The organism is Occallatibacter sp., from assembly GCF_049582745.1.
In the GTDB taxonomy this organism is placed as follows: domain Bacteria; phylum Acidobacteriota; class Terriglobia; order Terriglobales; family Acidobacteriaceae; genus Telmatobacter.
Genome location: NZ_JBAUUO010000044.1, coordinates 1 through 113,964, shown reverse-complemented (window position 1 = coordinate 113,964; position 113,964 = coordinate 1). Strand labels below are relative to the sequence as shown.

The 113,964-nt window shown below is 57.6% G+C and carries 113 protein-coding genes, 1 tRNA gene, 1 pseudogene and 1 riboswitch (1 of these 116 only partly in view); of the genes and pseudogenes, 55 read left to right on the top strand and 60 right to left on the bottom strand.

Annotation, left to right across the window (positions count from 1 at the left end; translation table 11 throughout):
- From WCA10_RS05610 to WCA10_RS05600, 3 genes are all read right to left on the bottom strand, one after another.
- On the bottom strand, positions 1-93 hold the 5' end (the start) of the coding sequence (locus WCA10_RS05610; RefSeq protein WP_472821520.1) for a hypothetical protein. 297 nt of this gene lie to the left of the window's left edge; the window shows 93 of its 390 coding nt (coding positions 1-93); it begins with the start codon at positions 91-93; its stop codon lies off the left edge, out of view.
- 45 nt (positions 94-138) lie between these two features.
- Positions 139-498 (bottom strand): hypothetical protein, encoded by a 360-nt coding sequence (locus WCA10_RS05605; RefSeq protein ID WP_472821519.1) that lies wholly within the window; start codon positions 496-498, stop codon positions 139-141.
- Between the two features lie 98 nt (positions 499-596).
- Positions 597-857, bottom strand: coding sequence for a hypothetical protein (locus WCA10_RS05600; RefSeq protein WP_472821518.1), 261 nt, complete (start codon positions 855-857; stop codon positions 597-599).
- A 165-nt stretch (positions 858-1,022) separates the two neighbouring features.
- Between WCA10_RS05600 and WCA10_RS05595 the strand changes: the two genes are divergently transcribed.
- On the top strand, positions 1,023-1,505 hold the full coding sequence (locus tag WCA10_RS05595) for a DinB family protein (protein WP_472821517.1): 483 nt from the start codon (positions 1,023-1,025) through the stop codon (positions 1,503-1,505).
- A gap of 23 nt (positions 1,506-1,528) precedes the next feature.
- Here the strand turns inward: WCA10_RS05595 and WCA10_RS05590 are convergent, their stop codons facing one another.
- Both WCA10_RS05590 and arsM read right to left on the bottom strand, forming a co-directional pair.
- On the bottom strand, positions 1,529-2,017 hold the full coding sequence (locus WCA10_RS05590; RefSeq protein ID WP_472821516.1) for an arsenate reductase ArsC: 489 nt from the start codon (positions 2,015-2,017) through the stop codon (positions 1,529-1,531).
- Between the two features lie 51 nt (positions 2,018-2,068).
- A complete protein-coding gene (arsM, locus tag WCA10_RS05585) occupies positions 2,069-3,001 on the bottom strand; it encodes an arsenite methyltransferase (protein WP_472821515.1) in 933 nt (310 codons plus the stop codon).
- A gap of 80 nt (positions 3,002-3,081) precedes the next feature.
- Here arsM and WCA10_RS05580 point away from each other — a divergent pair, with 80 nt between their 5' ends.
- Positions 3,082-3,501, top strand: coding sequence for an ArsR/SmtB family transcription factor (locus tag WCA10_RS05580; protein ID WP_472821514.1), 420 nt, complete (start codon positions 3,082-3,084; stop codon positions 3,499-3,501).
- A 2-nt stretch (positions 3,502-3,503) separates the two neighbouring features.
- Complete coding sequence (gene arsB, locus WCA10_RS05575; protein WP_472821513.1) at positions 3,504-4,616, top strand: ACR3 family arsenite efflux transporter; 1,113 nt, start codon at positions 3,504-3,506, stop codon at positions 4,614-4,616.
- A gap of 168 nt (positions 4,617-4,784) precedes the next feature.
- On the opposite strand, the gene WCA10_RS05570 is transcribed toward arsB, so the two are convergent.
- From WCA10_RS05570 to tmk, 3 genes are all read right to left on the bottom strand, one after another.
- On the bottom strand, positions 4,785-5,546 hold the full coding sequence (locus WCA10_RS05570; protein WP_472821512.1) for a hypothetical protein: 762 nt from the start codon (positions 5,544-5,546) through the stop codon (positions 4,785-4,787).
- 533 nt (positions 5,547-6,079) lie between these two features.
- Positions 6,080-7,333, bottom strand: a complete 1,254-nt coding sequence (locus WCA10_RS05565) for an alkaline phosphatase family protein (protein WP_472821511.1) — start codon at positions 7,331-7,333, stop codon at positions 6,080-6,082.
- Positions 7,334-7,522: 189 nt separating this feature from the next.
- Positions 7,523-8,191, bottom strand: a complete 669-nt coding sequence (tmk, locus tag WCA10_RS05560) for a dTMP kinase (RefSeq protein ID WP_472821510.1) — start codon at positions 8,189-8,191, stop codon at positions 7,523-7,525.
- A 276-nt stretch (positions 8,192-8,467) separates the two neighbouring features.
- Here tmk and WCA10_RS05555 point away from each other — a divergent pair, with 276 nt between their 5' ends.
- A complete protein-coding gene (locus WCA10_RS05555) occupies positions 8,468-9,436 on the top strand; it encodes a DUF3034 family protein (RefSeq protein WP_472821509.1) in 969 nt (322 codons plus the stop codon).
- A gap of 249 nt (positions 9,437-9,685) precedes the next feature.
- Complete coding sequence (locus WCA10_RS05550; RefSeq protein ID WP_472821508.1) at positions 9,686-10,708, top strand: YXWGXW repeat-containing protein; 1,023 nt, start codon at positions 9,686-9,688, stop codon at positions 10,706-10,708.
- A gap of 249 nt (positions 10,709-10,957) precedes the next feature.
- Here the strand turns inward: WCA10_RS05550 and recJ are convergent, their stop codons facing one another.
- Both recJ and WCA10_RS05540 read right to left on the bottom strand, forming a co-directional pair.
- Positions 10,958-12,757, bottom strand: coding sequence for a single-stranded-DNA-specific exonuclease RecJ (recJ, locus tag WCA10_RS05545; RefSeq protein WP_472821507.1), 1,800 nt, complete (start codon positions 12,755-12,757; stop codon positions 10,958-10,960).
- Positions 12,758-12,762: 5 nt separating this feature from the next.
- Positions 12,763-13,245: a hypothetical protein gene (locus tag WCA10_RS05540; RefSeq protein WP_472821506.1), complete on the bottom strand. Its 483-nt coding sequence runs from the start codon at positions 13,243-13,245 to the stop codon at positions 12,763-12,765.
- 104 nt (positions 13,246-13,349) lie between these two features.
- On the opposite strand from WCA10_RS05540, the gene WCA10_RS05535 reads away from it, so the two are divergent.
- From WCA10_RS05535 to WCA10_RS05515, 5 genes are all read left to right on the top strand, one after another.
- Positions 13,350-13,709 (top strand): (2Fe-2S) ferredoxin domain-containing protein, encoded by a 360-nt coding sequence (locus WCA10_RS05535; protein WP_472821505.1) that lies wholly within the window; start codon positions 13,350-13,352, stop codon positions 13,707-13,709.
- 184 nt (positions 13,710-13,893) lie between these two features.
- Positions 13,894-14,172, top strand: coding sequence for a DUF507 family protein (locus tag WCA10_RS05530; protein ID WP_472821504.1), 279 nt, complete (start codon positions 13,894-13,896; stop codon positions 14,170-14,172).
- Positions 14,169-14,444: a DUF507 family protein gene (locus WCA10_RS05525; protein WP_472821503.1), complete on the top strand. Its 276-nt coding sequence runs from the start codon at positions 14,169-14,171 to the stop codon at positions 14,442-14,444. Before WCA10_RS05530 ends, WCA10_RS05525 begins: the two co-directional genes overlap by 4 nt.
- Positions 14,445-14,789: 345 nt before the next feature.
- On the top strand, positions 14,790-15,950 hold the full coding sequence (locus WCA10_RS05520) for a glycosyl hydrolase (RefSeq protein ID WP_472821502.1): 1,161 nt from the start codon (positions 14,790-14,792) through the stop codon (positions 15,948-15,950).
- Complete coding sequence (locus tag WCA10_RS05515; RefSeq protein WP_472821501.1) at positions 15,842-17,560, top strand: glycosyl hydrolase; 1,719 nt, start codon at positions 15,842-15,844, stop codon at positions 17,558-17,560. The genes WCA10_RS05520 and WCA10_RS05515 overlap by 109 nt, the downstream gene beginning before the upstream one ends.
- Positions 17,561-17,604: 44 nt before the next feature.
- On the opposite strand, the gene WCA10_RS05510 is transcribed toward WCA10_RS05515, so the two are convergent.
- Complete coding sequence (locus WCA10_RS05510; protein WP_472821500.1) at positions 17,605-18,099, bottom strand: hypothetical protein; 495 nt, start codon at positions 18,097-18,099, stop codon at positions 17,605-17,607.
- Between the two features lie 151 nt (positions 18,100-18,250).
- Between WCA10_RS05510 and WCA10_RS05505 the strand changes: the two genes are divergently transcribed.
- The 8 genes from WCA10_RS05505 (at position 18,251) to WCA10_RS05470 (ending at position 25,009) form a co-directional block, all read left to right on the top strand.
- Positions 18,251-18,826, top strand: coding sequence for a TetR/AcrR family transcriptional regulator (locus tag WCA10_RS05505; RefSeq protein WP_472821499.1), 576 nt, complete (start codon positions 18,251-18,253; stop codon positions 18,824-18,826).
- Between the two features lie 170 nt (positions 18,827-18,996).
- Positions 18,997-19,116: riboswitch (Fluoride riboswitch) on the top strand.
- Between the two features lie 62 nt (positions 19,117-19,178).
- On the top strand, positions 19,179-19,301 hold the full coding sequence (locus tag WCA10_RS05500; protein ID WP_472821498.1) for a hypothetical protein: 123 nt from the start codon (positions 19,179-19,181) through the stop codon (positions 19,299-19,301).
- Positions 19,302-19,504: 203 nt separating this feature from the next.
- Entirely contained in the window at positions 19,505-21,595 is a 2,091-nt protein-coding gene (locus WCA10_RS05495; protein ID WP_472821497.1) for a dynamin family protein, read from the top strand.
- A 20-nt stretch (positions 21,596-21,615) separates the two neighbouring features.
- On the top strand, positions 21,616-21,993 hold the full coding sequence (gene crcB, locus WCA10_RS05490; protein ID WP_472821496.1) for a fluoride efflux transporter CrcB: 378 nt from the start codon (positions 21,616-21,618) through the stop codon (positions 21,991-21,993).
- Entirely contained in the window at positions 21,990-22,301 is a 312-nt protein-coding gene (locus WCA10_RS05485) for a hypothetical protein (protein ID WP_472821495.1), read from the top strand. The genes crcB and WCA10_RS05485 overlap by 4 nt, the downstream gene beginning before the upstream one ends.
- Positions 22,295-23,062: a DUF190 domain-containing protein gene (locus tag WCA10_RS05480; protein WP_472821494.1), complete on the top strand. Its 768-nt coding sequence runs from the start codon at positions 22,295-22,297 to the stop codon at positions 23,060-23,062. The genes WCA10_RS05485 and WCA10_RS05480 overlap by 7 nt, the downstream gene beginning before the upstream one ends.
- Positions 23,059-23,400 carry a DUF190 domain-containing protein gene (locus tag WCA10_RS05475; RefSeq protein WP_472821493.1) on the top strand — a complete coding sequence of 114 codons (342 nt, stop codon included), beginning with the start codon at positions 23,059-23,061 and terminating at the stop codon, positions 23,398-23,400. The genes WCA10_RS05480 and WCA10_RS05475 overlap by 4 nt, the downstream gene beginning before the upstream one ends.
- 31 nt (positions 23,401-23,431) lie before the next feature.
- The gene (locus WCA10_RS05470; protein WP_472821492.1) at positions 23,432-25,009 is read left to right on the top strand and encodes a dynamin family protein; all 1,578 of its coding nucleotides are present in this window, start codon (positions 23,432-23,434) and stop codon (positions 25,007-25,009) included.
- Between the two features lie 480 nt (positions 25,010-25,489).
- Here the strand turns inward: WCA10_RS05470 and WCA10_RS05465 are convergent, their stop codons facing one another.
- Positions 25,490-27,292, bottom strand: coding sequence for an FtsX-like permease family protein (locus WCA10_RS05465; protein ID WP_472821491.1), 1,803 nt, complete (start codon positions 27,290-27,292; stop codon positions 25,490-25,492).
- Between the two features lie 57 nt (positions 27,293-27,349).
- Positions 27,350-27,505 (bottom strand): annotated as a pseudogene (locus tag WCA10_RS05460) (ABC transporter permease); the annotation flags it as partial.
- A gap of 230 nt (positions 27,506-27,735) precedes the next feature.
- On the opposite strand from WCA10_RS05460, the gene WCA10_RS05455 reads away from it, so the two are divergent.
- The 4 genes from WCA10_RS05455 (at position 27,736) to WCA10_RS05440 (ending at position 32,351) form a co-directional block, all read left to right on the top strand.
- Positions 27,736-28,326: a type IV toxin-antitoxin system AbiEi family antitoxin domain-containing protein gene (locus WCA10_RS05455; RefSeq protein WP_472821490.1), complete on the top strand. Its 591-nt coding sequence runs from the start codon at positions 27,736-27,738 to the stop codon at positions 28,324-28,326.
- Positions 28,326-29,207: a nucleotidyl transferase AbiEii/AbiGii toxin family protein gene (locus WCA10_RS05450; protein ID WP_472821489.1), complete on the top strand. Its 882-nt coding sequence runs from the start codon at positions 28,326-28,328 to the stop codon at positions 29,205-29,207. The genes WCA10_RS05455 and WCA10_RS05450 overlap by 1 nt, the downstream gene beginning before the upstream one ends.
- Before the next feature lie 126 nt (positions 29,208-29,333).
- Positions 29,334-29,762: a hypothetical protein gene (locus WCA10_RS05445; RefSeq protein ID WP_472821488.1), complete on the top strand. Its 429-nt coding sequence runs from the start codon at positions 29,334-29,336 to the stop codon at positions 29,760-29,762.
- Positions 29,763-29,903: 141 nt separating this feature from the next.
- Entirely contained in the window at positions 29,904-32,351 is a 2,448-nt protein-coding gene (locus WCA10_RS05440; protein WP_472821487.1) for a TOTE conflict system archaeo-eukaryotic primase domain-containing protein, read from the top strand.
- 191 nt (positions 32,352-32,542) lie between these two features.
- Here WCA10_RS05440 and WCA10_RS05435 read toward each other — a convergent pair whose 3' ends face one another.
- Complete coding sequence (locus tag WCA10_RS05435; RefSeq protein WP_472821486.1) at positions 32,543-33,835, bottom strand: tyrosine-type recombinase/integrase; 1,293 nt, start codon at positions 33,833-33,835, stop codon at positions 32,543-32,545.
- A 146-nt stretch (positions 33,836-33,981) separates the two neighbouring features.
- Here WCA10_RS05435 and WCA10_RS05430 point away from each other — a divergent pair.
- The 4 genes from WCA10_RS05430 to WCA10_RS05415 all read left to right on the top strand — a co-directional run bounded on the left by WCA10_RS05430 (position 33,982) and on the right by WCA10_RS05415 (position 37,436).
- A tRNA-Glu gene (locus WCA10_RS05430) sits at positions 33,982-34,056 on the top strand.
- A gap of 186 nt (positions 34,057-34,242) precedes the next feature.
- Positions 34,243-35,460, top strand: coding sequence for a tyrosine-type recombinase/integrase (locus WCA10_RS05425; protein WP_472821485.1), 1,218 nt, complete (start codon positions 34,243-34,245; stop codon positions 35,458-35,460).
- 213 nt (positions 35,461-35,673) lie between these two features.
- On the top strand, positions 35,674-35,868 hold the full coding sequence (locus WCA10_RS05420; RefSeq protein ID WP_472821484.1) for a helix-turn-helix transcriptional regulator: 195 nt from the start codon (positions 35,674-35,676) through the stop codon (positions 35,866-35,868).
- Positions 35,869-35,981: 113 nt separating this feature from the next.
- Positions 35,982-37,436 carry a hypothetical protein gene (locus WCA10_RS05415; protein ID WP_472821483.1) on the top strand — a complete coding sequence of 485 codons (1,455 nt, stop codon included), beginning with the start codon at positions 35,982-35,984 and terminating at the stop codon, positions 37,434-37,436.
- A 686-nt stretch (positions 37,437-38,122) separates the two neighbouring features.
- Here WCA10_RS05415 and WCA10_RS05410 read toward each other — a convergent pair.
- Genes WCA10_RS05410 through WCA10_RS05390 form a run of 5 tightly spaced genes read right to left on the bottom strand, consistent with a single transcriptional unit; the run spans position 38,123 to position 40,426 of the window.
- Positions 38,123-38,248, bottom strand: coding sequence for a hypothetical protein (locus WCA10_RS05410; protein WP_472821482.1), 126 nt, complete (start codon positions 38,246-38,248; stop codon positions 38,123-38,125).
- 11 nt (positions 38,249-38,259) lie between these two features.
- Positions 38,260-38,631, bottom strand: a complete 372-nt coding sequence (locus WCA10_RS05405) for a Rap1a/Tai family immunity protein (protein ID WP_472821481.1) — start codon at positions 38,629-38,631, stop codon at positions 38,260-38,262.
- Positions 38,632-38,670: 39 nt separating this feature from the next.
- Entirely contained in the window at positions 38,671-39,159 is a 489-nt protein-coding gene (locus WCA10_RS05400; protein ID WP_472821480.1) for a hypothetical protein, read from the bottom strand.
- A gap of 37 nt (positions 39,160-39,196) precedes the next feature.
- On the bottom strand, positions 39,197-39,796 hold the full coding sequence (locus WCA10_RS05395; protein ID WP_472821479.1) for a hypothetical protein: 600 nt from the start codon (positions 39,794-39,796) through the stop codon (positions 39,197-39,199).
- Positions 39,797-39,811: 15 nt separating this feature from the next.
- Positions 39,812-40,426 (bottom strand): hypothetical protein, encoded by a 615-nt coding sequence (locus WCA10_RS05390; RefSeq protein ID WP_472821478.1) that lies wholly within the window; start codon positions 40,424-40,426, stop codon positions 39,812-39,814.
- An 80-nt stretch (positions 40,427-40,506) separates the two neighbouring features.
- Between WCA10_RS05390 and WCA10_RS05385 the strand changes: the two genes are divergently transcribed.
- The 4 genes from WCA10_RS05385 to WCA10_RS05370 all read left to right on the top strand — a co-directional run bounded on the left by WCA10_RS05385 (position 40,507) and on the right by WCA10_RS05370 (position 42,282).
- Entirely contained in the window at positions 40,507-40,737 is a 231-nt protein-coding gene (locus WCA10_RS05385) for a hypothetical protein (RefSeq protein WP_472821477.1), read from the top strand.
- A gap of 51 nt (positions 40,738-40,788) precedes the next feature.
- Positions 40,789-41,094, top strand: coding sequence for a hypothetical protein (locus WCA10_RS05380; RefSeq protein WP_472821476.1), 306 nt, complete (start codon positions 40,789-40,791; stop codon positions 41,092-41,094).
- A 122-nt stretch (positions 41,095-41,216) separates the two neighbouring features.
- Complete coding sequence (locus WCA10_RS05375) at positions 41,217-41,624, top strand: hypothetical protein (RefSeq protein WP_472821475.1); 408 nt, start codon at positions 41,217-41,219, stop codon at positions 41,622-41,624.
- Positions 41,599-42,282 carry a hypothetical protein gene (locus tag WCA10_RS05370; protein ID WP_472821474.1) on the top strand — a complete coding sequence of 228 codons (684 nt, stop codon included), beginning with the start codon at positions 41,599-41,601 and terminating at the stop codon, positions 42,280-42,282. The genes WCA10_RS05375 and WCA10_RS05370 overlap by 26 nt, the downstream gene beginning before the upstream one ends.
- Here WCA10_RS05370 and WCA10_RS05365 read toward each other — a convergent pair.
- The 4 genes from WCA10_RS05365 to WCA10_RS05350 are packed head-to-tail and all read right to left on the bottom strand — an operon-like array spanning position 42,279 to position 44,961.
- On the bottom strand, positions 42,279-42,662 hold the full coding sequence (locus tag WCA10_RS05365) for a hypothetical protein (protein ID WP_472821473.1): 384 nt from the start codon (positions 42,660-42,662) through the stop codon (positions 42,279-42,281). The genes WCA10_RS05370 and WCA10_RS05365 overlap by 4 nt on opposite strands.
- A gap of 19 nt (positions 42,663-42,681) precedes the next feature.
- A complete protein-coding gene (locus WCA10_RS05360; protein WP_472821472.1) occupies positions 42,682-43,872 on the bottom strand; it encodes a hypothetical protein in 1,191 nt (396 codons plus the stop codon).
- 56 nt (positions 43,873-43,928) lie between these two features.
- Positions 43,929-44,471, bottom strand: coding sequence for a hypothetical protein (locus WCA10_RS05355; RefSeq protein ID WP_472821471.1), 543 nt, complete (start codon positions 44,469-44,471; stop codon positions 43,929-43,931).
- Between the two features lie 43 nt (positions 44,472-44,514).
- Positions 44,515-44,961, bottom strand: coding sequence for a hypothetical protein (locus tag WCA10_RS05350; protein WP_472821470.1), 447 nt, complete (start codon positions 44,959-44,961; stop codon positions 44,515-44,517).
- A gap of 1,210 nt (positions 44,962-46,171) precedes the next feature.
- Here WCA10_RS05350 and WCA10_RS05345 point away from each other — a divergent pair.
- The 3 genes from WCA10_RS05345 to WCA10_RS05335 all read left to right on the top strand — a co-directional run bounded on the left by WCA10_RS05345 (position 46,172) and on the right by WCA10_RS05335 (position 48,273).
- Positions 46,172-46,624 (top strand): hypothetical protein, encoded by a 453-nt coding sequence (locus WCA10_RS05345; protein WP_472821469.1) that lies wholly within the window; start codon positions 46,172-46,174, stop codon positions 46,622-46,624.
- A gap of 97 nt (positions 46,625-46,721) precedes the next feature.
- Entirely contained in the window at positions 46,722-47,546 is an 825-nt protein-coding gene (locus WCA10_RS05340) for a hypothetical protein (RefSeq protein ID WP_472821468.1), read from the top strand.
- Positions 47,536-48,273: a nucleotidyltransferase domain-containing protein gene (locus WCA10_RS05335; RefSeq protein WP_472821467.1), complete on the top strand. Its 738-nt coding sequence runs from the start codon at positions 47,536-47,538 to the stop codon at positions 48,271-48,273. Before WCA10_RS05340 ends, WCA10_RS05335 begins: the two co-directional genes overlap by 11 nt.
- A 148-nt stretch (positions 48,274-48,421) precedes the next feature.
- Here the strand turns inward: WCA10_RS05335 and WCA10_RS05330 are convergent, their stop codons facing one another.
- Together WCA10_RS05330 and WCA10_RS05325 are read right to left on the bottom strand one after the other, a co-directional pair.
- On the bottom strand, positions 48,422-48,895 hold the full coding sequence (locus WCA10_RS05330) for a hypothetical protein (RefSeq protein WP_472821466.1): 474 nt from the start codon (positions 48,893-48,895) through the stop codon (positions 48,422-48,424).
- Between the two features lie 24 nt (positions 48,896-48,919).
- Entirely contained in the window at positions 48,920-50,173 is a 1,254-nt protein-coding gene (locus tag WCA10_RS05325; RefSeq protein WP_472821465.1) for a hypothetical protein, read from the bottom strand.
- Positions 50,174-50,351: 178 nt separating this feature from the next.
- On the opposite strand from WCA10_RS05325, the gene WCA10_RS05320 reads away from it, so the two are divergent.
- From WCA10_RS05320 to WCA10_RS05305, 4 genes are all read left to right on the top strand, one after another.
- Positions 50,352-50,750, top strand: coding sequence for a helix-turn-helix transcriptional regulator (locus WCA10_RS05320; RefSeq protein WP_472821464.1), 399 nt, complete (start codon positions 50,352-50,354; stop codon positions 50,748-50,750).
- Between the two features lie 121 nt (positions 50,751-50,871).
- Complete coding sequence (locus WCA10_RS05315; protein WP_472821463.1) at positions 50,872-51,786, top strand: hypothetical protein; 915 nt, start codon at positions 50,872-50,874, stop codon at positions 51,784-51,786.
- A 528-nt stretch (positions 51,787-52,314) separates the two neighbouring features.
- A complete protein-coding gene (locus WCA10_RS05310; RefSeq protein WP_472821462.1) occupies positions 52,315-52,995 on the top strand; it encodes a hypothetical protein in 681 nt (226 codons plus the stop codon).
- Between the two features lie 32 nt (positions 52,996-53,027).
- Positions 53,028-54,203 carry a VWA domain-containing protein gene (locus WCA10_RS05305; protein WP_472821461.1) on the top strand — a complete coding sequence of 392 codons (1,176 nt, stop codon included), beginning with the start codon at positions 53,028-53,030 and terminating at the stop codon, positions 54,201-54,203.
- A gap of 166 nt (positions 54,204-54,369) precedes the next feature.
- On the opposite strand, the gene WCA10_RS05300 is transcribed toward WCA10_RS05305, so the two are convergent.
- Positions 54,370-55,230, bottom strand: coding sequence for a transglutaminase-like domain-containing protein (locus WCA10_RS05300; protein WP_472821460.1), 861 nt, complete (start codon positions 55,228-55,230; stop codon positions 54,370-54,372).
- A gap of 283 nt (positions 55,231-55,513) precedes the next feature.
- The gene (gene ppdK, locus WCA10_RS05295) at positions 55,514-58,249 is read right to left on the bottom strand and encodes a pyruvate, phosphate dikinase (RefSeq protein ID WP_472821459.1); all 2,736 of its coding nucleotides are present in this window, start codon (positions 58,247-58,249) and stop codon (positions 55,514-55,516) included.
- Positions 58,250-58,830: 581 nt separating this feature from the next.
- Between ppdK and WCA10_RS05290 the strand changes: the two genes are divergently transcribed.
- Positions 58,831-59,841, top strand: coding sequence for an alpha/beta hydrolase (locus WCA10_RS05290; protein ID WP_472821458.1), 1,011 nt, complete (start codon positions 58,831-58,833; stop codon positions 59,839-59,841).
- Positions 59,842-59,885: 44 nt separating this feature from the next.
- A complete protein-coding gene (locus WCA10_RS05285) occupies positions 59,886-61,496 on the top strand; it encodes a GH39 family glycosyl hydrolase (RefSeq protein WP_472821457.1) in 1,611 nt (536 codons plus the stop codon).
- A gap of 81 nt (positions 61,497-61,577) precedes the next feature.
- On the opposite strand, the gene WCA10_RS05280 is transcribed toward WCA10_RS05285, so the two are convergent.
- A complete protein-coding gene (locus WCA10_RS05280) occupies positions 61,578-61,928 on the bottom strand; it encodes an STAS domain-containing protein (RefSeq protein ID WP_472821456.1) in 351 nt (116 codons plus the stop codon).
- Positions 61,929-62,250: 322 nt separating this feature from the next.
- Between WCA10_RS05280 and queG the strand changes: the two genes are divergently transcribed.
- Positions 62,251-63,363, top strand: coding sequence for a tRNA epoxyqueuosine(34) reductase QueG (gene queG / locus WCA10_RS05275; RefSeq protein WP_472821455.1), 1,113 nt, complete (start codon positions 62,251-62,253; stop codon positions 63,361-63,363).
- A gap of 23 nt (positions 63,364-63,386) precedes the next feature.
- Here queG and WCA10_RS05270 read toward each other — a convergent pair whose 3' ends face one another.
- Entirely contained in the window at positions 63,387-63,797 is a 411-nt protein-coding gene (locus tag WCA10_RS05270) for a VOC family protein (protein ID WP_472821454.1), read from the bottom strand.
- 131 nt (positions 63,798-63,928) lie between these two features.
- On the opposite strand from WCA10_RS05270, the gene WCA10_RS05265 reads away from it, so the two are divergent.
- Together WCA10_RS05265 and WCA10_RS05260 are read left to right on the top strand one after the other, a co-directional pair.
- Positions 63,929-64,294 (top strand): PadR family transcriptional regulator, encoded by a 366-nt coding sequence (locus WCA10_RS05265; protein ID WP_472821453.1) that lies wholly within the window; start codon positions 63,929-63,931, stop codon positions 64,292-64,294.
- Between the two features lie 9 nt (positions 64,295-64,303).
- A complete protein-coding gene (locus WCA10_RS05260) occupies positions 64,304-67,030 on the top strand; it encodes an ADOP family duplicated permease (protein WP_472821452.1) in 2,727 nt (908 codons plus the stop codon).
- Between the two features lie 151 nt (positions 67,031-67,181).
- Here WCA10_RS05260 and WCA10_RS05255 read toward each other — a convergent pair whose 3' ends face one another.
- The gene (locus tag WCA10_RS05255; protein WP_472809732.1) at positions 67,182-67,391 is read right to left on the bottom strand and encodes a cold-shock protein; all 210 of its coding nucleotides are present in this window, start codon (positions 67,389-67,391) and stop codon (positions 67,182-67,184) included.
- A 474-nt stretch (positions 67,392-67,865) separates the two neighbouring features.
- Between WCA10_RS05255 and WCA10_RS05250 the strand changes: the two genes are divergently transcribed.
- Complete coding sequence (locus tag WCA10_RS05250; protein WP_472821451.1) at positions 67,866-68,822, top strand: YihY/virulence factor BrkB family protein; 957 nt, start codon at positions 67,866-67,868, stop codon at positions 68,820-68,822.
- Between the two features lie 46 nt (positions 68,823-68,868).
- On the opposite strand, the gene WCA10_RS05245 is transcribed toward WCA10_RS05250, so the two are convergent.
- The 10 genes from WCA10_RS05245 to WCA10_RS05200 all read right to left on the bottom strand — a co-directional run bounded on the left by WCA10_RS05245 (position 68,869) and on the right by WCA10_RS05200 (position 79,547).
- A complete protein-coding gene (locus WCA10_RS05245) occupies positions 68,869-69,996 on the bottom strand; it encodes a hypothetical protein (RefSeq protein WP_472821450.1) in 1,128 nt (375 codons plus the stop codon).
- A 136-nt stretch (positions 69,997-70,132) separates the two neighbouring features.
- The gene (aroF, locus tag WCA10_RS05240) at positions 70,133-71,209 is read right to left on the bottom strand and encodes a 3-deoxy-7-phosphoheptulonate synthase (protein ID WP_472821449.1); all 1,077 of its coding nucleotides are present in this window, start codon (positions 71,207-71,209) and stop codon (positions 70,133-70,135) included.
- Between the two features lie 120 nt (positions 71,210-71,329).
- Positions 71,330-71,479, bottom strand: a complete 150-nt coding sequence (locus WCA10_RS05235; protein WP_472821448.1) for a hypothetical protein — start codon at positions 71,477-71,479, stop codon at positions 71,330-71,332.
- Positions 71,480-71,513: 34 nt separating this feature from the next.
- Positions 71,514-72,224, bottom strand: a complete 711-nt coding sequence (gene ccsA / locus WCA10_RS05230) for a cytochrome c biogenesis protein CcsA (RefSeq protein ID WP_472821447.1) — start codon at positions 72,222-72,224, stop codon at positions 71,514-71,516.
- Between the two features lie 72 nt (positions 72,225-72,296).
- Positions 72,297-72,965, bottom strand: coding sequence for a heme exporter protein CcmB (locus tag WCA10_RS05225; protein WP_472821446.1), 669 nt, complete (start codon positions 72,963-72,965; stop codon positions 72,297-72,299).
- Positions 72,962-73,480: a Cys-tRNA(Pro) deacylase gene (ybaK, locus tag WCA10_RS05220; protein WP_472821445.1), complete on the bottom strand. Its 519-nt coding sequence runs from the start codon at positions 73,478-73,480 to the stop codon at positions 72,962-72,964. The genes WCA10_RS05225 and ybaK overlap by 4 nt, the downstream gene beginning before the upstream one ends.
- Positions 73,477-74,160: a heme ABC exporter ATP-binding protein CcmA gene (gene ccmA / locus WCA10_RS05215; protein ID WP_472821444.1), complete on the bottom strand. Its 684-nt coding sequence runs from the start codon at positions 74,158-74,160 to the stop codon at positions 73,477-73,479. Before ccmA ends, ybaK begins: the two co-directional genes overlap by 4 nt.
- Before the next feature lie 4 nt (positions 74,161-74,164).
- Positions 74,165-74,707 carry a cytochrome c maturation protein CcmE gene (locus WCA10_RS05210; protein ID WP_472821443.1) on the bottom strand — a complete coding sequence of 181 codons (543 nt, stop codon included), beginning with the start codon at positions 74,705-74,707 and terminating at the stop codon, positions 74,165-74,167.
- A 123-nt stretch (positions 74,708-74,830) separates the two neighbouring features.
- Positions 74,831-76,963 (bottom strand): M28 family metallopeptidase, encoded by a 2,133-nt coding sequence (locus WCA10_RS05205; protein WP_472821442.1) that lies wholly within the window; start codon positions 76,961-76,963, stop codon positions 74,831-74,833.
- Positions 76,964-77,063: 100 nt separating this feature from the next.
- The gene (locus WCA10_RS05200) at positions 77,064-79,547 is read right to left on the bottom strand and encodes an ABC transporter permease (protein ID WP_472821441.1); all 2,484 of its coding nucleotides are present in this window, start codon (positions 79,545-79,547) and stop codon (positions 77,064-77,066) included.
- Between the two features lie 221 nt (positions 79,548-79,768).
- Here WCA10_RS05200 and WCA10_RS05195 point away from each other — a divergent pair, with 221 nt between their 5' ends.
- Positions 79,769-81,121 carry an MFS transporter gene (locus tag WCA10_RS05195; protein ID WP_472821440.1) on the top strand — a complete coding sequence of 451 codons (1,353 nt, stop codon included), beginning with the start codon at positions 79,769-79,771 and terminating at the stop codon, positions 81,119-81,121.
- 19 nt (positions 81,122-81,140) lie between these two features.
- On the opposite strand, the gene mscL is transcribed toward WCA10_RS05195, so the two are convergent.
- From mscL to mtnA, 3 genes are all read right to left on the bottom strand, one after another.
- Entirely contained in the window at positions 81,141-81,533 is a 393-nt protein-coding gene (mscL, locus tag WCA10_RS05190) for a large conductance mechanosensitive channel protein MscL (RefSeq protein WP_472821439.1), read from the bottom strand.
- Between the two features lie 161 nt (positions 81,534-81,694).
- The gene (locus WCA10_RS05185; protein WP_472821438.1) at positions 81,695-81,991 is read right to left on the bottom strand and encodes a permease; all 297 of its coding nucleotides are present in this window, start codon (positions 81,989-81,991) and stop codon (positions 81,695-81,697) included.
- 27 nt (positions 81,992-82,018) lie between these two features.
- Complete coding sequence (mtnA, locus tag WCA10_RS05180; protein ID WP_472821437.1) at positions 82,019-83,068, bottom strand: S-methyl-5-thioribose-1-phosphate isomerase; 1,050 nt, start codon at positions 83,066-83,068, stop codon at positions 82,019-82,021.
- Between the two features lie 200 nt (positions 83,069-83,268).
- Between mtnA and WCA10_RS05175 the strand changes: the two genes are divergently transcribed.
- The 5 genes from WCA10_RS05175 to WCA10_RS05155 all read left to right on the top strand — a co-directional run bounded on the left by WCA10_RS05175 (position 83,269) and on the right by WCA10_RS05155 (position 90,450).
- Positions 83,269-85,098: a sodium:solute symporter family protein gene (locus WCA10_RS05175; protein ID WP_472821436.1), complete on the top strand. Its 1,830-nt coding sequence runs from the start codon at positions 83,269-83,271 to the stop codon at positions 85,096-85,098.
- A gap of 15 nt (positions 85,099-85,113) precedes the next feature.
- Positions 85,114-85,371 (top strand): hypothetical protein, encoded by a 258-nt coding sequence (locus WCA10_RS05170; RefSeq protein ID WP_472821435.1) that lies wholly within the window; start codon positions 85,114-85,116, stop codon positions 85,369-85,371.
- Between the two features lie 569 nt (positions 85,372-85,940).
- A complete protein-coding gene (locus WCA10_RS05165; RefSeq protein WP_472821434.1) occupies positions 85,941-88,406 on the top strand; it encodes a protein kinase domain-containing protein in 2,466 nt (821 codons plus the stop codon).
- Between the two features lie 6 nt (positions 88,407-88,412).
- Positions 88,413-88,937: a GNAT family N-acetyltransferase gene (locus WCA10_RS05160; RefSeq protein WP_472821433.1), complete on the top strand. Its 525-nt coding sequence runs from the start codon at positions 88,413-88,415 to the stop codon at positions 88,935-88,937.
- A gap of 64 nt (positions 88,938-89,001) precedes the next feature.
- On the top strand, positions 89,002-90,450 hold the full coding sequence (locus WCA10_RS05155) for a glycoside hydrolase family 125 protein (protein WP_472821432.1): 1,449 nt from the start codon (positions 89,002-89,004) through the stop codon (positions 90,448-90,450).
- A 62-nt stretch (positions 90,451-90,512) separates the two neighbouring features.
- Here the strand turns inward: WCA10_RS05155 and WCA10_RS05150 are convergent, their stop codons facing one another.
- From WCA10_RS05150 to WCA10_RS05130, 5 genes are all read right to left on the bottom strand, one after another.
- Positions 90,513-92,762, bottom strand: a complete 2,250-nt coding sequence (locus WCA10_RS05150) for a beta-glucosidase (protein ID WP_472821431.1) — start codon at positions 92,760-92,762, stop codon at positions 90,513-90,515.
- 105 nt (positions 92,763-92,867) lie between these two features.
- Complete coding sequence (locus WCA10_RS05145) at positions 92,868-94,592, bottom strand: NAD-dependent malic enzyme (RefSeq protein ID WP_472821430.1); 1,725 nt, start codon at positions 94,590-94,592, stop codon at positions 92,868-92,870.
- Positions 94,593-94,805: 213 nt separating this feature from the next.
- The gene (locus WCA10_RS05140; protein ID WP_472821429.1) at positions 94,806-95,039 is read right to left on the bottom strand and encodes a hypothetical protein; all 234 of its coding nucleotides are present in this window, start codon (positions 95,037-95,039) and stop codon (positions 94,806-94,808) included.
- Between the two features lie 295 nt (positions 95,040-95,334).
- Positions 95,335-97,530 (bottom strand): beta-galactosidase, encoded by a 2,196-nt coding sequence (locus WCA10_RS05135; RefSeq protein WP_472821428.1) that lies wholly within the window; start codon positions 97,528-97,530, stop codon positions 95,335-95,337.
- Between the two features lie 44 nt (positions 97,531-97,574).
- Positions 97,575-98,699, bottom strand: coding sequence for a metallophosphoesterase (locus WCA10_RS05130; protein ID WP_472821427.1), 1,125 nt, complete (start codon positions 98,697-98,699; stop codon positions 97,575-97,577).
- Between the two features lie 78 nt (positions 98,700-98,777).
- Here WCA10_RS05130 and hemW point away from each other — a divergent pair, with 78 nt between their 5' ends.
- The gene (hemW, locus tag WCA10_RS05125; protein ID WP_472821426.1) at positions 98,778-100,019 is read left to right on the top strand and encodes a radical SAM family heme chaperone HemW; all 1,242 of its coding nucleotides are present in this window, start codon (positions 98,778-98,780) and stop codon (positions 100,017-100,019) included.
- A 21-nt stretch (positions 100,020-100,040) separates the two neighbouring features.
- Here the strand turns inward: hemW and WCA10_RS05120 are convergent, their stop codons facing one another.
- The 5 genes from WCA10_RS05120 to cutA all read right to left on the bottom strand — a co-directional run bounded on the left by WCA10_RS05120 (position 100,041) and on the right by cutA (position 102,820).
- A complete protein-coding gene (locus WCA10_RS05120; protein ID WP_472821425.1) occupies positions 100,041-100,571 on the bottom strand; it encodes a GGDEF domain-containing protein in 531 nt (176 codons plus the stop codon).
- 102 nt (positions 100,572-100,673) lie between these two features.
- Entirely contained in the window at positions 100,674-101,546 is an 873-nt protein-coding gene (locus WCA10_RS05115) for a menaquinone biosynthesis family protein (RefSeq protein ID WP_472821424.1), read from the bottom strand.
- 52 nt (positions 101,547-101,598) lie between these two features.
- On the bottom strand, positions 101,599-102,207 hold the full coding sequence (locus WCA10_RS05110) for a biotin transporter BioY (protein ID WP_472821423.1): 609 nt from the start codon (positions 102,205-102,207) through the stop codon (positions 101,599-101,601).
- A 9-nt stretch (positions 102,208-102,216) separates the two neighbouring features.
- Complete coding sequence (locus tag WCA10_RS05105; RefSeq protein WP_472821422.1) at positions 102,217-102,390, bottom strand: hypothetical protein; 174 nt, start codon at positions 102,388-102,390, stop codon at positions 102,217-102,219.
- A 91-nt stretch (positions 102,391-102,481) separates the two neighbouring features.
- On the bottom strand, positions 102,482-102,820 hold the full coding sequence (gene cutA / locus WCA10_RS05100) for a divalent-cation tolerance protein CutA (protein ID WP_472821421.1): 339 nt from the start codon (positions 102,818-102,820) through the stop codon (positions 102,482-102,484).
- A 222-nt stretch (positions 102,821-103,042) separates the two neighbouring features.
- On the opposite strand from cutA, the gene WCA10_RS05095 reads away from it, so the two are divergent.
- The gene (locus tag WCA10_RS05095; RefSeq protein WP_472821420.1) at positions 103,043-104,452 is read left to right on the top strand and encodes a phosphoglucomutase/phosphomannomutase family protein; all 1,410 of its coding nucleotides are present in this window, start codon (positions 103,043-103,045) and stop codon (positions 104,450-104,452) included.
- Between the two features lie 248 nt (positions 104,453-104,700).
- On the top strand, positions 104,701-105,111 hold the full coding sequence (locus WCA10_RS05090) for an FtsB family cell division protein (RefSeq protein WP_472821419.1): 411 nt from the start codon (positions 104,701-104,703) through the stop codon (positions 105,109-105,111).
- Here WCA10_RS05090 and WCA10_RS05085 read toward each other — a convergent pair.
- Both WCA10_RS05085 and WCA10_RS05080 read right to left on the bottom strand, forming a co-directional pair.
- Positions 105,108-105,914: an alpha/beta hydrolase gene (locus WCA10_RS05085; protein ID WP_472821418.1), complete on the bottom strand. Its 807-nt coding sequence runs from the start codon at positions 105,912-105,914 to the stop codon at positions 105,108-105,110. The two genes, WCA10_RS05090 and WCA10_RS05085, sit on opposite strands and share 4 nt — an antisense overlap.
- An 88-nt stretch (positions 105,915-106,002) precedes the next feature.
- Complete coding sequence (locus WCA10_RS05080) at positions 106,003-106,890, bottom strand: ROK family protein (RefSeq protein WP_472821417.1); 888 nt, start codon at positions 106,888-106,890, stop codon at positions 106,003-106,005.
- 162 nt (positions 106,891-107,052) lie between these two features.
- Here WCA10_RS05080 and WCA10_RS05075 point away from each other — a divergent pair, with 162 nt between their 5' ends.
- Both WCA10_RS05075 and WCA10_RS05070 read left to right on the top strand, forming a co-directional pair.
- Complete coding sequence (locus tag WCA10_RS05075) at positions 107,053-107,925, top strand: transporter (RefSeq protein ID WP_472821416.1); 873 nt, start codon at positions 107,053-107,055, stop codon at positions 107,923-107,925.
- A complete protein-coding gene (locus tag WCA10_RS05070) occupies positions 107,922-108,776 on the top strand; it encodes a DUF1003 domain-containing protein (RefSeq protein WP_472821415.1) in 855 nt (284 codons plus the stop codon). The genes WCA10_RS05075 and WCA10_RS05070 overlap by 4 nt, the downstream gene beginning before the upstream one ends.
- On the opposite strand, the gene WCA10_RS05065 is transcribed toward WCA10_RS05070, so the two are convergent.
- Positions 108,681-110,120 (bottom strand): carbohydrate porin, encoded by a 1,440-nt coding sequence (locus WCA10_RS05065; protein WP_472821414.1) that lies wholly within the window; start codon positions 110,118-110,120, stop codon positions 108,681-108,683. The genes WCA10_RS05070 and WCA10_RS05065 overlap by 96 nt on opposite strands.
- Before the next feature lie 204 nt (positions 110,121-110,324).
- Here WCA10_RS05065 and WCA10_RS05060 point away from each other — a divergent pair, with 204 nt between their 5' ends.
- Positions 110,325-110,597 carry a metal/formaldehyde-sensitive transcriptional repressor gene (locus WCA10_RS05060; RefSeq protein WP_472821413.1) on the top strand — a complete coding sequence of 91 codons (273 nt, stop codon included), beginning with the start codon at positions 110,325-110,327 and terminating at the stop codon, positions 110,595-110,597.
- 83 nt (positions 110,598-110,680) lie between these two features.
- Here the strand turns inward: WCA10_RS05060 and WCA10_RS05055 are convergent, their stop codons facing one another.
- From WCA10_RS05055 to WCA10_RS05040, 4 genes are all read right to left on the bottom strand, one after another.
- Complete coding sequence (locus WCA10_RS05055; protein ID WP_472821412.1) at positions 110,681-111,991, bottom strand: methyltransferase family protein; 1,311 nt, start codon at positions 111,989-111,991, stop codon at positions 110,681-110,683.
- A 99-nt stretch (positions 111,992-112,090) separates the two neighbouring features.
- Positions 112,091-112,903: a hypothetical protein gene (locus WCA10_RS05050; protein WP_472821411.1), complete on the bottom strand. Its 813-nt coding sequence runs from the start codon at positions 112,901-112,903 to the stop codon at positions 112,091-112,093.
- On the bottom strand, positions 112,900-113,607 hold the full coding sequence (locus WCA10_RS05045; protein WP_472821410.1) for a TetR/AcrR family transcriptional regulator: 708 nt from the start codon (positions 113,605-113,607) through the stop codon (positions 112,900-112,902). The genes WCA10_RS05050 and WCA10_RS05045 overlap by 4 nt, the downstream gene beginning before the upstream one ends.
- Positions 113,608-113,771: 164 nt before the next feature.
- Positions 113,772-113,964: hypothetical protein (locus tag WCA10_RS05040; protein ID WP_472821409.1), on the bottom strand; the 193-nt coding region annotated here is incomplete at its 5' end.

Here is a 113,964-nt window from a genome sequence, read left to right as displayed (position 1 = left end):
TTGCAGGCCCGCCTCGGCGTGGGCAACCGACGTGAATGCGACGGCGGCAATTGCCACCCACATCCACGCGTTTTTGTTCAGAGATCGAGACATCGTGCGGTTCCTTTTCTATTTTGTCATAGATGCGATGTGAAGAGCTCATTTCAGGCGCACGGTGAGGCTTTCGACCGCTTCGCCCCGGCGAATACGCCGCAATTGACGCAGGAGGTGCCGGGTGGGGGATTCGGGGTCGCCGTCATCGTCTTCGTCCACGTCTTCGACCTGGCGATGCTGGGCTTCGACGGCGTGCAGAATGCGCGGCCTGTAAATCAGTGTCAAACCGAGAACCACGGTTCCCAGTCCAGCGGAGGATGAGGAAAAGCTCGACCGGCGCCGCCCTGATTTTTGCTTGCGGCCCCAGGGCACGCAGAAGAGATAGTAGTAAGCCAGGATCAGCAGAATCGCCAGGAATGGCGACCCCATAGCAAGTGCAGCCACTGCACTGTATACAGTGTCCATAAGAGGGCCTTCCCGATGTTGGACAGAACTTCGCTTTGGATGGATCACGGAGACTGCGGCGGTATGAACCGCGTCATCCCGAGATCAATTTGAAGGAATTAAGCGAGTCGGAAGGGCGGAGGACGCTGGAACGAGGGCGCCAGCGATGGGGCCTCTGGCGTGTGGCCCAGCGAGAGAACCGGGAGCAGCGGCAGCAGGCTGAACGGCACCAGCAGGCCCACGAAAAACGCGGGTAGAAGCGCCATCCATGCAGGCGCGCCTGTGGCGTGCGAGTGGGGTACGAGCAGCGCGACCAGGGCGATCACAATGGCTGCGATCGCGATCCAGTACCAGGCCCGTTGCTGACGAAAAGCGTTCATGCTGGTGGTCAGAGTATACCAACAGTTCAGTTCTTAGTTCAGAGTTCTGAGTTGCGAGGGGAAGTGAAGAACTCTGTTTGCACCCAATCCAGTACATTCATCGCCCGAACACAGATTTTGGAATCTTTCTCGAGAAACCCGAATCCGTTGATGCGGAGGGATTTGATGGCGGACAAGAGCAATGCGGCGTTGCGGGAGCACTTGGTGGAAGTATTGACGGGCGGGCACGCGCACGCCACGTTCGAGCAGGCGGTGAAGAACTTGCCGGTAGAACTGCGGGGAAAAGTGCCGAAGGGCGGGGAGTACTCCGCATGGCAGTTGCTCGAACATCTGCGGATCGCACAGTCGGACATTCTGGAGTTTTCTCGGGATGCGAAGCACCAGTCGCCCAAGTGGCCGGAAGGTTACTGGCCGAGCGAAAAGGCTCCGGCAGATGACAAGGCGTGGGACAAGAGCGTGCGGGCTTTCAAGCGTGATCTTAAAGCGATGTGCGCGCTGGTCGAGGACCCGAAGACGGATTTGTTCGCGAAGATTCCGCACGGCGATGGGCAGACGATTCTGCGCGAGGCTCTGTTGGCGGCGGACCACAATGCGTATCACGTGGGGCAATTGGTGCTGGTGCGGCGGCTGCTGGGTGCGTGGGGCTAAGCAACATCGTTTTCCGATGTTGCCTATTGCTTGCCGATGTCGTCGAGTTTCTGCTTGAGCGCGAAGGTGTCGAGCGTAGCGATCGGAAGGCAGAGGAAGAGACTGATACGGCGATCAAGGACAGAGAAGGCGCTTGAAAAGGCTCGATCGATCTCTTCGGGTGTGCCTTTCACGGCAGCTGGATCGGGCACTCCCCAGTGCGCCGTCATGGGCTGCCCCGGCCAGAAAGGGCAGACTTCTTTCGCCGCGTTGTCGCAGACCGTGAAGACGAAGTGAAGCGGCGGTGCGTCAGGTCCGGAGAACTCGTCCCAGGATTTGCTGCGCAGGCCGTCGGTTTTCAATCCTGCTTTCTCAAGCTGGCGAATAGCCTCTGGCCGCACCATCCCAGAGGGATGACTGCCCGCGCTGTAGGAATTGAAGTTTGGGAAACCTTTGTGGCGCATGATTGCTTCGGCCATGATGGACCGGGCGGAGTTCCCGGTGCAGAGAAACAACACGTTGTAGCGGGCCATGTCCAGCGTCCTCTCTGAGGGTTGAATGTTGCTGAGTTTTTGCCGGCTCGCTCAGGCGCAGCAGCTTGGGCCGCAGCAGGATTTTGCAGGCGCCGCACCGGGCTTGATCGCGTAAACCTTGACGCTGGCGGCGGCTGCGTTGACGTCGTGGTTCGCGAGAAGCGTTTTCAAATCATCGTGCAATTTGGTGTCGGCGGCGGGAGAGGGTGAGCAGCACGAGGTCTCGACCACCTGGAGCGGATTCGTTGCGTCTGGCTTGTCCATCGCAGGCGAGCAACAGCCGGACTGGTTTTCGATCTTGGCGTAGGCGTTCAGATCGCGACCGCTGTCGACGATTTCAACGTGCTCGAAGCCCGCTGCCAGCAGTTCTGCGCGATAGTCGTCGATGCGGATGGCTCCTGCGATGCAGCCGACGTAGGCGGCAACACTCTTCGCGATCGCTTCGGGAAGTTCGTGCTTCAGGGCGATGTCGCTGACGGCGAGGCGTCCGCCGGGCTTGAGGACGCGCACGATTTCGCGGAATACGGCGGGCTTGTCGGGGGCGAGATTCAGAACGCAATTGGAGATCACGCAATCGACCGACGCATCGGGGAGCGGGATCTTGTCGATGGTGGAAAGATGGAAGTCGACGTTGGTGTAGCCGCCGGCTGCGGCGTTGGCGCGGGCGCGCTCGAGCATGGCGGGCGTCATATCGATGCCGATGGCGCGACCCTGCGGGCCAACCTGCTTCGATGCGAGAAAGACATCGAGTCCACCTCCCGAGCCGAGATCGACAACCACTTCGCCGGGCCTGAGGTGCGCGGTGGCCGTGGGATTGCCGCAGGAGAGGCCCATGTTGGCCTCCGCGGGAATTGACGTAAGCTCTTCGGCCGTATAGCCGAAAGCCTCGGCCACGGCTTTGACGCCGGCATGGTCGCTGGAGAGAGAGCTTTCGGCGACAGCCGCATACTTTGATTTCACCGATTCCAGAATCTGTTCCGCCATGACGTACTCCTTAGAAAAACATATTCACGTAAGCGAATATATTCCTTGTCAACGTATTCGTCAAGGCGTATATATAAAACATGGCGGCGAGATCGTCTCAATTCGATATGGAGCGGTTCTTTCAGGCGCTGGGCGATCGAACGCGGCTGCGTCTGCTGAACCTGATGGGCGACCAGGAAATCTGTGTCTGCTATTTCGTGGAGATCCTGGCACAGGGGCAGCCGAAGATCTCGCGGCACCTCGCCTATCTGCGCAATGCGGGAATCGTGCAGGCGCGGCGCGAAGGGAAGTGGATGCACTACCGCATCGTGATGCCGCCCAATGCGGGCGCCGCGCGGGTGCTACGGCAGACGCTGGCATGGCTCAGTGAGGATCGCGCGATGCAGGCGGACCGTGCGCGCTTGTCGAAGGCCTGCTGCAGCCCGGCCAGATTTGTCACGCTGCAGAGCGCACCGCGGCCGGCGGCGCTGAATAGCTTGATCGCTGCGGAGGTCCGATAACAATGTCATCGGCACCGTATACGCAGGGGCAGATCTGCGCTCCGCTGGAACGCAGGAAGCTTTCATTTCTCGACCGCTTTCTGACGCTCTGGATTTTTCTGGCGATGGCTGTGGGAGTCGGGCTGGGACATTTTGTGCCCGGCTCGGCTGCCTTTGTGAACCGCTTTCAGAGCGGAACAACAAATATTCCCATCGCCATCGGGTTGATCATCATGATGTTTCCGCCGCTCGCGAAGGTGCGCTACGAAAAGCTGGGCGAAGTGTTTCGGCGTAAGCGCGTGCTGGGGCTCTCGCTGGTGCAGAACTGGGTGATCGGCCCAGTACTGATGTTCGGGCTTGCCGTTCTGTTTCTTCGCGGAGAGCCGGCTTACATGCGCGGGCTGATTCTGATCGGCATTGCGCGCTGCATTGCGATGGTGCTGGTGTGGAATGAGCTAGCCAATGGCGACACGGATTATGCCGCGGGGCTGGTTGCGATCAACAGCGTCTTTCAGGTGCTCTTCTACAGCTTCTATGCGTGGGTATTTATCACGGTGTTGCCGAAGTGGCTGGGACTGCAAGGCAGCGTGGTGGATGTGAGCATTGCGCAGATTGCGAAGAGTGTGGGCATCTACCTGGGCATTCCTTTCGTATCCGGGATGGTGACGCGGTTTGTGTTGATTCGTCTGAAGGGCGAGACATGGTATCGCACACGGTTTATCGCCCGCATCAGTCCGCTGACGCTGGTGGCGCTGCTGTTCACGATCCTGGTGATGTTCTCGCTGAAGGGCGATCTGATTGTGCGGCTGCCGCTGGATGTGCTGCGCATCGCGATTCCGCTGGTTGTCTATTTTCTTATCATGTTCCTTGTCAGTTTCTGGATGGGCAAGCGGCTGGGGGCGAACTATGCGCAATCGGCGACGCTGTCGTTTACGGCCGCCGGCAATAATTTCGAACTGGCGATTGCGGTTGCGGTGGCAGTGTTCGGGCTGAACTCCGGCGAGGCGTTTGTGGGCGTGGTGGGGCCGCTGATCGAGGTCCCTGCATTGATCGGGCTGGTGAACGTCGCCTTCTGGTTTCAAAGGCGTTATTTCGCGGCAGAATCCCGCGAACTTACCGGCCAACCAGTGCACTGAGTGGTTGTGCGATCGATGAAAAACAAGATGGCCTGAGGTTCGTGCTCTCCCACCCTTGACCAAAAGACGGCCAAGGATGGGGCACTCGCTGATGGCTTGGGTTCGTGGTTTCCCACTCATGCCGCGATGAAGCCGCGTCATGAATGGGGCACCCTGGTACAAGTTTCTCTAATCCATCTTCATGCCGGGCATCGACGAGTGGTCCATGTTGTCGTGGCCGTTGTCGTCATCGTCGACAGACCAGACTTTGCGCGGGTCGGATTCATAGGGATAGACGTGGACCATCCAGCCGAAGACGTGAGGGAGAAAGACTCCACCGGCCTCGTCGCAGGCTTCCTGCGTATGGATGGAGCCGAGCAGGCCGAATTTAGCATTGGGACCAAAGTAAGCGGCGAGCTGCCCGGCAGGCGCCTTGCAGAAGTCGATGTGCTGATGCCACCGGGCAATGCTGAGCGGAATGCGGCTGTTGATTTCGTCTTCGGTGGCATTGACGCGATCGGTATACATCACGCCAATCAGCTTGTAGCCGCCGTCTGGGGTCTTGCGGTAGAGCAGGGAAGTTGGCTTTAGCGGATCGAAGTGGCTCCATGCTGCGAGGCCATTTGCCGCCTTCGTAAAGTGATAGAGCGGCTGCGGCACATTAGGCAGGAAGATGCGGAAACCATCGGCGAGAGCGTTGTGGTAGTCCTCGTAAGGCGCCATGGCTGCTTTGGCCGCGGTTACGATGGCATCGGCTTTTGCCTGGTCGCCGGGCATCTTTGGACGCAGCGTCGTCATGTACATGTGGCCAGACATGTGCGCCATGCCACGGGTGTGCTCCACCCCGCCGGCTTGCGCATGCAGCCACCTTGCGGATAGTACGGAGAGTCCCACGGCAACACAAAGAAGCGCGAAACGCGACGAAAACACGGTGCAAATACGCGTGGACATAACGGACCTCCTGAGATCGAGCCACGGATGCAAATTCGGTCCGTGGCCCGGGGTGTGAATGCATACGCGCCGGTTGTGCGTTTCGTTCCGGCGTGATCTTTCGCTTTGCGTTTCCCACGTCTACAGGGACGGATTTGCGACGCGGACGTTGACATTGCAGCACAAAAGACAAACGGCGCCAAGTCGGATAGACTTTGCGCCGTTGGTTTTGCGGATTGAAGTTGAGATTCCGCGAGTCGACCAGGGCCTGTTTTCAAAAATGCCCGCGTGGATTGTGCGCGAATCCCTCAGGGGTTAAGCAGGCTGCGGAAAAATGGGAAAAAATGACGAATCGTCGAAAGAACGTCCCTCAGCGGCTAAAGCCGACGATGCTATTGTGTTGCTTATGGCATGGCTAAAGCGATGCTCTTTCGAAGCAACGAGTTTTTCCGCAGCCTGTAAAACCCCTTATGTCTTAGCCTCTTTTCGGCCCGCGACCCAACAATGTTCCCCGAGCCGTGCCCTTGTTACAAAACCGGTTTTTGAAACAGGCTCTAGGGCCGCGACGGAATGACGCCGGGCTCGAACAAGTCAGACAAATCGTTCACGTTGGCTGCATCGCCCAGGTACGGTGATGATCCGCCGGTTGCCTTCACGTGGAAGATGTTCTGCATCGTACGCAGGTCGGAGGAGTGGGTGAAATCTACCGGGCTGGCATAGGGTACGCCGTTCTCGTTCGAGTGGGCGAGGTTGGAGATGACGATCTCGGGGATCGTGTGGCTGAAGTCGTCCGGGTTGTCGTTGGTCTCGCCGTCGTCCTCGCTCTCATCCCACCAGAGAATGATGGCGCCGCCATCCTGATAGGCCTTGGACGCCATAATCATCGGCACCAGGCGGGCAAGGGCATTGTCGCCAGCTTTGATCTGCGAGGAATCGCCGGTGAGGCCTGCGAAGCCTGCACTCAAGGCACTGTGTTGCTCGTTGAACTGGTCGGGCGTGATCCACGTGTAATCGGCGATGCGATTGTTGGCGAGGTCGAATTGCAACTGCTGCAGGGGGGCGTAGTTGAACCGAAGCGGGTTTGACGTGGTTGTGTTATTGCCGCCGTTGGTGTCGGCGAAAAAGGCCATCGGGTTGTGTTTGACGGCGTAGTTGTACTGGAGCGAGTCGTTGTACTGGTTGAGCAGGCTGCCGGTAGCGAAGGCGCCGCTCAGGCTGACCAGGGGAACAGTCCATTGGTTTTCCGGGAGAGGCAGGTTGGTGAGCTTGCCGTTCACGGTCTGCAGGTCGATGTCTTCCTGATACGACTTCCAGCTTCTTCCCGCCTTCTGCAACAGGCCGCTCAGATGCTGGGTTGTGGTCTGGGCGTTGGGAGGCGTGTCCTTGTAGGGATCGTCGTCATTGGCGATGCCGAAATTGGTGCCGGCCTCGGCCCAGAGGTAGTTGGGTTCGGAGGGGTGGATGTGGGGATTATTTCCGCTTTGGGTGGCGAGAACGTTGTGGTAGGACGTGGCGTAGGAGACATGCCGGCTGATATTCACCTGGCGACCGTTTATGAACGCGACAGCTGTCCCATTCACAAGGCTGTTGATGAACGGGGCGTTCGGATTCTGGAAGATGGGCTGAATCTTGCCGGCCAGTGTTGCGGGCTGGGTCCAATTGTGATTCTCCATTGCGATAACAAATACATGCTTGATTTCCCGGTTGTCCCGGTCGTCATGATCGTCCTGGGCGATGACGCTCGTGCAGGTGAGCGCAGCCAGAAGCGCAAGCCCTGCGAGAGGGCGGAGTGGGGCGAAGCTCTGCATGGAAACCTCGTATCGTGGGGAATTGCGGCATGAGGTGGAAGGCATTCAGGGTCACCTCGTGCAGGACCATGCCCGTCAACCTGCCGCATGGAGATTGGTAGCAGTTGAATGTTGCGGAGAGATGACGGGTGGATTAAAGAACGCGAAGGGTAGTTTTCGCAGTTGCGGGGATGCTGCGCCCGGAGAAAATCAGCGCGCAGATTGCTGGCCGAGCAGACGTTCGGAAACCGCTTCAACGATCTGTTCGTGCACCTCGTCGATGCTCAGATTGCCTGAGATGAGGACGACGCGATTGGAATCGCGGCGGGCGATCTCATGGTACTTTTCCCAGACGCGCTTGAAGAATTCGTCCTGCTCCTGTTCGAAGCGGTTTTCGTCCTGGCCGGTTTGGGCTGTTGTGCGCTCGTTGCGATTTCGCGCGCGGGCCAGGCTTGCCTCGAGCGGAGGCAGCAGCAGGAGCGTCAGGTCGGGTTGAAGATCGCCGCAGACAAGACGATGCAACTGGAGCACGCGCTCTGAGCCGAGCTGGCGGCCGCCCCCCTGGTAGGCCTCAGTGGAATCGGTGAAGCGATCGCATACGACGACGCGACCCGACGCGAGCGCAGGTTCAATGACCTCGGCGATGGCCTGGGCACGGTCGGCGAACATGAGAGCCATTTCGGTCATGGGCGCCAGCGGCGTTGAGCCGGAGTCGAGGAGCAGTGAGCGGATGCGGTCGCCGGTGGGGGTTCCGCCGGGCTGGCGGATAAGGACGGGGTCGAGGCCGCGTTTTTGCATCCACGCTGCCAAGCGCTTGATTTGCGTGGTCTTGCCGGAGCCGTCGAGACCCTCAAGAGTGATGAACAGTCCGCGCGGCATGGGGTGAGTCTACCACCCAAAGCGGAAAGGCCTGAAAAGGCTCAAGGCCGCTGCGTCTTGAGGCAAATCCCGCACCAAGGTACACAACCCATGTGTGCGCGGTGACCATGACGATCGCGTCCTGGCCGTGTTACAACATCTCAGTTTACAAATCGAGGCGGGAGTGTGCCCGATTGTTCCTGGTCGACCGGTGCAACGGAAATCTATCGCGTTCGCCTCAATTTGTTCGAAAAAAAACGATGGGCGCATGACAGATGGCGCCACTGGAGTATTTGGATGTTGACGTTCTCTGCTTTGAAGAAGATTGCCGTTGGTGTGGCTCTCGCGGCTGCACCGTTTGCCACCGCACGCATGAACGCGCAGAACCTGACGCTGGAAGGGCAGACCGGCGGCTTCATTACACCGACGGCTTACGTCGTCCTTACCGCCAAGGATCACGTGTGGTCGCATCCGGCAGTGGGCTACCACTTCGTGAATGCTTCCAGTGTGATTGGCTACGTTCACACCTTCTCGATTGAAGAAGGAGTGGCAAACCGCTTCGAGTTCGGCTACACCCGCAGCGTCCATACCAAGGGCAACGATCCGAATTTCAGCGGCCTCTGGGATTACTCAGGGATGAACCTGTTTAACGCCAAGGTCGTAGGCATCAAGGACGGGCAGTTTGGGCCGTGGACGCCGGGAATCGGCGCGGGATTCATCGTGCGTACCGACGACAAGTTTGTGAGCGGTGCGCTGAATCAGGAACTGGGCGGATCGCTGAAGTCGTACACCAATGGCGATGTGTACGTGGCAGCGACGAAAACGTGGCTGCATCCGCCGGTGCCATTTCTGTTGAATTTCGGTTTGAAGATGACCAATGCTTCGATCTACGGGCTGGGCGGGCAGGCAACGCGGTTTGGCGGGCGTCTGTTTGGCGGCCTCGGCATTCCGATTCCTCTTTCGCATAACATTGCGGCAGTGCCGGCGGTTGGTTTCACGCAAGAGCCTCCGCAGGTGGTGAACCTGAAGCCGATTCTGTTTCCGCCGGGAACGGGAGCGCACATTCCGACGACGATGGATTACGCGGTGCGCATCACGCAAAGAGACAATCCGCATTTCGCGTTCGATATCGGCATCGGGCATGTAGCGGGCGTTATCGGTGATACGGCGGTTGCCACTGGTGTTCCCAATCCGCCGTACATCCTGGTGCCGATCGATCTGAAGGCGAACAAGGTGGTTGGGACGGGCCTCAGTTTCCGCTACTAACTAACTGGATTCGTTTTGAACAGGGGGCGCACACGCTAAGTTGTGTGCCCTCTGCTATCTACTTTTACCTACATCACTAAAGTGCCCAACCGGGGTGCAACTTTCCATGGCGCCCTGGGTTTACCCGTGGGTAGTCTAATTACGCCGCAACCTGCAATCGCGAGGTACCAGCGGGTTAGATCAACACTCCCCTTGAGTGGCGAGGGACGCTGCTCATAAGCGGGTTTAAGAGTTTCGAGGAGGGTTCCCATGAATTTACTTCGCAAATCGCGCTGGATGCTTCTGGCGTTTCTGCTTTCTCTTGTTCCCGCATCCTCTTTCGCGGGCGTTCTAATCAGTGTCGGCTTCGCGCCGCCGGTGCTGCCGGTTTACGAACAGCCTCCGTGCCCGGAGCCTGGATGGATGTGGACGCCCGGTTACTGGGCCTACGGCGATGACGGCTACTATTGGGTTCCCGGTTCCTGGGTACCTGCACCGTATGAAGGCGCGCTGTGGACGCCTCCTTACTGGGGCTGGTCCAGCGGTATTTATGTTTTCCATCCCGGCTACTGGGGGCGCCACGTTGGCTACTATGGCGGCGTGAACTACGGGTTCGGCTACATGGGTATCGGCTTCGTGGGCGGCGCTTGGCGCGGTCACGAATTCGCCTATAACACCGCTGTGATGCATGTGGGTGGTGGACCCCGCTGGGGGCGCGACCGCGTTTATGTTGATCGCACAGTTGTAGAGCGCAACACGATTGTGAATGATCGTCACGTAGCCTACAGCGGCGGACCGGGCGGCATCCGTCACGACCCTTCCTCTTTCGAACGGAGCGCAATGCATGAGCAGCACATGGGAGCGACTTCGGTACAGCAGCAGCATTTTCAGGCTGCGCGATCTGACCGTTCCTTCTATGCGAAAAATAATGGCGGACATCCGCAGACCATGGCGGCAGAGCGGCCGATGGGCTACAACAACAATCGTGGGGCACAGAACAATCGTGGGGCGCAGAGCAACATGAGACCGCAGCCGTCCAACACGTACAACAACAATCGCGGCAACGTGCAGAACGGCAGGCTGCAGTACCAGAACCAGCCGTCGCACCAGCCGCAATACGAGAACCGGCAGCAGCCGCGGCAGTATCAGCAACCGCAGCCGCGCGGGAATTATCAGCAGCCGCGCAGCGAATCGCGTCCCGCTCCGCAGCCGCGGACTGAGTCGCGTCCTGCTCCGCAGCACGAGCAGTCGCGGCCGCATGAAGAGAAGTCACCGAAGGAACCTCATAGATAGTCTCGTTTGCGATTCATTCGGACAGAAACCTGAAAGCCCACGGCCTGCCGTGGGCTTTCTTTAGCTCCAGCGAAAGGATCAAGCGAAGTTGTTCATGGGGCGTAGCGCCACCCGAAGAACATGAAAATCGGTGCATCGGTTAAAGGACATGACGTTGATGGCAGGGCTGAAAAAAGGCAACTGCAGGTTCCTCCACTCCCGTGGGTCGGTCGGAATGACATGGCGGGAGATACGTGATTGGACGCGACTTTAGGACACGGGACATTCGGCACCTGCGGGTCTGAGGCCGGCGATTTCAATCTCGAGGCCGCCGAAGTCGGGATGCAGATTCTCGCGAATGCGATAAGCGACATCGACGCGCGAGCCCTGCGCAAGCGCGAGTTCGGCAGATCGCGCAGCCATGTCCCAACCCACAGCGCGGATCGCAGCAGCGCCTTCCTCCTGGGCCAGATCGAGGCGCAGGTGACGCTCCTTCATGATTCGTGGAGACGAGATCACGCGGACATTGCAAGCGACAAAGATTGGTTCAGGATTTCCGTGTCCCAGCGGCTCAAGCTTGCGCAGCCAGCCTGCGAGAACGGCGGTGATCTCATGCAGCCGTAGTTCGGCGTGAATATTCAGAACGCGCTCCGGTTCACGCGCGGCAAGGCGCTCAGCAGCGCACACGGCGAGACGGCGCTTGAGCTCGGGCAACGATGCGACAGGCAGTGCAAAGCCCACCGCGAATGCGTGGCCCCCAAAGCGCGTGAAGAGATCGGCGCAGGTTTCAATGGCCTCGAGCAATTGAAAGCCATCGACGGATCGGCCCGAGCCATGCGCCACGCCGTCTTCAATGCTGATGACAAGCGCAGGCTTTGCCGTGCGTTCGACTACGCGCGATGCGAGGATGCCGATGACGCCGCGGTGCCAGCCGTCACCGTCGACGACAACGAGAAGTGCGGCTGCAAGCTCCGCGTCCGTCGCGAGGCGGGCTTCAATGGCAGCCAGGGCGCGTGCTTCCGTGTCGCGGCGTTCGCGATTGAGGTGCTCCAGCTTGTTGGCGAGTTCGGTGGCACGGGCGGCGTCGCGGGTGCAGAAGAGTTCGATGATTTCAGAGGCCACGTCCATGCGTCCTGCTGCATTGATGCGCGGCGCGAGGCGAAAAGCCACATCAAAAGCCGTAATCGACCTGGTTGCCGGATCAAGCTGTGCGGCGGCGAAAAGAGCGCGCAAGCCGGCGCCGACCGGTCGGCGAAGTTCACGCAGTCCCAGTGCGGCAATCACGCGATTTTCGCCGCGCAGGGGAACCGCATCGGCGATCGTGGCGATGGCGGCCATCTTGAGGAAACTGGGCAGCAGCTTGGTTCGTGCCAGTTCAGCGTCGTGTCGTTCAAGCAGAGCCTGCGCAAGCTTGAGCGCGATGGCCGCTCCACACAGCGATTTCTCGGGATATCCGCAGCTGTGCTGATTGGGATTGAGGATGGCGAGAGCGATCGGAACCGCTTCATCGACTCGCGCAAGATGATGATCGGTGATGATGAGGTCAAGCCCAAGGCGCTGCGCAGTCTCAGCTTCGGCAAAGGCCCGCATGCCCGTATCGACGGTGATGACGAGCCGCACACCGTCGGCGTATGCCGCTTCGAGCACGGCAGACTGCAGCCCGTAGCCCTCGCGCAGCCGGTGCGGCACATGAAAGCGAACCGTGCCGCCGAGGAGTTCGATCGTAGTCTTGAGCAAGACAACGGCGGTGGTGCCGTCGACGTCATAGTCCCCGTACAGCAGGATGGGCTCTTTGCGCGCGAGGGCGGCTTCCACGCGTTCCACCGCTGCCTGCATGCCCAACATCAGCAGCGGATCGTGCAGTTGAGCCACTTCAGGATTGAGGAATGCAAAGGCTTCGTGGGATGTGCCGATGCCGCGTGCGATGAGGAGTTCCGCGAGAACCAGGGGAATGCGCGCTGCCTGTGCGAGCGCTTCGGCTTCCTGGGGATGCGGCTCGGCCAGAATCCAACGCTGGCGCGGAACCCTGAGAACGGCGGGGCCGATTTGAGTTGGCCCTATGGCGCTCACCGCGATTACTCGTCCTCTTCGTCGTGTTCGTGATCGTGGTCGTCGATGATGATGTCGTTGAAGCTCTCCACATCTTCAAGCAACGACTGGAATCGCTCGTACCACTCGGTGGTGGTTTCGTGCAGGAAGACGATGCCCTGGTAAATAAATCCGAGCTGGATGTAGCCAACCATCCCGGCGTATTTGCGCAGCCACTGCGCTTCGACGAGTTCGGAGGCTTCTTCATCCGGGAAGTTCATTTCGCCGGCCTCTTCGATCAGGTGATCGAGCTCTTCGCGCTCCAGCCGCATTTCGCTGAACGTGACGAAGGGAGCGCCGACGTGCTTGGCCATCTCGACAAAATCTTTCCACGCGTCGGGATTGCCTTCGCCTTCCCACACAATGGAGGGAACATCTTCGGTAACGTATCCGGGAAGACGGACGAGACCGTGGCCCTCGATAAAGGCCACCATATCGTCTTTCAGCGACAGCAGATTGTCCGTGCTCATGGTCAAGCAATCATTCTCTCAGATGGGAGCCGGTTGGGCGGGCGCAAATGTGGAAAGTTTACGTCGAATCCAGCCCTGTAAGCTTGAGGCAGGAGGAGCAACGATTGCCCCTGTTCGAGCGCCACGTTTTTGTCTGCCATAATACCCGTCCTGAAGGCGCGCCGCGGCCTTCGTGCACCGCGGATGGAAAGAGCGAACTGCATACGCAGCTACAGCAACTGACCAAGGCGGCGGGCCTGGGAAATACGGTGCGCATCAACAAATCCGGCTGCCTGGATCAGTGCGAGCACGGGCCTACCGTGGTCGTCTATCCAGAAGCGGTCTGGTACGGGCATGTGAAGCCGGAAGATGCCGCGGAAATTGTGCAGGAGCATCTAGTGAATGGCCGTCCAGTAGAGCGGCTGCGGCTGGCAGACGAGTGCGTCAACACGAAGACCTGCCCGCATCGGCAGGTCAGTGGATAGTGAAAAGTGGACAGTGAAACAGTGAAACAGTAAAGTGAAACAGCGAAACAGTGAATAATGCACAGTGGTCTAAGCATTGGTTCGGCGGTGGGACGTTTTCACGGTGCACTGGCCACTGTGCACTGTTCACTGGCGTCGCCGGTGTACAGCCCCCGGCCCAATGCGGTATTCTGAGATTTAGCTCATGATTTTTTCTCGTGAATACATTGGGTATCTCGCCCGCCGTACGGTCAAGCACCTCATTGATGCCAAACTGATCACCACCAGCGACTTGAAGGGCACAGAGGCGCGCGTGACAGAAGGGCTCACCGAGGAGCTCGCGCTCGAGGACCGCATTAACGACGAGGTGCGCGTGATTCTTGAGGCGTACTCCGAAGAGATGCGCAAATCGGGCGCGCAATACGCCGAGATGTTCAAGAAGGTCAAGACCGAGCTCGCCAAGAAATACAAGGCGGTGCTATGAGAATCAACCGCGATAAGCTCAACAAGCTGGCTCACACGGTAGCCGACACGCTGGCGGAGATCGATGCCGTGGGCTTCATGGAGGATCGCAACACCATCCGGCAGGAAGCGCGCAAGGCGCTCGAAAACCTGCTCACCGAGGAAGCCCGCATCGACACCGCCGCCCGCCAGAAGATTGCCTCACAGCGCAAAATCATCCTCGAAGGCTCGCAGGAATGGGAGATCCTCTACCGCAAGTACTACAACGAGGAAGTGCGGAAACTAGGCATCTGACGGCCGTTTCCGCTTCAACGCGGCTTTGCCATGGTTACGAAGTTTCCCGCCGCCTGGATTTCTCTTCCCGGGGATCCCATCATCTTTTCGAATGCGACGATCCACGATCCGCCAGCATCTGAAGCGCGCCAACAGGGCAATCGACCGCCAGGAGATAGACTGTGGCCAAGCCAGCGCACTCTTCTGAAATCGAATCCAGCCTCTGATTTGAGACAACACGCGGACTGATTGAAATTGCCGGCGCGGCATTGCGTTGAGCATTCTCCGACCTGGAGGGCCATCCGTTTTATGCCATTCCCCAACCATAGGCTGAGCAGATGCACCAACCTATGCTGCAGTCTTCTTATGCTGTGGGTATCCGCATCGGTCACCGCTGTCTTCGCGACGGCGCAGCCCAATGCACGTCTTGCAGAATTGCACCGCCGCTTTATGAATCCGCCTGATGCGAGCCGGATTATGATGCGCTGGTGGTGGTTCGGACCCGCGGTGAAAAACGCGGAACTCACCAGGGAGTTGGAACAAATGAAGGCTGCGGGCATTGGCGGCGTCGAGATCGCCGACCTCTATGCGCTTGGCCTCGACGACCCGTTTACTGGATTTCGAAATCTGCCATTCCTATCGCAGGAGCACGTTGAGGCTTTGCGTTTTGCGGTTGCCGAGGCCAGGCGCTTAGGGCTTCGAGTCGATGTGACTCTCGGAAGTGGATGGCCCCTTGGCGGTCCACACATTCCCGTCACGGAGGCCGCCGGCAAGCTTCGCGTCGAGTCTCGAACCGTTGATCCGGGCGCGACTTCAGCGTTGGCGCCCTTTATCGATCAAGGCGAGGCTCTCATCTCCGGATTCATCATTGCGCGATCTGCCTCTGCAGAAGAAATCGCCCATGCAGAAGCGCTCGCTCCGCCCGTCTCCGGCTGGTTTTCATTTCCGTCCGCCTCCCAATCTCGCACGTTGATCTGCTTCATCTCCAGCCGTACCGGCATGACGGTGAAGCGTCCGGCGGTAGGTGCTGCAGGTTTCGTTCTCGACCACTACGACAGCGCTGCAACTGAGAATCACCTTCACACCGTTGGTGACCGTCTCCTCTCTGCTTTTGGTAATCAGCCGCCTTATGCTGTCTTCAGTGACAGCCTGGAGGATTATGGATCCGATTGGAGCCCAGCATTGCTCAATGAATTCCAACGGAGGCGCGGCTACGATCTTCGTCCTCATCTGCTCGCTTTGGTAATGGACGCGGGGCCGGACACGGCTGCGATTCGCCACGACTGGGGCAGAACGCTTACGGAGATGGCAGACGACAATTTTCTCAAGCCGATTCAAGCGTGGGCGCGCATGGGCATTCAACTCAATTCCGTTCGCAGACGTATGGTTTCCCTCCGGTCACGCTTTGGAGCAACCGATTGGCGGACCTGCCGGAAGGTGAAGGCAAGGCCACGTTCAACATGTGGCGGGAGTTCTCCGATACCCGTTGGGCTGCGTCCGCTGGTCATCTGTTTCATCGGCCAGTGATCTCCTCTGAAACGTGGACGTGGCTGCACTCGCCAGCATTTCGAGCAACGCCCTTGGATTTGAAGGCGGAGGCGGATCTGCATTTCTTGCAGGGCATCAACCAGCTTGTCGGACACGGATGGCCGTATTCACCTTCGTCGGCTGCAGAGCCGGGTTGGCACATGTACGCAGCCGCAGCCCTCAATGCACATAACCCATGGTTTTTTGCAATGCCCGAGCTTTCTCGTTATCTGCAGAGAGTGAGCTTTGCGCTGCGTCAGGGGGAGCCAGCCAACGATGTTGCCTTGCTGCTGCCCAACGACGATGTATGGGCATCTTTCAAAGCGCAGATTAGTAAGCAATCGTCGCCGACGAGCTTCGCGGGCTTTGACGAAACAGGTTCGAATGTAAGTATCGATGAGTCGATGGACGAGGCGCTTGGAAAGCAGGTGATCGCCCAGATTGTCGATGCCGGCTTCAATCTGGATTTCATCGATGCCGACACCATCAACAATGTTGGCATCCCTTATCGCGTGCTGATTTTGCCAGATGTGAACAGACTGCCGCTTTCGACCTACGAGAAGATCGTTGACTTCGCGCGCCGAGGCGGCATTGTGATCGCAACCCGGCGTCTGCCGGCGACGGCCCCAGGATTGATACATGCCGACCAGGAGTCCGCGCAGATCAAAGAGCTGTCGCAGCGGCTGTTTCACGGAGGCATTCCGACCGCGCATTTTCTCGAGGATGAAGCGAAGTTGGGCGCGGAGATGGCAAGCGATGCAGCTCCTGATTTGAAGCTATCTCCACCGACGCCGGAGATTGGTTTCATCCACCGCAAACTCTCCGCAGGCAATCTCTACTTTGTGGCGAATACTTCCAATGAGGAAAAGAAGGTGCGAGCGCAATTTCGCGATACTGCCGGCCGTGCGGAGACGTGGGACAGCTTCTCCGGCGCAGTATCAGGGCTTCCCGATCCCCGAGATATCACTCTCGATCTCGCACCCTACGAGTCGCGTCTGATTTTCTTCTCCGATGTTGCGATGGCCGCGCCGCAGGATGTGAAAAGGAGTGAGTCTGTCGAACTCGATCTATCAAGGAAGTGGAAAGTGACGTTCGATGGGATGGGACTCTCAACGGAGATGGATCGCCCCGCATCGTGGAGTGAAGACAGCAGAACGAAGTTTTATTCGGGCCTCGCTACCTATCGGAAGAATTTTCATCTGCCGGACAAGGATTTGTCGCAAGGAACAGAGATCCTGCTGGACTTCGGAGACGGTTCCAAGGAGAGTCTTCCTTTTCCGCCGGGGGAACACAATATGAAGGCGTATCTGGAGGGGCCGATTCGCGAAGCGGCGCAAATCTACGTGAATGGCAAACTCGCGGGGGTGGTGTGGCGGCCGCCTTTCCGCCTCGATGTCACCTCTTATCTGCGCGCAGGCGGAAATGATCTGCGCATCGTGGTTGGCAATACGGCAATCAACTCCATGGCAGGGCAGCCACCGCCCGATTACCGGCTGCTGTGGGAACGCTACGGAAAGCTGTTCACTCCGCAAGATATGGAGAACCTGCGTCCTTTACCATCGGGTATTTCCGGACCTGTAAAACTGGTCAAATCGGCTCCGGCCAGATAATCCTCCGAACCGACCATCGGATCCGCCTGATTGTTCGTTGTCCACTACCTGGCGATCTGTGGACGCCTTAACAACCAATAGAGCGCGACGGCGTGCGTGATCATCAGCATGGGCACGTAGATGATCGGGATCGCATACATGGCGCCCAACTGTCCTGCGAGCGCGGGAAGGCCGACCCGAGTCGCGTGATAGTAGTCAACGACGATGTCGGTGGCGCCCACGAGATTAAAGGCAACAACGAAAGACCAAAAGAGTGGACGTACCCTTACCGTGAGAAGCGCCAGAAGAGCCAGCACTCCGGTTAAGAAGTCTCCGTAGGCGGCGAACGTGGCGAAGCCGGCCGGCAAATTGGGGCCGACTACGCCTGGCAGGATAAAGGCGAGTCCGAAGAAGCGGAAGCTGTGCAGGGTAGCGATGACGCGCTGCGCCTCAAATCGGTCCATCAGCCTGAGCTTGGGCAGAATGTAGGCGCCGAAGCAGAGAAGGCACGCGACATAACCTAAAACCAGTTGCATTTGAAAGAGAGTTTCCGGCGACATATCGACCTCCTGCGAGATGGGATGATAGATATCATCCAATGGACTCAGAAAATGGCATATGAGAGGATGTATATCATCCTATCGATTTGAACTATTGCAAACGGCAGCCGGTTGCACCGTGGGATGATCTCCCGCGTCCTATGATGAACCTATGCGTTACCGACCCGAACACAAAGCCGAAGTCCATCAGAAGATCGTAAAGGACGCATCGCGGCGTCTTCGCACCGAGGGCATGATGGGCGCGGCGGTTGCAGCCGTCATGCACGACACCGACCTGACCCACGGAGGCTTTTACAAGCACTTCGAAAGCAAGGACGATCTGCTTCTCGAGTCGCTGCACGAGGCGTTCCGCGAGATCGGCGATACCCTGACTGCCGCGGCGAAAAAGTCGCACCCCGAGATAGCCTGGAAGGCGATTGTGAAGACCTACCTAAGCACGGAATACTGCGATCACGCAGAACGCGGCTGCCCGCTGCCGGTGCTCGCCCCAGAGCTGGCGCGCGTCGATAAAAGTATGAGAGGTCAGATTCTTTCCGAGCTCGTGAACTACAAGGATCGAATGCTTCGCTTCATGCCGGGGCGGCGAGCTGCCGACAAGGAACGAGCTTTTTTTGCGATTTTTTCAACGATGGTGGGCGCTGTTGAGATTGCGCGCATGTTGCCTGATCGTGTTGCGCAAGAAAAGGTGTTGAAAAGCACACGAGAATTTCTCTTGCGCAGCTTTTGATTTCCGTTATCCGCACATCTGCGGTTGTGCACCGGCGTATATCGAACATGATTCGGGATGCCGGCTTCAGTATCGAAAGCGAATTACAGTACCCGACTGACGTGCTGGCCGAATCGAACAACGTATCGGCGATCACTTGACTTTCCCGCCCCGAAACCCTACGATTCAAGCAACTTTGAGGTGACGGAGTTCACCTTTAACCGCTGTCCAGTCCCCTCCGGGGTCCCCGGCGACAGGTATTAGTCGCTGGGGTGGCAATAGGCCGGACAGATGATGACTCCTGACAGGGATTCCTGTCGCGGAGTCATGTCCCGGCAGCGGTCCCTAAACACAATTGAAGGAGATTGGATCCATGTGGAATCCATGGGCTCTCTCAGCTTTTTGGGTGGGATTTGCGCTGGCGGCAGCGCGGCTTGGATGTGCGGATTTTCCAGCCGTGGGGCGAGCGGATCGCGAAATATGGCTGTTTGCCTGAAATCGAGCGCGAATTGGGTTCCAAGGCGCGCCATGCGGGTGCAAGCATTTATGAACGTTAGAAAAAGGCAGTGAAGGCGTAACGATTTTTACTGGTGTTGGAGTCCACCAGAACCGCTCAATTGGGCAAAGGACTCCTCGAAGCGTCCGGGGTCACCGGCGACTGGTCTTTGTCGCTGGAGTGGTCGAAAACTTGGAGGGGTGATGCCCGAAAATCAACCGGAGAGCAAGGAAAGTCGCTCCCGAGGCGAACTCAACGAGGCTCAGCAACGGCGCCTCTATGTCACCTGCTCGTACATTGACAAAATGCTGGCGGAGATGGAGCAGGTACTCCACGAGACAGGTTCGCCGTCTCCCTTCCCACGACACGTTATCGACATCACCCCCGCGCAAGCGCGCGTACTCGAAGATCACATTCGCCGGCTTCGCGAACAGCTTCTGCGCACACTGGCCTGGCAACAGATGAAGCCGGAGCCGCCGGAAATTCCAGCCACCCGGACCCTGCTGACTCATCTTGAGTTCATCGACATTGCCGTTGAAGAGCTGAAGCCGAGTTACATGCGGGGATCAGGAGCCGTTCCGGCCGATGCGGTCGATGAGCTGACCGGCGTTGTCCATGAACTCCGGTCCGTTGTCCAAAGTATGCAGCTGTATATTCGCCAGGAATTTGGAACCAACCTTCAGTCCCGACTGGAAGAGCTGGAACAAGCCGGGCACGCCGTGGGTCTGCTGCGAGAGCTCGAAGAGATCATCACCCGGCATGGATTGGTTGAATTCCGTTCGCGTGTCGCTGCGCTCGCTCACGGTCTGGAAGACAGCAATCTCGAAGTGGCCCTTTTTGGTCGGGTCAGCTGCGGGAAGTCATCGCTCCTCAATGCGCTTCTGGACACGAATGTCCTGCCAGTTGGAGTCAATCCGATCACGGCGGTGCCGACGAAGCTGCGCTATGGAAGCGCTCTGCATGCGGAGGCGACCTTCCTCAGCGGGCGCGTGGAAGAGGTTTCGCTGGAAGAATTCAAGCTACTCGTCAGCGAACAAGGTAATCCCGGAAACGTCCGCAACGTGGTTCGCGCGATGGCGGAAGTGCCATCGGCGCGCCTCAAAAAGGGCATTCTCCTGGTCGATACGCCGGGTCTTGGCTCGCTCGCACGGCGCGGCGCTCAAGAAACCCTGGCCTACCTGCCCGCCTGCGACCTGGCCCTCTTGATGATTGACGCCGCAGTGTCTCTCAACGATGAGGACATTGGAACGCTCCGCTTGCTTTACGAAGGCGGTATCCCGTCGATTGTGCTGCTCAGCAAAGCAGACCTGTTGCGGGAAGGAGATATTCGCCGGGTCACCGAGTATATCCAGACGCAGCTCAAGCGCGAACTGGGGATAAACACAGAGGTCCATCCTGTGAGTTCGTTGCCGGAGTACTCCGCGCTGCTCGATCAGTTTTTCGAACGCGAGCTGTATCCTCGGTTCGAGCAGGGCCGAGGCCTCCGCGAGGCATCGGTCGCCAGAAAGATCGGTGCGCTTCGCGATTCGGTAATCGCAGCTCTTGAAACAACGCTTGACCACGAGAAGCGCGGAAGAGAGGTCGCCAGCACGATCGATGCTCAGGACATCGAAGTGCGCCTTCGCCGGATCAATGGAGAGATCGGAGAGCAGCGGAACATGCTGGATCAAGCGTTTCTTGAGTTGGGAGAACGCCCCGAGAACATCGTGGCCGAACTCGCGGAGACGATCACGGCGCGCATCGCCGCCGGTGAAAGAAAGCACTTCACTCCTTTTGAGATTTCCGAGTGGATGCATGCTACGGTGCAGCGACGGGTGGACGAAGCGATCGCCAAATCGCGGAGCAGCCTGATGGGGGCTGTCGAGACGCTGAAGGAAATCGCCAGGGAAATGTCGCGTTCCGATGTTCCTTCGACCGACGATGCGGAATTGTTACTGAGGGAAGTTCCGCGCTTCGAGATTGAGGTGGTCCCACTGAAAATTGGCGCCGCTCGCTGGACCTGGTTGGGAAGGGCCGTTGTTCGAAGGCTGGTGCGGAGCAATCTACGGGAGCACCTTGGTCCCCTGCTCAAGGAAGAGCTGCACCGGTACAAGCGCGCTCTCGATCTGTGGGCCGAGCAGACGAGCCGAAAGATGGTGGCATTTGTGAATTCGTATGCGGATGCTTATCGGGCGCAACTCAATCGCCGTCGCGGGCTATGCGGAGGAAGTGGGACCTCGCCGGAGTTGGCTCAGGATTTGGCGCGACTTTTAAGATTGGATTCTGAGCAACTTTCCGAAGTAAGCAAAGCGTGACGGAATAAGGAGACGAAACTTTGCAGAAATACTTCTTCATCGCGGTGGGAGGTTCGCTCGGAGCCATTGCCCGATATTGGGTTGGCTCCGCGGTCGCCAATCGATTGGGAACGAAATTTCCCTATGGAACTCTTGTGATCAACATCAGCGCCTGCATCATCATCGGGTTCTCATTGACCTATCTCGGCAAGCGTGCCGAGTTGAATCCTGCATGGCGCTTCCTGATTGCGACCGGATTCGTGGGCGCGTACAGCACGTTCTCAACGTATGAGTGGGAGACACTTTCGACTCTTCGCACCGGCGCCTTCTCTATGGCCGCACTTTATGCGATAGGAAGCTTGCTTTTGGGGCTTGTGGCCGCTTGGGGGGGCGCTGTCCTCGGAGAGGTGATTTCATGAGATCACCTCGGCAAAGCGCACTTCATCAATCGATCGAAGAACTCGTGCATGAACCAGGATGTCCGCCAGGCCGCTTCCTGAAGGATTACCGGCTGATTTATTCGCAGGGGGATTCGGCCAGGGACATCGATCGGCTCTGCGGTATTCACGCATGGGGCGGGGCCGCGGTACAAGACGCGCAGGCGGCGGGCGAAGTCCTCCTGACCATGGTCAACGAAAATGGATCGATGGCAGAGGCGCACCTGGACGCGCTGCCAAGTTTTTGGTTGCACAACGCGGACTCAGAGCATAGGGAGGGAAAATGCTGAACGCCGGGAAGGCTCTCAAGGTTTCCATCTACACCAGTGAAGGTTCGACCCATCATGGGGTCGCGACGTATTCAAGCATCCTCGATTTTCTTTTTTATCGGGGCGTGTCGGGAGCGACCGTGACGAAGGGCATCGCCGGCTTTGGCGCCGACCATCACATTCACACGTCGCGGTCGGTTGAAATCTCCGATCGCCTGCCCTTGAAGATCGAGTTCATTGAGTCGCGCGAAAAAGTCAACGAACTGCTTGGCAAACTGGAAGAGCTTGTCGGCACCGGAATGATCGAGGTGCAGGAAACCATGGTGGCCAAGCCCGCGCAAAAGACCAAGCCGAAAAATGACATTCCCCCCGCACATCTGAAAATCGAAGGCAAGGCCAAAATGATGCGGATCTACATTGGCGAAGCGGACCGGTGGAGAGACAAACCACTTCATACGGCCCTCGTCGAAGCCATGCGTGCCAACGATATTGCCGGCGTCACCGTTTATCGAGGCATCCTGGGCTACGGGGCGCATCGCCGGCTCCACAAGGACCGGGCGCTCCACCTCTCTCACGATTGCTCCATCATGCTCTCGGCGATCGATACGGAGGAAAAGCTCCAGGCCTTCATGCCGCTCGTCGAGCAGATGGTGGAAGAGGGTCTGGTCGTTCTCTCCAATGTCGACATCATCAAGTTCGCCTATCGCGCTGAAGGACTCGACCAGACGGAAGCAGTCCCATCATCTCCCCATACACCCGCGCAAGGGGAGCAAATGCCATGAAAGAGCAATTCGAGGCCAGGATGTTGCGTATTCATTTTGGTGAAGCCGACAAATGGCAGGGTAAACCACTGCATGAGGCGATTGTCGCCAAGTGCCAGGAGTTGGGACTTGCGAACGCAATCGTATACCGCGGGATTGAAGGCTACGGAACGAGCACAAGGATTCATCATGCGAGCCATTGGAAGTTCTCGAGAGACGCTCCGATCATGTTGAGCATCATCGATCGGGAGGAACAGATCAACAAGCTGCTTCCGCACCTTGACGCAATGGTGGAAGAGGGCTTGATCGCCATGTCCCATGTCGAGGTGATCCGCTATTCACGGGACCCCGCGAAGTGACAGCCGTATCTCCACGAAGAGAGCAAGAGTGATGCAGGAATGCAACAGCAGGTCGACGGTGCAAGATTACGGCAGCATTCCGACCGAGACATGCGTGTCTGCGGATGGCGCCTCCCGTCTGTTGCAGCTTGCCGATCTGGCTCAGGAACTTGAGGCGGAAGCTGTTGCACAGGAAGCCCGTGAACTGGCACAGCGGGTTGCCGAAGGACGCTTCTATGTGGCCTGCGTCGGTCAGTTCAAGCGAGGCAAATCCACTTTGCTGAATGCTCTAGTCGGTTACGAAGTTGTTCCGACCGGGTTTGTTCCGGTCACGGCCGTGCCCACCGTGATTCGGTTTGGGAACGCACTTCATGCGCGCGTTCGCATGCGCGACGGGCTCTGGCGCGACATTGCCATGTCCGACTTGAAGCAATACGTTACCGAAGAGCTGAACCCCGAAAACAAAAAGGCCGTGGAGGGCGCGGAAGTGTTTGTGCCCAGCCCTTTGTTGTCCTCCGGCATGTGTTTTGTTGACACGCCGGGGTTGGGCTCGGTGTTCACTGGAAATACGGCCACCACGCGGGCATTCATTCCACACATTGATACGGCATTGGTAGTGGTCGGGGCCGATCCGCCGATTGCGGGCGAGGAACTGGCGCTGGTGGAAACGGTTGGCAAGCAGGTTCAGGATCTGATCCTGGTGATCAACAAGTCCGACCGCACCAGCGATCCGGAGCGTGCCGCCGCGGCGAAGTTCACGCGCGACATTCTGGAAAAGCGGCTACATCGCCCGATGAGCGAGGTTTTTGAGGTAAGCGCCGTCGAACGGATGGAAAAACGCGGTCCGCTGCGGGATTGGGAAAAACTGCTAGCGAGCTTGCGTCACCTGGTTGACGACTCGGGCAGAACCCTCGTTCGCGCTGCTTGCGACCGCGGCCTCCAGCGCCTGAGCGAACAACTGCTTGCTGTCATCAATGAGGACCGCGACGCGCTTCAACGGCCCATCGAAGAATCCGAACGGCGGATCGGGCTGATGAAGGAAACCATCAGCGAAGCTGAGCGTTCCATGCACGAGTTGAAATTCCTGTTTATGGCGGAGCAGCATCGAATTTCGGACCTCTTCGGTGACAGGCACAAGCAGTTTTTCAATTCCGCATGGACAGAAGCTGAAGCGGAATTCGCTGGGGAGCTACCGTCGATACCACTTGGTTTTGGCCCGCACTTTCGGCGCCTGGCAATGCACCTCGCGCAGGAGATCTCGCGCCGCAAGGTAATGCCCTGGCTCAAACCTGAGCAGGAGGAAGGCGAACGCCAATACCGGGCCGTAGCCGCTCGATTTGTGGAGATGGGAAACAACTTTCTGAAAAAGCTAGCCGACGCGGACCTGAGCGAACTCACGCGTATGCCCCATGCGCTCGATCCGGAGAAAGGTTTCCGTGTGCGTTCCAGCTTCATCTTCGAGGACTTCATCGGAACTGCGCAACCCCCATCGCCGCTGCGCTGGCTCGCTGACGTCTTTTTGCCGCTTGTGGGTGCACGCAAAGTCATCACGAACGAAGCTCGAGAATTCTTGCGGCATCTGCTGGAAGTAAACAGCGCGTGTACAAAACGATGTTCTCAATCGCATTGAGGATAGCCGAGGGCGCCTGGAAGCCGAGATCCGTAAGCTTCTGCACGAGATCAGCCGCATTGCAGAACAAGCACTTGATCGCGCGCGGAAAGTCAAAGAAGAAGGCACTCCCGCAGTCGAGTCGGCAATTGAACGGCTCAACCGATTCGAACAGGAAGTTTCGGCATTTGTGTAGTCCCATGCATGCGCGCGAGAGGTCATCATCCGCTCATCCGGAGATCAACTTCGATTGGATGGTTCAGCAAATGCGCGTGATTTGCGCATTTTCGTGGCTCTGCATTATTGGAAATTGTCACTTCAGTCCTGGAAGCGTGACTCGTCCTGTACGTGCCAGCTGACGAGGTCGGCGGATTCTGCATCATTGCGGCGCACAATGAGGCGCAATTCGTAATGCAGAATCGAGGTGATACCGCGAACCGGCGATGTCCTTTTCTGATGATCGGCACACATGTACAGAATCATTCAACGAGGCACGTCACCCTACTCGGTCCACAAGGTTTCCGCAGGATCGACAAGGGAGGCGCGCCGCGCCGGAATCCAGCACGCCGCCAATGCTACAGCGGCAAGAACAATCGGAACCGTTACGAAGGTGGGAGCGTCGTGCGGTTGAATGCCGTAGAGAAAGCTTCGCACTAATTTGGAAATGATCCAGGCGGCAGGCCAACCCAAAGCGATCGAAATTAGCGTGAGCACAACACCGTGGCGCAGAAAGAGAAGTCCCACAGCGCGGGGCTGCGCCCCCAAGGCCATGCGGATTCCGATCTCGCGCGTTCGCCGACTGACCGAGTAGCTCATCACGCCATACAGGCCCACGGCCGCCAACACCAATCCGATTCCGCCAAACACGCCAAAGAGCGTAGCGGCAAGACGAGGCAGGAAGTATGCCGAACGGATGTGTTCATCCATGGTTTCCACGTTGAACACGGCCAGGGCCGGATCAATCGCTGCGATCTGCCTGCGCACTGGCTCGATCAGCGCCGCCGCATCTGCGGATGTGCGCACCACGATCGTGTATCCCAGGAAGGAGGGATCTCCGCCGATGCTTTGGCTCAAGTCACGATAAAGCACTGGCCGCGTTTCTTCGCCCAGAGTGCGCGACTTCATGCTTCCAATGACACCGACGATCTCGTATGTCCTTCCTGCCCCAGAGACGTGCTCGCCCAGTGGATTCTTCCCGCCGAACACGCGCTCCGCGAAAGCGCGATTCACGACGGCCCGGATCGCTCCTCCTGGAGGTTCGTTGCGAAATTCAAGGCCGGCGATGAGCGGAACGCCCATGGTCGCGAAGAAGCCGGGCGTGGCCATGTAGAGATCCGTGCCGATCTCGGATTCACTTGATTTGCCACTGACGGAAAGCCCATCGCTACGTCCGCCTACTGAGAGTGGTGGAAGATCGGTCCACGCCGCAGAGACAACGCCGGGGAGGCTGGCGACACGTTGTTGAAGTTGATTCAGAAATAGCACCGTGCGTTCCGGCGAATATCCATGAAGTCGCGGATCGACGGAGAGCATGACAAGCCCATGCGGGCGGAAACCGATATCGATGGTGGCGGCGGTCATGAGGCTGCGCAGAAAGAGCCCGGTTAGAGGGAGCAAAATCACGGACATGGCGATTTGCCCGGCCAGCAGCACGTTGCGGAGGCTGATCGGACGCGTGGATCGCGATAGGGCCTCTTCGCCCTTCAATGCGCGCATGAGCATAGGCCGCGCGGCGACCCAGGCAGGCACTGCTCCCAGGACCAGCCCGCTTACGATACTGAGAGCAAATGCGAAGAGAAGCACGCGCCAGTCCACGGCAAAGTTGATATCGAGTGGGATGGGGAGGGGCAGCTGCACAGACGAGAGTGATCGCACTGCCGATACGGCAAGGCCAACACCGAGTACGCCACCGGCAATGCCCAGCATCAGGCTCTCCATCAGCAGCTGCCTGCGCAGGCGTCCGCGAGTGGCTCCAAGTGCGAGACGCACTGCCATATCACGTTGTCGTGCAGCCGCCTGCGCCAGGAGAAGATTGGCGACATTCGCTGCAGCGATGGCCAGCACCAGCAGGACGACGATCAGAAGCGCGGAAAGGAAAATCTCCACCTGTCCTCTTTCCCGCATCGGCAAAGTCCCAGCCTGGTGAATAGCGAACGTCATTTGCCTGTTTGTGTTGGGATAGCTTTGGGCAAGGCGCGCCGCGAGCGTCTGCAACTCGCTCTTGGCTTCCCGACCGGATGTGCCGGGACGCAGCCGTCCGATCACTGCGAGCCATTGATGGTCGCGTTCGGCGGGATTCCCCATGTCGACTGACAATGTGTTTGCGGACCAGAGAGGAACCCAAAATTCCGTATTCAGCAATTAATCGACACTGTGAAATCCCACCGGCGCCACACCGACCACCGTGAAGTTGTGGCCGGAAAGCAGCACGGATTTGCCGATAACATCGGGATCTCCGTTAAACCGGCGCCGCCAGAGCGCATGTCCCAACACCACCTCTGGATTGCGATCCTCACCTTGCGCAAAGCCGCTAAACCTTACAGAATCTTACAATCGATTCAAATTAAAAGACTTGCTTGCGAATTGAATCGTTTGCATTCGTTGCCAAATTTGCACTAAAAGTGCTGCTTTTGGGCAGGTTTTACAGCAATGGATAGTAAGATTGGATAGTAAGCCTCTGGATGGCACTTCTTCCTGTTACCACAAAAATCTTGTAGTATTGTGTCGTGGCCCAATCTCATCGAGAAGTGTCGCAGCGGCTCTTCGATCTCGCTCAGCAGCAGCAGGGGTTCTTCACTACGAAGCAGGCCAAAGCAGCCGGATTCGCCGAAAATACTCATCCCTATCATGTGCAGGCAGGGAATTGGATCCGCGAACATCGTGGCATCTACCGTCTCGCCCAATTCCCACTGTCTGACCGCCCTGACCTGATTCTTTGGTCGCTTTGGTCTCGGAACAGGAGGGAAGAAATCGAAGGGGTCTTTAGCCATCAAACTGCGCTGAGCCTCCACGAACTATCGGACCTGAATCCGGCAAAGCTCCACATGACCGTGCCGACGCACTTCCGCCGCAATAGCGACATCCCGGGAATCGTGGTGCTTCACCATGCGAACCTGCCTACGAGCGAGGTGCTGGTTGGGCCCGGCTACAAGTACACTCGACCGCTCCGAACAATTCTTGATCTGGTGGAGGCTGGCGCTGTCGAACGGACCTTCATTCGCCAGGCGCTTCGGCAGGCTGTCGATCGCGGTCTGATCATCCGCCGAGAACTCCGGGATGCGAAGATGAGTGAAATCGCGCAGAAGATTACCGCAGATGCGCTAAGAGGGATCGCTTGATGACCTCACCCAGAACTTACGCTACGGCTGGAGCCTTTCGAAGAGCCCTGGAAGAGCGACTCAAGAGCATCTCCATGGCGGAGCAGGTCGATATCAATCGACTCCGGCGCCAAATATCCTTTGATCGACTGCTGGCGCGGCTGTTCCGGGACGACGTGGCGCCGTGGGTATTGAAGGGCGGCTATGCGTTGGAACTTCGCTTCAAATCTGCTCGATCCACGATTGATATCGATCTGACTGTGCAGCGAGTCACGGGCGCATTGGAGGGTAGAGAAGCGGTCCAGGCGATCCGGGAGATGCTGCAGGAGAGAGCCAGTGTATCGCTCGACGATTGGTTCGAGTTCACAATCGGATCACCGACGATGGATTTGGCCGCTGCTCCGTACGGAGGTGCTCGCTATTCGATTGAAACGCGCATGGATGGGAGGATATTTGCTCGTTTCCATCTCGACGCAGGCGTGGGCGATATCGTCCTGCAGCCTCTCGAAACTGTGGAGTGCCACGACTGGCTCGACTTCGCTGGAATCCAGAAGCCGCGCGTATGGATGCTATCCCGGGAGCAACAACTTGCAGAGAAGATCCATGCCTATACGCTTCCACGAAGCTCGCAAAACAGCCGAGTGAAAGATCTTGTCGACTTGGCTCTCCTAATCGGCGATGACCAGCTTGACCGGCAAAGAGTTGCCAATGCGTTGCAACTCACCTTCGCGCGCAGAGGGACGCACGCATTGCCTGCGAGCTTGTCTGCACCGCCAGAGGACTGGCAAATGCCGTTCCGGGCTCTCGCCAAGGAATGTGGATTGGACTTGGACATTGCCACGGTCTTCGAGAGCGTGCGCAAGTTTTTCGAGAATGCCATCAAAGAAAGCATGGAGCAGTAAGCCGAGTATGCAGGCACGGTGTGCAGTTGCAGGATCACTGTCTTAGGATCGATGAAGTGTTCGAATCCTAGGAGAGTGAGAGAAGAGCCACCGCGTCGAAAAACGGACACCAGACACAAAGCCGATATGAACAAACCCAAATCGAAATCCCAAGCAGCTTGGAGCCATGTCAAAGCCAAACTCGCCGTTCTCGATCACTCCGCGGTGTTGGGCCTGCTGCATGACCTCTACAACGCAAGCAAGGATAACCAGGCATTCCTTCACGCACGGTTTGGGTTGCGCGAAGATGTATTGGCGCCATACAAGAGGACAATTAGCCGGTGGCTGTGCCCCGACGTCCTCCGCAACCAAGACGTATCTGTCTCCAAGGCCAAGCAGGCCATCTCCGATTACAAGAAAGCCGTGGGCGAACCGGCTGGCGTCGCCGAACTGATGGTCTCCTACTGCGAGCAAGCCGTCTGCTTCTGTCAGGACGTCGGCTACCAAGAAGAGGGATACGTCAACGGGCTCGTTCGAATGTTTGAGCAAGGCCGTCAAATTGGTTGCAACGCTTGATGCCAAAGGCCGTGACGATTACATGATGCGATTAGACCGCGTGCGCGAGATCAGCCATGATTTTGGTTACGGCGTCGGCGATGACATGGATTACCTATTGGCTGAGCACACCAAAGGCGCCCACAGAGCAGCGCGTTAAGCATGACCAGCAGAAATTCAGAACCGGTGTCATTCGACCCTCGCGATGGGGAGAATCAACGGCTGCGGGAAGAGAATGCTCGGCTGCGACACCTTCTCGCCGTTCATGGCGTCTCTATTCCCCAGTCCGTTACAGACGAATCTCAATTAACTCAACCCAAAGGACCCGCTGCCGCGGAAACGAAGGAGGGGCGCGCCCGCAGACGGATCACGTTGTTCCGGAGTTTGTTTCGCGGAAGGGAGGATATCTATGCTCGCCGATGGGAGAATCCAGACGGTCGCTGCGGATACTCCCCCGCCGCGCTAAAAGATTGGAAAGCGATCAACTCTAGCAGACATGAAGATCGAAAGAAGGTCGACAAAAACACCAGAAAATATCTCCCCCTCACCGACAGCGTCATAGCGAACCATCTACTCGGGAAAGAGACCGTTGGCATTTATCCGCTTCTTCAGGACGAGACGTGTTGGTTTCTAGCTGTGGATTTCGACAAGAAAACCTGGACCGACGATTCTCGAGCGTTTTTGGATTCCTGTCGGGAGTTAAACGTACCGGCTTTTCTCGAGCGTTCACGTTCAGGAAATGGCGCTCATGCGTGGATCTTCTTTGAGAATGCGGTGCCTGCAACCACAGCCCGGAAGCTTGGGTGTGCAATTCTTACTCGCACGATGGAGCGGCGGCATCAACTTGGTTTAGATTCCTATGATCGCCTGTTACCCAATCAGGACACGATGCCCAAGGGGGGCTTCGGAAATCTGATCGCTCTGCCCTTACAATTTGCGCCACGCCGGTCAGGCAACAGCGTCTTCGTCGATGCAGCGCTCCGCCCATATTCCGATCAGTGGGAGTTTTTGTCGTCAATTCGGCGGCTGTCTCCTGCGGCCGCCGAGAAAATCATTGCCGATGCCCAATGCAATGGCGATTTGATTGGAGTCCGAATCAGTGTTGCTGATGATGAAGATGGGCAGGATCCATGGACATTGCCCCCATCACGAAAGCGTCTGGAGCGCCTGATTGAGGGGCCACTGCCCGATACGGTGCAGATCGTCCGCGCGAATCTCCTTTATGTCGAAAAGCAAGATCTTCCTTCAGCCATGCTGAATCGTCTGCTTCGACTGGCAGCGTTTCAGAATCCCGAGTTCTACAAAGCCCAAGCTTTGCGGCTTTCGACATATGCCAAGCCGCGTGTGATTGCTTGTGGCCAAGACTTCACCAAACACATTGCAGTACCCCGCGGATGTTTGACCGACGTGCTGGCCCTTTTGCGCGCACATCACATTCAGCCCGTCGTCCGTGATGAACGGTACTCAGGTGTGCCCATTGATATCGAATTCAATGGTGCGCTTCGGCCAGCCCAAGAGGATGCTGTGAACGGAATCGCGGCCCATGACGATGGAATCCTGTGTGCTCCAACTGCCTTTGGGAAAACTGCCGTGGCTGCGTGGTTAGTTGCTAAGCGCCGAGTCAATACCTTGATCCTGGTCCATCGACAACAACTGCTTGACCAGTGGCAGGAGCGGCTGGCGATGTTCTTGAGCATGCCTGCCAATTCGATCGGGCACATTGGCGGCGGGGATATGAACCGGACAGGCCGCATCGATGTTGCAGTCATCCAGAGTCTCTATCAGAAGGACGGCGTAAAGGACTTTGTCGCGGAATACGGCCAGGTCATTGTTGACGAATGCCACCATATATCTGCGTTTACCTTTGAGCAGGTGATGAGGCAGGTGAAAGCCAAATTTGTCCTCGGCCTGACGGCCACTTCCACGAGGAAGGATGGACATCATCCAATCATTTACATGCAGTGTGGCCCTGTCCGGTTCGGCATGAGCGCCAAGGCGATGGCGCAATCAAACCCATTCGAACACAGAGTCATACCGCGCCACACAGATTTCCAAATGCCGCTCTATACCGGCGACGCGACGATTCAGGATGTCTATGCTGCGCTATCGAGCGACGTATCGCGGAATGAATTGATTGCCGAGGACATCCTACGCACTGTCGAGTCCGGACGATCGCCACTGCTGCTAACCGGCAGGAAGGAACATTTGCAGTATTTGGCGACTAAGCTGAATGGCGCCGTGGAGCATGTTTTTATTCTGAAAGGAGGTATGGGCAAGAAGCAGCGCCGTCAGATCGCGGAGGCAATGGGGGCAGTACGGGATGATGAATCGCGGGTGATTATCGCGACAGGGAGCTACATCGGAGAAGGATTCGACGATGCGCGCCTGGACACGTTGTTCCTCGCCATGCCCATCTCCTGGAAAGGAACTTTGCAGCAATATGTTGGCCGCCTGCATCGCCTCCACGACAACAAACGCATGGTGCAGGTTTACGATTACGTGGACCACCGTGTTCCGATGCTGGCCAGAATGTACGAACGCAGACTGAGGGGATACAGCGCAATTGGCTATACCGTCGAATCGGCCACTCTCTCTGCACCTCTTCTGTAAAGAGGCACAAGCTGAGCGGGATGAGACCGAGTTCGACTCATTCTGGAGGGAAACTAGCCACATCGAGATTAAGTGATTGCGTATGAACAACATGCGCTAGGGATAAGTGGTAGAACGTCAGCATCGACCGCTGAATACGGAGCGCGGCGAGCGCCCTAGAGCAAGCGAATCAGTGGTAAGCTACAACATTCTCAAGCTAAATACGTCGCCAGCGGCGAAGCTTCGATCTTGTCTCGAAGCTGATCGAGTCGAAGGGACTTAAGATACTTCTCGGTCGTCGCGATGTTTTTGTGTCCAAGCATCACTTGCAGACTTCGGATATCCACAGACTGAAGCATGTTCGTCGCGAACGTATGCCGGAACTTGTGCAGATACCAGTTGCCGCAGCGCGGAGATGAATCGCACTGGTAGGCGCGCTTAGCTTTGCTCCGGATGCCCTTGTTCAGGACGTAGATTGTGTACTCGCCCTTGCAGTGACTGCAGTTCAGGCCGGCACGGAAGGCAATCTCCTTGCAGAGTTCAAGGAAATGTCCATCTGGGTTATCCCCCTTGCCGAAGTCGGGCCGTGTGTGGTGCGGAGACGTCGGGAAAACGAGAAGGGAACTGCTGTGTCTCTTCCGTTCTCGAAGAGCAGCAATCAAAGCCATGGGGACAGGGACCTTTCGCTCCTCGTAGCTCTTGGGTGTAAAGCCCATTTCCCGCTTTGCGGAGACCCCGATCTTACCTTCCTTCCAGTGGATGTCCGACCAGGACAGCGTCGCGACCTCGCGCTCTCGAAAGCCCGTGCCAAGGAATATCTGAAAAAGAAGCCGCTCTTCGGAGTCGCAAGCGGAGAAGAACCGGTTCAGCTCTTCAGGCTGGTAGATCTCAACCTTCTTTTCGATTGTCTTTGGCCAGTCGCCCCGCTTCATCTCGATGACCGCGCCCTGGCTTCGCATGGCGTTGAGCATGATGATAACGCGCTTGTTGATGGTCTTCTGGTTGAGCGGAGATCCATTGACCCTCTCTTCGCGGCCTTTGGCGAAGATCATCATTGCGTCGGAACGGTCGAGTTCGGAAATGTACTGCTTGGTTGTCCGCGTTTGAAACCACTCAAGCTGGCGGCGGTACTCCTTGAACGTTCGCTCACCCTTGGTGGCCCGGATATCGACCAGGTACCGTTCGATAGCCTGCGCGATGGTCAGCCCCTTGGAAGCTGGCGCCGGTTCCCCCTCCGGCTCGATCTCGCCGGTGCGGATACCACATTGCAGGTACCAAGCGTCGAGAGCTTCGCGTGGAGTGTTCCCGCATGGTCGCTGTATGCGCTTCCCGTTTTCGCGGTATTCGAGGTAGAAGGTGCCGCCCTTGGAACTGACCGGCTCCCCATCAATCAAGACCAGCTTAGGATTGGGTTTACCCTTCTCTTTAACCACCGGAACAAATTGCCATTTTCCGCCTAAACGGCGATACTGTTTGAGGTTGACGGACTGTCCGTAACTACTCATAGGCTGTGCAGGAAACCTTCCCGGACGAGGGGAAAACGTGCAGGCCGACCTTCGTCGCTGAGGGCTCTTCTGGTTTGAATTCTACCAGAAATGGATAGTAAACTGGATAGGAATCGATGGACACTACGTAAATAGTTGATAACATTGGCGCTATCGTCTAGGGGTTAGGACGTGAGATTCTCAATCTTAAAACACGGGTTCGATTCCCGTTAGCGCTACCAACAAACCTTCCGAAGACGTTCGATGAAGTTCACAATCCAAGATAACATAAACCATCCAAATGCTTTAGTAGTTCAATGACGTTCGGCTGTCGTTTATTGACATCCGGGGGCAACTGGGGGCAAGATTAGGGGCAAGTGGGCAGCATAAATAGCAGTTGCCCCCAGCCCGTATTGATAGGTGACCAAATGCCCCTGACCGATATGAAATGCAGGAAAGCCAAGCCTCAGGGCCGCAATGTGCGGCTCTACGATCTACGCGGGCTCTACCTTGAAGTCTCACCGTCCGGTGGTCGATGGTGGAGGTTCAAATACCGGTTTGCAGGCCGCGAAAAGCGCCTCTCGCTCGGCGTCTATCCCGAAGTGGACTTGAAGAGGGCTCGCTCCCGCTGCGACGATGCACGTAAGCTATTGGCTGCCGGTACCGATCCGAGCGAACGGCGCAAGGCAGAGAAGGCAGCCGCAGCAGCGCGGGCGGATGAGAGCACGTTTCAAGTGGTCGCATGCGACTGGTACAGCAAACAAGCTGAGACGTGGGACCCAAACCACGCGAAGCGTGTCCTGAGCAGTCTTGAGCATGATGTGTTCCCGTACATTGGTGCGCGGCCAATCAATGCCATTGAGACTCCAGAAATAGTGACTGTCATGCGGCGCATCGAAGCTCGGGGCGTCCGCGAAACCGCGCACCGAGTCTTACAGCGGGTAGCCGAGATATTCAGGTTTGCTGTTGCCTCCGGAACTTGCGAACGGAACCCTGCAGCCGACATGGTTTCTGTTCTCGCACCGAGACCGAAAGTCAAACACTTCCCCGCTATCACGGAACCAAAGGCTTTTGGTGTTCTACTGCGTTCGTTCGACGAGTACTCGGGAACGTTGATTGTGAAGTCTGCTTTGAAGTTGGCCCCAATGTTCGGCGTGCGGCCCGGTGAACTGCGCAAGGCTAAATGGAGTGCGTTCGATCTAGAAGCAGGAGAGTGGTGCTTTCAGGCTTCGAAGGATGGCCCGCCCCTGATTGTTCCGCTGAGCAGGCAGGCTCTTGCTATCCTACGTGATCTACACAAGCTCAGCGGCAATAGCGAGTACGTATTTCCCGGTGCGCGAAGCGCGAAGAGACCAATGAGCGACAACGCCATTCTCGCCGCGCTGCGACGGATGGAGATTCCCGCCGATGTAGCGACAGGGCACGGATTCCGCGCGTCATTCCGGACCCTAGGTGCTGAGCAATTGAAGTTCCCTGTCGAGTGGTTGGAGATGCAGCTAGGACACCGGGTCAAGGACCCGTTGGGCACGGCCTACAATCGCACCAGCTTCTTGCCAGAGCGTCGCAAAATGATGCAGCGATGGTGCAACTTCTGTGACCGGCTGAAGGCTGGTGGGGAAGTGATCGAGATACAGAAGCGCGCATGACACATAAACCTCTTGGCACGTGGTGTTCCAGCGCTTAAAACACTTACAGCCGTCCGCAAATTTACTTTGGTGCGAGTTGCTGAACGCACTTGAACTTCAACGCAAGATCGGGCATAGTCGCGTGTAGACCTTGGAGGGTCCACATTTAATCGGATGACATCGGGGGGGTGTCATCACTACCTGTCAGCGGCTGCGCTGATTGGAGACTCTCCGATGTCTAGCCTCTTGCGTTTGCCTGAAGTCATGAGGCGAACCGGCCTCAAGAAAACAAGCTTGTATGCGCGAGTGAAAGCCGGAGCGTTCCCGGCACCAATCCCGCTGACCGTGCGCTGTGTCGCGTGGATCGAAGCTGAAGTTGAAGAGTGGATTGCCGAAACGATCGCTGCGGGCCGTGGTGGTGCGCAGTGACCGAAAGAGACAACTCCAGCCCTGAGCGCAGCCAATTGTCAGCGACTGTTCAGCCTTTTGGTAGGGCGACTTCTCCGCTGTCCCCGGACATCGGCGTTGCTGGGAGCTTCACTGTGCCCACCCTGCAACGACTCGGGCGAATGGGGATTGTACCGAAGATGGCGGAGCCGACTGCTCCCTACGTCCGCCCCATTATGGAACTCCATCGTGGCCCTGATGCGTTCGTGACGTTTCACCGGAAGCGCGGGGAAATACTGGAGAATCTTGGCTCCGTGCGGACCGCTGAACTGGAGACTATCTTCCCCGAATTCGTTGCTGAATTGGAGAGGGACAGCTACTTCTCGGTGAACAGCTTCTGGCGCATCGGTTACTACGGAACGTGCTTGCCCATGCTGAAGCCAGCGTTCCGCAAGGCCGAGGGTGCACGCTATTTGAACGCGTGTTTCATCGACATCGACTTTCATGACCAGACTGGCCAGTTCGACTTCGGTTATCACTTCGGACAAGTCATCACTCTTCAAGACAGAAAAATCATTCCACCTGCAAGTCTAGTGATGCGCAGCGGACGCGGAATATGGCTGTTCTGGCTGCTGGCCGATTCCAAGATCGCGTCGCTCCCGCCACGAGCATTCCCAGAGCAGGTGCTAGCTTACAACGCTATCGAGCTTGAGCTAACCCGCCGCACGAATGCCGATAAAGCGGCCCACGATGTGGCCCGGATCACCCGCGTCCCCGGCTCAATCAATTCCAAAGCTGGGGATACCATGCGCGTGATGTACTGGCCGCAATACGATGCTACCGGTCGCGCTTACGTCTACACGTTGGAATCTCTCGCTGGTTTTCTTGATATCGAACTCCCCCAACGCCGTCGTGCCGGTCGCGTGCCGGAGTCAAGCCCGGAGGCTTCAGCGCGCGGCCTGAGAGGCTGGCAAGCGCTATGGCAACACCGATTCGAAGACTTCCAAGTGTTACGTGAAATGCGGGGCAGTTTCTCCAAGGGGTGCCGAAACGGAGCGGCCCTCATGTATGCCGTGATACTACGTGGTAACGGCATGAAGGATAGTGTTGTACGACAACAACTGGAAAAGATGGGCGGCGAGTGCTCTCCGCCACTCACCGCGAGCGAGATAAGCGGCGCTATCCAGCAGAGCAATCGCAGCCGGGGACAGATCCGGGATTCCACTATTGCAGACTATCTGAAGATTACCCCTGAAGAGGCACAATACGTTCCGCGCTGGGCAGATCGTCGAGCACTTCCGGAGATCGAGTGCAGCGACTTGAACTTGAAGTATTCGCAGCGCGCTGAGCATCGTCGGAAGGCCATCAAGGAAATTCTCGATCTTCTCGGCAGGGTGCCATCGTGCCGGGAAATGGCGGATCTTCTCCGGCAACGTGGGATTCAAATCTCTTACGTTCAGGTATCACGAGACTACCGGGAACTGCACTTGAACCAAGGATCGCCGACTGCCCCTCGACTTTTTCCTGCTGTTTCAGATGTAACGCTAGTAGGGGAAGGAAGGAGGGGAGGGGGGAATAAGAGCCGCGCGACGAAGCGCGAGCCCGCGTGACGATTGAGCGCAAGGAGCCCAAGCGGCGACTGAGCGTCCCCGACCCAATTCGGATCTCTGAAGTCAAAAGCACGGACCTTGCAAAGGCTTTGACACTGCGTGGTCGCGAATTTTGCTTGGGTGCCTATGGGCCTTCTCCGGCAGCGCGCGGACCTCACAGACGGCCTGCAAACGCCGCTGGCGTGAGAACTCCGGATCTGGTACCGCTGCCGCCCTTTAGCACTTTCGCACTTTCAGCCGCGCGAACATTCCCAGAGCTTAGAAAGAAAGCGACAGTAATAGCGGCATCTTGAATTCTCCGGGACCTGCTGGAGAGAATCCAGAATCTGGACTTCCGAATCCCCCATACCAAAGTCGGGGGAGAGTATTGCACTAAAGTTCGGGAGGGGCGAACCGTGGCGGGGCAGCATATCTCTCTACGAGTTTTTAGAAACGAATGGCGTCAACCCTTCTCTCCAGTCATGTAGACGCTATCCCTTTTCACACTTTGGGCAACGGACATGTTCGCCGTCAATATGTCGGAGTTCGCTTGGTGGAATCTTGTAGCCACAATGAGGACATGGAAATGTGAGGTCGTATTTGCTGATGTCAGGCTTTGGCCGTCTCATTTGGAACCCTGACCTTTACACAACTGGCGAATCTCGTCTGGAGTCGCCTGACGCTTTGCTTCCACAAGATAAATCCACTCAATTTCCTTTGGGCTTCAGACCGCACACCTCGATTGCGACGAGGCGATTGAGCAGACCACCAGACTTGAACTTCACATTGCAGTGAACTGTCCCTGCCTGTTTGTAGTAGAGGTCTTTGACCATTTCATCATCTTCTAAGGCGAATGTTTCACATGGCAAGGGAACGCTTGTGCCATTGCCTGTTCGGCCAGATCAGTCGCCCTCAGATGGAGCTTCTCTGGATGATCCTGTAGGAACTTCAAAACAACACGAATTGCCTGTCCGACTGTATTCTTTTCGCTTGAGCATACTTTGGGTGAAACGTTGAAAATGCCCAATACGATTCCACGGCACAACCCATCGTGGAAGTTTTCAATTTCGCTCATTTGAATGGTTGCGTCGTCTATAGACTTCATTGACGTTTGACAATACTTGAGCAAATCCATTCCAGATGTGTATGAATTGTTCTCTTGTCCAAGACACCCAACTGAAAAAGCCAATAGACCCAAGACAAACAGATAACGCATTTCCTGTCCTCCATTTTCGACAGCCGACAGCATTTCAATTCACCTACCGCTGGTTTCCTTCTCAGACACGATGGTGAAAAGTCCTCTCATCGGTGGAGGACTGTATTTTCCTTCAGGCCAAAAACTAAGGTTGCCGTCACCCATAAACCTTGCATCGTAGTCGCCATTCGCATGAACGCTGCCACAAGCAACGACAACGCGCGGAGTTGGCTTCGCCGACCAAATCTCGTCGCAAGTCAACACATATTCTGTGCGAGTTCCTGATTGTCCTTCGCTTACATATCCTTCAACTGTGGCCTTTGTTGCTTGGCAACCTTGGAAGTAGCAAGCTGACGGATCATCGTTGCGATTGACAGAGGTGATATGAAAGATGATCTTCTTCTCTTTGGAAGCATTGGCATGCTGAGACTGTCCATTCACACGTCCAGGGAACAGCAGCAGACTTCCAGCCAGCATCACAATCAATGTTCTTGCCATATGAACCTCGCGAATCGTTCCAATCGATACGTAATAGAGTTGTTTGACCATACTAGTTCGTGTTGGTTTTCTGTCCAGAATACACTTATCAATTCTGCTGATCCCTTCTCTTGAATGATGTCTTGGCAGGGATCGGACTTGCTGAACCATCACCTTCAGGAATTGCTTTTCCATCTTCATCAGTGAAAACAACATTCCGAATAGTTGGCATCAGGCTTCGGTAATAGAGCCATCTACGACAGTTGTAATAGACCTTCTGAAAACTATTTGGCTCCTTGGACTTTAATCCCGCTTCAATTGACTCTTCAATTGAACTCAGTGATTCCAGCTTTCCAGACTGTCCCCTATCCATCTTGCGAACTTCAGAGAGGATTAAATCACAATGCCATCGCAATACATGCAAATGAATACTTGTGTAGAAGCTGCCTTTGCTCGTCTCCCAATAGTGCTCAAATGCAGGAAGTTCAATTCGGCTACTGACGTGTTTTGCATCGTATTTGTTCAATCTGAGTATCGGAAGCACTGCCCTGATGAATTTCAAGTCTGCCCTGATTGCATTTCCTATCTCTCTGCGAGTCCTGACACCGGTCATTACGTTCTTCAGAGGCTCTGCAACGAGTCCAGCAATCAATCCAAGACAGGTTGAGGCAACGATTTTCAACCACTCATTATCGTGTGGCACATTCATTTGGCCCTCGTCAGTTTAGCTAGCTGCACCTTTCGTTCCGCCGCAACGCCTTACTGCATCTTGAAAGACACTTGCGAATTTCTTCGCATATTCAGGATTGTCAAATCCCAAATACACATCAACTCCCTTTGAGGTATACGAGTTGTCGTGATCTTTGCCAGTGAGTTTCGCGAATACAGCGTGAGTCTGACACATCACGACTGGCCGAGAATTTCGTGTTGTGGCTTCCATCTCAGCCCAATCACAGACTTCATCAGGTGCAATATCACAACCGATACCACCATCATGCGTGTATGTTTTCACCTTGACTGATGCTGGATCAAGGTCACGAAGATTGAAACTGTAGTGATTTGTTGACAGCATTTCGCTATGAACGCTTGAAGGATTGTCCTTCACTTCAATTTCGAAGTTGCATTCATCATTCTTGAATGTGTCGGTCGTCCCAGACGCTAATATGTGTTTCCCGTCCTGCTGTGTGTAATAGCCGCTCGTACCGTGTCCTGCCGAAATTCCAACATGCGGATTGTAGGTGTTGTCCATCCATTCAAGGTCGTCCGTAAGTTTTCGATCCTTACAACCGATGACAGCTAAAAGCACAACGACACCGCACAGGCCCGTTCTTTTTCTCATGTTGGAATCCTGACAGAAATCGTAGCATGAATTAGACACACAAACGCGCTGCAAACGCTTCCTGCCTTATACTATTCAGCATGTCGATAAACAACATTCTCGCTGAAATTGATGCGGAGATTGCACGGCTACAGCAAGTGCGAACTTTGCTTGCTCCCACCGCAACAGGCAAGCCCAAAAAGGCAAAGACTGCAACACCAGCAAAGAAGCGTCGTAAGCTGTCGAAGGAAGGCAGGGCACGGATCGTTGCTGCCCTGAAAAAGAGATGGGCTGAGAAGAAAAAGGCTGACAAACAAAAAGCACCCTTTTAACGGGGTGCTTTTCGTTTTGACTGATGTATGACCTGTGAGAAGGGAAAGCAAATGGCAAAGAGTGTAAGCTTAGATGATCGTGAATCAAAGTATGGCGAAAAGATGATCGAGGTTAAAGTAAGGTTTTGGACCGATGGTATTTCGGATTCTGGAAAGGTGCGTCCAAAACACGGATTGACAAGCGGCCTCGTTCGTATCAAGACAAACAAGACACATGGAATTGTTGCGAAGAAATCACGGAAATTTAACTCGCTGCTGGAGTTGGGTACAGCGATTGAACAGGTTCTAAAGGACCACGGCGTTGTTCTGCATATAAGCCGAGGGATGAAGACATACATTGCAACAGAGAGGCTCTGACGTTTGCCTAAGAAGAAGGCAACCAAAGAAAAAGCGCCCCTTTAACGGGTGCTTTTCAGTTTGAAAAGTCCAACACACCTACAGTATTGCGCCGATGGCATTCTCACGCTACTGTTCATGTCATGGACTTCCAATGGCCTGATCCGCTGGGTTTCGTTGCAGATGTCATAACCATCGTAGGTATTCCCATTCTTTATTGGACTTTCAGGGGCGCATATAAAGACTGGAAATATGAACACGAACACAACATCGTAACGATGGGCTGTATTGAGTTCAACAGTCTGGACAAAGAGTGCGGCGTAAACCTCGTGCCGATAAAGAGTGTCAATGCTGTCCCTCGTATTGGAGATGAGGTCTATCTTCCCGGTGAAACACACGATGGAGAGCCATTCGGAAAGGGACTCTACAGCGTCATCAATGTCGTATTCTGCTATGAGGAAGCACCTGACATCGATCAGCCATGTCCAGCACGACCAGTGAAAATCATCGTAGACGTGAGAAAACTTGAGCAATCTCGCGGCGGATTATAGGAAACAGACTGGAGTTCTTCAGATGGACCCATTACAAGAGATGATGTCCCGATTTCAACGGCCATTAGCGGACTCGCAAGAACTCCAGCGTCTTCGCATGCTCGTTGAGGCCGCTGACAAGCAATTACGGAAATCGGAAGATGACATTGAAAAGAGCCAGATTGATTCGTCGCAAGGAAGAGTTGAATATTTTGAAAAGATTACGATTGGTGCGGGTGCTGCTATTGCCGCACTTGTATCGTTTCTTGGCTCTCACTCTGCTTCGTTGCATCCGAAATGGATACTGCGCAGTTCGCTGGTACTGCTCGGCCTTACGATGCTTGCGGGTCTATTTCGCAACTTTCGCTATCCCAACTATGTAATGCAGATTCGCAAGATTTCATGGATTCGCTGTTCCCGTTACCAGCAGCGCTGCCGACGTGACTACCTTAGTGCTGACACTTCAGCAGTGAGCATTCAAACGGGTCAACTCATTGATACCGACAAGACAATGAAAGAACTTGATGAATCGGATGTGGAGGTTGGACAGATTATCGAAGAAAATGAAAAGCTGGGTGAACGCATGCAGAAGCAATGGAAGTATGCGGAGAATCTGTGCCTAACCCTCGCGTTTCTATCTATGGCGTCTCTGATATGGCTCGGTTTGAGCAATTTCTAAGGTCCATTTTTCGCGCTGAATCCTGCGCGTATCCAACGAAATAGCACGACTAGTCCGTATACAGCCAACCACCCCAAAGGAATCGGCAACACCGAAATCTCGATGAACTCCCCGTAAGCGTCATCTCTAGCTGCGTCGTTCCTAGCTCCTTCCGCATCAACGCAATGCTGTATATCAGACAGCTTCATCCCTTTTGAGGGTCTAGCCGCTCCTGAACTGGGGTCCGCGAGTTGAATGCAGTCCCGATACTCGCCCTTAGCAGCTTCCTTTGCCTCTTCATAGCTGTAGTCAACGAGATAAAGCCCGTAAAGCGCCCATACGACTGATGCAACAACGCCAATGCGTTGCCAACCGTTCAATCGCTTCAGCTTTCCGAACATTTTCACCCTCTACCACAGCCTATTTCTTCTGATTTGCAGGTTCGAAGGACATGTGAGGAAATTGCAACTTGGTCGCAGTCTGCATCGTTGAAACAATATAAAGTGTCTGAGGCTTTTTCCAATCGACGGGAGGGCAGTTCTTGCATGCGTAATAGCAAGCGAGTGCAAAGGCTTGAAACTTTGCGATGCGTGGAGAATTGACGGTGAAGTCTAATTTGGGAGTCACCACATTGGGAGGCAAAACCGCGATAGATACCGTCCGATCCTGCGGACGGTCTGGGTCTGGTGGGGCGAAGAACGAAGGATTCGGTGACGCCCATTCGCACTGGTCGCATCTTCTTATCCAAATTTGGAGATTCTCGGCGGGAACATCACCTCGGACGATTGCGCCAATCGAGAAGGTTGCTTTTCCATCGGTCAGAGGGTCAAACTTCATCGTAATCGGCGGACCGTCTGTAACATCTCGATAAAAAGAAAACTCAACATGCGCTTGACCCTCTGAAGCTACCTGTTGCGTCACCAGAGGCGCTGTTACCTTTGGAGCATCAGCGACTTTCCATCGCTCACCCAATTGTTGCAACCTCTCATTCATCCATACATCGGGAGGCATTTTTGTCCCAGCCAGAATTTCTTGGTCAATTGGATTGTGAGACAGGATGTATTCATTTCGTAACGCCCTCTCGATGTTCTGCTTTCTGTCACTTTCGCTGATTTTTCCTGACTCCGTTGGCTTGGTAAGCGTTGTCAGAATTGATGTATTCTGTGTTTGAACAACGCCAATCTTCTCATTGAGTTTCGCCTTGTCCTCATCTTGGCTGGCGCGGTTTATTGCGTTCACAGCTATTACGGCGATTGCAAACAGGACGAACAACCCCATCACGCTCAACCGGACTCGCTTGCTGTGCTCAATCTTCTTAGTGAGATCAGGTATAAGGTAGCCCAATCCAGCTAAACCAAGGAACAATGGCACGGCATCTGGAATTGCATTCAAAAGAAATTGGATCGCCGTTCCAAGACGGGGATGCGCATGTGCAAACTTCACTCCCGCATCTCCGACCCGTGAAGATGTGTCAGGAATCCAGTGCCGCCATTTGTGCCAATTGACAAAGACCGGGAGCAGTGCCACCGCAGCGATTAGCGCGATTGTGGCTTTCGGATATTTGGCAGAGAAGTTGCCAATAGAGGATTGAACCCGAGTGAGGGTTGACACACAACGCTGTCGCCACTTCCTGGCAGCTGGCACGACTCGATCCCACATGCTCTGTGCTACTTTCTGACGGGTTTGACTGCCGCTTTCGCGTCTTCTGCCTTCTCCCAATCCTGCTCAAGGTGCGCTTGATAGAGGTCTGGCAGTTTAGTTCCCTTCAATGATGCCCATGTTTTTGCAGCAAGATATTTTCCCTGAATGCGGCGATTGTCCGCATATTTCCACTCATAGACTGCATATTCCCGAGCATTCAGTTGTGCAGTCATCGCGTTCAGTGAATCCATCATCTCTTGTAATGAATGGTTCGGGTCTGTATCGGGATAGCCCGAACAAAGAGGCTCGGGAAAATATGTTTGTCTTCCGCCCTTCAGTTCTGCAATTTGATTATCCAGTTGATGATTGCGATATTGTAGCCACTGCAAGTTGCAAAGACTCTGATTATTAATCCTGTTGTATTCTTCCAATAATTGAGCAGATTCCGTATCAGCCTTCTTCGCTCTATCCACAGCTTCATTGTGTTCTGTCTCAAATGCTCCATAAATCCTCAGCCCAACTAAAGCAATAACTACTGCCAATACTCCCAAAGCAATCACTTTCTTCATTTCCCATTTCTCCTGTTCGTTCAGCTTATTTGGGAACTATCATTCACTTTTCAATCTCAGAAACGCTCTTTATTTCATACCGAAATTTATCAGGATGCTCTACAAGGTACGATTCTGGAATGTCGAACTTCTTTCCAAAACCCTCGTAGTCTTTTCTACGAGCGTTCCGCAATCCATCGATCTCTGAAGATTTAACAGATGGATCGTCCAAAACCATGTATCCATCTTCAATTGTGGCTTTATATTCCTTCCCAACATCTTCTGTTGAAATCATTCCAAAACATGCAACAGCTAAACTCAGCCTGTCATGGTCTACAGGAACAAGACTGTAGTGCTTTCCCTGAAAAATGCCTTCAACAGCACCACTGTCACATGGTGACACAGCACTGGTCACATGTAGAGTCGTGCTGGCTTGTGTCACCTGTCCCGTGTGTTTGCATCCAACGCAACCGAATACTGCCAATAGAGCAAGTCCTATTACCCTTTTCATTATCCTGTTCTCCCGTTCGGACTAATTTTCTGCCTTTATTTCGCTTTTGCAATCTGATTAAGCGTCTGTCAGATTACCAATTGGGTATCCACGCCACAACACACTCCAACAGCAGCAAATTAGTCCAACTTCATGCTAAACTCCAATCGATCCTCAATCAGGGGGTTCGGTTCTCCATGCGATCTCTAGCTATTCTGTGTCTCTCTTTGATTGCACTGTCATCGGCGGCACAGACTCTTACCGCAATTGAGGCTTCCAAACATGTAGGTGAATCTGCAACAGTATGCGGAACTGTTGCTGGAGAGCACACAGCCACCAGTAGCCGTGGTCAACCAACATTCATCAATTTGGACAAGCCATATCCAAACCAAGTCTTCACCATTCTGGTCTGGAGTGACGAACGACAACTTGTAGGGAAATTGCCCGCAACGGGAAAACTCTGTGCGGTAGGTTCGATCACGCTGTATCGGGGTGTGCCTGAAATTGTGCTGCACGATTCGAAAAGCTGGTATGTCCCTAACTAGGCTGCTCTCTACGATGAATCAAAAAAGGGAGTGCAGATGCGCAGAAAATCAATATTTGCGTTGCTGGTCGTTGCAATTCTTCCATTGTGTTCCGTGGACCTTGCTGGTCAGACTTATGCAGCTCGCCATCTCAAAGGCATACGCAGAGCCAATATCATTGTGGAGGGATTCCAGACTCCCTATGTGGACTGTCGGGTGATGATCTGAAAACGAGCGCAAACCTTATTATCAGTCAGTCCGACCTCAAGATTGAGAAAAGCGCGACCAGTTGGCTCCAGATCGGGACTCACAATTCGTTGTCCCAATGTCCAGAATCGGATTTCCGGATTCCAAGTTTTGCGCTTGCCTCTGTGCTCTGTGAAACTCTGCGCCTTGTTTCAGATGTGTCGGGGGGAGGCAGCGCGTGCGCTCGGAAGGGCTCACTGCCTCGGGGTGTTTGCCAACCCGACCTGTGTACAAATGGGTGGCTTCATCGCCGTTGGAACCTAAGATGCCGCCCCACAGCAAGGACGAGATCGGCGTTCATCATTCGCCAACTGCACCCGAAAATGCGCTGTGTCCACAGATCTTCGGAGGTTGTGCAGAGGCCGCGTACAGAGGACAGGATGAGAGCTAACGACATCATTGGCGCTGAGTGAGAATCGGTTTCGGTCCAAAACTCAAGGATCATCGAATATACTCCCGCTATGAAAAAGCTTGGCGCATGGGTGCTGACTTGTCTGGTCGTGTGCGCCCCGTTGATTTATGTGGGCCATCTTCTAAGCAACTACGTGAAGATCCGCAAGGACCTTCAGCGAAAGTCTGCCATCGTCGTCCACCCTACAGTTGGAGAAAATGAGGCCTTGGATCTCGGTTACATTTACTCAATGCGGCGGGACTCCCTGCTCCGCGAAGGACGCTTGAACCTTGTGTGGTTCGTCGTAGTTCCGGCGACGAATGTCCACTATTCTTGCCCTTACGAGGAGGGTTATTCAGACTTCAAAACAGGGGACAGTGTCCGTCTGATTCATACCACCAGTGAGGACGGCGGCGATAATGGCTATATCGTCGGCCTTCACGACAATGAGCGCGACAAGGTCGCATCCGTCTGGAACTTCAACCTCGACACAGTTGAACCTGATATGCCCGACGACGAATAACAAGGTTGTCGTTCTGCAAGTGTTTGCGGACGCACCGAATTCTACACGGAATCACTACCAAGACGAGATCCCAGCAATCGACTATGATTCATTAGGTATGGAAACCACTTCCACAACACGAAAGGCGACGATTGTCCCCCTTCTGCAGGTACAGTGGGACCTCGACGTCGCACGACCTGTTCCGATAATCGAAAGCAAGCGGGTTTTTTTGGAAGACCTTTCCGGAATGCTTAAAGCGGATAATTTCGACCTTTGGAAGGAATATCTATCGGAAAGCCAGCGCAAACAGGTTGTCTCAGCAAAAGTGGGGATCGTACACAGATTTGAATCATCCAGCCACATTGGCAAGGAAGAGCACGAATCGAAGAGCCTGCTCGAACAGATATCTGCATGCCTGCAAATCCTTAGGCCAACACGTTCGCGCTTTCAGACGATTCAATTGAAGTTTCTCTCTGATTCATCAACGGACATTTTTCGCTTCAGTCACCCACAAGAGACCCTCCCAAACATCCCTCAGTCGGACATACTCAACACAATTCGAGCAATCGATATAGAACGGCTGCACACAATTTCACCAAGGTTTCTGAAGCTTGCCGAAAACGGACCGGAGAACGTTGTGCGTGCGGCGCGCTATTTTTTGATTGGCTATTCGGAGATCGTCGATAATTTCATTTCATCCTTGGTCACTTCTCGAATTATCAAGCACTCAAAGAAGAATCGCCTTCCCACATTTTCGGAGGTCTTCAGTAGATTTTTCGATGAAGAGGACGAAATAGTCGAGTTAGCAAAATCATTTGAGGACAATATCGAAGGCTACATGGAATGGATTGGCCCCGATGAGCTTCGCGTGGCGCGCGACTGTTTTGAGGAAATACGCAGCCGAGTATTGGAGCTTTTGGGAGAGGGATCAAATGCAAAGTAAAGCCGATGCATTTTCGGAATTCGCGTTACGTTCATTAGCAAAGCACCCGGTTGGTATTGAATGCATTGAAAAGTCCACTGCCATCGTGATATTCGGTTCCCGTGCGTCAGGGCTTGAGCGTGCGGATTCGGATCTGGACGTTTTATGTATTGGCGGTACATTGTGGAGACTCAAATCACGAGAATTGGACATCAATATGGTCCCATTGAAATGGGCAAACAATTCTCGTTGGTTGGGGACAGAGCTTGCATCACATATATCCACTTATGGACGATGGGTAAAGGGAGGGCCGGAATGGCTGTTGGGAGCGCGAATCTCACCTGAAGCGGTGAATTCGAAACGCAGAAGGCTTGCTGCGTTCATGAGAACTCTGCCATTGCTGTGGGACGGGCTTCTGGATGAGTTCCGCTTGAAGTACGCTATAAAGCTGCGTCGTGAGGCACAGCGTCTCCTGCTCCTTGAACAAAATGTTTCCATTCCGCCAACGCGCGCAATAGATTGCCATTGGGTCAAAGAGTCCAATTCGCCCGCACAGGTCGAGAATGTCCTTAGGCGTTTCGTCTGCCTTCATTCGCAATGGCTAGTTAGAGAGTTCATGCCAAAAATTGAGACAACCTTGAAGCTGCAAAGCCAGAACGACGGACGCGGGGGCGTGAAGATCTACGATCCGACTCCATCCAAACATCGGTACTGGTCGAAGCCACTTGGCGCAAGAGATGGAAGTTGAAGGCGCGTCCTCGGAACGGAGTGCCGACGCAGATCATATTCATCGCTCTCTTGCGAGAACCACATCCGCTTCGAGAAACCACCTTGCGGAGGGCAGGCTGGCATGGGTGTCGGCCCAACTCTTGATGTCTTGAAGGAGCAGAGCACGTCTATTTTTGTTTTTGGGCGCTTCCCGGTCGATCGTTTTCACCTGTGGTGGGGCGAATCGCAAAAACAAGTCGCAAATATGGTTGGAGCACTGACAGTAGTCCTTTCTCGGTTAAAGGTCCATGCGGTACGAGAATTACGGATATCAAATACAAAACTGCTATTGCGCCCAGAACCGAAACGGGAACTGCGTACCACTTTAGCTTCTGGGCAAGGGTTCCGATCACTGCCCCTACTACAATGAACGCCACCAGCAGGAAACTTCCTTTAGCCCAAAAACTAGCCGAACTGCTGTCGATAGGTGGGACGTGAGTTTGCGTAGTTTCTTTCCTCAAAGTCTCGCGAACTTTCAATGACTGTTGTGAGTTGTTGTGTAGGTCGCCACCCTCGAATTCCAGTCTTGATTCAGGGTGCAGGGTCAATTCGGTTTCTGATTTTGAATCATCGTATGTTTTGCCAGTCTGTATCCGAGCCATTGGTTCCTCCTCAGAAAGTGCTTCTCACGGGACCTCGACACGCTCTGCTCTTTCAAACTGCTCCTGGCGCGCTCTCTCTTCCTCTCTCAAGATCCTTACTCGTTCTTTTTCTTCCCTTTGACGAATCTCCTCGGCAGTTGGGGACCGTTCAACTTTTCCGTCGTAAATGTCCACCTCTCGACCAGCGAAAGCCCGAATCGAATTCACGCCGACGTTGTAGTACGATGCCAACGCGGCGGTTGATTCTTGCCAGTGCTGGTCATTAGATCGGAAGTTCTTGAGATCAGTCTTTGATGGTCCCAGATCGACGATGTGCGTTCTCATGAAGCTATGCTTGAACTGATCTGGCCCGTGGATGGTTTCGAGACGGCCAACCACATAGACCTTGCGAGCTAGTCTATCCTTCTCATGCGAAATCATGAATTCAGTCGATGGGGGTCCCCGAGGACCACGGTGATACAAATCGACTTCTAGGGCCGAAAATGATCCGGCTTCCAAAACACCTGAAAGATAACCGTAGTCGTTATCAACCAAGCTTCCGAATGTTACCGCCACGTCACCATAAATGATGTATGGCGACAATGAGTTCTTCATTTGACGATCTTCAGGCGCACTCGCGTTTGTGGGCACACCGGGTAATCTGCCATTGAAGATTGATGCCACATCCCCTGTCGCGGTGTGGTTCAAATCCTCAGTCTCCGTGGGACCAAGCGTGGCGTCGAAATAGTGGTCATCTACAGTGGCGCGATGTCTGCTTGGGCTCAGGACTTCGGCGTCAAATGCCGACTGCGGATAAATGATTTGAGCATAGGCCGTGTGTTCCCGAGTTCCCAGTCCAAATGTGAATGCTTCCCGCCTGATCGAGATTGGTATTTGTCGGACGTTGGTAACGAAGATTACATGCAGGTGTTCATAGCTGAATATCAAGCTCTGTAGTGATCCCGATCCTACACCTTCGCTCTCTGTCCCACTGGGCTTCGAAACATGCTTCACAACGAACCGCGCGTTATAACCCGGATACGTTGGTCGCGCAGGAACAGATAGATTGTTTACAGATGGCGGTGCAACCGAAGATTTCGAAGCAGTGCCGTTGTCCCCACTCAGAACAGCGACCAAGATAAGAAAGGCAACGCCTAGGAGAGTGAATGGGATAAACCTGAGATATGTTGGTGGATCATCTCTTGCCACCTCCGGAGTTCGCTCTGTTGACGCTGAGCCACCGCCTCCTTTTGAAGTGACTTTGAATCTAATCTCCCCCGGCTTCTTTCGCTTGGGCATGCCGCACCGCCAGACATAAAAGGGTGCACCGGATTTTACCGAGCAACAGAACGGTGGTCAATAAGAATCGTTCAAACTCGAGGGCCCGTTGACCAAGAAAATCGACGCAGGCATCCTTCTTAGAGAGCGTGACGGCAGGCTTCAACTCGCATGCTGATGCTCAATTCCGCGCAAGACAATGCCTTCGACGGTTTGGGCAAAAAACCGCTCGGGCAAGGATACTGGCCCGAATTCCAAGAAATCCAGATGGGCACAAGGCGATTTGAAGAATCTCCCACAGGGTTCGGGGAGGTTGCATTCCTCGTTCTTATGCGACACAATCGCATGCAGGGCACGGTCAAAAATGGATACCCGACCTTGGGAAAAGTCCGAAATTGCCGAGCGTTTCAGAACGTTGCGACGAAAAGCCCACCTGACACAAAGACACTTGAGCGCGATCATTGACCTCTGCCCGCAAAGCATAAGCGAGATCGAGAACTGCCGCGTAGTGCCTCATCGGACGACGTGGAATCGTTTTTGCGAGCTTGAATGGAGACACAATCGGCCTCAAGTATTGATGCCAACGAGTTGGGACTGAACCGCGCGGATGATCAGCGAATCGCGAATTGACGACAAAATGAAGGCAAACAGGACTCGAAACCAGAGCAAGCGAGGCAAGCCTCGGATAGAGTCAGAGATCGCGGTAGTATCCTGCTCGCATGTGGAAACTTCTGAATCGCAAGCTATCAGACAAGGAAGCGGCTCGCAGGTCTGAGCGTTGGGCCTTTTGGGCATTGCCTCTGGCAGGCATCTCTATCCTGATTGCTGTTGTTTTTGCGGTTCGTGCCGAGCATCTTCAGTTGGAACTTGCGCGACGCTCAGGCTCTCTGGAAAAGCCCAATCCAACACTCCGAGTAGGGGGCATAAAGGTTGATCAGCCGCTCACCATCTACTATGCCGCACCATTCACTAAGAACAGTCTTACGGTGGTGAATTTACCGCTGGAAGTGCAAAACGAAGGCGGCAAAACAACCAAGGGCACTCAGGTTGTCATTAGGGAACCCAAAATCTCTGCCATTGAGACAACGGATTTGTCCGCGACTGCCGAGACAACATTGCCTGTGAATCTCAATGCCCAGCGTCATTTTGCATCTCTCGGAAACTACTCGTACTCCTCCTTTTTACTACCCGACCTGAATCCGGGTCAGAATCTAGGCATAGGAGAGCCACTGGTTGTGGGAAATTCGAGGCAAGAGATCAGCGGCAAAGCACGCATGCAAGACGGCGTAACCGTTTCATATAGTGCCTCGTTGGAATTCGGCTATCCGATCACAATCTCCATCTCGGGAGAAGACCTCAAAACGACGGATTATTCCCTTGAGGTCATTGGATTGCAGGCAACCACCGAAGCACAGATGAATCATGCTCTGGCAGATGTGATTGAGGGTCAAGTTGAGACTTCAAACCGAGAAAGAACCCTCTGGTCTCGAATTGTGGGCTACATTTTGCCGGATCATAGACGTGCGCTACTCCTAATGCCCAAATTCGATAAACACTCACAACCCAACGGAGGAGCCGTGTATTTGCCGAATGGACTCCAATTCAATCGGACTGTCGAATACGATGTCCGATGAGTGGAAGCCCAGCACTCCACCTATTGCTGCCGCCTTCAAGCCCGATTTTCGAGTAAAGCTCCCCAAAATACAGTACGTCGTGGTGGAACGGGACCAAAAGGCGATAATCTGCGATTTCTCGCAGCCCCCGCATTTCGAATTCGATTCAAGTTGAGTAGATCCCGAGAAGGACTCTGCGCCTAATGTCTGCGCTTCCTTCCCAGATCTCGTTTCAAAGCAGAAGGTTGAAAACGAGTCGGAGGCAAGGTGCAAGCCACACCGCGAGACAACTCCGAGCCGAACTTCTATAGATCCGAAGTCGGGCTTGAATTCCGTAGAGGCAACCGCAAAAATAAACTTGAGTTGGGGGCAAGCTTGGGGGCAAGTTCCGGAACTCGATTTCGGATGATCAATTGAATCAATAAGATGCTTTTCATGTTTGGTAGACGTTAGCGCTACCAAGTCAAGTTTCCGAAGCTCGATGTGCTCCCCATAAGCGAAACAGGGCGGCTGTTGTGCCATTGAAGCCGGCCGAGTAATCTTGGAGCCATGAACTGGCGGCGCGGACTTTTGCTAGCCGGGATGAATCTGTTGGCGGCTGTACCGCTGATCTGCCTATTGGCGGCCCAAGATGCGCAGTTCATGAAGGAGCGGGAGCAGCACTCTGCAAATGAGGAAGGGCTGCGGATCGATAGTTCCGGCGAGGTCTCCGCAGCGCCAACCAAGATCGTTCAAGCGCAGGAAGAACAGACGGTCACTTTCAGTCCGTGTGGGCTGTGGGCGAACATCCCAGCACAAGAGTCTGTCGTGCAGGTGGGGAATCTGCCGGTATTCATCGTTAGCCAATGGCGAGAGTCCTGTCCCGCAAAATGGTCAATTTCTAGAATGCTGGGTGTGGATGATGGATGGCTAATCTCCGATGCTAACTTCAAAGCGATGCGCCGCGTGGATCTGGTGCTGTGTGTCCTGATAGCCGTTCAATGGTTCCTGGTTGGTGGCTTTCCGCTGAGGCAGTCGAATCACTGGTGGGCGGAGCCGGGCGCCTTTATCACGGCTAATAACTTCGTTGCGGCCTGCATTGCCATCATTCCGGTGATCGACGGATTGGCGAGATTGCCTGCGTTGATCGCCTTTGGCGGATGGGTCTGGTGGCTGGGGCTAGTCTTATGGAAGATTGGATGTCTCACCTGGCAGTCAACAGTCGGCCGCCAGCGGCGTCTAACTCACTGAAAGTGTGCTGTGAATCCCCCATGAAGCGAAACATGATGCAAAATCGGATTCTTACCCAAGTCGCCGTATCGGTCGTTGCGCTGGCGTGCGCGCCGGCCGCAATGCTTACCCAGCAAGCCGGCAACTCCAAGCCTGCCCAGCCCTCGCCAGACGACAAGCCCGTCGCCACCCTGAAAGTGCAGGCCCGCGAAGTCCTGCTGCCGGTCACCGTTCGCGACAAGCACGGCGCCTTCGTGACGACCCTCGACAAGGCCGACTTTTCCCTCACCGAGGACGGTCGCCCGCAAACGATCAAGAGCTTTGCCCGCGAAACCAACCTGCCTTACAAGCTCGGCCTGCTGGTCGATACCAGCCGCAGCGTTTCCGGCGCGCTTGAAAACGAGCGCAAGGCTGGCGGCGATTTCGTCGACTCCATGCTGCCGGCAGCGCCGCGCGCCAAGGATCCGGACGAAGCCTTCCTCATCCACTTTGACCGCGAGGTGGAGTTGCTTGAGGACTTCACGGCGTCGCGCGAAAAACTGCACCACGAGCTCGATGACATGAGCGCTACTCGCCAGACGGTCGACGATTCGCAGGGGCCGGAGACGACGGGCGACGATCGCGAGCGGCCGACGCACAGCCGCGGCGGAACGCAGCTTTATGACGCCATCTTCCTCGCCTGCGACGAGCTGATGAAGCATCAGGACGGACGCAAGGCCATTGTGGTCTTCTCAGACGGCGTGGATCGCGGCAGCAAAGACTCGATGAACGATGCCGTCGACGCGGCCGATCGCGCCAACGTCGTTGTCTACACCATCTACTTCAGAGGCGAGGAAGAGAAGAATTCCAACTTTGGCTTTCCGGGCGGAGGCCGGCGCGGCGGAATGAGCTATCCCGGTGGCGGCGGATACCCGGGTGGCGGCGGCTATCCTGGCGGCGGCCAGCAGCGCCGTGAGCCCAAGCCCGTCATCGACGGCAAGAAGATCATGGCGCAGATTGCCGAGCGCACTGGCGGTCATGCGTACGAAGCCAAGAAGCGCGACGACCTTGACGCAATCTACAAGCTGATTGCCGAGGAGCTGCGCAGCCAGTACCTGCTGACCTATACGCCCGACATGGTCGATAACCGGGGTGGCTTCCACAAAGTCGTGCTGAAAGCCACGAAGGGCGACCTGCAGGTAGTAACGCGCGAAGGCTACTACGCGACAGGCGGAGACGATTCGAAGTAAATATGAGAAGGGGCCATTTCAGCGGCCGCGCAGATTGCTGACGCAAGCCTGAGGCCATCCCTCAGCGGCTAAAGCCATCCTCCAATTGCTGGACTTGTGGCACGGATAAATCCGTGCCCTTTCAAAGCTGCGGCTTTTCAATAATCTGAGGGCAGTTTCTCCCTGTTCAGCTTGCGGCGGATTCGAGTGCAGGTCCTGTCAACACAGGCGCATCGAGCGCGGCCTCCGTCACCTCATCAGTGACAACCGTGAAGTGGCGCAGATCGGCCTGGCCGAACGACGTCGTGATGGCCACATCGGAGGCATCGCGGCCAACGGCCATCAGCACGCGGCCGATACGCGGCGTAGCGTGGCGCGCGTCAAAGGTCCACCAGCGGTTCTCGAGATAGACCTCAAACCACGCGCTGAAATCCATGGGGCCGGAGACGGGCCACGCGATGTCGCCGAGGTAGCCGGTGGCATAGCGCGCCGGGATATTCATGGCACGGCAGAATGTAATGGCGAGATGCTGGAAGTCGCGGCAGACGCCGATGCGCTCCGTGTACACATCGAGGGCGGACTTTGTCGGCCGCGCGTGGGGATAGCTGAACGTGACCTTGCCGTGCACCCAGTCGCAGATGGCCTGCACCCGCGACCAGCCCGGCGAAACGTGGCCGAAGAGTTCGTAGGCGATATTGGAAAAGCGGTCGACTTCGCAGTAGCGGCTGCTAAGCAGGTAACAGAGAAATTCGCTGGGCACGTCGCCGACGGGAACTTCGCGGGCATGAATGTTCGCTTCGTCCGGCTGGCCGGTGTCCCGAATCAGCGCTGAATTGTGGAGCCGCAGCAGTCCCGCCGGCGCCATGAAGCGCGTGCAGCGATTGCCAAAGCCGTCGATGTACTCCGTCGCATCTACCTGCGGTTCGATGTGGAGCGTGTCCGGCTCGATAAGGTCCTTCTCTCGCGACGGGTGAACGTGGAGCAGCGTCACCATTGCAGCGGCGGTGGGAAGATGGAATTGTATGTCGTAGCCAATGCGAATCAGCATGTCTTTTGAGTTTGATGCAAATTCGCGAGACGTGTGGGGAATGCTTGCCAAAAAGAAGAACGGTTCCCGTTCACTCAGGATGACAGCGGTGATGTCGGGGAAAGGTTGGGTAGTGAGAAAGCGAAAGGAAGAAGCAGATCCTTCGCTCACCACCCCCAAACTGAACTGCGTTTGGGGCCCCGTTCTCTCAGGATGACACCTCGTGGGCGGGAGCGATTCGTGAGAGGCAAACAGGAAGGGCGGCCGCCGAAGCGGACGCCCTTTTGTCACTGGCCGATTGCGTTTACTTGTTGGTGTGGGACGTACCGGTCTTCTCCTCTACTGCTGCCTGGGCGGCCGCGAGGCGCGCCGTGAGCAGGCGGAAGGGTGAACAGGAGACGTAATTGAGGCCGATCTTGTGGCAGAACTTGACGGACTCAGGATCGCCGCCATGCTCGCCGCAGATACCGACTTTCAGGTTGCTGCGCGTGTTGCGCCCCTTGGCGGTGGCCATCTTCACCAGCGCGCCCACGCCAGCCTGGTCGAGCGTGGCAAACGGATCGTGCTTGAAGATGCCAAGTTTCAAGTACGCCGGCAGAAAGTTGTTGATGTCGTCGCGTGAAATTCCATAGGTCGTCTGCGTCAGGTCGTTGGTGCCGAACGAGAAGAACTCAGCCTCTTCGGCGATCTGATCGGCAGTCAAGGCAGCGCGCGGCAGCTCGATCATGGTTCCCACCATGTAGTCGACGGTTTTGCCCTTCTCCTTGAAGACGTCTGCGGCGATGCGGCGCACGATGGTGGCCTGGTTGCGCATCTCTTCGATGGAGCCGATGAGCGGGATCATGATTTCGACGTGCGGATCGCCGCCCTTGATCTTGACGGCAACCGCGGCTTCGAGAATGGCCCGGGCTTGCATTTCGGTGATCTCGGGGAACGTGATGCCGAGGCGGCAGCCACGCAATCCGAGCATCGGGTTCATCTCGTGCAGCTCTTCTACGCGCGCCAGCAGCGGACGAAGTTCCTTCAGTTTCGGCGAGCGCGGCTTGGTGTCTTCGAGGTGCTGAATTTCGACCAGCAGATCTTCCCGCTTGGGCAGAAACTCGTGCAGCGGCGGATCGAGCAGGCGGATGGTGACCGGCAGCGATTCCATGGCCTTGAAGAGACCGACGAAATCGGCGCGCTGCATGGGCAACAGCTTCTTCAACGCGTCGCGCCGATCTTTCTCGTTATTGGCCAGGATCATGGTGCGCATGTGTTCGATGCGGTCTTCGGCAAAGAACATGTGCTCGGTGCGGCACAATCCGATTCCCTCGGCGCCGAACAGGCGTGCCTGCTTGGCGTCGCGCGGAATATCTGCGTTGGCGCGGATGTTCAGCCGGCGAAGCGGATCGACCCAACTCATGAACTTCACCAGATCCTCATCGTCAGGCTGCGCAGCCAGCGTCTTGAGCTGGCCTGCGATGACGCGGCCGGTGGTGCCATCCAGCGAAAGCCAGTCGCCCTGCTTGTAGGTGTGGCCCTTGACGCGCAGTTGCCTGGCGTTTTCATCGACGACACAGTCGCCTGCTCCGGCTACGCAGCACTTGCCCATGCCGCGTGTGACGACAGCAGCGTGTGACGTCATGCCACCGCGCGATGTGAGGATGCCCGAGGCAACTTCCATGCCCGCGATGTCTTCCGGCGTCGTCTCGCCGCGGACGAGGATGATGGATTTATAGTCGCCCTTCTGGTGGTGTTTCACGGCGTCTTCTGCGGTGAAGACGATCTGGCCGACGGCCGCGCCCGGCGAGGCCGGCAGTCCGGTGGCGAGCACTTCAATCTTCTCGCCCTTTTCGATGAGACGCGGAACCAGGAAGTCATACAGCTGGTTCGGCTCGACGCGGAAGATGGCTTCTTCCTGCGTGATCAGGCCTTCACGCACCATGTCGATAGCAACGCGAACTGCCGCGAGGCCCGTGCGCTTGCCATTGCGGGTCTGCAGCATGTAGAGTTTGCCATCCTGGATGGTGAACTCGAAATCCTGCATATCGCGATAGTGCTTTTCCATCTTCCAGGTAATGGCCTTGAGATGGTCGTAGACCTTGGGCATGGCGCGTTCGAGTTCGCTGATCGAGAGCGGCGTACGTACGCCGGAGACAACATCTTCGCCCTGCGCGTTCATCAGGTATTCGCCGAAGAAGACCTTCTCGCCGGTGGCGGGATTGCGCGTGAAGCCTACGCCTGTGCCGGAGTTCTCGCCGAGGTTGCCGAAGACCATGGCCTGGATGTTGACGGCTGTACCCAGCCAGTCATCGATGTGGTTGATGCGGCGATAGGTCTTGGCGCGCTCGTTTTGCCAGCTCCTGAAAACGGCGTCACGCGCGGCAGAAAGCTGTTCAAGCGGCTTCTGCGGAAAGTCCTTGCCGGTTTCCTTTTTCACCAGCTTCTTGTACTCGGCGATGATGTCCTGCAGCGCCTTGGGTTGCAGTTCGTAATCGAACTTCACCTTCTCGCGCAGCTTGATGGCATCGAAGATGTGTTCGAACTTTTTCTTCGGCACATCGAGAACTACGTCGCCGAACATCTGGATGAGGCGGCGATACGAGTCATACGCGAAGCGCGGATTGCCGCTGCGCTTGGCCAGCGCTTCGACGGCCTTGTCATTCAGGCCGAGGTTCAGAATCGTGTCCATCATGCCGGGCATGGAGAACTTTGCGCCCGAGCGGACTGAAACCAGCAGCGGATTCTCGCCGATGCCGAGTTCCTGGCCCTGCAGCTTTTCAAGCCGCGCCAGCGCTTCGTGCATCTCGACATCGATCTGCGGGCTCAGTTTGCCGCGCATGTATTCGCGGCAGGCTTCGGTTTGAATCGTGAATCCGGGAGGGACAGGCAAACCGGCGTTGGTCATCTCTGCGAGGCCTGCGCCCTTACCGCCGAGAGCGTCCTTCATGCGGCCGTTGCCGTCCGCTTTGCCGTCACCGAAGAAGTACACATACTGGGTTGTTGTTGAAGTCGAGCCTGCCGGTCCGGCAAGCTGCTGATCCACTACGCCCTGCGTCATGGAATAAAGCCTCCGATATAGATTTGCACCGTGAATATCCGCGAGAGGCGACACCTGTGCTGGAGGGCAGAACGCGAGCTTGGCCAGTTGCTTTTGAAAGCGGTTGGGAAACCAAGTGCGAGCGGTTGTCCGGCACAGGACTGTGCCTTTTCGGCTATCCCTTAGTCGCAAGTACAAATAGCGCGGCAAGTATACACTTGCCTGTGCCAGTCATCACAGACCCTCAACATACACAAAGACTTACGCGCGTTCTTGCCTGCAGTTTCGAATGGCGGTCGTCGCAGATGTACATGGCCAAAGGAGATGCGCAATCGCCTGTTCTATCGGACCCCCTTCGCCGCACTTCACTCAGGTTCGGATTGCGGACAGGGTTGCGCAATGTGGGATGATCCGGTCCGGGGAACTTACAACAATTCAAGTCTGCAATGGCTTTGCTCATCAGCGGTTCTTTCGCCGCGTTGCGAAAAGCGAAGAACTGCCCGCCGTTCTGATCAGCGGTAATTGAAAAGATTCGCCGAGTCTCTCTGTTTGCGCCGCAGGCGTTGTCCCGCGTTGACAATCCTTGCGAGAGGGACTGCGGGATGATGAGGAAGCACTGGATTCTTGCGCTGTGCGCGATGTTTGTGTCTGGCTCGATAAGCGCCCAGAAGACGATCTGGCAGCCTTCGCCTGGACATGCGCAGATTCCAATCTGGCCGGGGGCGGCGCCGGACCCGCAACCGGTGAAGGGGCCGGAGACTGCCGAATCCTCTGGTCCAAAAGATCTGGTTGGCGGCAAGCCGATGGTCGGCATCAACAACGTCTCCGTGCCCACGATAACGGTCTACTCGCCTACCGGAAAAAACACCGGTGTTGCGGTCATCGTATTCCCCGGCGGTGGATACCAGATGCTTGCTATCGATCTCGAAGGCAGCGAGGTCTGCGACTGGCTGGTCACCAAGGGAATCACGTGCGTGCTGCTGAAGTATCGCGTGACAGACGTGAGCGATTACCCGAAGTCCGGTCCATACCCGGAATCACCGATGGCGCTCGAAGACGCGCAGAGGACAGTCGGTCTCGTGCGTTATCGCGGCGCGGAGTGGCACATCGATCCGCACAAGATTGGCGTTTTAGGTTTCTCGGCTGGCGGGCATCTTGCGGCCGCAATCAGCAATCACTTCGACAAGCGCCTCTATCCGCCGGTCGATGAAGCCGACAAGGAGAGCTGCCGCCCCGATTTTGCGGTACCGATCTATCCGGGACATCTGTCGATTTCCGCAGCACGGTGGGATGCGGAACAGGGCAGGAAAAAGTTTGTCATGGCCAAGCCCGCGGATTCGGCGGTCGGGCCGCTCACGCTGAATCCCGATTTACATGTCACGACAGAGACGCCGCCCACGTTTCTGCTGCAGGCAGAAGACGACCATGTCGATAACGTTGATGATGCTCTGTCGTATTACATTGCGCTCAAGAACGCGCAGGTTTCAACGGAGCTGCACCTGTACGCACATGGAGGCCATGCATTCGGATTGCGGCACACGGAACAGCCCATCACTGACTGGCCGGAATTGGTCGAGCGCTGGTTGCGGACCATTGGGATGATCGCGGACTAGTTTTGAATCGGGCGTACCTGAGCGTATTCAGCTAGATTGAAGGGATGATAACGATCTCGTGCCTGCGACCGGCATTGCGACCTTTGTTTGTTTTGTTTACTGTTGCGGCGTTGACAGCAGCCAGCCATGCCCAACAAACCGCGCCGCGGCTGATTATTGCCGACTTACAACACACGAGCGGGCCGGTCGATCGCTTTTTTGACCTGTCGGTTGGGTCAGATTATCCCGGTACGTTGATTCGCGAAGACAGCCAGGCGCAACTCAAGTTGACGGTGGATGAACTCGGCTTTCGATACATCCGCTTTCACGCCATTTTTCACGATGTCTTGAAAACCGTGCGCGTTGAGAACGGCAAGACCGTGTATGACTGGTCGGGAATCGATCGCCTCTACGATGACTTGCTTGCACGTCACATCAAGCCATTCGTGGAACTGGGGTTTACACCCGAGGCACTTGCGACGTCGAAGAACAGCATCTTCTACTGGCACGGCAATACCTCGCATCCGGATCCGGGCGGGTGGCGTGATCTGGTGTCGGCATTTATCAAGCACATCGAAGAGCGATACGGGAAAGACGAGATTCGCACGTGGTACTTCGAGGTATGGAACGAGCCGAATCTCTCAGGCTTCTGGGAAGGAGCCGATCAGAAGGCCTACTTCGCGCTCTACGATCTGACCTCGAACACAATCAAGTCGGTCGACCCAAAACTGCGTGTGGGAGGTCCAGCAACGGCCGGGGCTGCGTGGGTGCCGGAGTTTCTTGCTCACGTGAAGATGAGCGGCGCCGCTGTCGACTTCGTGACGACCCACACCTACGGAGTAGACGGCGGTTTTCTCGATGAGAACGGGAAGAGCGATACGAAGCTGTCGCCTTCTCCGGATGCGATCGTCGGCGACGTGCGCCGGGTGCGTGAGCAGATCTCGGCCTCCGCATATCCCGGCCTCCCGTTGTACTTCACGGAGTGGAGCACGAGCTACACGCCGCGCGATGCGGTGCACGATTCCTACATCAGCGCCGCCTACATTCTGAGCAAGCTGAAAGCCTGCCAGGGTCTGGTTCAGGGAATGAGCTATTGGACGTATACGGATCTTTTTGAGGAGCCGGGTCCGCCGACGGCATCGTTCCAGGGGGGATTCGGCCTGCTGAATTGCGAGGGAATTCGAAAGCCCGCGTTTTTCGCGTACAAGTACCTTCATGCGCTGCAGGGAGAGGCAATCGTCTCCAACGATCGACAATCGATGCTGGCAACGAATGGTGATGGCCTCGAGGCGCTCATATGGGATTTTGAACAGCCGCAGCAGACCGTGAGCAACCGGCCATTCTTTACGAAGGTGCAGCCGGCACATGCGGCCACTCCGGTGCATCTGCGCGTTACGCACCTGGCTCCAGACACCGCGTACCGCCTCGAGGTGTATCGTACCGGGTTTCACGCCAACGATGCCTATTCGGCTTATCTTGAAATGGGAGCGCCAAAGGATCTGAGTGACGCGCAGATTGCGCGCCTCAATGAACTGACGCGAGATTTGCCCGAGAAGGATCAAACCGTACGCAGTGGAAAAGAGGGCATTGTAGAGGTTGACTTGGCAATGAACAGCAACGACATCGTATTGGTCAGGTTGAAGCGCAGTCGCGAAACGAAACGAGCAGTGCGTTGAGACGTGCACTGCAAGGCTTTTCGAATTCGGGTGCTTCCAATGGACACAGAAGAGGAGTCCCGCGAGATGGGCCGTGTTGGTTTACGCGGCCGGCATCTCGTAGCAGGGTTGGTCGGGGCAACGCGAGGGTTCGCGCGAGGTCAGAATGCGATCGAGCCCGACCAGTTGAAGAATTTCCGCGACACGGTGCGATGCGTTGACGATCGCGAACTCGTGTCCGGCCAGGCGCGCCTCTCCGTAGAGCGTGATCAGCACTGCGATGCCGGCGGCGTCGATGCGTTCGACGTGACGCATGTCGAGCGTGACGGACTGCGCGCGCACGACGGGCTGCAGTTCACTCACCAGCCGTTGCTCTTCACCGCGTACCAGTTCGTGAAGATTGCCCTCTATGATGATCGTTCTTTCCATAACGTTTTGATGATTGCTTGTCATACATACCTCCTTTGAAACGCCTATCCGCGACGTCCGCAGGAAAAGCCGATGGAAACGGGGGATCGGCTTCTCGTCCTCTTACTCTGCACCTGGGTCGCCAAAGCAGATCCTAAGTTAAGCTTCTGAAACGGTTAAAGTTACGAGTGATGATTCCAGCACGCCCTACGCTCAAAACTGTTCGAAATCCCTGTTCCACGTCCACATTCGAACAGTCTCATCGGGTTTCCCGGCAAGTGATCTTGGCTTGCTGGGGTGATCCTGTTTGTCATTACGCATTGGGTCTCAAGAGAAGTTCCCTATATTTGATGAAAGGGGTGCACGGTTGGATTCCGGATCGGGACATCTCGGGAGTTACACCGCGCAAGAGCTGGCTAAGGCGTGTGGATTCACAGCAGCCGGCCTAGTGGCCCTACCGCATCGTGAGGCGTCTCGCGATGCGAACCGTTTCGCAACGTGGATCGCCGCCGGACACGCGGGCACCATGCAATATTTATCGCGCATTCATGACAGCGGAGAGCTGGTGCGCGCACGCGTGGCCACACCGTTTCCATGGGCGCGGTCTGCGATTGTGTGCTTTACCTCGTACCATTGCGATGCGCCGCTTTCCACCGAGACGCAAAACCCGCGGAGCGGGTGGATCGCGCGCTATGCGTGGAGCAGTCGCGTGGATGCCGATGGCAGGCGGCGGCCGAGCGACTATCACAAGGAGTTGCTGAAGCGCCTGAAGAATCTCGATGCAGAATTGCGCGAACAGTTCGGCGCGTTTGAATCGCGCGCGTATGTGGATACCGGTCCAATGGTTGAACGCGCGCTGGCGAACGCTGCCGGACTTGGATGGACAGGCAAGAATACCTGCCTCATTCATCCGAAGCTCGGCTCGTTCGGATTTCTGGCGGTGCTGCTGACCTCGCTCGATGTTCGTTCAGAAGAGAAAACAGCGGAGCTGGTCCACGATCATTGCGGGACGTGTACGCGCTGTCTCGAAGCTTGTCCGACGGAAGCGTTGATTACGCCGTACAAGATGGATGCGACGAAGTGCATTTCATATCTGACCATTGAACACAAGGGAAGTATTGCGCCGGAGCTGATGGCGGGGATGGGGCGGCAGGTTTTCGGCTGCGATATCTGCCAGGATGTGTGCCCGTGGAACCGCAAGGCGCCGATCAGCGCTGACACGGAGTTGGAACCGCGCGACGAACTCGTCAATCCGTCGCTCGAATGGCTGACCGCTCTCGATGAGCAGGCCTTCGAACGCGTTTTCAACGGCTCGCCGGTGCGCCGCGCGGGCTTTCTCGGGATGCGTCGCAACACGGCCATCGCGATGGGCAACAGCGGCGATCGAAGCTACGTCGAGCAGCTCAAGGAGTGGATTGAATCAACTGACGAAGGATTGCGCAGCGCGGCACGATGGGCGCTGAGCAAGTTGACTAATTGAATTGCTCTGTTCCAGAGTCCCCGCTAAGATTTTTCAGACTCTCGATCGACGGGCCGTCCGAAGCAAAGAATGTACCCGTTGTTGTCCTTGATCTCGAAGGCTCTCAGTCCGTCGCTCGTATTCGCCAGTGCGCTAAACATGGGAACGTCTTTCGCAACGAACTCTGCGTAGAGCGAGTCGGGATCATCGGTGTAGATATAGGCGTCCCAGCGCGCCCACGGGTGCCGCGAGGAATTGGGGTGTGGATGCACATCGCCCGCAATGGCCTTGAACATCAGCATCACCCGGTCGCGCCCGACGAAGGCCCAGTAGTCATCGACCTCTCCGTCTCCGCCGCCTTTGTAGGGCACATTGAAGCCAAGCCTCGACTGGTAGAAGTCGAGCGTGGCCGTCAAATCATCAACAATGAAAAATGGAGTGGCGCTGATCAGCATGGCAGTGATTTCCAGAATAGCCTACGAAATCCGCGAAAATCAGGTCTAGATGCCTGACAAAAATCCCAGTTGACAGATTGAGCTTAACGGTGGCATAGATAAACTATGCCAGTGCACCGGGAGGGCATTTGATGTCCGCACTTATCCGTCAAAACCGGGATTCGGACGAGGAACGGGATGAGATTCCGCCCGGTACGCTTTACATCCTCATCCTCAAATCGCTGGCGGTTCGCGGCCGGTTGCACGGCTATGAGATTGCCGATTACATCCATACGAGTTCTGAAGACGTGCTGCAGGTAGAGGAAGGATCGCTCTATCCGGCTCTGCAGCGAATGCTGATCAAGGGTTGGGTAACGGCGGAGTGGGGCGTGACAGCCGGCAATCGGCGCGCCCGCTATTACACGCTGACTAAGGCGGGCTTGAAGCAGCTCAATGCCGAGATCTCGCAGTTCCATCGCGTGATGGGCGCCATCTCGCGCGTCATTCAGACAGCTTGAGGAGGACGCATGGGGTTGGGTGGAGAACTGAAAAGGCGGCTTCAGATGCTGCTCCGTCGCGGCCAGTTCCGGCGCGATCTCGATGAGGAGATGCGTCTGCACCTCGCATTGCGGCGCGAGCAGCAGATGGCCGCGGGCATTGACCCTGAGCGCGCGCGCCAGGCGGCTATGCGCAAGTTTGGAAACACCACGCGTATCCAGGAACGCAGCACCGCTGCCTGGGGATGGAGCTGGCTCGAAACTTTCTTGCAGGACACGATGTACGGCGTGCGCTCGATGCTGCGTACACCGGCGATCACGCTGGTTGCCCTCGTCTCGCTTGCGCTGGGTATCGGCGCCAACACCGCCATCTTCAGCTTTCTCGATGCGGTGATGCTGCGCTCGCTGCCGGTGCAAGATCCCCAGCGTTTGGTGAAGCTCGGCGCCCAGGACTGGGCGGGAATCGCCGACAGCTTTGCCTGCACGGAGCTCTATTCCTACCCGTTCTATCGCCAGTTGCAGCGCAAAAACAGAGTTTTCTCCGACACCGCCGCGCTCTTCAGCATGACGAATCATGTGCATGGCTTCGTGGATAAACGCACTGAATCCGAGCTGATCAATGTGAACGTGATCTCTGGCACCTACTTCCAGACGCTTGGCGTGCATGCGCAGCTTGGCCGTGTCATCGATGAGAATGATGATTCGAGCGAAGGCGACCATCCGGTCGTGGTGATCAGCAACGGGTTCTGGAAGCGCAACCTGGGCGGCGATCCCGCGGTGCTTCACCACAAGCTAAAGCTCGGCAGCGTCGTCTTCGACATTGTTGGCGTGGCGCCGCCGGAATTCTTTGGCACCAAGGTGGGTGAAGCTCCCGATGCGTGGGCTCCGCTCTCGATGCTGGTGTCGATTCCGCCAAACTGGACGGGCCGCAACGATAACTTCTCTGAATCGCTCTACATCGTTGCCAGGCTCAAACCTGGCGTCAGCATGGAGCAGGCGACGGCGAATGTGAATGTTCTGTTTCCGCAGATCCTCCGCAGCTTTCCCGATGCCAAGCTGACGCAACAAAATCTCTCCGCCCTGGCGCATGCACATGTGCAACTGGAGTCGATGACGCGCGGCCTCTCCGATCTGCGTCATACATATTCCGATCCGCTAAAGATTCTGATGGCGATTGTGGCTCTGGTCCTGCTGATCGCCTGCGCGAATATTGCTAACCTGCTGCTGGCTCGCTCCACCGCGCGGGTGCGTGAGTTGGCAGTGCGGCAGGCACTTGGCGCGGGCCGCATGCGCATCATCCGCCAGTTGCTTACGGAAAGCCTTTTGCTGGCTGTTGCCGGCGGCGCACTGGGAGTTGAGTTTGCAGTCGTGGCGAATCGTCTGCTGTTGCGCATGATCGCAGCAGGGCAGGACGCGATTGCGCTGAATGTGTCGCTCAACCTGCAGCTCCTCGGCTTCACCTTTGCGGTCACGATTGTCACGGCGCTATTGTTCGGAACGCTTCCCGCACTGCGAGCCACGCGATTGCAGCTGACCGAAAGCCTGAAGAGCGGCCGCGGTAGCTCTGAGATCGGCGGGCGTACACCGCTGGCCAAGGCGCTGGTTGTCGGCCAGGTAGCGCTCTCGCTGGTTCTCATGATGGCTGCGTGCCTATTCCTGCGAACGCTCGTCAATCTCAGCCGCGTCGATCTCGGATTCAACAAGGAGAATGTGCTGCGCCTCGATATCGACGCCTCCTCGAGCGGATACAAGTATGGCGATCCGCGGCTCCGGGAGATGTACCACCAGATCGAAGATCGCGTCAGCGCACTCCCAGGCGTGAAGGCGGCCAGCTTTTCTTCCTTCACATTTCACGAGGGCGCCTGGGACAGCATGATCACCGTGCCGGGCATGCCCATCAACTGGCATGTTGACGTGAAACACAACATCATCGGGGACGCGTACTTCCAGGTCATGCAGATTCCGCTCATGGCCGGACGCGCCTTCGGTTCGCAGGACACCATGAACTCGCCGCATGTTGCGATCATCAGCGAGAGGATGGCGAGGAATCTTTTTCCGGCCGGCTCGCCGGTGGGACATGTTTATCGGATCGGCTCGCCAGATGAAAAGGACCCGCAGGAGCAGATGCTGGTGGTTGGTGTAGTCAAGGACATGAAGCGCGACGTTGACGAGCCGACTGAATACATCGACTACCTGCCCTACAGCCAGCGTGACGAGGGCTACGGAGACTTCGAGGTGCGCTACACCGGAGATTACGGCGCCATTGCGAGCGAGGTTCAGCAGACCATCCACGAAATCAATCGAGGTTTGCCGATCACCAACGTGACCACGCTCGACGCGCAGGTGGCGCGTTCGTACACCAACCAGACAATCATCGCGCGACTCTCCGCGTTCTTCGCGGTCGTGGCCGTGTTTCTCTCCTGCATCGGGCTGTACGGCTTGATGTCATACCTCGTCAGCCGGCGGACGGGGGAGATCGGGATCCGCATGGCGCTTGGAGCGGCGCCGGCCGACGTCGGCTGGCAGGTCATGCGCGAGGTGTCTCTATGGGTCGCTTCGGGGGTCGGGGTGGGAATTCCAGTGACGCTGGAGGCCGGGAGCCTGGTGCAGAAGATGCTCTTCGGCGTGAAGGCCACAGATGCGGCGAGTCTGATTGCAGCCGTTTCAGTCCTGCTGATTGCCGGATTGGTTGCAGGATATCTTCCGGCTCGAAGGGCCTCCCGCGTCGATCCCGTGATCGCCCTCCGTTACGAGTAGCGGACACGAGATTCGTCAGGCGCACGACTCCGCGCCGCCGCACGATGGGCGATTCGCAAGCTGGTTGTTGCATTGACCCCTGGAACGGAAAACCACAAAGGGAACCGCCAATTCAAAGCGACCTCGCTCGTGAGGCCGCAAAAAAACAGTCCTACCCGATCACGCGGCTGACGTTGGCTGCGCTCAGTCCTTTGGGTCCCTGCTGGCACTCAAATTCGACCGAATCGCCCTCGTTCAGCGTCTTGTAGCCGTTCTCCTGGATAGCGGAGAAGTGCACGAAAACATCCTCACCGCTCGACCGTTGAATAAACCCGTACCCCTTGGCGCCGTTGAACCACTTCACTACACCCTGTTCCTTCATCTACCTTCTCCTTCTTCCGTGGTGAGCACATTTGGGGGAAAGTCGTTGCTCGCCTGTCCGGTCTCGTGCTTTTTGATCTCGCGGACCGTTTGACGAGGCGGAAGTTCCGATTTACCTCAACCCAGAAACGGCGCGAGCCGCCCACGCGTCCAAAACGGTCGCGCTGAGGCAGCTCGAAATCGATCCAGAATTGGGGTTGTGCTTCCCGAACACCAAAACTTCCAATGCTATGGCCTTCCTGAACTTGCAGACGGCGTGCTCCCGGCGCGCCGTGCTCCTTTTATGGCAGGAACTTAGCCCAAAAGCAAGGAGAAAATTTACTTTCGTACCGCAAGGTAACCAGCCCCCCTTCACCCTCTGTGGAAGAATGAAATCACAGCTATTTGCATGTCCCGGATGCGTTTCCCAGGCTCCGTGAGAGGCAGCACACACGGCTGAGAGCGCTATTTTGTACCTTGCTTAGGGGAGACCACGGTGGAGAATATCTCAAATCCCGGTACGAGCGTGGAACCAACGCCGCCCGCCGCCCGGGGTTTTGATGAAACCCAGCCTGCCAAAACCTCAAAGTGGTTCCTGTGGCGCAAGAGCGGCATGGCCCTTGCCGATTATCTGCTCGACGCCGAGGTGCATACTTACGCGTTCAGCGTGGCGGCCAATGCCATTATCTCGTTCATTCCATTGATTGTGTTGCTGTATACCATTGCCCTCTCCGTCTTTCATTCGCAGGAAATGGTCAATGTGGTCAACAAGATCGTGGAGCAGTTCCTGCCAAGCACCGCCACACAGGCGACGAGGACAGGCAGCGAGGATTTCTTGGCGTTTTGGCTCAGATGGGCGGCTCAGACGTCTGGCCGACACGGTGTGCAGGCGCTCTCGTTGCTCATGATCCTGATCTCGTGTACGGGAATCTTTCTGCCGCTTGAGGTGGCGTTGAACCAGGCGTGGGGGGTGACGAAGAGTCGCAATTACATCGTGAACCAGCTGGTCGCGTTCGGTCTGGCGATCCTGATGGTGCTGCTGGCCCTGGGCAGCGTTCTGCTCAGCACATGGCAGCGGCAGCTGGTCGGCTTCATCTTCTTCCATCACACCGAGAACTTCGTCTTTGCCGGAATCAGCTATCTCTCGCTGGCGATGACGACGGGTGTCGCGTCCATCCTGTTCTTCTTCTCGATTTACTGGCTGCTGCCTAACCGGCGCATTCCCGCGCGCCAGGTGATCCGCACATCGATCATCACTGGATTGATCTGGCTGGCAGCCAAGGAAGGCTATGTCGCGATCCTTCCGCACATGGACCTGAAGGCGCTGTATGGGCCGTTTTATGTTTCCGTGGGTTTGCTGTTCTGGGCTTACATTTCCGGCTTGATTCTATTCGCCGGTGCGCAGTTCAGTGCAACTCCCCCGGTGGAGAAGACAGCGAAACCACCGGCGTAAAGTCGCCGACGAGGCAGCGCCCGAAAATTCAACCGTTGGCCCGACTCTACGAGACCTTGAACGCCTTCACCGCGATCGCGTTCGGCTCGCGGCCCGTCGGCAGCATGGTGAACATCTGGCGGTTGGCGGTGCGCACAACGGCCACGTCGCCGGAACGCGCGTCGACCACGAAGAGCAGATGGCCTGCGGTAGAGAACGCCAGCGCCGAAGGGCCGTCGCCAACATGGATAGATCCAACGCGCTTGCCGTCTTCGATCGAATAGACCGTGACTTCTTCCGAGTGCAGGTTGCCGACGTAGAGCAGGGAATTGTCAGCGGAGACTAGGCCGCGCACAGGGTCTGCGCCCATCAGATAGGCGCCCGCAACGTCGTCGGTGTTGGCATAGATTTCAGAGATTGAGTTCGACAGCGAGTTTGCGACAAACACCTCGCCGCCATCCGGCTTGAGCGCGAGTTGAACCGGAGCGCGGCCTACGTCGAGCAAAGACTCAAGCTGATCCGTGGCGGCTGGGCGTCCATCGGGCCGCGCCGCATGCGCTAGCCGGATTGCCATCACCTGGTGACCGCCCGTGCAGGCTGCAAACGCCTTCGAAGAATCCGGCAGCACAACCGCGTCGCCGGCGCCGGGGCAGCCTTCGATTACGGTGCGGACCTTGCGCGCAGTCGTGTCGATAATGCTGACGGAGTTTCCGCCGCGATTGGCGACCACCAGGGTGTTGCCGTCGGGCGAGACGCGCGCCGCGGAAGGATCTTCTCCGACGCCAATCTGGGCAACTTCGCGGCGACTCTTCAGATCGAGGACCGAGATGCTGTTCGACCCTGAGTTGGCGACGTAGGCAACTTTGCCGTCGGCGTCAACCGTAATCGCCACCGGCAGCTCATGCACCGGGATCGTGGCCGCGACCGAATTGTTCTCGGCGTTGATCACCGCGACAGAACCTCGCCCTGCAGGCGTTCCTGAGTTGACCACATAAACTTCATTGCGCACGGGATTGGCGGCGACCGCGATCGGGTTCTGGCCGACGGGGATTTCGCGATCGACGCGAACATTCACGACATCGTAAACCGAGACCGTACCGCTGCCTCCATTGGTGACGTAGGCGTATTCCCGGTAGTTCGGAGCATATTGAGGAAAGTCGTGCGTGCGGCATGCGGTGAGGGAGAACGCGGCCAAGAGAGAGGCAGCTACGATTGCAGATCTCACGCTTGGCGACGTGGACCAGTTTCTGAGCGCCGATTCCGGGGCTAAAGCCCGAGCCAGTTTCAAGCGTGATTCAGAGGCCTGAAGGCCTCTGCTCCCTCCGCCTGACCTACTTGAACTTGCTGGCATGGGGTTCCGCTGCGGCCGTTTCGACGTGAACGCCGCGGGGCAGCGTGCGATGGACGATGGGGGCGATCTGCTCGATTTCGTCCATCATCTGCACAAACTGATTGGGGTAGATCGACTGCGGCCCATCAGAAAGGGCCATCTCCGGCTGGTGGTGCACTTCGACGAGAATGCCGTCTGCGCCCACCGCTGCGGCTGCGCGCGCCATCGGCAGCACATTGTCGCGCTTGCCGGTGCCGTGGCTCGGGTCGACCAGGATAGGCAGGTGGCTGAGCTTCTGCACGGCGGGCACAATGCTGAGATCGAGGGTGTTGCGGGTATGGTCGGCAAAGGTGCGCACACCCCGCTCGCACAAAATAACTTCGTAGTTACCCTCGCTCATAATGTATTCCGCGGCCATCAAAAATTCATCCAGGGTCGCGCTCATGCCGCGCTTCAGCAAAACGGGCATGCGCAGTCGGCCCGCGTGCTTCAGCAGCGAGAAATTCTGCATGTTGCGCGCGCCGATCTGGACGACATCGGCCCACTCGGCTACCAGTTCGAGCGTCTCGTTATCGATGGCTTCGGTAATGATGCGCAGCCCAAATCGATCGCGGATCTCGGCCATGATCTTGAGTGCGTCGACGCCCAGGCCCTGAAAGGCATAAGGCGACGTGCGGGGTTTGTAGGCGCCACCACGGAAGAACTGCGCGCCAGCAGCGGCAACATGCTCGGCAATAGCGAAAGCCTGTTCGCGGCTCTCGATGGAGCAGGGACCTGCGACGATGGCCAAGTCCTTTCCGCCGATCGTGGCGTCGGTGCCGGGAAAACGAATGATGGTGTCTTCTTCTTTGACATCGCGGCTGGCCAGCTTATATGGCTTTGACACGCGAATGACGTCCGCTACGCCGGCGAGGTCTTCAAAATTTCCGCGGTCGATTTCTCCGGGGTTGCCGGTAATTCCGATGGCTGTGCGCTGCGCGCCCGGCATTGGATGCGGGCGGTATCCCAGGGCTTCGATATGGACGCAGACGGCCTGGATTTGTTCTTCGGTGGCCTGCGCTTTCATCACGACTAACATCACTGGATCCTCACTCTAAGTTTACGGCAAACGGCGAAAATCTGCGTTTCCACCACCCCAGCGACGTGGACCCTGTCGCCGGGGACCCCGGGGATTCAGCCGGGTTCGGGCGATTCGCCTCTAGCGCGGTTGGCGCGATTTGCGCTCCGCATTACGTTTTTCGTTGCGCCACTTGAGGCCGAGAAAGGCCAGGTACCCGAGCTGGATCACCCAGGTGACGGTGTAGGCCGCGGCAACGAATTGATGATCGAGAATGCTGCTTTCGTTCATTTTCTCCTCGTTTTGGACCAGGTTTGTGGTGGTGTCAAACGTTCGCTTCGAGGGCTTCCTGGGCCTCGCGTGCGGCGTACTGCTGGTGACGGCGTTCCACGTGGTAGCGCAGGAAGAGCACCAGCAATCCCCAGCAGAACCACGCCAGCATGTTCCACAAGAGAGCGTGCACCATCGTCGGGTCCTTCATGCCGGAGCCCTCGTCGCCGCCAAAGACCGGCGCGGGATGCTGCGTGCGCCACCAGCGGTTCGACATATACACGATGGGAACGTCAAGCGCGCCGAAGATGCCCAGCACCGAGGCCAGCGTCTGCATCTGCGGCCCTGCGGCAAATCGCCTCAGCAACAGGTAGCTGACGTAGATGAGCCAGAGGACAAGCGTGGTCGTCAGGCGTGCGTCCCACGTCCACCAGATGCCCCAGGCGCGGCGTCCCCACAACGGGCCGGTGGCCAGGACGACGGTGCAGAAGACCACGCCGACTTCAGCGCCGGACAGCGCCCATGCATCGCCAATCTGCGCGCGATTGGGATTGCTACGCCGATACGCGAGAAAGACGATCGACCCGGCGAGGCTGACAGCGAAGAAGGAAAACGCCACCGTCGCCGAAGGCACGTGGTAGTAGATGATGCGGAAGACGTACCCCTGCATCGCGTCATCAGGCGCGACGTAGATGGCCTGGTAGTATCCCCAGATCATCAGCAGGATGGTGATGGCGGGAAAAAGGGTGAGTAAAACTTTTTTCATACAGTTTCCTGGGCGAGCATTCTTAGTTTACGCCGCGGTTGGAGCGGCATTCTCGATCGTTGGGTGGACGCTCTACTCCGCATGGAACACCACGTCGAAGAGCAAATAGCTTACGGTGGCGAAGATGATGTCGTAGCCTGTCAGCATCTTGATCCACACCCAGGGATCGCCATCCCCTGTAAAAATCGACCTGGTGGCTTGCACCATCCCCAGCAGCGCCGGGATGAAAATCGGAAACAGGATCAGGGACAGCAGCAATTCGCGGTTTCGGCTGCGGATGGAGAGAGCGGCAAAGAAGACACCGTTGCCGACCAGCGCCCATGTTCCCAGCGGAAGCACCAGCGCCAGCAGCCACGCCTGCCCCGCGATATGCAGGTTGTACATCACAAAAAAGATTGGGGCTAGCGCGATCTGAACGATCGTGACGAAGATGAAGTTGACGAGCACCTTCGCGAAATAGAGTTGCGCACCCGAGCTGGGCGTCATGCGCTGCGCGTCCATCACCTGGTGGCGAATTTCGCGCGCCCATGCCTGGTTGAGCGCCGATACCGAGGCGAACATCGTCGCCACGCTGAGCACGCCGCCAGCAATCTCCTGGGAAAAAGCACCGCGCGGATCGAACGCAATCGAAAACAGCACAACCACGAGTCCAGAGAAAAACAACATCGACACGATGGCGTCGAGCGAGCGCCACTCGATGCGAATATCCTTGGCGAAATGCGTCCAGAATACGGAGTTCATGCGGAGTGATCCTCCGCAGTCAGCCGTGGTCCGTCCTTGATCAGGTCGGCGGTTTGGACTTCGACATCCAGTGCATGAGCGGCCTTCAAATAGTCATTGGGGCTGAGAATCAACTGCGTGCCGCGCGTGCCTGCCGAGACGCTGATGGTGTCGAACAGGATCGCCGTTTCGTCGATGTAGACCGGGAAGACCTTCCGTGCGCCGAAGAGCGTAACGCCGCCGCGAATGTAGCCGGTGAGCGGCTGCACGTCTTTCAGGGGTGCCATCTCGGCTTTGCGCAGACCTGCCGCGCGCGCAAGTTTCTTGAAGTCGAGTTCAGCGTCGCCGGGAACCACGGCGAACCGGTAAATGTTCGGCCCACCCGTTACAAGGAGCGTCTTGAAGACCTGCTCCGGCGGCATCCCGATCTTTTTGGCCACGGTGATCGCAGAAAGATCTTCGGGGTCCACTTCGTATTCTCGGAGTTCAAACGGGATGCCGAGCGATTCGAGGAAGCGTGCGCCGTTGGTCTTCATAGCGACGGACTCCCTGGCGCAAAATCGGCAACGCGCCCGGCCTTCAGGCGCAGCACCCAGTCGGCGATCGGCGCGGCATGCTCGCGCTGATGCGTGGTGATCACGATGGTCCGGTTCTTCTGGCGGAATCCGGCCAGCAGTTCAACCATTTGCCGGGTCGACTCGATGTCCATGTTGGAAAACGGCTCATCGAGCAGCAACAGTTCCGGCACGGACATCAGCACGCGGGCCAGCGAGGTGCGCTGGCGCATGCCCTGCGAATACTGGCCGAGCGTGCGTGTCAGATCGGGATCCAATCCCACCTGGCGCAGCGCATCGGTCGGGTCGAGGCACGGGCGGCCGGGATAAAGGTTGGCGAAGTAGCGCAGGTTTTCCTGCCCGGTGAACTCGTCGTAGAGCATGGGCGCATGGCTCATGTAACCGATGCGTTCGCGCGCGTCGTGCGGTTCTTCACCACCAAAGACCTTGATTGTTCCGTCGGTTGGCCGCAAAAGGCCTGCCAGAATGCGTAAGAGCGTCGACTTTCCGGCGCCATTTTCGCCAATCAGCACGTAGCACTTGCCAGCTTCAAGATCGACCGAGACGTGACGCAGTGCAGCAAACGAGCCAAAAAGCTTGGAAACGTTCTCGATACGGGCGCAAAGGGTGGAATTTGGGGCTTCCGGGGCTTGCGCTGTCATCGAATCAATTCGTGGCGATACCAGCGGGGGCGCTGCCCGGTTGGGAAACTGGCGCGGCGTTCGCGCGCGGGTTGGTGCTTGCAGGAGCAGGCTGCGCAGGCTTAGCGCCGGGCTGGCCATTGGGCGTTGCGGGGGCGTATTTGCTGGCGCACTTGGCCTGCAGTGCTGTGGCCTGGAAGACGCCGTCACGGCCATAAGTGCCGATTGCAATGCCCATCGCGTCGTCTTTGAATGTATCCGGCGGCGGCTCGGAGCCCTTGTACATAACCGTCAGGCGGCGACCAGTGGCAGCCTTCGGCGAGTGGCTTTCAAATTCATTGAGAACGAATTTGACGTGCGGCCCATTCTGCTCGATCGAACCGGGTTGAACGAAGCCTTCCACGCGCAGATTGCTCTTGTACGCCTTGTCGCCCATCTTGCCGAGTTCGGCCACCGTGACATAGTAGCTCTTGCTGGAGCCGTAACCAGTAAAGGCCAGCCACCCGATGGTGCCAAGAATGATCGCGACCGCAATGCCGATCCGGACCGAATTGGAGTTTTTCTTCATATCCCGACTTTTACGATACGAGGGCTGATGGGGCGGGTCAATGGTGCGAGCCAACATAAGTGATCTGAATCACAAATTAAGCCGCCGCTTCCAGTCTCTCATCAAAAGCGTTTGAAACGCCGCTTAGCGCGCAGTTTCAAGGGTTTGCGCGGCCCTGTCCAGGCAATGGGTCAGCACCGTGAGCTGCTGCCCCGCCCGGGTGAAGTCTTTGGCTTCAATGGCCTCGTTCACACCCGGAATTACCACTGCCGCGTAGCCGGTGTACTCGCCGGGCGCATAGATGGTGTGCTTGTACCAGGGCCGGTTGGGCAAGCCTTCCGGCGAAAGCAGTGCCGTCTCTGCCGCGCGCAGGGTCGCGTTGAATTCGGCGAGGTCGGCCGGTGGATTCGCCTGCAACTGGTGCGCGTGCACGGCGGCTCCGGCAAACTTCGCCGTCGCTTCGAGCGCCGGGCCGAAATCGAGACCGGAAAGTCCTTCGTCCCCGGCTTTGCGTTTGGCCGATTCGATGTAAGCCTTCACTTCGCGTGCGTACTCCTCGTAGTCATACGGCAGCACTTCGGTATCGGCCATGCGCACTGCTTCAAGGCCGAGCACGCGGGCCATCTGCTGCAGGTAGACAAAGTGCGGATCGGCGTTCATCACGAACCACGCATAGTTGTCGAAGACCGAGTGGTACACGCCATACGGGCCTCCGGAGCCAATGTCGGTAGAAGGCACACCTTCATGCTGGAGAAATGGAGTGAAGTCCGAACCAGAGCCCAGGTCGCTGACGTGCACTTCTTCTCCCGCAATTGGCGGAGCATTGCTGGCGCGGTGCTCGCTGGCACCGTGGCGGTTGGCGCGCCACTCCTGATAGACGGTATCGCCCATGGGGCTTGGCACGGCCTTCGCAATGTCGCGCATGAAGTTTTTGAGCGACGGAACCGCGGAGGCCGAAAAGTCCGGACCTGCGACGGCCACATCGACATTGAAGTACGCCACGGCGTTGTTCAGTTGCTGTGCGTGCTGCTCCACCCATTCAGTGGAACCGATCAACCCCTCTTCTTCCGCGTCCCAACTGCAGAAGACGATGGAACGTTTCGGCTTCCATCCCTCTTTCAGCAGTGCGCCCACGCCGTGTACAGCCTCAAGCATGCTGGCGGTACCGCTGTTGGGGTCGACCGCGCCGTAGACCCATGCATCGCGGTGATTGCCCACGACAACCCAGTCTTCGGGAGCTTCCGTGCCCTTGATCCTGCCAACCACGTCCCAAATCGTCCTTCGCTCGTAATCCTGCTGCGACACAAGGTGTACGCGCACGCCGCCCGGGCCGACGTGATACCGGAAAGGAAGTGCGCCCTGCCAGCCCTGCGGCACGCCAGGACCCTTCATCGCCTGCAGGATCGGCGCCGCATCGTGATAACTGAGCGGAATGGAGATGATGCGGGGCTGGTTGCCCTCGGGATTGATGCGCGCCGCGTCAGGCAAATCGGGCGTTGAGGCAACTCCGGGCGTCTCTGGATCGCCGGGATACTTGAAGAGATATTGAACTGACCCGCGCTGCACGCCGGTTTCAGGCCTCCATGGGCCGAGCGGATACGGATCGCCCTTGTAGTAGCCATCGTCTTGCGGATCGGAGTAGATGATGACGCCGATAGCGCCGCGCTGCTCCGCAATGTAGACCTTGACGCCGCGAAAGTTTGCGCCGTAACGAACGATTACAATCTTGCCGTGCAGATCCACGTGCTGTTTCGCCAGCTCGTCGTAGTCTTCGAGCCGGCCGTAGTTCGCGTAGACCACTTCGCCGGTTACATCGCCCGATCCCGACGATCCGTGGAATGGCATCACTACGCGGGGATCGTTTTCAAAGGGATCGTTGCCTACATGCTCCGGTGTGGGGCCGGACATGAGCTGCTTGCCGGCCGCATCAAATGCCTCCACCTTCACGACCTTGGGCTGGTTCATCAGTACCCGGTAGGGAACGATCTCGGTGTTGAGCCCGGCGGCGCGAAACTTTTGCGCCACGTATTCGGCCGTCTTGTGATCTTCGGGGCTCGATGCGATGTGCGGCTCGGCGGTCAGCGTTTTTAGTTCTTCGCCCGCGAGCTTCGCATTAGGGACGGCAAGAAACCTCTCTTCGATGCCTGCCTCTTTGGCGAAGTCCGTGTAGCCGAAGACCTGCGCGGACTTTGCGGAGGCGGCGTCCTGGGCTTTGATTACGTTTGGAAAAAGAGCATACGAAACCATCAGAGCTGCGAACACCGGGCGCAGAGTCATCCATTCAATCCTTTGACGAAGAGTGGAGAAAGACAAGCAATAGTGTACTGCGCGAGAACGGCCAGGGACGTCCAGAGTTCCACGCAGGTGAATCGTCATTTCACTCGCAACGCAGCGACGCCATTGGGTCGGTGCGCATGGCCCGGCGCGCCGGGAGATAGCAAGCCGCCAGCGCGATCACGGTCATCCCCGCAGACACCGCGGCCAGCGTCAGTGGATCGCTTTTCGCGACGCCATACAGCAGATGCGAGAAACTGGGCAGGACACGGGTGAGTATCAGGGCTGCCGACACGCCGATCCCGATGCCGATTGCCGCCATCCTGAATCCCTGGACGAGAACCATGCGAAAGACGTCGTCTCTGCCGGCGCCAAGGGCCATGCGAATTCCGATTTCGCGAATACGCTGCGCAGCGGAGTACGACACCACTCCGTAGATGCCGACCGAGGCCAGCAGCAGCGCCAGTCCCGCGAAGACTCCGAGGATCAGGATGGGTAGCCGCCGCGATGCCATCGATTCGCGTTCGAGGTCTTCGATGGTCTTGATGTCATAGACCGGTTGATTCGGCGCGGATGCGTAGACAGCGTTGCGAATGGCTGGAATGAGAGTTGACGAGGGCAGCGTGCTGCGAACCAGAATCGTGAGGTTTCGGAAGAAGTCGCTCACCATGAAATCGGGAAGTTGGTAGGCGGGAATGTAAATCTGGCGAGGGTTGTAGGTCCCCGCATCATCCAGCCCCCAATAGCGCACATGACCCGCTACACCGACGATCCTTGCTGTACCCCAGTGGGCCACGGTCAGGGTCTTTCCCGCCGGATCTTCGCCGGGAAAGAATGTGTTGGCAAGAATCTGGTCGATGACAACAACCTTGGAAGTTCCCAACTGGTCCGCCGGGCTGAAGAACCGGCCACGCAGCAGCGGAATGCCCATGGTGCGCAGATAGTCCGGGCCGGTCCAGAAGTAGAGAGCGTGCGGCGCGTCGGGCAGGGACGTTGATTGTGATGCGCCGATCCAGAAGGGGCCGCTGTTGTCGCCGCCGGAGAGCGGAACGAGATTGCTCAAGTCGGCAGCTTCAACACCCGGAATATTCCGAATGCGCTCCAGCAATTGCTGGTAGGCCGTTCGCGTTTCTTTCGGTGTGCCGGTATTCGATGGCGCGAGTTCCACTCTGAAGGAGATCAGCTGGCGGGCCTCGAATCCGGGATTGACGCGCCAAAGCTGCTGAATGCTGCGCAGCAACAAACCCGCCCCGGCGAGCAGGACGAGCGTAAGCGCGAACTGCAGCACGACAAATTGGCTTAAAACACCGCGGCTGCTGCCGGTTGCCCCACGTGCGCCATGTTGCAGCGCCGATTGCACGCCGGCGCGTGCGCTGCGTAGTGCGGGCACCACGCCAAATAGAATCCCCACGGCAATGGCCGTCAGAAGCGTGAAGGCAAGCACCGGCCAGTGCAGGGCGATGTTCTCTTCGCGGGGCAGGGTCCCCGGGATGGCAGCAAGCAGCAGATGCAAAGCTGCAGCGGCAACCGCAATGCCCAGCGCGCCACCTGCCGATGCGAGCAAAACGCTTTCGGTGAGCACCTGGCGGACCATGCGGGCGCGGCTGGCGCCAAGCGCTGCTCGAACACCGAATTCGCGCTCGCGCATTTTGGCTCGGACCAGAAGCAGGTTGGCCACATTGGCGCATGCAATCAGCAGCACCAGTGTCACCGCTCCGAAGAGCACGAAAAGCGCGCCTTCCACGTCGCCGACCATCATCTTCTTAAAGGACCAGACCGCGACCCCCATTCCATGGTCCGCATCCGGATAGCTGCGATCGAGCTCCTGCTGGATCGAATTCAATTCACTTTCGGCCTGGCTCGCGGCAACACCAGGTTTCAGGCGCGCAACCACAGCGAGGGCATCTACAGAGCGGTCCGCATAGAGAGCGGGCATCTGAGGGCGCAGTGCCGTAATGACATCTGTATCCTCAAAGAATCGAAAACGGGGAGGAAGCACGCCGACGACGGTGTAGGTTCTGCCGTCGAGAACCAACGCACTTCCGAGCGCCTGCGGGTTGCCGCCGAGGCGTTCCCTCCACACGCGGTCGCTCACCAGCGCCACGGGGGATGCGTTGGGCTGGTCGTCACTGCTGGTCAAATCGCGGCCCAGGGCGGGCGCGATCTTGAGCGCGGAAAGAAACGTTGAGGAGCCGCGAATCCCGAGCAAGTGTCCCGCCGATCCGGGGGCGGACAGGTTGAAATTGTGGAAGACCACTCCGCTCATGTTCTCGAACGATCGCGAATTGCTCTGCCAGTCTTCAAAGTTCGGTTCGGACGGGTCAATCTCTGAAACGCCCGGCCTTGTTTGCCATAGAAAGACGAGCCGATTCGCATCCGGGTAGGGAAGCGATGCGAGGACAACCCCATGGACCACGCTGAACATGGCACTATTCGCTCCAATACCGAGTGCGAGCGTCAGCAGAGTCACGATGGTGAAGCCGGGACTCCGGGCAAGGCTGCGGAGGCTGTAGCCGATATCCTGGAAGAGGCCTTCTGCAAAGGCTGGCGGGGCTGCGAAGAGCTTTGGGGTCGATCCAGAAGGCATGGTCCCTCTCGAAGCTGGCGGGTCGGGTGGGCTTCGTTCTGAGGTTAATTCAGACGACCGGCAGGGCTGCTCCTGCGGTTAAGACGGAGACGCGCCCGGTCGAGCTATGGGAAGGCTTCAAATTTTCCGACGCCTATCCGATGCATGGACCATTTCGCAGCGAGACCGGCCGAAAGAACATTCATACCTTTCGTGGTTCGCGCCGCTTCCCGGCAATTCACTTGGCACTTACACTGAACATTTGGAGTCTCCCTCTGCGTACCCGGCCCAAAGTTAACGAAGAGAACCTGGCGGCCGCTTCTGATGAGGCCGCTGCGATTGTCCCTGGGGCGATCGTCCCGGAATTGTCGCCGGCCGAAGCCGCCGAGTTGCCACAGGCTATCCGAGCCTTGCGCAACCCTAACTTCCGCCTCTTCTGGGCCGGCAACTTTACCTCCAACATCGGCACCTGGATGCAGAACGTGGCCCAGGGCTGGCTGGTGCTTACACTCACGAACTCCGCTTTCTGGCTGGGCGTGGTGGGCTTCGCGGGTTCAATTCCGTTCCTGTTTGTTACGCTTTTCGGAGGAGTCATCGCCGACCGCGTGAACAAGCGCCGCCTGCTGCTGGTGACGCAGTCCGTAATGATGCTGCTGGCGTTTTTGCTTGCCGGCTTGACGTACTTTCACGCCATCGGCGTTTGGGGCGTGGCGGCCATCGCGTTCGGCAACGGCGTAGCCATGGCCATGAATGCGCCGAGCTACCAGGCGCTGGTGCCGAAGCTCGTAAAGCGCGAAGACCTCACCAACGCCATCGCCCTCAACTCCGCGCAGTTCAACATGTCGCGCATTCTCGGCCCCACGCTGGGCGGCTACGCCATGGTTCTGCTCGGCATGGCCGGCAACTTCTTCTTGAATGGCGTGAGCTTTCTTGCTGTGCTGTGGGCGCTGATGCGGATCGAATATCCCGAAGAGAAACTGAGCCGCCACCAGACCCTGTGGGAGAGCCTGCACGGCGGTTTTGCCTACCTGCGCCGCAACCCCCAGATGTACGTGTTGATCCAGATGACTCTATTCGCGAGCTTCTTCGGATTTCCGTTCATCACGTTCATCCCCTACTTTGCCAAGGTGCAGTTGAACGCAGGTGAACGAGGGCTGGGCTTGCTGCTTGCCTGTTCCGGCGTCGGATCGGTCTTGGGCGCGATGACGATTGCCATTTCCGGCGTGATCCGGCATCGCGGGCGCGTGGTGACGGGCTGCGGGATCGTGTTCTTCCTGGCGATTATCGGCTTCAGCTACTCCCACCGATTCGCCTTGTCGGGGTGCCTGGCATTCTGCGAGGGCTTTTGCGGAATCCTGATGATCTCCTGCTTCAACGTGTCGATCCAACACCTGTCGTCGGATGCGATGCGCGGCCGCATGATGAGCATCTACGCCACCAGCTTTCTTGGTCTACCTCCCATCGGCGCGCTGCTGGCCGGCGAGCTTTCACGCCACATGGACACAGGCCACGCCCTGGCGATGATGGCCAGTGTGTCCCTGCTGTCGTTCATCGGCTTCTTTGCGCTTTCGAAGCCGCTCCGCGAACTGGACTAGGCTGCGTCGAAGAAACGAATCAGGCAACCGGCTGTGTGCAATGCGAACAGCGCTTGGCAGCAGCCGGAATATCGCTGAGGCATTCAGGACATGCTTTTGTCGCCGGCGGCACATCGGGCACGGGCTTCTTGAAGCGAGCCATCAGCGCGTTGGCCGGGGCCACAATGAAAAAGTAAACCGTGGCTGCAACCAACAGAAATGCGATCACGGCATTCAGGAAGTTGCCGAGCATCACGTGGTTGAACTGAATGGCACTGAAGTCCGGCTTACCTACAAGATTGCCGATGAATGGGGTGAATATATCCTTGACGAGAGAGGTTACCACCGTTCCGAATGCGCCGCCGATGATGATGCCAACCGCCATATCGAGGACATTGCCGCGCAAAATGAAATCACGAAATCCCTTCAGCATGCCTTACCTCCTGAAAGTCATTGCGCACATGCTACCCGACAGGCCTTCCGAACTGGAATCAAAAACTTCTGAACAAGCTCGTCGCGTCGCCGCGCGTCTGCCTATCTTACATATCCCCGTCATAAAAGGCATGTGACATCCGAAGAGTCAATCAACGCGGACTACAGGGGAAAGGCCACTAGAAACACGATCAGCGTAAGAATCATGAGGTCTGAGTATAGGAGGATCAACACTCCCGCGTGGTACAGGCTCCACTTGCCCCGCAGGCAGCGGCCGGTTTCTGCCATTCCCCATGCGGCCATCAGAAGAGATGCGAACTGCCATGGAGACCCGTGCAGGTTCTCAATGTGCGGAAACCCCGCCAGCAGCAAGCTCGCAATGAATGCGCTGAGAGATAGCACAATGCCGCGCACCAGGGATTTTTGCCGCAGCCGAAAGATGGCGAGGAGAGGAGACACGACTCCTACAAATGTAGACGCAGTCACCTACCCGGCGACGAGTTCCATCTCTTTCAGCGACTCGGCATACGGCGCGCGCAACACACCGCGCTCGGTGATGATGGCCGTCACGTACTTCGCCGGGGTCACGTCAAACGCCGGGTTACAGATGCCGACGCCATGCGGCGTGAGTTGCTTGCCGCCGTGGTGCGTCACTTCCTTTGCCGCGCGCTCTTCGATTGGAATCGCATCGCCCGTTGCGGTTGCCGTGTCAATGGTGGACCACGGCGCAGCGCAATAGAACGGGATGCCGTGCTCTTTCGCAAGGATGGCCACGTTGTAGGTTCCGATTTTGTTGGCGAAGTCGCCGTTGGCGGCGATGCGGTCCGCACCAACAACAACGGCCCTGATCTTGCCCGCACGCATGAGGCTCGCCGCCATGTTGTCGCAGATGACCGTCGTGGGAATACCGTCGGCCATCAACTCCCACGCGGTGAGCCGCGCGCCCTGCAGAAACGGCCGCGTCTCGTCCGCGTAAACGTGAATCCGCTTGCCCTGCTCCACGGCGGAGCGGATGACACCGAGCGCCGTGCCATACCCGCAAGTCGCCAGCGCGCCCGCATTGCAGTGGGTCAGCACGCCGCCCTCGTCCGGCAGCAGTGCCCCGCCAAAGGCACCCATCGTTTTGCAGGCAGCAATGTCTTCCTCGTACATGGCGTGCGCTTCGGCGAGGAGTTTCTGCTGGATATCGGTGAGCGGAGCGCCGGCGGCGACCATGGTCGCAAAGACGCGCTTCATGCGATCAATAGCCCAGAAGAGATTCACTGCCGTGGGCCGTGTGCCCGCTAGACGTGCGCAGATCTTCTCAAATTCCGGCTCGAATTCCTGCACGGTCTTTGCCTTGCTGCGCAGAGCTCCAAGAGCCACACCGTAAGCGGCGGAAACTCCGATGGCCGGCGCCCCGCGTACAACCATGGTGACAATGACGTCGGCCACCTGTTCGTAATCCGTGGCCAGCACATAGCATTCCTCGAGAGGAAGCTTGGTTTGATCAATAAAGCGGACGCCTTCCGGGGTCCAGGCAAGGGTAGGAATCATGCTCTCTTAGTTTAGCTCGGTACTCGTCCAAAGGGTGAAAAGGCGGAGCCTTGAAAAGGTTTTCAATTTCTGCTGGACGGGCCGCAGTCCTCATCGGTAGAGTGATTTGGGTATTGTCGAACTCACGCGCCGGTAGGTTTCAACTTCACAGCGCCAATCGCTGCAGCCGCGTGAAGTCTCGATGAATCAGGGGAGCCGTCTTGCAACTCACCTTTGTCGATTGGCTGATCATGCTGCTGTATTTCGTGTTTGTGCTGGGCATCGGCTTTGCCCTCAAGCGCTACATGAAAACCAGCAAGGACTTCTTCCAGGCCGGGCGCGCGCTGCCTGCGTGGATCTGCGGTCTCGCCTTCATCAGCGCCAACCTCGGTGCGCAGGAAGTCATCGGCATGGGCGCCTCAGGCGCCAAGTACGGACTGGAAACCGCACAGTTCTACGGCATTGGCGCCATCCCCGCCATGGTCTTTGTCGGCATCTTCATGATGCCTTTTTATTACGGCTCAAAGGCGCGCTCCGTCCCTGAGTTTTTGCGTATGCGCTTCGACGAAAAGACGCGCGCCCTGAACGCCTGCTCGTTTGCGGTCATGACCGTGTTCAGCTCGGGAATTTCGATGTACGCGATGGCGCGGCTGATCCAGGCGCTGCATGTCTTCGATGGATTGTTCCGTTCGCTCGGATGGGCGCCAGAAGGCATCTTCACCTTTTCGATTGTGATGTCGGCCGTCATCGTTCTGCTGTACATCTTTCTCGGCGGACTCACCAGCGCCATCTACAACGAGGTCCTGCAATTCTTCCTCATCATCGCGGGCTTTCTGCCCCTGGTGCTGCTGGGCCTGAAGAACGTTGGTGGATGGAACGGCTTGAAGATGGCGGTCTCCGCTGTCGATCCGCGCATGATGCACGAGTGGAAAGGCGTGATGCATTCGAGCACCAATCCCATGGGCATTGAGATCATCGGCATCGGCATGGGCCTAGGATTCGTGCTCGGCTCCGGCTACTGGTGCACCGACTTCCTCGTAATTCAGACGGCGATGGCCTCGAAGAACATGGCATCGGCGCGGCGCGTTCCGCTGATCGCCGCCGTACCCAAGATGGTGTTCCCGTTCCTGGTGATTGTGCCCGGCCTGATCGCGATCTCGCTGCCTACGCCTCATACCATTACCACGGTGCGCGAAGCCAACGGCGTCATCTATCACGACACCACGGTGGTTTCAAAGATTGCCGAAGAGGGCCGGGGAATTATTCCCGCGAAGATCAACCCCGTCACCGGTAAGGCAATGCTCGACGCCAGCGGAAAGCCTCTGCTCGACTACGATATGGCCACGCCCAACATGCTGCTGCACTATTTTCCCACCGGCATTCTCGGCCTCGGACTTACCGCGCTGCTCGCCAGCTTCATGAGCGGCATGGCCGGCAACGTGACGGCCTTCAATACCGTCTTCACCTACGACCTCTACCAGTCCTACATTCACAAGGGCGCAAGCGACCGGCACTACATGGCGGTGGGCCGATGGGCTACGGTCGGCGGTATCCTGCTGTCGATCGCGACTGCGTACGCTGCCATCAACTTCAACAACATCATGGACACGCTGCAACTTGTTTTCAGCTTTGTGAACGCGCCGCTGTTTGCGACCTTCCTGCTGGGCATGTTCTGGAAGCGCGCCACCGGCCACGCCGCATTTACCGGCCTCATCTCCGGAACGCTGGCCGCGATGCTGCATCACGGGCTTACGCTGCCCATCGAGGCTCACGCGGGCATTCACGGCGGATGGATCACCGTGGTGCATCACTACCCCAGCGACATGGCGCAGAATTTCTGGGGCGCCATCTTCGCCTTCTCCACCAACTTCATCATTACGGTGATCGTGAGTCTGCTTACAAAACCGCGGCCTGAGTCGGAACTGGTGGGCCTGGTGCACTCGCTTACTCCCAAGCCGCCGCGTGCCCACGATCGCTGGTGGAAGAGTCCCGAAGCACTTGGAATCGCAGTGCTGCTGGGCGCTATCGCGCTGAACATTTTCTTTGCCTGAGCCGGAAGGAGAACCATGAATCTCGACCTGCGCATTCCCATGGGACTGATGTTCACCTTTACCGGCGCCATCATGACCACCTGGGGCATCAAGACCAACGGCGACACCACGCTGTACGCAAAAAGCCTCGGGATCAACGCGAATCTGTGGTGGGGCCTCGTTTTGCTCGTCTTCGGGCTGACAATGTTCCTCCTCGGCCAGCGGAGCCAGCGCCGCCTCGCGAAAGAGCCGCCACCGTCGGTGGAAGAAGGCGAAGTGCGGCGCGGACATTGAAGCAGGGAATAGGGAGCAACGCGCAATATGCTCTTGAGCCGTGCGATAATGTGCCTTCCCTATGGAAACATCAAAGGTAGTCATCAGAATTGGCCCACTTCTCGTCACGATCGTCAGTGGGTGTGTGGCGATCTACCTATGGAGGGTTGGGGTGAAATTGGTTTCTGTCCTTATGGTGAGCATCTGCATTCTCCAGATATATGACCAAATTGCGTCAGCCTGCAACGACAATCGAAGAGGCCCCAAGGTCTAGGAGACCTTATGAAGAGACGGTTGAAATGGTTGAAAGTTCTGGGGTCGGCCTTGACCTGTGCTTGTTGGGCCATTTTGTCAGTTAGATCGTGGACGCGCGAAAGTGCTCAGGGCACCTACCTTATGACTTCGCTGTGGGGAATTTGTTTTCTACTGTCGCTTTTTAGTCTCATCTTCTATGCAAGGCAGAAGGAATGATGTCGAGCTCATCTTTGCAGTCCGCTGTTTTCCTCGCTGGATCGAAGTATGGCGCCCAAAAGCCGCTCACCGGAAATTGATACGGTCCTCATCGCGCTGCAAATACACTGAAAGCAGCGATGAAACGCAAGACCATCGAGCACTACGAGATTATTCGCCGCCTGGGTGCGGGCGGCAGCGGCGTTGTGTATCTGGCCAACGACTCGCTCCTGCAGCGGCCCGTGGTGCTTAAAATCCTGCGCACCGGCCTGCTTTCCGCGCAACAGCTCCGTACCACCGTCCTGCGCGAAGCCCGCCTCGCCTCGGCCATCGAGCACCCCAACGTCTGCGCTATCTATGAAGTGGGCGAGGCCGGGGACGAGGGCTACATCGTCATGCAGTACGTGCCCGGCCAGTCGCTCGATCAGCTCATCGCGCGTGGCCCCGCCACTCCGCAGCTCCTGCTTTCCGTCGGCATCCAGATCGCCGACGGCCTGCAAGCCGCACACTCGCTGGGTATCTTTCATCGCGACCTGAAACCTCAGAACGTAATGCTTACCGACGGCGGCCTGGTAAAGATTCTCGACTTCGGCCTCGCGCGCCGCCTCCGTCCTGAAGACGCCAGCTTCGATCCCTCCAAGCCTGCGCTCGCGAAGGACGCCTCGGTTGCCGCGACCTACACCGCGCGCGGTGGCACCATTCGCTACATGGCTCCCGAGCAGTTTGTTACCGGCCAGTCAAGCGTGCAGTCGGATGTGTGGGCGCTCGGCGTGATTCTGTACGAACTTGCCAGCGGCCGTCATCCTTTTTCGCGCCCCGATTCCGAAGATTTTCAAACCATCCGCGCTATCCAGTTTTCTGATCCCGTCGACCTCAGCGAGATCGTTCCAGATATCTCGACGGAATTGAAGAGCGTGATCGCCACCTGTCTTGAGAAGACGCCCGCGACGCGCTACGCCTCCGCCGCCGAAGTGCGCGAAGCCCTCAAAACCATCATGAAGGCGCTGCAGATCGAAACCGGCGCCATCCCCGGTGAGGCCGCTGCGTACCTGCCGACGACCGAGGCCGAAGCTGAAAAGCGCACCACCGGCTTTCTCTCCATGCTTGCCGAGCGCTTTCGCGAGTCGGCGGGCGACAGCGCAAAGCAGAACTCCATCGTCGTGCTGCCCTTCGCCAACCTCGGCGCAACAGAGGTTGCCCCGCTCTACGGCTATGCTCTTGCAGATGCCATTGCCGCGCGTTTGGCGCGCATTCAGGCGCTTGTGGTCAGGCCGTCGAGCACGCTCATGTCGATCCCGATTGCGCAGATGGATCCGCTCTCCATCGGCCAGCGGCTGCTGGTTTCCTATGTGCTGGCCGGCAGCTTTTTGCGCTCTGAAATCGGCTTCGACTTGAACTGGCAATTGCTCGACGTCACCTCGCAAAGCGTGCGCTCCGGCGGAGCCATCCGCGTCGCCTCGCTCGACCTCATCGCCGTGCAAAGTGAAATTTCAAACGAAGTCTTCGCCGCGCTGCACGGCCTCGGTGCGGCAGACCAGATGGATGCGCCGCGCCCCGCCTTGCGCGACGGCTCGCTGCCGGGTCCGGTGAGCGAAGAGTACCTGCAGGCGCGCGCGCTACTCAGTTCGTTCATGGTGCGCACCGGCTCCAAGGCCGACCTCGACAAAGCTCATGCGCTGTTTACCAGTGTCACCACCAAGGACCCTGAGTTTGCCGCCGGCTGGAGCGGCCTCGGTATCGCCGAACTCCAGTACGTGCGCCATGGATTCGGCGGCCAGATCCACGTGATGCACGCGCGCCGCGACTTCGATGAGGCGCTGCGGCTCGATCCCGCGGCCACAGAAGCGAATCTATATCGCATCTACATGCTGCTCTCGCGCGGCGAGAAGGAATCGGCGCGTCACGGCATTGCCAACCTGCTGGCCTCTGCCCACAATGACTGGAATGTGCATATGGTGGCCGGCATCGCATTGCGCGGCGACGGCATGTACGACGAGTCCCTGGTGGAGTTCAATCGCGCGCTCAAGCTCAATCCGGCGAACGCAGCCATTCTCTATAACCATCGTGCGCGCGTGTACCACTATCAGAATCAAATTGAGCTGGCCGGCGATGAATTGGAGAAGGGGCTCGCTCTCGAACCACGCCATCCGTTGCTGCGCACCTCGGCGGGGTATCAACAGATGCGCATGGGCAATCTGACCGAAGCGATCGACATCCTCGAAGGCGTCATTCGCGACGACGAGTCGCTCCGCATCGCCGTTCCCACGCTCGCTATGTGCTACGTGCAGGTGGGCGAGCGCACCCGCGCCGCCGCGCTGCTGAAAGACGAAACGCTGGCTGCCGCCGAAGCCGACAGCGAGATGGCTTATCGCCTGGCAACATACTTTGCCGTTGAAGGCGACTCCAGCGAGGCGCTTCACTGGCTGCGCCGCGCCATCTATCTCGGCAACGAGAACTATCCATGGTTCCAGAAGAATCCTGCGTGGAATAATCTACGCACCAACGCCGACTTCGAACGCATCCTTGAGGACTTGAAGAAGGGTTTTCGCCGCAACCAGAAAACATGGAAGAGGCTGCTGGAACAGGTACCGCCCGACGCGGAATAGTGACTCATGAATCTTGAACACGCCACCGAAGCTGACTTTCCCGAGATTATCGACCTCGTCAATACCGCTTATCGCGGCAACGGTGCCGTTGCGAGCTGGAACATTGAAACCGGAATCATCGAGGGCACGCGCCTGACAGACTCATTGCTGCGGCAGGATCTCGCAGCGAAGCCGCAGGCGCATTTCCTGGTCACACGTGACTCTGAAAGCCATGCCATCATCGGTACGGTCTGGCTGGAGCCCCTGAAAAATGATGCGTGGTACCTGGGACTGTTTACGGTGGCCCCAGCACTGCAAAAGCAGCACCTCGGCCGCGCTCTGCTCACTGCCGCTGAAGAATTTGCCATCGCGCACGGTGCCCGCTCCATGCGTATGGGCGTTCTCAGTGTGCGCGATACGCTGATCGCCTGGTACGAACGGCGCGGCTATCACCGCACTGGCGAAACCGAACCGTATCCATACGACGACAACCGTTTCGGTACACCCCTTCGCGACGATCTGGAGTTTGCGATTGTGGAGAAGTGTCTCTAGATTAGAAGCTTCTCGTCAACGCTTATCATGGAGTACGGACCTGAATCCGCACGCCGAGTTGCAAATGAAACCTTTCGCACATGTTTCGCGCCGTAGCTTCATTCTGAACGCGGCTGCGACAGTAGGAACCGCCGCGATTGCTCCAACCTTTTCCCTCGCGCAGTCCGGCTTCACTTCCAAGCGCCCTGCCCCCTCAGCCCGCCGCTTCCGCAGCAAGGCGGTCGATGCCGCGATCGAGTCTGTGTCGTCTCGGATGCGCGACCCCGAACTCGCGTGGCTTTTTTCCAACTGCCTGCCCAACACGCTCGACACCACTGTAGGTTTTACGAACGGTCCTGCCGGACCTGACACCGTCGTCGTCACCGGTGACATTCCCGCGATGTGGCTTCGCGATTCTTCGGCGCAGGTCTGGCCCTATCTGCCGTTTCTCACCGCAGATGCGGAACTGGCGCGGCTCATCGAAGGTGTCATTCGCCGCCAGACGCGCTGCATTCTCACCGATCCCTACGCCAACGCCTTCATGCCGGACCTCGGCAGCGCCGAGCCACTCTCGTGGAGCAAGACCGATCGCACCGACATGAAGCCAGGCGTTGGCGAACGCAAGTGGGAGGTGGACTCGCTCTGCTATCCCGTGCGCCTCGCCCATGAGTATTGGCGCATCACGCACGATACGCGCCCATTTGACGCCGCATGGACACGCGCCATGAACGCCATCCTCGAAACCTTCACGGCGCAGCAGCGCAAAACCTCGCGCGGACCGTACCGCTTCCAGCGCGAAGCCTTCTCGCCCTACGACACGCTCAGCGAAGACGGCTATGGCAACCCCGCGCGTCCCATCGGCTTGATCTACTCCGGCTTCCGGCCCTCTGACGATGCGTGCATCTACCCTCTCAATATTCTCGGCAACTTCTTCGCGGTGAAGACGCTGGAACGCATCGAAGAGATGCTTACTGAAATCGCACACGACACCACCGCCGCGAGCCAGGCCGGCCGGTTGCGTTCCGAGATCAAGTCCGCGCTCGATGCCCATGCACGTATTCACCACGGCACTGCCGGTGACATCTGGGCCTACGAAATCGATGGCTTCGGAAACGCCAACTGCATGGACGACGCCAACGCGCCCAGCCTGCTGGCCATGCCCTATCTCGGTTCCTGCGCCGCAGACGACTCGCGATACCTTGCGACGCGCAGATTCGTTTTGAGTGATGCCAATCCTTATTTCTTTCGCGGCTCGGCGGCCGAAGGAATCGGCGGGCCACACATCGGCCAGGACATGATCTGGCCCATGTCGATCATCATGCGCGCACTCACCACCAGCGACGAAAGCGAGCAACGCCAGTGCCTCACGTGGCTCAAGACAACGCACGCCGGTACCGGCTTCATGCACGAAAGTTTCAATAAGGATGATCCAGCAAAGTTCACGCGCGCGTGGTTCGCGTGGGCCAACACTTTGTTCGGCGAACTCATTCTCACGATCGACAGAAGCAACCCAAAGCTGATCGAAAAATCCTGACCAAAAACGAACCGGCGGATTCGCAATGGCAAATCCGCCGGTCTCGTCAAACTCCGATGAGGTTATTTCAAGTTCACGGTCGTCTTCAGCGGCAGATTGTCAGACGATCCACCCACCATGATGGTGTACTCGCCTGGCAGCAGTGACCAGTCATCTTTCTGTTCGTCGAAGATCGACAGATACTTTGGATCCACCTCAACGGTTACGCCGCGTTTTTCGCCCGGGTTCAGCTTCACCTTCGTGAATCCGATAAGGCGCTTCGGCGGTTCCTGTGCGGCAGCGGGAAGAGCGGCGTAGACCTCGGCGACCTCTGAACCTTCGCGCGCACCGGCGTTGGCCAGCGTAAACGTCACCTTCACCTTATCTCCCGGCGTCACCTGCAAACCGGAGTAGCGATACGTGGTGTACGAAAGCCCGTAGCCGAACGGGAACAGCGGCTTCTTGTTCTCCGCGTCGTACCACTTGTAGCCAACCTTCACGCCCTCGTCATAGGTCATTTGAAATGGAGGCAAGCCCATCGCCCATTTCTCAGGCGAGGCAGGACCGGAAAAATGCGAGGACTCCGGCGGCGGCATCGTGATCGTGGGATGCGGCAGATCAGCCTCGCTCTTCGGGAACGTGTTGGGCAGCTTGCCGCTTGGATTCACGGTGCCGAACAACACGTTGCCCACGGCGTCCGCGCCATCGCTGCCGCCAAACCACGCTTCCATGATCGCGGCCGGCTTATCTACCCACGGCATCGTCACGGGGTTGCCTGTTTCAAGCACCACGATGGTGTGCGGATTCGCCGCAGCCACGGCCGAAATGATTGCGCCCTGGTCGTGAGGCAGCGTCAGGCTCTTCAGGTCCATGCCTTCGCTGGCCCACATATAGGCAAACACGATGGCCACGTCTGCGCCCTTGGCGGCGGCAGCAGCAGCCGCAGGGTCGGTGCCCGGGTCGTACTTCACGGTTGCATGCGGCGCGCGCGCCTGGATTGCTTTCAGAGGCGACGTCGGAAACCATGTTTCTTCCATCCAACGTGTCGCGCCCTGGCCCGGCGGCTTGATCGCGTTTCCGCCGATCGGGTCGACCTGCGCCGAGCCGCCGCCGGAGATCATGCCCACATCGGAGTGCGAACCGATCACCGCAATCGTCTTCAGCCGCGCCGCATTCAGCGGTAATTGAGCCTTCTCATTCTTCAGCAGAACGATGCCGCCTTCTTCAATCTTCCGTGCTGTCTCGAATCCCGCAAAGGGATCGATGACGCTGCGCTGACGTGGGTGGTCGATTACACCTGCCGCGAACATTGAGCGCAAAATCCGATGCACATGGTCGTTGAGTTCGCTCTCAGGAATCTTGCCGGCATCGAGCGCATCCTTGAATCGCTGCTCGTAAAAGAACCTGCCCGGCTGCTCGTTGTCGAGGCCCGCGGCCGACGCCTTCACATCGCTGTGCGTTCCACCCCAGTCAGAAAGCACGAAGCCCGGAAACTTCCAGTCCTTCTTCAGCACATCCGTGAGCAGCCACTTGTTCTCACACGCGAAGTCGCCGTTTACACGGTTATACGAGCACATCACCGCAGCGGGCTTGCCTTGTTCCACGCCGATTTCAAATGCCAGCAGATCGCTCTCGCGCGCTGCACGCTTGCTGATGTTGATATTCACTGAGTTGCGGCCGCTCTCCTGGTCATTGAGCGCATAGTGCTTGATGTCGCCGATCACGTTGGCGGACTGCGTCCCTTCGATAAGCCGTGCCACCAGCGTTCCCGCCAGCACTGGATCTTCGCCGAGATACTCAAACGTGCGGCCGTTGCGCGGATCGCGTGTAAGATTCACCCCACCGCCGAGCGACATGTTGAATCCCTGCGCGCGCAGTTCGCGGCCAATGAGCGCTCCATACTCGTAGGCTGCATCGGTGTCCCAGCTTGCGGCTGCGGCCACGTCCGCCGGCAGTGCCGTGGAGTAGCGTCCATTTACGCCGCTGGACCGCACGCCATACGCCGCGTCGCTCATGTCGATTCCCGGAATCCCGAGCCGCGGAACGCCCACTGCGTAGCCCACGCCGCGGTTCGACGCAGCATTCTCCGGCGTCACCGGCTCATCGGTCGGCATGCCCACGCCATGCAGCAGCGCAATCTTCTCGTCGACCGTCATCTCCTTGATCACAAGGTCGGCGCGCTCGTCGGGCGTGAGGCTCGTGTTCATCCACGGCCCGGTTGGATGTGGCTTGGGTTGCGGACGCTGCGCAAGGCTCGGAATCGCCATGCATGCAATGCACAACAGCAAAATCGCAGGGATATTCATCCCAAAACGCAGTGATGAGTGGCTCATGGTTTCCTCGTTGATAAAACGTTTAATCTTGGCCGCCCCCATACTATCAATAAAGGGCAGAGGCGCGCCCCCGCCCTCCGAGGGACGAGAATTCCCAAACGCCTGTCAGCCCTCGATGCGCTCGTACGGAATGTAAACAGGGTTCCACATATATGCACGAATACGATCGGGCAGGGAATTTGCATCGGTAATTGATGCAACCCCTTCAGCCATCGCCTGCCGCGCAACCGCCTCCGATACCACCAGCGCAACTTTACGTGATTCGCCAATTGGAGGCAGCAGCGGAGCGGTTTTGTCCTTTCGTGAGGGCGACAATCCCGCGAGAGCTCGCGCCGCGGCCATGATCATGCCGTCCGTCACACGCCGCGCTTCTGCGACAAGAATGCCCAATGCCAGCCCCGGAAAAATGAAGGAATTGTTCACTTGCGAAATGCGCACCGGTCTGCCTTCGACCTCGACTGGGGGGAACGGACTGCCCGTTCCCACCAAAGCGCGGCCTTTGGTCCAGAGCAACAGGTCTGCCGGAGTAGCCTCGGCCTGCGAGGTAGGGTTCGACATCGGAAAGACGATGGGCCTTTCCGTGTGCCGCGCCATCTCGCACACAATCTCCTCCGTGAATGCGCCGGCCTGTGTGGAAACCCCTGCCAGCACCGTTACCTTTGCATTGCGCACCACGTCGAGCAGCGATACATCCTCCCCACCCTCAAGGTGCCATCCGGCGATGTCCGCACGCTTCCGCACTAACGGCCGCTGGCTTTCCTTGATGCCGCGCGCACCGTCCACCAGCAATCCGTGGCGGTTGAACGCATAGACACGGCTGCGGGCCTGCTCCTCGCTCAACCCCTCTTCCTTCATCGCGGCAATCAGCAGATCGATAATGCCGATGCCCGCCGATCCCGCGCCATACATCGCGATCGTCTGCTGCGACAGCGGAACGCCCGTCGCGTTCACCGCGGCCAGCAGCGTCGCTGTGGTCACCGCGGCCGTTCCCTGGATGTCGTCGTTGAAAGTGCAGAGGCGGTCGCGATAGCGTTCCAGCAAACGCGCTGCATTGGCTCCGGCAAAGTCTTCCCACTGCAGCAGGATCTTCGGCCAACGCTTCTGCACTGCTGTTACGAACGCCTCGACAAAGTCGTCGTACTCCTGCCCGCGCACGCGATGGTGTTGCCAGCCGATATAGATCGGTTCATGCAGCAGCTTTTCGTTGTCGGTTCCCGCATCGAGCAGGATCGGCAGACAATGTTCCGGCGGTATGCCGCCCAGCGCGGTGTAGAGCGCCATTTTGCCGATGGGAATGCCCATGCCGCCCGCGCCCTGGTCGCCGAGGCCAAGGATGCGCTCTCCGTCGCTGACTACAATGCAGCGCACATTGTCATAGCGGGGATCGGCAAGGATCTGGTCGATTCTGTGTCTGTTGGGATAGCTGATGAAGAGTCCGCGCGGTCGCCGCCATATCTCTGAGAAGCGCTGGCACCCCTCGCCAACCGCGGGCGTATACACAATCGGCAGCAGCTCTTCGGTGTAGTGCTCGATCATCGAATAGAACAGCGTCTCATCGTTATCCTGCAGATCGCGCATGTTGCTGTATTTGCCGAAGGCGGTGTCGCGCGAATCGAGCACGCGCTTGCGCCGCAATCGCTGATCCTCAAGCGTACCGATGTGCGGAGGAAGCAGACCGTGCAAGCCGAAGATGTCGCGCTCCTGCTCGGTGAATGCCGTGCCCTTATTGAGGCGCGAGTTGAACAGCAGCTCGACGCCATGCAGGCTGGTGCGATTGACAGAAGTTTTATCGATAGAGTTGGCTGGAATAGATTGTGATTTTTCGCTCACGTGAGGTTCTCCGCTCCCTGACCGGCAATAGGTCTTTTCAGACGGACCCACCGATCATAGCCAATTGAGAACCACCTGCCTGTGACGTGTGCCCCACATGGTTTGCTCAAAACTTCAAAGGCCCACGCATCCCGGGGGAGAACGTGGGCCCTTTTTCAGATTCGAATTTTGCGAAACGCATCAGCTTCGTGCTGACGTCAACTCGCGCATGCTCTAGCGATTGCCACCGGATGAGCCCGAGCCGCCCGAATGCTGGCTGCCGCTGCCGGACTGATTCCCGCGGTTTTGCTCCTTGTTCATATCGTTCGGCTTATTTCCTTGATTCCCTTGCTGGGTCCCTTGCTGCGAGTGCTGGCCGGTGCCACTCTTCTGTTGTGAGGGATCCTGATCGCTGCGAGTATCGGTGCCGGAACCTTGTCCTTGCTGTGAGCCTTGTGTATTCGCCATTTTGAACTGCTCCTGTGGTCGCCGCGCTGCACCTCTTACGCGTACGTAACGCTGGCCTTCACTGGGATGCCTCGTTTTGACCCCGAGGTTGTCCGTTTTCGGGTTTCAGACGGCTGAACCATAATTATCGTAAGTGATTGAAAAAGCAATAGATATCCTGTGATTTTAAACCGCTTGCAATGCCGCTGAATGGTGCTAAAATGCGGCGGTGCCGCGCGCATCGGCGCCACCCCTCGCGAAAGCCTCCGGGCGCTTTCACGGCGCATCTTCGCCGTTTCTGCGCCCGGCGCGCCTTCTATTTCTCCTCAATAATTGCCAGGTCCCACGGTCCCAGCGCCAGCGAGTCGCTCTTTGACACCGGCCTTCCATCCAGCAGGTTTGTTCCCCCGCCGTACGCATAGTTCGCCTTCACCTCGCCGGCGGAGTAGTTGAAGTAGTAGTGCAACCGTTTGCCCATGCGATTCACGCCATGCGTTACGTGCACCGACGCGGGTTCCTGCTGATCGGGGCCGGTCAGGCCAGATTCTTCCAGGGCGCGTTTCAGAATTGCGGTCTGGAGCGCGTTGGAAAGGTACGTGCCCTCGTAGAGCAGGGTGCCCGCGCCGAACTGGTTCTCGGTGATCGCCGGCCACTTTCCGAAAAATGGATGGTCGTAATATGCCAGCGGCTTCGCATGCTCCGGCATCAGGAACTCCGCCCAGTAACTCACCTTGTTGCCGTCGCCCGCGTGAAATGGATCATCTTTCAACGCCAAGGGATGTTCGAGATTCGAGAACTCCTGGTAGCTGAATCCCGCCGCCTCGCGCAGCGGGCCCGGCGCGCGCACCCACCGTACAGCGGAGTTTTCGTTGGCGAATCCGCTCTTGAACGTCATCACCACGTGGCCGCCGCCCTTCACATAATCCGCGATTCGTTGGAGCAGCGCATCATCCGCGATGTAAAGCGCCGGAACAATCAGCAGCTTGTACGCCGAGAAATCCTTGGTCTCCGGAAATACGAAATCCGCGCCCACGTTCAGGTCGTAGAGGGACCGATGCAACTGCATCACCAGCGAAGTGTAGTCCGCTGTCGGACCGGCAAAACTCCACTGTGGTCCTGACGATGTGAACGGCATAAACTCGATCGCATTATCTGAGTCGCGGCTCCACAAGATCGCCACATCGTTATGGATATTCAGCCCCACAAGGTGCGGCCCGATCTTCTCCAGTTCATGTGCCGTGCGCGATACTTCTGCGTAGGCCCGATTCGGCTCCAGATCGTGCGATAGTACACCTTTCCAGTACGTCTCCTGGTTGGCCGGGATCGATGCCCAATGCCAGTACTCCACCATGTTGGCGCCATTCGATAAATGCGTGTACACGTCCTCGCGCAACTGTCCGTCGTACGGCGGATACTGGTGCGCCGAAGTCCAGTCCGTCGACTGCGCATTCGTCTCCGTCACCAGGAAATTCGCATGCTTCAGCGAACGCGAAAAGTCACCTTGAATCGCCTGTGTCGCGCCGTCGTAGTGATCCTGCGCGGCGAAGTGATAGATGTTGTCGGCGACAATGTCCAGCGACTCGGCGATGGCCTCTTCATTGACGTCGCGCTTCATCATGCTGCCGTAGTCCGTCGTAATGAACTGCTGCGCACCCGCGCATTCCCTGACCAACTCCGATTGCCAATGCAGAAAATCCGTCACCCGCATCTGGCTCCAGCGCGACCACTCCAGTTTGTAGCCCGTGCTCTGCGCACCGTTGCGCGTCGGCAGGTCTTCCCACGTGTGCAGATTTTCGCCCCAGTAGTTGAGAAACCACGCCTTGCTCAGTGCTTTCGGCGTCACGAACTTCTTCTCGAGATAGTGCTGGAACCCGATGAACACATCGCGATTCGCGGCGTCGTAGCTCGCGGTTTCGTTATCGAGCTGCCAACCGATCACGGTCGGATTGTCCTTGTAGTGCGCCACGATGTGCCGGATCAAGCGCTCCGCATAAAAGCGATACGCCGGCGAATCCGTATCCATGTTCTGCCGCATGCCGTACTGCGCGGGCTCGGTCGGGCCGCCGAAGTGGCCGCCGGAAATGCGATCGGCCAGGATCTCCGGATGCTCATGCGCCATCCATGCTGGAATGGAATACGTGGGCGTGCCGAGAATCACTTTGATGCCGGCCTTGCCCATCGCATCCACAACACGATCCATCCACGCATACTCGAAGCGGCCGTCCTCAGGCTCCCACAGGCTCCACGTCGACTCGCCCATGCGCACCACGTTCAAGCCGGCGGCCTTCATCATGGCGATATCTTTCTGGAGCCGCGCATCCCGATCGCCTGGCATGTACTCGTTGTAATAGGCTGCGCCATACAGCACCGTCGGAAATTCCAGCGTCTTCTGTGCCGGAGTCGGTGCATCGCTGTGCGCTTGTTGTGCAACCGCGGCAACCGCGAGAAGTGAAATCGAAGACAGCACGATAAGAAAGCGTTTGCTCGGAAAGTCCATAACCTTGCCTTTCAAAACAAAAAACATCCACTGGAAACGGAAGGACTATGAGAACACTCCTACGCAAAGGTGAGCAACACAATCTCAGAATGCGTACCCACCCGCATCGGCGGACCCCAGGTTCCCGCGCCGCTCGATGTGTACACCTGCATCTCGCCGAACCGCTGCAGGCCGTAGGTGAACTTGCCGAAGGCGCGCCGCGTGATGTAGTTGAATGGAAATATTTGCCCCCCACCATGCGTGTGGCCCGATAGCTGCAGGCTCACGCCGGCGTGCTCGGCAAGCGGCAGCCGATTGGGCACATGATTCAGCAGAATGCTCGCCGGCCCACCCTTCAGATTCAGCCCCTCAAGGAATGTCCGCATCTGCAGCGGGTAGGTTGAAGGCCCATACGCCACGCCCACGATGCGAACGCCGTCCACTTCGGCGCACTCGTTGTGCAGCACGCGAATCCCGCCTGATCGCAGGGCAGCTTCGTACTCTTCAGCTCCGCCAAACTCTTCGTGATTTCCACCGACAAAGTACATTCCCAGCGGAGGGTTCAACTCCAGAAGCGGCGCAATCACGCGAAGGGGATCGACCTTGCTGCCATCGAATAGATCTCCGGGGAGGAAGATGATTGCCGGATCCAGGTCCCGCACCATCGCCGCAATCCGCCGCGTAAAGGCATACCCGTTGATGTGCCCCAGGTGCAGATCGCTCACAAGCGCCGCTCGCCGTCCGCGCCAGCACTCCGGCAGATTCGGCAACTGCAGGGTGACCTTGCGTAACCGAATCATTCGCGCATTCACGACTCCATAGACAGCCGTCGCGATCGATATCGCTACCAGCGCTCCTGCAATGTACGGCCTGTCGGCGAGTCGCGTCGCTGCCGGTACGGCAACGCGCAGCACCAAATCGGCCAACCACGCGATGCCCGCGCCGACAAAAAGAAAATTTGCCAGCCCCATCCACAGCGCGCCAAACCAGTAGAAAGTCCGGACGGTCCGATTGCTGAATCGAAAGCTCAACAACGACGCGACTATAAACACAAACGAAAGCAGGACAAATGTGAATCGCAGTCCAAGTGTGGCCGGCGGGCTCATTGGCCACCAGAAATCAATCCATGTGCGATACATGAACCAATGGGCGATACACAGAAACGACTGGACAATGACGATGGCAAGAATCGGCCAGGCCTTCAAAAAAGCGTCTCCTTTGCATTACCGGCGTCAACCCCGAGCAGGCTGTGCCGTTCCCCGGAGGCATGAAAGAATCAGAATATGGCAGCACCCTCGAGCAAACAACTCGGCCTCTACATCTCGATCCCGTTCTGCCGCTCCAAGTGCACCTATTGCAACTTCGCTTCGGGCGTGTATCCGGCCGCCGAGCACGGTCGCTACATTCAGAGTCTTGTCGATGAGATGCGCGCCGCGCGCTCGTGGAGCGAAAACCTTGGCGCGTCGCTACCGTCTCGGCTCGATACTATCTACCTTGGCGGCGGAACGCCCAGCCTGCTCCCGCCCGATCTGATTGCCAAGCTCTTTGACGCCATTCGCGCCGAATTTGTCGTCGAACCCGACGCCGAGATTACGGTAGAGTGCGCCCCCGGCCAGCTTGCCGATGCCACCCTCGACGCATTTGCGCAAGCGGGCGTCAATCGCATCAGCCTCGGTGTTCAGTCCTTCATCGATCGCGAAGCGCATCAGAGCGGCCGACTCCACAGCCGGACAACTGTCCTCGACGACCTCAAGCGCCTTCGCTCGACCGGCATCACCAACCTCAACATCGACCTGATTGCCGGCCTTGCAGGCCAGACCTTCGCCTCCTGGCAGGAGTCGGTCGCAGTCCTGATCGAAACCGGCATCCCCCACGCCAGCATCTACATGCTCGAAGTGGACGACGAGTCGCGTCTCGGCCGCGAATTGATGGCCGGCGGCATCCGCTACCACGCGGAGCTCGTTCCAACCGACGACGCCATGGCCCGCATGTACGAGACCGCGATCGAGAGTCTTTTGGTCGCCGGTTTGCCTCAATACGAGATCTCGAACTTCGCCCGCCCGGGTTTTGAATCACGTCACAATCTGCGCTACTGGCGGCGCCGCCCCTACCTGGGGATCGGCCTCGACGCATCTTCGATGTTGCAGGCAACTCCGCGCTCACCGGAAATCAGGGAGTCCGGCTATGTCCTGCGATCCACCACGACCGCTGACCTCAGGCTGTATATGGATGCCCCTCAGCCGCCCGAAACCGCGTGGCTTTCGCCCGAGCGTCAGCACGAGGAGGCCTGGTTTCTCGGCCTTCGTCTGAACGGGGGAGTTTCTGTCTCCGCTCTGCGCAGACAATTCAGCAACCAGATGGTTGCTCATGCACTAGACACAGTCGAACTACTCGCCGAGCGCAGCCTGCTCACCTTCGATGGTGAAACCGTGCGGCTCACCCCCCACGGCCGCCTGCTCTCCAATGATGTCTTCCAGGAATTTCTGGAGATCGCGAACGCCCACGCATCTCTGACCGCAGGTTGAAATCCCCGACCATCGCACCCGCTACCAGTGAAGGTCTTCGCGCCCCAGCACAGGAATCAGGAAAGCGTTGGGATCATTTTCCGTGTCCGCCGCCATACACCGGATCGATCCCGGTCCGGCAGCCCGTGCTTCATGCAATGCGTCCCGCGCGTCCCGCAGAACCACAAATGGCGACCGGCCCCCGCTTGACGCAACCCCAAAGCAAGCCTTCACGCAAAGCTTCCCGCCGCCGGCCTGTACCGGCGCTGCGAAAACCTCATCGCGCAGCCGCTCAGCCAGTGTTTTTGCATACACGCCAGTGCATCCCGGCAGCGACAGGAGAAATTCGCCGTCCGCCCACTTGCCCACGGAGTCGTACCATCGCAGAATCCCTGTGATACGCCCCACGACGCTGCGTTCCACGCCATCGTAGCCAGCGTGCTCCAGTTCCCCTTCCGGTCTGTCCATCTCCGTAAATCCAACGGCAATCAGCGAAAGCGGCATCTTCAGGCGCTGCGCGCGGTCCGTATCGCAGAAAAGTGCCGACACAAGTTCATCCTGGCTCAAGAGCATGGCACGCCTCAATACCCAGTGCATCGGCTGGGATCAGCGAATCTTCAGAGTGTTTGCTGGATAAAGTTGTGAATTCCAATTACCGGTGCCGCTCGCTTGCCTTCAGTCGACGAACTCCACCTTCGGCGTAATCGGAATGATTCCGCGCTCGTGTCCCATCTCCAGCAGCTTGCGAATGGCCTCGCGTCCGTCCGGCCCGTAGTCCAGCGTCCGCTCGTTCACATACATGCTCACAAACCGGCTCGCCAGGCTGGTATCCAGATCGCGCGCAAACTGCATCGCGTACTCCAGCGCCTGCTCCCGATGATCGAGCGCGTGCTGGATACTGTCCCGCAGCGCCTTCGAGATGATTTTGTGGGACTCCGCTCCCAGCGAGCGGCGAATTGCATTCCCGCCAAGCGGCAGCACCAGCTTCGTCGTCTCGCGCCACCACACGCCCAGATCGATAATCTTGTGAAGCCCGCTGCGGCCGTATGTCAGCTGTCCTTCGTGAATAATCAGCCCAGCCTCGTATTTGCCCGCGAGCACTTCGGGAATGATCTGGTCGAACGGCACAACCTCCGTCTCGATCTCCGGATTGAAGATTTTCAGTGCCAGAAAAGCCGTAGTCATTGTCCCCGGAATGGCCACCTTCACGCGCTTCAGGTCGTCCTGCGACATGGGCTTCATCGCCACGACCATCGGCCCGTATCCTTCGCCAACGCTGCCGCCGCAGCCCATCAGCGCATAGTTCTCCTGCACATACGGATAGGCGTGGAAGCTGATCGCAGAGACGTCGTAGAACGCTTCGTCCTGCGCCTTCCGATTCAGTGTTTCGATATCGCACAGCGTGTGCGTGAATTTATATCCCGGCACGCGAATTTTATTTGTCGCCAGGCCATAAAACATGAAAGCGTCATCCGAATCGGGGCTGTGTGCAATCGAGATCTCCCGGATCGAATTCAAAACTGCAGTTTCAGAATGCTTGGTGCTCACTGAGACGAGAGTCCTTTCAACGAAAAACAATCCCCTTGGGGAGTGAGTTCAACTAACGGTTGCGCCGCGCCCGATTCAGTCCCTTGGCAATCGCCGCCGCGGCCACGACTTTCAGTGCGTCTCCCGGCAGAAAGGGAAGCACGGCCAGCGCGAATCCCGTCTTCACCGAACTCGACGACCCGCCCCCGTGCGTCCACACCATCAGCCACAAAAACCCGCACAGCAGAATCGCCGCATCGCCCGCCGCCGCGCTCATCAGTGCAGCCGAATATCCACGCCTGCTGCGCCGCCACAAGTAACTGACCAGCGCCGCCGCAGCAGGATAGGCCATCAGGTATCCGCCCGTCGGTCCCAGCAGGTGCGCCACGCCCGCGCCGAAGGCCAGGCCCGGCGCGAAGACCGGTAGCCCCGCGGCGCCCTCAAGCAGATATACGCCCAGCGTCGCCGCCGCCAGCCGCGGCGCCAGCAACATTCCCAGCAGCAACACAGCAAAAGGCTGCAGCGTCAGCGGAACCGGCGTAAAACCCAACTCCAGCGCGACGTGCGAACAGACCGCAACCAGCACGCTGCCTGCCAGCATTACGCCGGCAGCACGCAACCCGTTCGATACGCCAGAACTGGCAATCTCTGAAGCCAGCGGCTTCGCAATTCCGTTTTCCACGTTTGTTCCTTAACTTTCTGACTCCAGGTCGGATGCTTCAGCCGTTCCCACTACGGCGGCATCCCCCTCAGACGAGGTGTGTTTCAGTCTTGCACGTTGTCGCCGGATGTGGCGCGCCGTTCCCGCAGCCGCCGCCAGCAGCCCTGCAACCGAAAACAGAAGTGCGATGATCAGCCAGCGCATCACAGCCGAAGCTCAGAATACCAGATGCGCGAATCATCCTGGCACCCACACGACCGACCGCAGGGCAGGATTGTTGTCCGACGCCGGATTGCTACCTGGGCTGGGCCAGTGATCCGGCTAACCAGTCAAGGTAGAGCTTCGTTCCCATCTCCACGGGGATCACGAGGAACTCCGGCACCCGGTAGCTGTGCAACTCGCGCATGCGCGCTTCCAATGCCTCGAGCTTTTCCGCGCTCGTCTTCAGCATCACCATGGTTTCCGGAGCGGAGTGGATGTGGTCCTTCCAGTAATAAATCGACTGGACAACCGGCAGCAGCGTGGCGCATGCAACCAGCCGCTCTTCCACCAGCGTGCGGCCCAGCTTGTTGGCTTCATCCAGAGTACTTTCCGTAGTCAGCACAATCCGTGCCTGCGGGTTCGATTCGAGCATTTCGTTCTCCCCGCGTCCAGTGTACGAAGCGAGACCCAACATCCCATCACAATTTTCATGGCCCGAATCAAAGTCGCCGATTGGCCCCTGCCAATGTTGCTCCCCTTTCAAATACATTCCTTAACTTGCCGACTTCGCCCCTATGTTGCAGTATGTTCCTTGCGGATTGTGCATCCTATTTCATAGATTCTGCGGAGCAACAGCCGCTTGAGGAGAACGACGATGAGTTCCGTCATTAAATTCGGCACCTCCGGTTGGAGGGCCATCGTTGCCGACGAATTTACGCTGGCCAACATTCGCCTCGCCATTGCTGGCATTGCCGCATACGTCAAGACCCAGCCCGAGCCCCACCGCGTTCTCGTCGGTCGCGACCCGCGCTTCCTTGGCGAAAGCTTTGTCGCCGAAGCCGCCCGGATCCTCGCCGGCGCCGGCATCACCCCCATCGTCATTCCCGATGCCGCACCTACCCCGGCCATCGCCTACGCCGTCCGCGCGCTCAAGACATCCGGCGCCATCAACTTCACCGCCTCCCACAATCCGCCGGAGTACAACGGCATCAAGTTCTCCACCCACGACGGCGCGCCAGCCTTGCCTGAAGTAACAAAGCAAATCGAAGCCGCGATCAACGCCCTCAACCCTGCCGATCCCGTCATTCCAAAACGCGAAGCTCCGGAGGGGGGATTTGAGACGGCTGACGTCAAGCCTGGCTTTCTCCACCGCCTCGGCGAACTCGTTGACCTCAAGACCATCGCCGCCTCTCACATCAAGGTCGTCTTCGACCCCTTCTGGGGAGCAGGTCGCGGCTACAGTTGCCACATTCTGCGCCAAGCAGGTGTCGAAGTCGAAACGGTCCACGACTATCGCGATGTCCTCTTTGGCGGACACGCCCCTGAGCCCGACGACCACCTCCTCGGCGACTGCAGGAAGAAGATGAAGGAATTTGGCGCGAAGATCGGCATCGCGACGGATGGAGATGCGGACCGCTTCGGCATCGTGGACGAAGACGGTACCTTCATCCAGCCCAACTACGTCATCGCCCTGCTCTTCGACTATCTCGTCGAAACCCGCGGCTGGAAGAATGGCGTGGCCAAAAGCGTCGCGACCACCAACCTCATCAACGCGCTCGCCGAATACCACAAGGTGCCGCTCTTCGAGACGCCCGTCGGCTTCAAGTACATCGGCGAACTCATCATCGCCGACAAGATCGCCATCGGCGGCGAAGAGTCCGCCGGCCTTACCATCCGCGGCCATGTGCCGGAAAAGGACGGCATCATCGCCGGCCTGCTGGTCACCGAGATGGTTGCCGCGCGCAAGAAGAGCCTCGGCCGCCAGCTCAAAGAACTGTTTGTCAAGGTTGGTTCCTTCTATCCCGTTCGCGAGAACTTCCGCTTGACCCCCGAACGCAAAGCCGCGTTCACTGAAGAGTTGAAGAAGGATCCAACCGAGCTCGGCGGGCGCAAGGTCACCAGCGTCGTGCGCACCGACGGTCTCAAACTGATCCTCGACGACGGCTCATGGGTGTGTTTCCGCCTCTCCGGCACCGAGCCGGTGGTGCGGGCCTACACCGAGGCGCGCGACGAGAAAGACATGGTCGCGCTCCGCTCCGCCGCTGAAAAATTCGTGCAAGGTTAGTTGAAGATTCATTCGCACGTTATCGATCGCGGTTTTGTAACAGGGCACGACTTTAGTCGTGCCGGGAGTTCCACAAGTTGAAAGTGTCATCCTGAGCGCACGGGGCCCCAAAACGTTTTCTTCAGTTTGGGGGTGGTAAGCGAAGGATCTGCTTCTCAGGTTAGCGTCAGGGCACGACTTCAGTCGTGCCGCAAAACCAGGGATAGAAGTTCGGGGCTTCAGCCCCTGCAGAGCTCCACCGAGGCCGAATGCAGCAGCCCAATCTGTTCAGTGAAAACAAGGAAGCGGCCAACGAGCCGCTTCCATTTCGTCAGCGCGTCATTGAATGGGTGCAGCATGGCTGGCGTCCAGCCGGCACGCTCTTTGCCGTTGCTCTCGCACTCCTCTTTGCATGGAGCGTGATCAACGGCCACCACGGCCTGTCCTCGTGGTACCAGCAGCGCACCCAGGAGAAGCAGCTCAAGAAAGAAATCCAGGACCTGCAGCAGGAGAACGCTCACCTGCGCGATCATGTCGACCGGCTTAAGAGCGATCCCAACGCCATCGAACACGAAGCCCGCGAGAAGCTCCACTACGCCAAACCCGGCGAGGTCATTTACACTCTCCCACCCGATTCGCAGACTCAGACGCCCGTCCAGCCCGCTGCCGGCAGCCGCTAGTTTGCCCGATGGCGAATCCAATTCAAGCTCAGCGGCGCGAACGCGTCGAACGCATCGTTATGCCCCAGATTCGGGAGCGAGTGATATTCCTTGGGTTCATTTGCCAACAAGTAAAGTCTTTGTCCCTGTGAAGGAGGAACGACCTGATCCAGGGCGCCATTCACGATGAGCACGGGCAAATGAATGGACTTGATCTTGTGTTGGTTATCAAACCGGTCCAGAGCTAGATAGCTGGACGGAAAGAACGGAAAATCGATCTGCGCCAGATTCGGAATCGACAGATATGGCGCCAGCAGCATCAGTCCGCCGACATGGAATTCGGTTGCCATTTGTACGGCCGCGCCTGTCCCCAGCGAATGCCCATACAGAATGATGTGTCTGCTGTCTATACCCTCGCTGATTAAGTACTGAATAAAAGCGCGCCCATCGTTGTAGAGACCGGTTTCCGTCGGTTTCCCCGGTAAGCCGCTGTAACCCCGATACTCAGCGAGCAGGAAGCCATAACCTTCCGCAATGTAAGGATCGGCAATCGGTGCGGCAGTCTTCAGGCTGTCTGCGTTCCCATGAAAGAAGACGATCGTAAATGCCTTCGTGGTTGCAGGCGCGTACCAGCCTTTCAGTTCAACTCCATCGCGCGTTTTTACTTCAATTTCTTTGAAGGCACGGTTCGCGTTTGCATCGGCGAGCCGAGTGTAGGCATGGGTAGGGTAGTACAAAAGACTTCGTTGAAATGCGAAGAAGCACGCCAATGCTATGAGGTACAAAGCGACGGCGAAAGCAGCGGAGATCTTCAGCAGTCTCACAAAATCACCTTGCCTGCCCCAATCAGGAATTCCAGGATATGTCGATGCTTATGCCCCGTTAAAGGCGTTGTCCGGGGGCTGCACTCGCTTATGTTTCCGCACCGAACCACGCTACGCCCGCCCCCGCCAGCGGCGCATTGTCCCCCAGTTCGGCGATCCGCACTTCGAAATTCGTATCCGCGAGTTCCTTCCGGGTCTCCTCCAGAAACAGATACGCCGACCGCGAGATTCCGCCGCCCAGCACCACCACATCCGGAGCAAAATCCTTGAGCAGCTTCTTCAGCGCCACGCCGAGATTCCTGCCGAACTCCTTGAAGACCTCGATCGAGTCAGGCTCGCCGCCCGTCGCGTAGTGAGCAATCGAAGCTACCTCGCGCTCCTGTCCCGTGCGTTCCTTGTAGGCCCGCTGAAGTGCGCGCGTTGAAATCTGATCCTCCACAATGCCGCCCTCGTAGGGCACGTTCCAGATTTCCCCGCCTGGCGGAACACCCTTACCCTCCGTCACCACATGCCCGTCCACCGCAAATCCCGAACCCACACCCGTCCCAAGTGTGAAGCAGACCACGCGCTGTACGCCCCGCGCCGCGCCCGCACCCACTTCGCCGAGCAGATACGCTGCAGCGTCATTTAAAAACCGCACCTGGCTCGCATTCCATCCGAACCGCGCCGCCAGCGCTTCGCTCACATTCACGCCATACAGGTAAGGCAGCTTGTGCTCCATCCAGCTGATGCCCTTGGCGTAGTCGAAAGGTCCCGGCATCGCCAGTTCCGCACCCTGTACCCCTGCTACGCCCTCTGATGCCCTCACGCCCAGCGCATGCAGCACCTCGACGAAGGCCTCGCTGGTCTGTTCCTCCGGCAGATTGGCCCGCACCACCGAGCCCAGCCTGAATCCTTCTTTGAAGCAGACGGCCGCGGAGATGTGGCTGCCTCCCACGTCATATACCAGCACACACGGTTCGATCAGGGCGCTCACTTCCCACCTCGCTTCGGAATCAACAACATTGTACGGGCGCAACCGTCTCTCCACCGCTCACGGCGCCACCCTCGGATATCGACGCCTTGATCAACCAGGCGCTTTTAACACCGCATTGATATTGCATGCGAATTGAATCCGGGTATAGTGAACAGCAACTGCATGCATCGAGCAACGCGGCTTCTCCTACCCTTAATCTGGATTGTCGCCTGTGGGCCGCTGCTCGCGCAGATGCCGTTCTACACGGATAACGCCGACGTTACCGACCAGGGCACTCTTCACTTCGAAATCTACAACGAGCTCGACGGTCTTCAGTCTGCGCAATATCCTGATCTCCGCCAGAACACGACAAACTTCAAAGTCAACTACGGCCTTCCGCATAACCTCGAACTCGACTTCGATATCCCGTATCTCGCCATCAACCGCGCATCCGGCTCGCAGGACTCCTCCGGGAATGGTGATGCCGACATGGGCATTAAGTGGAACTTCTCGAAAGCTCCCCGGCCGCGCTGGATCCCGGCCCTCTCCGCCAGCTTCTATATGGAATTCCCAACCGGCGACGAAACCCAGGGGCTCGGTTCCGGCCTCGCTGACTACTGGCTCAACACGATTCTGCAAGAGCCCTTTTCCGACAAGACCCGTCTCGTTTTCAACTTCGGATACCTCTTCGCCGGCAACACCAGCACAGGCGTCCTCGGAATCCAGACCACGCGCGGCCACGTCTACACCGGCGGGCTCTCGATGCAGCACGACTTTACCTCCCGCCTCACCCTCGGCGCAGAGCTTTACGGCGGAGTGGCCGACAAAAACGGTCTCGGCAAAAATCAGCTCCAGGCACTCGCAGGTGGCGCGTATGCAATCAACAACCGCATGAGCTTCACTTTCGCTGCTCTTGGCGGAGCTCACATCGCGAGTCCCAAAATTGGCTGCCAATTTGGATACGAAGTGGATTTTCCGCTTCGACATGCACCCGACCCACCGCAGTCCGCCCTCAACCAGACTTCATCAACATCCTCGAATCGGAGATCACCATGACCTGCAAACCCGAACTGCTCAAGAGTGTTCCTCTCTTTTCCCTTTTGGATGACGAAGAGACAGCCGTCCTCGCCAGCCAGGTCGATGTCAAATCTTTCGCAGCGCGCGAGCGCATCTACAAAGCCGGCGATCCGGGCATGGCCTACGTCATGGTTTCAGGCAGAGTCCGCGTCACCACCGTCGACGAAGACGCGCAGGAAGTGGTCGTGGATGAGCCCGGGCATGGCGAGTTTTTCGGCTTTGCTTCAATGCTGGAACAGTCGCCCCATCAAACCAACGCCTCCGCCCTCGAAGACTCCACCTGCCTCGAGATCTCCCGCGATGACATTTCCACGCTTCTCGAGCAAAAGCCCCTCGCCGGTATGGACCTGCTCACCACGCTGGGCCACCAGTATCACGCCGCTCATCAACTCGTAAGACTGCGCGTGACCCGCAATCCCAACGAGATCATCGAAAGGGAAATGACCACGGGAGAGCGAATCGCGGATGCGGTTGCCAGCTTTGGCGGCTCGTGGACCTTCATCATTACGTTTGCCGTCGTCCTCATCGTGTACACAATGGTGAACGTCATCCTGGACAGGAAAGCGTGGGATCCCTACCCGTTCATCCTCCTCAACCTGTTCCTGTCCATGCTCGCCGCCATCCAGGCGCCCGTCATCATGATGAGCCAGAATCGCCAGGACACCAAAGACCGTCTCCGCGGCGAACTCGACTTCGACGTCAATCGCCGCGCCGAATCCGAGATCCAGGGACTCTCACGAAAATTGAATGCGCTCGATGAGCATCTCGACGATCTCACCAACCTGCTGCGCGCGAAAGCTGCACCCGCGCTCGATCCCGGACCGCGTTAGAAATCCACGTGCGTCCGCACCGCACCCACCCACGCCGGCCCACGATCGCGGTTGTACCCCGGGTCGTCGATTTCCGTCGCCCAGCAGAAATCCGAGCCCGCCTAATCTGAGATAGTTTTGGTGATCGCGCTTGATTGCATTCGACACCACCGCAATCGCCACCTTGTCCTGCGGCCTGTGCCAGCGGTCTCCCGCATAATCCGCGCCCGCCTCCACCGTCTGATCCACCTCGGTGTAGGCAAACGATTCGTGCTGGCCCTCATTCCATCCAAACCGCCCGAAGACGCGCAAACTCGATGTCAGCTCCTGCTCCGTGTTGTAGCCAAATCCGTATTTGAGGGCGCCAAAATGCTCATGTGCCGTGATGGCCGGCGTCGCATCTGTCCCGTTCAAATACGCCTGCACCGCCTCGCGATACGTCCCCATATGTGCGCGATTCGCGTAGAACAGCACCCGCGTCACGCCCTTCCGCTGCGGAACCCAGTTTTCGCGCAGCTCAAATTCACCGTTCTGCGCATGCGCCCGGCTGAATGCCCAGTCCATGTCGATGCCGTTGGCGACCGTCGGCATGGCAAACAGACCATAACGCAGACTCCACGCGCGATCGTCGTACTCCGCCATGCCGCCCACGGTATACCCGCGCGTGTCCGCCGCGTAGTCCCATGCGCCGTTGTCGTCCACCGTCCAGTTCATGAACTGCAGATGGCTGTCCGAACCCTCCGAGTTCACATCGAAGAAATCCGGCAGCGTCATCTTGCCGGCGCGCAACTCCACGCGCCGCTCCGGCACCGTCGACGCCGGCGCGAAGAAGTTCGCCTCCTGGCTCGTCGTTCGGCTCGTTAGCCCGATGACCTGGTGAATCTGGTAGCGCGCGATATACGGCGTCGAACCAAGATTCGGATTCCGCACCACGTCAAGGTTGGTGAATCCCGCCAGACCCAATGCCTGGCTCAGGCCGCGCCCCGCCGCCGATTCGAGATCGAAGATGAAGTCCGTATTGAAACGCGTTGAACGATTCCTGCGCAGCGCCGTATACAACGTCCCCACCATCGACGTCTTGTACTCCGCCGAATTGCGAAAGCTGTTCGTCCCCTGGTACAGCGAGTGGAAGGGAAGCCGCCCCTGAAAGATGATGTTCGCCTGCCCTGAAACCCAGTACCGTGCGTCCTCGGGATGAGGAAACATCGTCAGCAGTGGCGTCTCCGGTTGAACCTCCGGCGGCTTCCTGGCGTCGGCATTCCTCCCTGTAGTCGGAGATGCGCTCTGCCCGGAAAAATCCGCTGGAGTGGCCGCGTTCGCCGGACTCCGATGTGAAGGCTCCGGCACAGAGGGCAGTGCATCCATGGATTTCAGAGTCTGCGCGAGGGAAGAGTCCCCGGCAAACGAAAACGATAGGCATATCAACAGGTATGAATAAGTGCGGCGATAACGGAGGTGGAACATAGCGACCTTTCATGGAAGCATTGGCGCTAGAATAGAGAAGAGCTGAGTATACCCCGATATGGTTTATACTATACCCCGTATGGGTATATAACAAGGAGACATTTCATGTCCCTGCATGAGCGCGAGAAAGTGAAACTGGTCCAGCGCGTACGTCGCCTGCGCGGCCAACTCGATGCCGTCGAACGCCTCGTCGGCGAGGACGAAGACTGTGGCGGCCAATTGATGCTGCTAGCCGCGGTGCGCGGCGGCGTCAACGGCCTGATGGGCGAGATCATGGAGACGCACATTCGTTTCCACCTCGTCGACGGAGCCAAGGAGCAGATCGCCCCCGAACTCGCCGAGGACCTCATCGACCTGGTGCGTGCTTATCTGAAGTAACCCCGCATCGATCCTAGTCGCTCTGTCTCCACAGCGCCCGGAGCATCTGCTTTCATGCTAGAAGCTGCCCAGTGCGGCCAGTGTTAACGTTCGGTTGATTCGGATACCGGACAAGATATCTTTGCCGCCGGAATCCGCGGCCCGAGTCCACTCGCATCCATCACCACCTGCACAAACTGCCACGCCAGCGGCAGTCGCAACGCGATTCCCGCAACCGCCCAGCCCAGGTTCAGATGTTCCAAAGCGCGTCCCATCGCGCGAACACCTTCCACGCTCGCCGTGCCATCGCCCGGCACATACCGCAAGCGCCGTATGGAGCCATACGGCAATGACTCCGCCGCCAGAATATCGAGCCCCACCGGATTCCGTGTCGCAATCCAGCGCCATACTTCGCTGCACGGACCGCAGCTCGCCGCCATGTACAGCCGCGCTGGTTCCCCCGCGTGGTACGGCCTCCGCTGCGGCATCCAGTTCCGCACCGCTTCGCGGTAGGTCCGCCATGACTTGCCAAAGCGCCGCTGCATGTCTTCGCTTTCGTCCCAGTTCGCGATCCCCGCGCTATAGATGGCTGAGACCGCCGCCGACAGCAGAAGCCATCCATTGCGCAACAACGCCGCCCAGGCCAGCAACACAACCGTGCACGACAGCGCCATCGGGTTCGCACAATAGCGATAGATTCCGCTTGTCACCAGTCGCACCGGCGGATCGAAAGGGATCGGCGTTCCGTCTCCGCGCTCGGCAAACTCCATCGCGGCTCCTACTCCCGGCAGCGCCAGCACCGCAATCAGCTGCAGCGCAATCTGCCGCTCCCACCCCGGAAATGCCAGCGGTGGCTCCCATCCCCGGCCCGGCCGCGCCGCGAATGCAATCTCAGGCAGCAGATATAAGAACACGCCTCCGCTGGTTACAATCTGCATCCACACTCGCAAACGCAGATGCGCGTTCTGCTGTGTCCAGCGAGCAATGCACAACGCGGGCGCCAGCACGAGTGCGGCCGCAACCGTCTCCCCAATCAGCCAACGCGGGCCAAGCACCACCACGGGGTGGCATAGCGGCATCACCAGAACGTCGAGCGCCGCCATCGTGGCAACACTCAAGACCAATGGCAGTCGCAGCAACGCAATCTGCGGAAGAACGCCCCACGCAATCGTCCAACCGATATATAGCTCAAGCGGCATCCCCGAAAACCACGCGCTGCCATCGGCAAAGCTCCACCATCCCGCAGCGCCGTTCAACTTCTGCAAGAGCAGCAGCGCCGGTGCAGTCCACAAAAAACTCAATAGGCATGCGGGAAACATCCTCGGCGGTCTTCTTCCCCATACCAGCCCGGCGATGCACGAGAGCACAAGAGGGAAGTAGAGTGCGCCTGCGCCGATCGTCTCCGAGCGCGTCATCTTGGCTCTCCCGCATTCGCGTCGATCAGGTATCCCGCTGCCTGGCGAACCGCTCCGCGCTCCCATGGCGTGAAGTACCAGGCCGGATCGAGCTGCCGTTCAAAGTGAATCCGCCACGTCACGCGCGTGTGACTCGCATCCACAGGCGTCCACTCCACCTCCGACGCATTCCAGCGAATCCACTGCGTCAGCTTGCTGCCATCGCTTGCTGTTTCGAAGCGCGCGAACCCCGGTCGACGCTCCGCGATCCGCATTACCAGCCAGCCCGCCGGATCGCCCTCCGCGCCGGAAAACAGAATTGCTCGTTGCGCTCCAACACCGAGCCCGCGTCCTTTCGCATCCAGCGGATGGGGAAATCCGATCCTCAGGAATCCCGGCAAGCGCATGCCGATCCCGCGGGCTCTCCGCGAGTGCCTCCTCGACCCGGGAGGCTGGCGAATCCACAATCTTCGTCACCTCGACCGTTTGCCCGCGGCTGGGCGTAAGCTGCGGAACCACGCCTTCCAGGCAAAGCGGCAGCAGCAGAATCACCATGCAGCTCAGCGTCTCCCCGCGACGAGCTTTTCTCTTCGCAATGTCTACCGGGATTCCGATCAGCAACCCGACAACATAAAACAGAGGCGCCGCCATCAGGATGCACAAGTATCCTTCGCCAAGCAACGGAGCGATGACCAGCAGTGCAAGCGTGATCCCCTTCACGATGCCGCCCGTCACCGTTTTCGTCCTGGGAGTCAGGGCCAGCACCACGGCCAGTACCGCCGGAACGCCGATGAACATCGCCGCGCTGTGCAGATACCGCATCCCCATCAGGTAACGGTAGAGCACCGATCCGCAGATTGCCGCAACGACGAACGCCACCACCCACCACTGTGCCGGTTCAATCCTGGATTTCTTCTCTTCCGGTTCAGTCATCCTTCCTCCTTGCCTCGTGCCCATCGGTTTTCCGGTAGCAATTCGGCTTCGCGCAGCAGAGTCAGAACTTTCGTTCGCACCGGCCTCAATATGGTGAACTTGGCCAGCGCCAGGAGTTTCAGTGTCAGATCGAGCGCGCCATCCGCCATCCTTCGCGTTCTTCGCTGGCCCTCGGTCTCGTCATACAAAAACATCACCAGAAGTCCCATCTGCAGCGCCCACAGCGAAATCGCCAGCAGCTGCCGCAGATCGCGCGGCATGCGCTCGGTCTCAATCGCCCGCTCAAATACTGCGATGGCCCGTCGCCGGATCTCCGCCGTTCCTTCACCGAGGCATGACAAAGGGTGTCGTGGTTCACCTGTGTAACGGAAGACCACCCCAAGCAGGTTGCGGTCGTCCCTGGCGAGGTCGAGCTTTGCGTGCATCGCCGCCGCAATCCGCGCCTTCAGATCGTGCTTTTTTGCAAACACCTGCTCGCAAATCCTCTCTTGCGCCGCCTGGATCTCTTCGTAGTACGCCTGGATGATGGCTTCCTTGCTGGGAAAGTAGTAGTAAGCCGCGCTCTTCACCACGTCCGCCCGCTCGGCGATCTGCTGCATCGTGGTTGCATCGAAGCCCCTCTCGCGAAACAGCACCAGGGCAGTCTCGAAGATGTGACGCCGCGTCTGCTCGCCCTTGCCCGTTGCAGGATCATTTTTGACCATGGTCAAATCCTGCGTCAGGATTGAGTCGCCGTCAAGGAAAAATTGAACAAGTTCAAATATTGATTTGTACGGCGCAAGCGTGGAGATATCTATAGCAACAGAACATCGACTAGCTGGGCGCCCACCTCGAACGGTCCATCCTCAAAATGTCAAGAGCATTTCTTTCAAGGATTTTTCAAAGCTTTCAGATAGAGGACTTTGCAACTGCCGCCGTTTTGCAGGTAATTTCCCCTGAATGTTGCACAATGAGATTGTCTGACTTCGATGCGCGGAGCCGGAAGGATGAATCCAAACTTCATCAGCAGCCCAGGTGCTTTCCAACTCGCCCGGTCGAGCAGATGAGCGTCGCTATAAGTC

Excerpts from the sequence above, each read along its gene's own strand:
- WCA10_RS05605 (WP_472821519.1), bottom strand. The coding sequence starts at position 498 with ATGGACACTGTATACAGTGCAGTGGCTGCACTTGCTATGGGGTCGCCA.
- WCA10_RS05600 (WP_472821518.1), bottom strand. The coding sequence starts at position 857 with ATGAACGCTTTTCGTCAGCAACGGGCCTGGTACTGGATCGCGATCGCA.
- WCA10_RS05595 (WP_472821517.1), top strand. The coding sequence starts at position 1,023 with ATGGCGGACAAGAGCAATGCGGCGTTGCGGGAGCACTTGGTGGAAGTA.
- WCA10_RS05590 (WP_472821516.1), bottom strand. The coding sequence starts at position 2,017 with ATGGCCCGCTACAACGTGTTGTTTCTCTGCACCGGGAACTCCGCCCGG.
- arsM (WP_472821515.1), bottom strand. The coding sequence starts at position 3,001 with ATGGCGGAACAGATTCTGGAATCGGTGAAATCAAAGTATGCGGCTGTC.
- WCA10_RS05580 (WP_472821514.1), top strand. The coding sequence starts at position 3,082 with ATGGCGGCGAGATCGTCTCAATTCGATATGGAGCGGTTCTTTCAGGCG.
- arsB (WP_472821513.1), top strand. The coding sequence starts at position 3,504 with ATGTCATCGGCACCGTATACGCAGGGGCAGATCTGCGCTCCGCTGGAA.
- WCA10_RS05570 (WP_472821512.1), bottom strand. The coding sequence starts at position 5,546 with ATGTCCACGCGTATTTGCACCGTGTTTTCGTCGCGTTTCGCGCTTCTT.
- WCA10_RS05565 (WP_472821511.1), bottom strand. The coding sequence starts at position 7,333 with ATGCAGAGCTTCGCCCCACTCCGCCCTCTCGCAGGGCTTGCGCTTCTG.
- tmk (WP_472821510.1), bottom strand. The coding sequence starts at position 8,191 with ATGCCGCGCGGACTGTTCATCACTCTTGAGGGTCTCGACGGCTCCGGC.
- WCA10_RS05555 (WP_472821509.1), top strand. The coding sequence starts at position 8,468 with ATGTTGACGTTCTCTGCTTTGAAGAAGATTGCCGTTGGTGTGGCTCTC.
- WCA10_RS05550 (WP_472821508.1), top strand. The coding sequence starts at position 9,686 with ATGAATTTACTTCGCAAATCGCGCTGGATGCTTCTGGCGTTTCTGCTT.
- WCA10_RS05540 (WP_472821506.1), bottom strand. The coding sequence starts at position 13,245 with ATGAGCACGGACAATCTGCTGTCGCTGAAAGACGATATGGTGGCCTTT.
- WCA10_RS05530 (WP_472821504.1), top strand. The coding sequence starts at position 13,894 with ATGATTTTTTCTCGTGAATACATTGGGTATCTCGCCCGCCGTACGGTC.
- WCA10_RS05525 (WP_472821503.1), top strand. The coding sequence starts at position 14,169 with ATGAGAATCAACCGCGATAAGCTCAACAAGCTGGCTCACACGGTAGCC.
- WCA10_RS05520 (WP_472821502.1), top strand. The coding sequence starts at position 14,790 with ATGCTGTGGGTATCCGCATCGGTCACCGCTGTCTTCGCGACGGCGCAG.
- WCA10_RS05510 (WP_472821500.1), bottom strand. The coding sequence starts at position 18,099 with ATGTCGCCGGAAACTCTCTTTCAAATGCAACTGGTTTTAGGTTATGTC.
- WCA10_RS05505 (WP_472821499.1), top strand. The coding sequence starts at position 18,251 with ATGCGTTACCGACCCGAACACAAAGCCGAAGTCCATCAGAAGATCGTA.
- WCA10_RS05500 (WP_472821498.1), top strand. The coding sequence starts at position 19,179 with ATGTGGAATCCATGGGCTCTCTCAGCTTTTTGGGTGGGATTTGCGCTG.
- WCA10_RS05495 (WP_472821497.1), top strand. The coding sequence starts at position 19,505 with ATGCCCGAAAATCAACCGGAGAGCAAGGAAAGTCGCTCCCGAGGCGAA.
- WCA10_RS05485 (WP_472821495.1), top strand. The coding sequence starts at position 21,990 with ATGAGATCACCTCGGCAAAGCGCACTTCATCAATCGATCGAAGAACTC.
- WCA10_RS05480 (WP_472821494.1), top strand. The coding sequence starts at position 22,295 with ATGCTGAACGCCGGGAAGGCTCTCAAGGTTTCCATCTACACCAGTGAA.
- WCA10_RS05475 (WP_472821493.1), top strand. The coding sequence starts at position 23,059 with ATGAAAGAGCAATTCGAGGCCAGGATGTTGCGTATTCATTTTGGTGAA.
- WCA10_RS05470 (WP_472821492.1), top strand. The coding sequence starts at position 23,432 with ATGCAGGAATGCAACAGCAGGTCGACGGTGCAAGATTACGGCAGCATT.
- WCA10_RS05465 (WP_472821491.1), bottom strand. The coding sequence starts at position 27,292 with ATGGGGAATCCCGCCGAACGCGACCATCAATGGCTCGCAGTGATCGGA.
- WCA10_RS05450 (WP_472821489.1), top strand. The coding sequence starts at position 28,326 with ATGACCTCACCCAGAACTTACGCTACGGCTGGAGCCTTTCGAAGAGCC.
- WCA10_RS05445 (WP_472821488.1), top strand. The coding sequence starts at position 29,334 with ATGAACAAACCCAAATCGAAATCCCAAGCAGCTTGGAGCCATGTCAAA.
- WCA10_RS05440 (WP_472821487.1), top strand. The coding sequence starts at position 29,904 with ATGACCAGCAGAAATTCAGAACCGGTGTCATTCGACCCTCGCGATGGG.
- WCA10_RS05435 (WP_472821486.1), bottom strand. The coding sequence starts at position 33,835 with ATGAGTAGTTACGGACAGTCCGTCAACCTCAAACAGTATCGCCGTTTA.
- WCA10_RS05425 (WP_472821485.1), top strand. The coding sequence starts at position 34,243 with ATGCCCCTGACCGATATGAAATGCAGGAAAGCCAAGCCTCAGGGCCGC.
- WCA10_RS05420 (WP_472821484.1), top strand. The coding sequence starts at position 35,674 with ATGTCTAGCCTCTTGCGTTTGCCTGAAGTCATGAGGCGAACCGGCCTC.
- WCA10_RS05410 (WP_472821482.1), bottom strand. The coding sequence starts at position 38,248 with ATGGTCAAAGACCTCTACTACAAACAGGCAGGGACAGTTCACTGCAAT.
- WCA10_RS05405 (WP_472821481.1), bottom strand. The coding sequence starts at position 38,631 with ATGCGTTATCTGTTTGTCTTGGGTCTATTGGCTTTTTCAGTTGGGTGT.
- WCA10_RS05400 (WP_472821480.1), bottom strand. The coding sequence starts at position 39,159 with ATGGTCAAACAACTCTATTACGTATCGATTGGAACGATTCGCGAGGTT.
- WCA10_RS05395 (WP_472821479.1), bottom strand. The coding sequence starts at position 39,796 with ATGAATGTGCCACACGATAATGAGTGGTTGAAAATCGTTGCCTCAACC.
- WCA10_RS05390 (WP_472821478.1), bottom strand. The coding sequence starts at position 40,426 with ATGAGAAAAAGAACGGGCCTGTGCGGTGTCGTTGTGCTTTTAGCTGTC.
- WCA10_RS05385 (WP_472821477.1), top strand. The coding sequence starts at position 40,507 with ATGTCGATAAACAACATTCTCGCTGAAATTGATGCGGAGATTGCACGG.
- WCA10_RS05380 (WP_472821476.1), top strand. The coding sequence starts at position 40,789 with ATGGCAAAGAGTGTAAGCTTAGATGATCGTGAATCAAAGTATGGCGAA.
- WCA10_RS05375 (WP_472821475.1), top strand. The coding sequence starts at position 41,217 with ATGGACTTCCAATGGCCTGATCCGCTGGGTTTCGTTGCAGATGTCATA.
- WCA10_RS05365 (WP_472821473.1), bottom strand. The coding sequence starts at position 42,662 with ATGTTCGGAAAGCTGAAGCGATTGAACGGTTGGCAACGCATTGGCGTT.
- WCA10_RS05355 (WP_472821471.1), bottom strand. The coding sequence starts at position 44,471 with ATGAAGAAAGTGATTGCTTTGGGAGTATTGGCAGTAGTTATTGCTTTA.
- WCA10_RS05350 (WP_472821470.1), bottom strand. The coding sequence starts at position 44,961 with ATGAAAAGGGTAATAGGACTTGCTCTATTGGCAGTATTCGGTTGCGTT.
- WCA10_RS05345 (WP_472821469.1), top strand. The coding sequence starts at position 46,172 with ATGAAAAAGCTTGGCGCATGGGTGCTGACTTGTCTGGTCGTGTGCGCC.
- WCA10_RS05340 (WP_472821468.1), top strand. The coding sequence starts at position 46,722 with ATGGAAACCACTTCCACAACACGAAAGGCGACGATTGTCCCCCTTCTG.
- WCA10_RS05335 (WP_472821467.1), top strand. The coding sequence starts at position 47,536 with ATGCAAAGTAAAGCCGATGCATTTTCGGAATTCGCGTTACGTTCATTA.
- WCA10_RS05330 (WP_472821466.1), bottom strand. The coding sequence starts at position 48,895 with ATGGCTCGGATACAGACTGGCAAAACATACGATGATTCAAAATCAGAA.
- WCA10_RS05325 (WP_472821465.1), bottom strand. The coding sequence starts at position 50,173 with ATGCCCAAGCGAAAGAAGCCGGGGGAGATTAGATTCAAAGTCACTTCA.
- WCA10_RS05320 (WP_472821464.1), top strand. The coding sequence starts at position 50,352 with ATGCCTTCGACGGTTTGGGCAAAAAACCGCTCGGGCAAGGATACTGGC.
- WCA10_RS05315 (WP_472821463.1), top strand. The coding sequence starts at position 50,872 with ATGTGGAAACTTCTGAATCGCAAGCTATCAGACAAGGAAGCGGCTCGC.
- WCA10_RS05310 (WP_472821462.1), top strand. The coding sequence starts at position 52,315 with ATGAACTGGCGGCGCGGACTTTTGCTAGCCGGGATGAATCTGTTGGCG.
- WCA10_RS05305 (WP_472821461.1), top strand. The coding sequence starts at position 53,028 with ATGATGCAAAATCGGATTCTTACCCAAGTCGCCGTATCGGTCGTTGCG.
- WCA10_RS05300 (WP_472821460.1), bottom strand. The coding sequence starts at position 55,230 with ATGCTGATTCGCATTGGCTACGACATACAATTCCATCTTCCCACCGCC.
- ppdK (WP_472821459.1), bottom strand. The coding sequence starts at position 58,249 with ATGACGCAGGGCGTAGTGGATCAGCAGCTTGCCGGACCGGCAGGCTCG.
- WCA10_RS05290 (WP_472821458.1), top strand. The coding sequence starts at position 58,831 with ATGATGAGGAAGCACTGGATTCTTGCGCTGTGCGCGATGTTTGTGTCT.
- WCA10_RS05285 (WP_472821457.1), top strand. The coding sequence starts at position 59,886 with ATGATAACGATCTCGTGCCTGCGACCGGCATTGCGACCTTTGTTTGTT.
- WCA10_RS05280 (WP_472821456.1), bottom strand. The coding sequence starts at position 61,928 with ATGACAAGCAATCATCAAAACGTTATGGAAAGAACGATCATCATAGAG.
- WCA10_RS05270 (WP_472821454.1), bottom strand. The coding sequence starts at position 63,797 with ATGCTGATCAGCGCCACTCCATTTTTCATTGTTGATGATTTGACGGCC.
- WCA10_RS05265 (WP_472821453.1), top strand. The coding sequence starts at position 63,929 with ATGTCCGCACTTATCCGTCAAAACCGGGATTCGGACGAGGAACGGGAT.
- WCA10_RS05260 (WP_472821452.1), top strand. The coding sequence starts at position 64,304 with ATGGGGTTGGGTGGAGAACTGAAAAGGCGGCTTCAGATGCTGCTCCGT.
- WCA10_RS05255 (WP_472809732.1), bottom strand. The coding sequence starts at position 67,391 with ATGAAGGAACAGGGTGTAGTGAAGTGGTTCAACGGCGCCAAGGGGTAC.
- aroF (WP_472821449.1), bottom strand. The coding sequence starts at position 71,209 with ATGTTAGTCGTGATGAAAGCGCAGGCCACCGAAGAACAAATCCAGGCC.
- WCA10_RS05235 (WP_472821448.1), bottom strand. The coding sequence starts at position 71,479 with ATGAACGAAAGCAGCATTCTCGATCATCAATTCGTTGCCGCGGCCTAC.
- ccsA (WP_472821447.1), bottom strand. The coding sequence starts at position 72,224 with ATGAAAAAAGTTTTACTCACCCTTTTTCCCGCCATCACCATCCTGCTG.
- WCA10_RS05225 (WP_472821446.1), bottom strand. The coding sequence starts at position 72,965 with ATGAACTCCGTATTCTGGACGCATTTCGCCAAGGATATTCGCATCGAG.
- ybaK (WP_472821445.1), bottom strand. The coding sequence starts at position 73,480 with ATGAAGACCAACGGCGCACGCTTCCTCGAATCGCTCGGCATCCCGTTT.
- ccmA (WP_472821444.1), bottom strand. The coding sequence starts at position 74,160 with ATGACAGCGCAAGCCCCGGAAGCCCCAAATTCCACCCTTTGCGCCCGT.
- WCA10_RS05210 (WP_472821443.1), bottom strand. The coding sequence starts at position 74,707 with ATGAAGAAAAACTCCAATTCGGTCCGGATCGGCATTGCGGTCGCGATC.
- WCA10_RS05205 (WP_472821442.1), bottom strand. The coding sequence starts at position 76,963 with ATGACTCTGCGCCCGGTGTTCGCAGCTCTGATGGTTTCGTATGCTCTT.
- WCA10_RS05200 (WP_472821441.1), bottom strand. The coding sequence starts at position 79,547 with ATGCCTTCTGGATCGACCCCAAAGCTCTTCGCAGCCCCGCCAGCCTTT.
- mscL (WP_472821439.1), bottom strand. The coding sequence starts at position 81,533 with ATGCTGAAGGGATTTCGTGATTTCATTTTGCGCGGCAATGTCCTCGAT.
- mtnA (WP_472821437.1), bottom strand. The coding sequence starts at position 83,068 with ATGATTCCTACCCTTGCCTGGACCCCGGAAGGCGTCCGCTTTATTGAT.
- WCA10_RS05170 (WP_472821435.1), top strand. The coding sequence starts at position 85,114 with ATGAATCTCGACCTGCGCATTCCCATGGGACTGATGTTCACCTTTACC.
- WCA10_RS05165 (WP_472821434.1), top strand. The coding sequence starts at position 85,941 with ATGAAACGCAAGACCATCGAGCACTACGAGATTATTCGCCGCCTGGGT.
- WCA10_RS05160 (WP_472821433.1), top strand. The coding sequence starts at position 88,413 with ATGAATCTTGAACACGCCACCGAAGCTGACTTTCCCGAGATTATCGAC.
- WCA10_RS05155 (WP_472821432.1), top strand. The coding sequence starts at position 89,002 with ATGAAACCTTTCGCACATGTTTCGCGCCGTAGCTTCATTCTGAACGCG.
- WCA10_RS05150 (WP_472821431.1), bottom strand. The coding sequence starts at position 92,762 with ATGAGCCACTCATCACTGCGTTTTGGGATGAATATCCCTGCGATTTTG.
- WCA10_RS05140 (WP_472821429.1), bottom strand. The coding sequence starts at position 95,039 with ATGGCGAATACACAAGGCTCACAGCAAGGACAAGGTTCCGGCACCGAT.
- hemW (WP_472821426.1), top strand. The coding sequence starts at position 98,778 with ATGGCAGCACCCTCGAGCAAACAACTCGGCCTCTACATCTCGATCCCG.
- WCA10_RS05120 (WP_472821425.1), bottom strand. The coding sequence starts at position 100,571 with ATGCTCTTGAGCCAGGATGAACTTGTGTCGGCACTTTTCTGCGATACG.
- WCA10_RS05105 (WP_472821422.1), bottom strand. The coding sequence starts at position 102,390 with ATGCGCTGGCTGATCATCGCACTTCTGTTTTCGGTTGCAGGGCTGCTG.
- cutA (WP_472821421.1), bottom strand. The coding sequence starts at position 102,820 with ATGCTCGAATCGAACCCGCAGGCACGGATTGTGCTGACTACGGAAAGT.
- WCA10_RS05095 (WP_472821420.1), top strand. The coding sequence starts at position 103,043 with ATGAGTTCCGTCATTAAATTCGGCACCTCCGGTTGGAGGGCCATCGTT.
- WCA10_RS05090 (WP_472821419.1), top strand. The coding sequence starts at position 104,701 with ATGCAGCAGCCCAATCTGTTCAGTGAAAACAAGGAAGCGGCCAACGAG.
- WCA10_RS05075 (WP_472821416.1), top strand. The coding sequence starts at position 107,053 with ATGCATCGAGCAACGCGGCTTCTCCTACCCTTAATCTGGATTGTCGCC.
- WCA10_RS05070 (WP_472821415.1), top strand. The coding sequence starts at position 107,922 with ATGACCTGCAAACCCGAACTGCTCAAGAGTGTTCCTCTCTTTTCCCTT.
- WCA10_RS05065 (WP_472821414.1), bottom strand. The coding sequence starts at position 110,120 with ATGGATGCACTGCCCTCTGTGCCGGAGCCTTCACATCGGAGTCCGGCG.
- WCA10_RS05060 (WP_472821413.1), top strand. The coding sequence starts at position 110,325 with ATGTCCCTGCATGAGCGCGAGAAAGTGAAACTGGTCCAGCGCGTACGT.
- WCA10_RS05055 (WP_472821412.1), bottom strand. The coding sequence starts at position 111,991 with ATGACGCGCTCGGAGACGATCGGCGCAGGCGCACTCTACTTCCCTCTT.
- WCA10_RS05050 (WP_472821411.1), bottom strand. The coding sequence starts at position 112,903 with ATGACTGAACCGGAAGAGAAGAAATCCAGGATTGAACCGGCACAGTGG.
- WCA10_RS05045 (WP_472821410.1), bottom strand. The coding sequence starts at position 113,607 with ATGGTCAAAAATGATCCTGCAACGGGCAAGGGCGAGCAGACGCGGCGT.